The 115,343-nt window shown below is 27.9% G+C and carries 121 protein-coding genes, 1 tRNA gene, 2 pseudogenes, 1 riboswitch and 1 other annotated feature (1 of these 126 only partly in view); of the genes and pseudogenes, 19 read left to right on the top strand and 105 right to left on the bottom strand.

Going from position 1 to position 115,343, the window contains the following annotated elements; genetic code table 11:
• Nucleotides 1-30: 30 nt before the first annotated feature.
• Nucleotides 31-882, bottom strand: a complete 852-nt coding sequence (locus CNEONATNEC86_RS09450; protein WP_125148378.1) for a D-alanyl-D-alanine carboxypeptidase family protein — start codon at nt 880-882, stop codon at nt 31-33.
• A 140-nt stretch (nt 883-1,022) separates the two neighbouring features.
• On the opposite strand from CNEONATNEC86_RS09450, the gene CNEONATNEC86_RS21940 reads away from it, so the two are divergent.
• Both CNEONATNEC86_RS21940 and ytfJ read left to right on the top strand, forming a co-directional pair.
• A complete protein-coding gene (locus CNEONATNEC86_RS21940; protein ID WP_159135878.1) occupies nt 1,023-1,553 on the top strand; it encodes a DUF2953 domain-containing protein in 531 nt (176 codons plus the stop codon).
• A gap of 12 nt (nt 1,554-1,565) precedes the next feature.
• A complete protein-coding gene (ytfJ, locus tag CNEONATNEC86_RS09440; protein WP_058294975.1) occupies nt 1,566-2,012 on the top strand; it encodes a GerW family sporulation protein in 447 nt (148 codons plus the stop codon).
• Nucleotides 2,013-2,061: 49 nt separating this feature from the next.
• Here the strand turns inward: ytfJ and scpB are convergent, their stop codons facing one another.
• The 14 genes and pseudogenes from scpB to CNEONATNEC86_RS09370 form a co-directional block, all read right to left on the bottom strand.
• Entirely contained in the window at nt 2,062-2,676 is a 615-nt protein-coding gene (scpB, locus tag CNEONATNEC86_RS09435; RefSeq protein WP_159135877.1) for an SMC-Scp complex subunit ScpB, read from the bottom strand.
• Nucleotides 2,636-3,412, bottom strand: a complete 777-nt coding sequence (locus CNEONATNEC86_RS09430; protein WP_125148379.1) for a segregation/condensation protein A — start codon at nt 3,410-3,412, stop codon at nt 2,636-2,638. Before CNEONATNEC86_RS09430 ends, scpB begins: the two co-directional genes overlap by 41 nt.
• Nucleotides 3,413-3,587: 175 nt before the next feature.
• Entirely contained in the window at nt 3,588-4,778 is a 1,191-nt protein-coding gene (locus CNEONATNEC86_RS09425) for a D-alanyl-D-alanine carboxypeptidase family protein (RefSeq protein WP_125148380.1), read from the bottom strand.
• A 500-nt stretch (nt 4,779-5,278) separates the two neighbouring features.
• The gene (locus CNEONATNEC86_RS09420) at nt 5,279-6,157 is read right to left on the bottom strand and encodes a tyrosine-type recombinase/integrase (protein WP_058294971.1); all 879 of its coding nucleotides are present in this window, start codon (nt 6,155-6,157) and stop codon (nt 5,279-5,281) included.
• 86 nt (nt 6,158-6,243) lie between these two features.
• Nucleotides 6,244-6,876, bottom strand: a complete 633-nt coding sequence (gene spoIIM / locus CNEONATNEC86_RS09415) for a stage II sporulation protein M (RefSeq protein ID WP_058294970.1) — start codon at nt 6,874-6,876, stop codon at nt 6,244-6,246.
• 283 nt (nt 6,877-7,159) lie between these two features.
• The gene (locus tag CNEONATNEC86_RS09410; RefSeq protein WP_159135876.1) at nt 7,160-8,821 is read right to left on the bottom strand and encodes a sensor histidine kinase; all 1,662 of its coding nucleotides are present in this window, start codon (nt 8,819-8,821) and stop codon (nt 7,160-7,162) included.
• A gap of 369 nt (nt 8,822-9,190) precedes the next feature.
• Nucleotides 9,191-9,451: pseudogene (locus CNEONATNEC86_RS09405) on the bottom strand (sporulation initiation factor Spo0A C-terminal domain-containing protein); the annotation flags it as partial.
• A gap of 170 nt (nt 9,452-9,621) precedes the next feature.
• Nucleotides 9,622-10,371, bottom strand: a complete 750-nt coding sequence (locus CNEONATNEC86_RS09400) for a hypothetical protein (protein ID WP_159135875.1) — start codon at nt 10,369-10,371, stop codon at nt 9,622-9,624.
• A 213-nt stretch (nt 10,372-10,584) separates the two neighbouring features.
• A complete protein-coding gene (locus CNEONATNEC86_RS09395; RefSeq protein ID WP_159135874.1) occupies nt 10,585-12,303 on the bottom strand; it encodes an SIR2 family protein in 1,719 nt (572 codons plus the stop codon).
• 433 nt (nt 12,304-12,736) lie between these two features.
• Complete coding sequence (locus CNEONATNEC86_RS09390; protein WP_125147759.1) at nt 12,737-14,005, bottom strand: IS4 family transposase; 1,269 nt, start codon at nt 14,003-14,005, stop codon at nt 12,737-12,739.
• Nucleotides 14,006-14,231: 226 nt separating this feature from the next.
• On the bottom strand, nt 14,232-15,524 hold the full coding sequence (locus CNEONATNEC86_RS09385; protein WP_159135873.1) for a DEAD/DEAH box helicase family protein: 1,293 nt from the start codon (nt 15,522-15,524) through the stop codon (nt 14,232-14,234).
• 12 nt (nt 15,525-15,536) lie between these two features.
• Nucleotides 15,537-16,331, bottom strand: a complete 795-nt coding sequence (locus CNEONATNEC86_RS09380) for a phage antirepressor KilAC domain-containing protein (RefSeq protein WP_159135872.1) — start codon at nt 16,329-16,331, stop codon at nt 15,537-15,539.
• Nucleotides 16,332-16,514: 183 nt separating this feature from the next.
• Nucleotides 16,515-17,105: a recombinase family protein gene (locus tag CNEONATNEC86_RS09375; protein ID WP_159135871.1), complete on the bottom strand. Its 591-nt coding sequence runs from the start codon at nt 17,103-17,105 to the stop codon at nt 16,515-16,517.
• A gap of 140 nt (nt 17,106-17,245) precedes the next feature.
• Nucleotides 17,246-17,857, bottom strand: coding sequence for a hypothetical protein (locus CNEONATNEC86_RS09370; RefSeq protein ID WP_159135870.1), 612 nt, complete (start codon nt 17,855-17,857; stop codon nt 17,246-17,248).
• A gap of 298 nt (nt 17,858-18,155) precedes the next feature.
• Between CNEONATNEC86_RS09370 and CNEONATNEC86_RS09365 the strand changes: the two genes are divergently transcribed.
• Nucleotides 18,156-19,340 carry a hypothetical protein gene (locus tag CNEONATNEC86_RS09365; RefSeq protein WP_159135869.1) on the top strand — a complete coding sequence of 395 codons (1,185 nt, stop codon included), beginning with the start codon at nt 18,156-18,158 and terminating at the stop codon, nt 19,338-19,340.
• A gap of 536 nt (nt 19,341-19,876) precedes the next feature.
• Here CNEONATNEC86_RS09365 and CNEONATNEC86_RS09360 read toward each other — a convergent pair.
• The 35 genes from CNEONATNEC86_RS09360 to dapF form a co-directional block, all read right to left on the bottom strand.
• Nucleotides 19,877-20,881 (bottom strand): tyrosine-type recombinase/integrase, encoded by a 1,005-nt coding sequence (locus tag CNEONATNEC86_RS09360; protein WP_159135868.1) that lies wholly within the window; start codon nt 20,879-20,881, stop codon nt 19,877-19,879.
• Between the two features lie 142 nt (nt 20,882-21,023).
• Nucleotides 21,024-21,851, bottom strand: a complete 828-nt coding sequence (gene spo0A / locus CNEONATNEC86_RS09355) for a sporulation transcription factor Spo0A (RefSeq protein WP_058294968.1) — start codon at nt 21,849-21,851, stop codon at nt 21,024-21,026.
• Between the two features lie 414 nt (nt 21,852-22,265).
• Nucleotides 22,266-23,453: a SpoIVB peptidase gene (gene spoIVB / locus CNEONATNEC86_RS09350; protein WP_159135867.1), complete on the bottom strand. Its 1,188-nt coding sequence runs from the start codon at nt 23,451-23,453 to the stop codon at nt 22,266-22,268.
• 206 nt (nt 23,454-23,659) lie between these two features.
• Nucleotides 23,660-25,351 carry a DNA repair protein RecN gene (gene recN / locus CNEONATNEC86_RS09345; protein ID WP_125148383.1) on the bottom strand — a complete coding sequence of 564 codons (1,692 nt, stop codon included), beginning with the start codon at nt 25,349-25,351 and terminating at the stop codon, nt 23,660-23,662.
• 18 nt (nt 25,352-25,369) lie between these two features.
• Nucleotides 25,370-25,822 carry an arginine repressor gene (locus tag CNEONATNEC86_RS09340; protein ID WP_058294965.1) on the bottom strand — a complete coding sequence of 151 codons (453 nt, stop codon included), beginning with the start codon at nt 25,820-25,822 and terminating at the stop codon, nt 25,370-25,372.
• Entirely contained in the window at nt 25,819-26,673 is an 855-nt protein-coding gene (locus CNEONATNEC86_RS09335; RefSeq protein WP_058294964.1) for an NAD(+)/NADH kinase, read from the bottom strand. Before CNEONATNEC86_RS09335 ends, CNEONATNEC86_RS09340 begins: the two co-directional genes overlap by 4 nt.
• Nucleotides 26,674-26,689: 16 nt before the next feature.
• Nucleotides 26,690-27,499 carry a TlyA family RNA methyltransferase gene (locus CNEONATNEC86_RS09330; RefSeq protein WP_159135866.1) on the bottom strand — a complete coding sequence of 270 codons (810 nt, stop codon included), beginning with the start codon at nt 27,497-27,499 and terminating at the stop codon, nt 26,690-26,692.
• 11 nt (nt 27,500-27,510) lie between these two features.
• The gene (gene dxs / locus CNEONATNEC86_RS09325; RefSeq protein WP_058294962.1) at nt 27,511-29,364 is read right to left on the bottom strand and encodes a 1-deoxy-D-xylulose-5-phosphate synthase; all 1,854 of its coding nucleotides are present in this window, start codon (nt 29,362-29,364) and stop codon (nt 27,511-27,513) included.
• 16 nt (nt 29,365-29,380) lie between these two features.
• A complete protein-coding gene (locus CNEONATNEC86_RS09320) occupies nt 29,381-30,250 on the bottom strand; it encodes a polyprenyl synthetase family protein (RefSeq protein ID WP_058296900.1) in 870 nt (289 codons plus the stop codon).
• The gene (gene xseB, locus CNEONATNEC86_RS09315; RefSeq protein WP_058294961.1) at nt 30,240-30,461 is read right to left on the bottom strand and encodes an exodeoxyribonuclease VII small subunit; all 222 of its coding nucleotides are present in this window, start codon (nt 30,459-30,461) and stop codon (nt 30,240-30,242) included. Before xseB ends, CNEONATNEC86_RS09320 begins: the two co-directional genes overlap by 11 nt.
• Nucleotides 30,462-30,463: 2 nt before the next feature.
• On the bottom strand, nt 30,464-31,669 hold the full coding sequence (gene xseA, locus CNEONATNEC86_RS09310; protein ID WP_058294960.1) for an exodeoxyribonuclease VII large subunit: 1,206 nt from the start codon (nt 31,667-31,669) through the stop codon (nt 30,464-30,466).
• Nucleotides 31,659-32,507 carry a bifunctional methylenetetrahydrofolate dehydrogenase/methenyltetrahydrofolate cyclohydrolase gene (locus CNEONATNEC86_RS09305; protein WP_159135865.1) on the bottom strand — a complete coding sequence of 283 codons (849 nt, stop codon included), beginning with the start codon at nt 32,505-32,507 and terminating at the stop codon, nt 31,659-31,661. Before CNEONATNEC86_RS09305 ends, xseA begins: the two co-directional genes overlap by 11 nt.
• A gap of 24 nt (nt 32,508-32,531) precedes the next feature.
• Nucleotides 32,532-32,936 carry a transcription antitermination factor NusB gene (nusB, locus tag CNEONATNEC86_RS09300; RefSeq protein WP_159135864.1) on the bottom strand — a complete coding sequence of 135 codons (405 nt, stop codon included), beginning with the start codon at nt 32,934-32,936 and terminating at the stop codon, nt 32,532-32,534.
• A gap of 120 nt (nt 32,937-33,056) precedes the next feature.
• Nucleotides 33,057-33,437: an Asp23/Gls24 family envelope stress response protein gene (locus tag CNEONATNEC86_RS09295; RefSeq protein WP_058294957.1), complete on the bottom strand. Its 381-nt coding sequence runs from the start codon at nt 33,435-33,437 to the stop codon at nt 33,057-33,059.
• Nucleotides 33,438-33,523: 86 nt separating this feature from the next.
• Nucleotides 33,524-34,048, bottom strand: a complete 525-nt coding sequence (locus tag CNEONATNEC86_RS09290) for a SpoIIIAH-like family protein (RefSeq protein WP_125148387.1) — start codon at nt 34,046-34,048, stop codon at nt 33,524-33,526.
• 39 nt (nt 34,049-34,087) lie between these two features.
• The gene (spoIIIAG, locus tag CNEONATNEC86_RS09285; protein ID WP_159135863.1) at nt 34,088-34,687 is read right to left on the bottom strand and encodes a stage III sporulation protein AG; all 600 of its coding nucleotides are present in this window, start codon (nt 34,685-34,687) and stop codon (nt 34,088-34,090) included.
• Nucleotides 34,688-34,699: 12 nt separating this feature from the next.
• A complete protein-coding gene (spoIIIAF, locus tag CNEONATNEC86_RS09280; RefSeq protein ID WP_200848522.1) occupies nt 34,700-35,281 on the bottom strand; it encodes a stage III sporulation protein AF in 582 nt (193 codons plus the stop codon).
• Nucleotides 35,282-35,295: 14 nt separating this feature from the next.
• Nucleotides 35,296-36,522 (bottom strand): stage III sporulation protein AE, encoded by a 1,227-nt coding sequence (gene spoIIIAE / locus CNEONATNEC86_RS09275; protein ID WP_159135861.1) that lies wholly within the window; start codon nt 36,520-36,522, stop codon nt 35,296-35,298.
• A gap of 9 nt (nt 36,523-36,531) precedes the next feature.
• Nucleotides 36,532-36,915, bottom strand: coding sequence for a stage III sporulation protein AD (gene spoIIIAD / locus CNEONATNEC86_RS09270; RefSeq protein WP_159135860.1), 384 nt, complete (start codon nt 36,913-36,915; stop codon nt 36,532-36,534).
• Nucleotides 36,916-36,924: 9 nt separating this feature from the next.
• Nucleotides 36,925-37,122 carry a stage III sporulation protein AC gene (gene spoIIIAC, locus CNEONATNEC86_RS09265; RefSeq protein ID WP_058294952.1) on the bottom strand — a complete coding sequence of 66 codons (198 nt, stop codon included), beginning with the start codon at nt 37,120-37,122 and terminating at the stop codon, nt 36,925-36,927.
• 31 nt (nt 37,123-37,153) lie between these two features.
• The gene (locus CNEONATNEC86_RS09260; protein WP_058294951.1) at nt 37,154-37,672 is read right to left on the bottom strand and encodes a stage III sporulation protein AB; all 519 of its coding nucleotides are present in this window, start codon (nt 37,670-37,672) and stop codon (nt 37,154-37,156) included.
• Nucleotides 37,660-38,595, bottom strand: coding sequence for a stage III sporulation protein AA (gene spoIIIAA / locus CNEONATNEC86_RS09255; RefSeq protein ID WP_125148390.1), 936 nt, complete (start codon nt 38,593-38,595; stop codon nt 37,660-37,662). Before spoIIIAA ends, CNEONATNEC86_RS09260 begins: the two co-directional genes overlap by 13 nt.
• Before the next feature lie 204 nt (nt 38,596-38,799).
• Nucleotides 38,800-39,162 (bottom strand): CD1247 N-terminal domain-containing protein, encoded by a 363-nt coding sequence (locus tag CNEONATNEC86_RS09250; RefSeq protein ID WP_058294948.1) that lies wholly within the window; start codon nt 39,160-39,162, stop codon nt 38,800-38,802.
• Nucleotides 39,163-39,244: 82 nt separating this feature from the next.
• On the bottom strand, nt 39,245-39,802 hold the full coding sequence (gene efp, locus CNEONATNEC86_RS09245; protein WP_058294947.1) for an elongation factor P: 558 nt from the start codon (nt 39,800-39,802) through the stop codon (nt 39,245-39,247).
• A 157-nt stretch (nt 39,803-39,959) separates the two neighbouring features.
• On the bottom strand, nt 39,960-40,316 hold the full coding sequence (locus tag CNEONATNEC86_RS09240; RefSeq protein WP_058294946.1) for a hypothetical protein: 357 nt from the start codon (nt 40,314-40,316) through the stop codon (nt 39,960-39,962).
• A complete protein-coding gene (locus CNEONATNEC86_RS09235; protein WP_159135859.1) occupies nt 40,309-40,722 on the bottom strand; it encodes a hypothetical protein in 414 nt (137 codons plus the stop codon). The genes CNEONATNEC86_RS09240 and CNEONATNEC86_RS09235 overlap by 8 nt, the downstream gene beginning before the upstream one ends.
• The gene (locus CNEONATNEC86_RS09230; protein ID WP_058294944.1) at nt 40,700-41,344 is read right to left on the bottom strand and encodes a hypothetical protein; all 645 of its coding nucleotides are present in this window, start codon (nt 41,342-41,344) and stop codon (nt 40,700-40,702) included. Before CNEONATNEC86_RS09230 ends, CNEONATNEC86_RS09235 begins: the two co-directional genes overlap by 23 nt.
• Nucleotides 41,345-41,369: 25 nt before the next feature.
• Nucleotides 41,370-41,804, bottom strand: a complete 435-nt coding sequence (locus tag CNEONATNEC86_RS09225) for a hypothetical protein (protein WP_058294943.1) — start codon at nt 41,802-41,804, stop codon at nt 41,370-41,372.
• Nucleotides 41,795-42,247, bottom strand: coding sequence for a hypothetical protein (locus CNEONATNEC86_RS09220; protein ID WP_058294942.1), 453 nt, complete (start codon nt 42,245-42,247; stop codon nt 41,795-41,797). The genes CNEONATNEC86_RS09225 and CNEONATNEC86_RS09220 overlap by 10 nt, the downstream gene beginning before the upstream one ends.
• Nucleotides 42,237-42,668 (bottom strand): hypothetical protein, encoded by a 432-nt coding sequence (locus CNEONATNEC86_RS09215; protein ID WP_125148392.1) that lies wholly within the window; start codon nt 42,666-42,668, stop codon nt 42,237-42,239. Before CNEONATNEC86_RS09215 ends, CNEONATNEC86_RS09220 begins: the two co-directional genes overlap by 11 nt.
• A gap of 1 nt (nt 42,669) precedes the next feature.
• Nucleotides 42,670-43,110 (bottom strand): prepilin-type N-terminal cleavage/methylation domain-containing protein, encoded by a 441-nt coding sequence (locus CNEONATNEC86_RS09210; protein WP_159135858.1) that lies wholly within the window; start codon nt 43,108-43,110, stop codon nt 42,670-42,672.
• Entirely contained in the window at nt 43,107-44,195 is a 1,089-nt protein-coding gene (locus CNEONATNEC86_RS09205; protein WP_159135857.1) for a type II secretion system F family protein, read from the bottom strand. Before CNEONATNEC86_RS09205 ends, CNEONATNEC86_RS09210 begins: the two co-directional genes overlap by 4 nt.
• Nucleotides 44,185-45,549 (bottom strand): GspE/PulE family protein, encoded by a 1,365-nt coding sequence (locus CNEONATNEC86_RS09200; RefSeq protein WP_307993577.1) that lies wholly within the window; start codon nt 45,547-45,549, stop codon nt 44,185-44,187. Before CNEONATNEC86_RS09200 ends, CNEONATNEC86_RS09205 begins: the two co-directional genes overlap by 11 nt.
• 639 nt (nt 45,550-46,188) lie before the next feature.
• Nucleotides 46,189-47,202 carry a hypothetical protein gene (locus tag CNEONATNEC86_RS09195; protein ID WP_083498766.1) on the bottom strand — a complete coding sequence of 338 codons (1,014 nt, stop codon included), beginning with the start codon at nt 47,200-47,202 and terminating at the stop codon, nt 46,189-46,191.
• Between the two features lie 54 nt (nt 47,203-47,256).
• Nucleotides 47,257-48,084 carry a diaminopimelate epimerase gene (dapF, locus tag CNEONATNEC86_RS09190; RefSeq protein ID WP_058294938.1) on the bottom strand — a complete coding sequence of 276 codons (828 nt, stop codon included), beginning with the start codon at nt 48,082-48,084 and terminating at the stop codon, nt 47,257-47,259.
• Nucleotides 48,085-48,315: 231 nt separating this feature from the next.
• Here dapF and CNEONATNEC86_RS09185 point away from each other — a divergent pair, with 231 nt between their 5' ends.
• Nucleotides 48,316-50,046, top strand: coding sequence for an Rqc2 family fibronectin-binding protein (locus CNEONATNEC86_RS09185; protein ID WP_159135856.1), 1,731 nt, complete (start codon nt 48,316-48,318; stop codon nt 50,044-50,046).
• A gap of 71 nt (nt 50,047-50,117) precedes the next feature.
• Here CNEONATNEC86_RS09185 and CNEONATNEC86_RS09180 read toward each other — a convergent pair whose 3' ends face one another.
• From CNEONATNEC86_RS09180 to ytxC, 30 genes are all read right to left on the bottom strand, one after another.
• Nucleotides 50,118-50,954 (bottom strand): MurR/RpiR family transcriptional regulator, encoded by an 837-nt coding sequence (locus CNEONATNEC86_RS09180; RefSeq protein WP_159135855.1) that lies wholly within the window; start codon nt 50,952-50,954, stop codon nt 50,118-50,120.
• A gap of 215 nt (nt 50,955-51,169) precedes the next feature.
• Entirely contained in the window at nt 51,170-52,333 is a 1,164-nt protein-coding gene (locus tag CNEONATNEC86_RS09175; RefSeq protein ID WP_125148395.1) for a THUMP domain-containing class I SAM-dependent RNA methyltransferase, read from the bottom strand.
• A gap of 28 nt (nt 52,334-52,361) precedes the next feature.
• Nucleotides 52,362-52,901 carry a bifunctional pyr operon transcriptional regulator/uracil phosphoribosyltransferase PyrR gene (gene pyrR / locus CNEONATNEC86_RS09170; protein ID WP_058294934.1) on the bottom strand — a complete coding sequence of 180 codons (540 nt, stop codon included), beginning with the start codon at nt 52,899-52,901 and terminating at the stop codon, nt 52,362-52,364.
• 22 nt (nt 52,902-52,923) lie between these two features.
• Nucleotides 52,924-53,835 (bottom strand): RluA family pseudouridine synthase, encoded by a 912-nt coding sequence (locus CNEONATNEC86_RS09165; RefSeq protein ID WP_058294933.1) that lies wholly within the window; start codon nt 53,833-53,835, stop codon nt 52,924-52,926.
• 188 nt (nt 53,836-54,023) lie between these two features.
• The gene (locus CNEONATNEC86_RS09160; RefSeq protein WP_125148397.1) at nt 54,024-54,707 is read right to left on the bottom strand and encodes a DivIVA domain-containing protein; all 684 of its coding nucleotides are present in this window, start codon (nt 54,705-54,707) and stop codon (nt 54,024-54,026) included.
• Between the two features lie 13 nt (nt 54,708-54,720).
• On the bottom strand, nt 54,721-55,485 hold the full coding sequence (locus tag CNEONATNEC86_RS09155) for a YlmH family RNA-binding protein (RefSeq protein WP_159135854.1): 765 nt from the start codon (nt 55,483-55,485) through the stop codon (nt 54,721-54,723).
• A complete protein-coding gene (locus CNEONATNEC86_RS09150; RefSeq protein WP_200847551.1) occupies nt 55,479-55,760 on the bottom strand; it encodes a YggT family protein in 282 nt (93 codons plus the stop codon). The genes CNEONATNEC86_RS09155 and CNEONATNEC86_RS09150 overlap by 7 nt, the downstream gene beginning before the upstream one ends.
• 8 nt (nt 55,761-55,768) lie before the next feature.
• Nucleotides 55,769-56,224, bottom strand: coding sequence for a cell division protein SepF (locus CNEONATNEC86_RS09145; protein ID WP_058294929.1), 456 nt, complete (start codon nt 56,222-56,224; stop codon nt 55,769-55,771).
• A gap of 17 nt (nt 56,225-56,241) precedes the next feature.
• On the bottom strand, nt 56,242-56,904 hold the full coding sequence (locus CNEONATNEC86_RS09140; protein WP_159135853.1) for a YggS family pyridoxal phosphate-dependent enzyme: 663 nt from the start codon (nt 56,902-56,904) through the stop codon (nt 56,242-56,244).
• Nucleotides 56,905-56,999: 95 nt separating this feature from the next.
• The gene (locus tag CNEONATNEC86_RS09135) at nt 57,000-57,743 is read right to left on the bottom strand and encodes a DUF881 domain-containing protein (RefSeq protein WP_097919318.1); all 744 of its coding nucleotides are present in this window, start codon (nt 57,741-57,743) and stop codon (nt 57,000-57,002) included.
• Nucleotides 57,740-58,117, bottom strand: coding sequence for a small basic family protein (locus tag CNEONATNEC86_RS09130; RefSeq protein WP_058294927.1), 378 nt, complete (start codon nt 58,115-58,117; stop codon nt 57,740-57,742). The genes CNEONATNEC86_RS09135 and CNEONATNEC86_RS09130 overlap by 4 nt, the downstream gene beginning before the upstream one ends.
• 12 nt (nt 58,118-58,129) lie before the next feature.
• Entirely contained in the window at nt 58,130-58,858 is a 729-nt protein-coding gene (locus CNEONATNEC86_RS09125; RefSeq protein WP_058294926.1) for a DUF881 domain-containing protein, read from the bottom strand.
• Nucleotides 58,859-58,955: 97 nt separating this feature from the next.
• Nucleotides 58,956-59,708 (bottom strand): cell division protein FtsQ/DivIB, encoded by a 753-nt coding sequence (locus CNEONATNEC86_RS09120; RefSeq protein ID WP_058294925.1) that lies wholly within the window; start codon nt 59,706-59,708, stop codon nt 58,956-58,958.
• Between the two features lie 167 nt (nt 59,709-59,875).
• The gene (gene spoVE / locus CNEONATNEC86_RS09115; protein WP_159116114.1) at nt 59,876-60,985 is read right to left on the bottom strand and encodes a stage V sporulation protein E; all 1,110 of its coding nucleotides are present in this window, start codon (nt 60,983-60,985) and stop codon (nt 59,876-59,878) included.
• A gap of 21 nt (nt 60,986-61,006) precedes the next feature.
• Nucleotides 61,007-61,981: a phospho-N-acetylmuramoyl-pentapeptide-transferase gene (gene mraY / locus CNEONATNEC86_RS09110; RefSeq protein WP_058294923.1), complete on the bottom strand. Its 975-nt coding sequence runs from the start codon at nt 61,979-61,981 to the stop codon at nt 61,007-61,009.
• Nucleotides 61,982-61,998: 17 nt separating this feature from the next.
• Entirely contained in the window at nt 61,999-63,366 is a 1,368-nt protein-coding gene (locus CNEONATNEC86_RS09105) for a UDP-N-acetylmuramoyl-tripeptide--D-alanyl-D-alanine ligase (RefSeq protein ID WP_058294922.1), read from the bottom strand.
• A gap of 66 nt (nt 63,367-63,432) precedes the next feature.
• On the bottom strand, nt 63,433-64,890 hold the full coding sequence (locus CNEONATNEC86_RS09100) for a UDP-N-acetylmuramoyl-L-alanyl-D-glutamate--2,6-diaminopimelate ligase (RefSeq protein WP_159135852.1): 1,458 nt from the start codon (nt 64,888-64,890) through the stop codon (nt 63,433-63,435).
• An 81-nt stretch (nt 64,891-64,971) separates the two neighbouring features.
• The gene (locus CNEONATNEC86_RS09095; protein WP_058294920.1) at nt 64,972-67,224 is read right to left on the bottom strand and encodes a stage V sporulation protein D; all 2,253 of its coding nucleotides are present in this window, start codon (nt 67,222-67,224) and stop codon (nt 64,972-64,974) included.
• A 71-nt stretch (nt 67,225-67,295) separates the two neighbouring features.
• Nucleotides 67,296-67,808: an FtsB/FtsL family cell division protein gene (locus tag CNEONATNEC86_RS09090; RefSeq protein ID WP_230132133.1), complete on the bottom strand. Its 513-nt coding sequence runs from the start codon at nt 67,806-67,808 to the stop codon at nt 67,296-67,298.
• Between the two features lie 54 nt (nt 67,809-67,862).
• Complete coding sequence (gene rsmH / locus CNEONATNEC86_RS09085) at nt 67,863-68,795, bottom strand: 16S rRNA (cytosine(1402)-N(4))-methyltransferase RsmH (protein ID WP_058294918.1); 933 nt, start codon at nt 68,793-68,795, stop codon at nt 67,863-67,865.
• A 12-nt stretch (nt 68,796-68,807) separates the two neighbouring features.
• Nucleotides 68,808-69,236, bottom strand: coding sequence for a division/cell wall cluster transcriptional repressor MraZ (gene mraZ, locus CNEONATNEC86_RS09080; protein ID WP_058294917.1), 429 nt, complete (start codon nt 69,234-69,236; stop codon nt 68,808-68,810).
• Between the two features lie 299 nt (nt 69,237-69,535).
• Nucleotides 69,536-71,914 carry a phenylalanine--tRNA ligase subunit beta gene (gene pheT, locus CNEONATNEC86_RS09075; protein WP_159135851.1) on the bottom strand — a complete coding sequence of 793 codons (2,379 nt, stop codon included), beginning with the start codon at nt 71,912-71,914 and terminating at the stop codon, nt 69,536-69,538.
• A gap of 608 nt (nt 71,915-72,522) precedes the next feature.
• Nucleotides 72,523-73,542, bottom strand: a complete 1,020-nt coding sequence (pheS, locus tag CNEONATNEC86_RS09070) for a phenylalanine--tRNA ligase subunit alpha (protein WP_159116109.1) — start codon at nt 73,540-73,542, stop codon at nt 72,523-72,525.
• A gap of 83 nt (nt 73,543-73,625) precedes the next feature.
• Nucleotides 73,626-73,850 (bottom strand) — a binding site (T-box leader).
• Nucleotides 73,851-73,907: 57 nt separating this feature from the next.
• On the bottom strand, nt 73,908-74,696 hold the full coding sequence (locus CNEONATNEC86_RS09065; protein ID WP_159116108.1) for a TrmH family RNA methyltransferase: 789 nt from the start codon (nt 74,694-74,696) through the stop codon (nt 73,908-73,910).
• A 10-nt stretch (nt 74,697-74,706) separates the two neighbouring features.
• On the bottom strand, nt 74,707-75,378 hold the full coding sequence (locus tag CNEONATNEC86_RS09060; protein ID WP_058294913.1) for a potassium channel family protein: 672 nt from the start codon (nt 75,376-75,378) through the stop codon (nt 74,707-74,709).
• A gap of 13 nt (nt 75,379-75,391) precedes the next feature.
• Nucleotides 75,392-76,735: a TrkH family potassium uptake protein gene (locus tag CNEONATNEC86_RS09055; protein WP_159135850.1), complete on the bottom strand. Its 1,344-nt coding sequence runs from the start codon at nt 76,733-76,735 to the stop codon at nt 75,392-75,394.
• A 141-nt stretch (nt 76,736-76,876) separates the two neighbouring features.
• Nucleotides 76,877-77,236 carry a 50S ribosomal protein L20 gene (gene rplT / locus CNEONATNEC86_RS09050; protein WP_058294911.1) on the bottom strand — a complete coding sequence of 120 codons (360 nt, stop codon included), beginning with the start codon at nt 77,234-77,236 and terminating at the stop codon, nt 76,877-76,879.
• 28 nt (nt 77,237-77,264) lie between these two features.
• Complete coding sequence (gene rpmI, locus CNEONATNEC86_RS09045) at nt 77,265-77,462, bottom strand: 50S ribosomal protein L35 (protein WP_058294910.1); 198 nt, start codon at nt 77,460-77,462, stop codon at nt 77,265-77,267.
• Nucleotides 77,463-77,483: 21 nt separating this feature from the next.
• Nucleotides 77,484-78,005 carry a translation initiation factor IF-3 gene (infC, locus tag CNEONATNEC86_RS09040; protein ID WP_159116106.1) on the bottom strand — a complete coding sequence of 174 codons (522 nt, stop codon included), beginning with the start codon at nt 78,003-78,005 and terminating at the stop codon, nt 77,484-77,486.
• A gap of 155 nt (nt 78,006-78,160) precedes the next feature.
• A complete protein-coding gene (gene ytxC, locus CNEONATNEC86_RS09035; protein WP_058294909.1) occupies nt 78,161-79,072 on the bottom strand; it encodes a putative sporulation protein YtxC in 912 nt (303 codons plus the stop codon).
• 185 nt (nt 79,073-79,257) lie between these two features.
• Here ytxC and CNEONATNEC86_RS09030 point away from each other — a divergent pair, with 185 nt between their 5' ends.
• Nucleotides 79,258-79,962: a DUF6873 family GME fold protein gene (locus CNEONATNEC86_RS09030; RefSeq protein ID WP_125148404.1), complete on the top strand. Its 705-nt coding sequence runs from the start codon at nt 79,258-79,260 to the stop codon at nt 79,960-79,962.
• 173 nt (nt 79,963-80,135) lie between these two features.
• Nucleotides 80,136-80,210 (top strand) — tRNA-Cys (locus tag CNEONATNEC86_RS09025).
• 96 nt (nt 80,211-80,306) lie between these two features.
• Here CNEONATNEC86_RS09025 and CNEONATNEC86_RS09020 read toward each other — a convergent pair.
• From CNEONATNEC86_RS09020 to CNEONATNEC86_RS09005, 4 genes and pseudogenes are all read right to left on the bottom strand, one after another.
• Nucleotides 80,307-80,672 (bottom strand): response regulator, encoded by a 366-nt coding sequence (locus CNEONATNEC86_RS09020; protein ID WP_058294907.1) that lies wholly within the window; start codon nt 80,670-80,672, stop codon nt 80,307-80,309.
• 81 nt (nt 80,673-80,753) lie between these two features.
• Nucleotides 80,754-80,835: riboswitch (cyclic di-GMP riboswitch) on the bottom strand.
• A gap of 262 nt (nt 80,836-81,097) precedes the next feature.
• A complete protein-coding gene (locus CNEONATNEC86_RS09015) occupies nt 81,098-82,312 on the bottom strand; it encodes an aspartate aminotransferase family protein (protein WP_159135849.1) in 1,215 nt (404 codons plus the stop codon).
• 58 nt (nt 82,313-82,370) lie between these two features.
• Nucleotides 82,371-83,505 (bottom strand): annotated as a pseudogene (locus CNEONATNEC86_RS09010) (iron-containing alcohol dehydrogenase).
• 30 nt (nt 83,506-83,535) lie between these two features.
• Nucleotides 83,536-84,897, bottom strand: a complete 1,362-nt coding sequence (locus CNEONATNEC86_RS09005; protein ID WP_058294904.1) for an aspartate aminotransferase family protein — start codon at nt 84,895-84,897, stop codon at nt 83,536-83,538.
• Between the two features lie 264 nt (nt 84,898-85,161).
• Here CNEONATNEC86_RS09005 and CNEONATNEC86_RS09000 point away from each other — a divergent pair, with 264 nt between their 5' ends.
• Nucleotides 85,162-86,337, top strand: a complete 1,176-nt coding sequence (locus tag CNEONATNEC86_RS09000) for a PucR family transcriptional regulator (protein WP_125148407.1) — start codon at nt 85,162-85,164, stop codon at nt 86,335-86,337.
• Nucleotides 86,338-87,110: 773 nt separating this feature from the next.
• Here the strand turns inward: CNEONATNEC86_RS09000 and CNEONATNEC86_RS08995 are convergent.
• The 12 genes from CNEONATNEC86_RS08995 to CNEONATNEC86_RS08945 all read right to left on the bottom strand — a co-directional run bounded on the left by CNEONATNEC86_RS08995 (nt 87,111) and on the right by CNEONATNEC86_RS08945 (nt 96,354).
• The gene (locus CNEONATNEC86_RS08995; RefSeq protein WP_058294901.1) at nt 87,111-87,593 is read right to left on the bottom strand and encodes a cupin domain-containing protein; all 483 of its coding nucleotides are present in this window, start codon (nt 87,591-87,593) and stop codon (nt 87,111-87,113) included.
• Between the two features lie 12 nt (nt 87,594-87,605).
• Nucleotides 87,606-87,974 carry a nuclear transport factor 2 family protein gene (locus tag CNEONATNEC86_RS08990; RefSeq protein WP_058296894.1) on the bottom strand — a complete coding sequence of 123 codons (369 nt, stop codon included), beginning with the start codon at nt 87,972-87,974 and terminating at the stop codon, nt 87,606-87,608.
• 60 nt (nt 87,975-88,034) lie between these two features.
• A complete protein-coding gene (locus CNEONATNEC86_RS08985; protein WP_058296893.1) occupies nt 88,035-88,940 on the bottom strand; it encodes an MBL fold metallo-hydrolase in 906 nt (301 codons plus the stop codon).
• A gap of 111 nt (nt 88,941-89,051) precedes the next feature.
• Nucleotides 89,052-89,246 carry a GNAT family N-acetyltransferase gene (locus CNEONATNEC86_RS21525; RefSeq protein ID WP_230132314.1) on the bottom strand — a complete coding sequence of 65 codons (195 nt, stop codon included), beginning with the start codon at nt 89,244-89,246 and terminating at the stop codon, nt 89,052-89,054.
• Nucleotides 89,221-89,511 (bottom strand): hypothetical protein, encoded by a 291-nt coding sequence (locus CNEONATNEC86_RS21520; RefSeq protein WP_230132313.1) that lies wholly within the window; start codon nt 89,509-89,511, stop codon nt 89,221-89,223. Before CNEONATNEC86_RS21520 ends, CNEONATNEC86_RS21525 begins: the two co-directional genes overlap by 26 nt.
• Before the next feature lie 52 nt (nt 89,512-89,563).
• Nucleotides 89,564-90,169 carry a class I SAM-dependent methyltransferase gene (locus CNEONATNEC86_RS08975; RefSeq protein ID WP_058294900.1) on the bottom strand — a complete coding sequence of 202 codons (606 nt, stop codon included), beginning with the start codon at nt 90,167-90,169 and terminating at the stop codon, nt 89,564-89,566.
• 77 nt (nt 90,170-90,246) lie between these two features.
• Nucleotides 90,247-90,789 carry an NUDIX hydrolase gene (locus CNEONATNEC86_RS08970; protein WP_058294899.1) on the bottom strand — a complete coding sequence of 181 codons (543 nt, stop codon included), beginning with the start codon at nt 90,787-90,789 and terminating at the stop codon, nt 90,247-90,249.
• Nucleotides 90,790-91,005: 216 nt separating this feature from the next.
• Nucleotides 91,006-91,620 carry a class I SAM-dependent methyltransferase gene (locus CNEONATNEC86_RS08965; protein ID WP_058294898.1) on the bottom strand — a complete coding sequence of 205 codons (615 nt, stop codon included), beginning with the start codon at nt 91,618-91,620 and terminating at the stop codon, nt 91,006-91,008.
• A gap of 28 nt (nt 91,621-91,648) precedes the next feature.
• Nucleotides 91,649-91,843 carry an ABC transporter ATP-binding protein/permease gene (locus CNEONATNEC86_RS08960; RefSeq protein WP_058294897.1) on the bottom strand — a complete coding sequence of 65 codons (195 nt, stop codon included), beginning with the start codon at nt 91,841-91,843 and terminating at the stop codon, nt 91,649-91,651.
• Between the two features lie 271 nt (nt 91,844-92,114).
• The gene (gene hisS, locus CNEONATNEC86_RS08955; RefSeq protein ID WP_058294896.1) at nt 92,115-93,410 is read right to left on the bottom strand and encodes a histidine--tRNA ligase; all 1,296 of its coding nucleotides are present in this window, start codon (nt 93,408-93,410) and stop codon (nt 92,115-92,117) included.
• A gap of 269 nt (nt 93,411-93,679) precedes the next feature.
• Nucleotides 93,680-94,261 (bottom strand): hypothetical protein, encoded by a 582-nt coding sequence (locus CNEONATNEC86_RS08950; protein WP_125148409.1) that lies wholly within the window; start codon nt 94,259-94,261, stop codon nt 93,680-93,682.
• Nucleotides 94,262-94,359: 98 nt separating this feature from the next.
• Nucleotides 94,360-96,354, bottom strand: coding sequence for a fructose-1,6-bisphosphatase (locus tag CNEONATNEC86_RS08945; RefSeq protein ID WP_200848520.1), 1,995 nt, complete (start codon nt 96,352-96,354; stop codon nt 94,360-94,362).
• 429 nt (nt 96,355-96,783) lie between these two features.
• Between CNEONATNEC86_RS08945 and thiS the strand changes: the two genes are divergently transcribed.
• From thiS to CNEONATNEC86_RS08920, 5 genes are all read left to right on the top strand, one after another.
• Nucleotides 96,784-96,981: a sulfur carrier protein ThiS gene (gene thiS / locus CNEONATNEC86_RS08940; protein WP_125148411.1), complete on the top strand. Its 198-nt coding sequence runs from the start codon at nt 96,784-96,786 to the stop codon at nt 96,979-96,981.
• A 1-nt stretch (nt 96,982) separates the two neighbouring features.
• Complete coding sequence (gene thiF / locus CNEONATNEC86_RS08935) at nt 96,983-97,792, top strand: sulfur carrier protein ThiS adenylyltransferase ThiF (protein WP_058294892.1); 810 nt, start codon at nt 96,983-96,985, stop codon at nt 97,790-97,792.
• Between the two features lie 104 nt (nt 97,793-97,896).
• Nucleotides 97,897-98,673, top strand: coding sequence for a thiazole synthase (locus CNEONATNEC86_RS08930; protein ID WP_058294891.1), 777 nt, complete (start codon nt 97,897-97,899; stop codon nt 98,671-98,673).
• Between the two features lie 14 nt (nt 98,674-98,687).
• On the top strand, nt 98,688-99,839 hold the full coding sequence (thiH, locus tag CNEONATNEC86_RS08925; RefSeq protein WP_125148412.1) for a 2-iminoacetate synthase ThiH: 1,152 nt from the start codon (nt 98,688-98,690) through the stop codon (nt 99,837-99,839).
• Complete coding sequence (locus CNEONATNEC86_RS08920) at nt 99,832-100,470, top strand: thiamine phosphate synthase (protein WP_159135847.1); 639 nt, start codon at nt 99,832-99,834, stop codon at nt 100,468-100,470. The genes thiH and CNEONATNEC86_RS08920 overlap by 8 nt, the downstream gene beginning before the upstream one ends.
• Nucleotides 100,471-100,603: 133 nt before the next feature.
• On the opposite strand, the gene CNEONATNEC86_RS08915 is transcribed toward CNEONATNEC86_RS08920, so the two are convergent.
• Nucleotides 100,604-101,731 (bottom strand): metallophosphoesterase, encoded by a 1,128-nt coding sequence (locus tag CNEONATNEC86_RS08915; protein ID WP_159135846.1) that lies wholly within the window; start codon nt 101,729-101,731, stop codon nt 100,604-100,606.
• A gap of 79 nt (nt 101,732-101,810) precedes the next feature.
• Nucleotides 101,811-102,476: a putative quinol monooxygenase gene (locus tag CNEONATNEC86_RS21935; protein ID WP_321023434.1), complete on the bottom strand. Its 666-nt coding sequence runs from the start codon at nt 102,474-102,476 to the stop codon at nt 101,811-101,813.
• Between the two features lie 224 nt (nt 102,477-102,700).
• On the opposite strand from CNEONATNEC86_RS21935, the gene CNEONATNEC86_RS08905 reads away from it, so the two are divergent.
• Nucleotides 102,701-103,510 carry a tyrosine-protein phosphatase gene (locus CNEONATNEC86_RS08905; RefSeq protein ID WP_159116088.1) on the top strand — a complete coding sequence of 270 codons (810 nt, stop codon included), beginning with the start codon at nt 102,701-102,703 and terminating at the stop codon, nt 103,508-103,510.
• An 887-nt stretch (nt 103,511-104,397) separates the two neighbouring features.
• Here CNEONATNEC86_RS08905 and CNEONATNEC86_RS08900 read toward each other — a convergent pair.
• From CNEONATNEC86_RS08900 to CNEONATNEC86_RS08885, 4 genes are all read right to left on the bottom strand, one after another.
• Nucleotides 104,398-105,456 carry an NAD(P)H-dependent flavin oxidoreductase gene (locus CNEONATNEC86_RS08900; protein WP_125148416.1) on the bottom strand — a complete coding sequence of 353 codons (1,059 nt, stop codon included), beginning with the start codon at nt 105,454-105,456 and terminating at the stop codon, nt 104,398-104,400.
• Nucleotides 105,457-105,777: 321 nt separating this feature from the next.
• A complete protein-coding gene (gene hslO / locus CNEONATNEC86_RS08895) occupies nt 105,778-106,653 on the bottom strand; it encodes an Hsp33 family molecular chaperone HslO (RefSeq protein WP_125148417.1) in 876 nt (291 codons plus the stop codon).
• Between the two features lie 26 nt (nt 106,654-106,679).
• Entirely contained in the window at nt 106,680-107,417 is a 738-nt protein-coding gene (locus CNEONATNEC86_RS08890) for a class I SAM-dependent DNA methyltransferase (RefSeq protein ID WP_125148418.1), read from the bottom strand.
• Nucleotides 107,418-107,524: 107 nt separating this feature from the next.
• Nucleotides 107,525-107,788: an alpha/beta-type small acid-soluble spore protein gene (locus tag CNEONATNEC86_RS08885; protein WP_058294883.1), complete on the bottom strand. Its 264-nt coding sequence runs from the start codon at nt 107,786-107,788 to the stop codon at nt 107,525-107,527.
• 336 nt (nt 107,789-108,124) lie between these two features.
• Here CNEONATNEC86_RS08885 and CNEONATNEC86_RS08880 point away from each other — a divergent pair, with 336 nt between their 5' ends.
• The 3 genes from CNEONATNEC86_RS08880 (at nt 108,125) to dapB (ending at nt 110,842) form a co-directional block, all read left to right on the top strand.
• A complete protein-coding gene (locus CNEONATNEC86_RS08880; protein WP_125148419.1) occupies nt 108,125-109,123 on the top strand; it encodes an aspartate-semialdehyde dehydrogenase in 999 nt (332 codons plus the stop codon).
• 74 nt (nt 109,124-109,197) lie between these two features.
• Nucleotides 109,198-110,076 (top strand): 4-hydroxy-tetrahydrodipicolinate synthase, encoded by an 879-nt coding sequence (dapA, locus tag CNEONATNEC86_RS08875; RefSeq protein ID WP_125148420.1) that lies wholly within the window; start codon nt 109,198-109,200, stop codon nt 110,074-110,076.
• Nucleotides 110,077-110,086: 10 nt separating this feature from the next.
• Nucleotides 110,087-110,842 carry a 4-hydroxy-tetrahydrodipicolinate reductase gene (gene dapB, locus CNEONATNEC86_RS08870; protein WP_159116086.1) on the top strand — a complete coding sequence of 252 codons (756 nt, stop codon included), beginning with the start codon at nt 110,087-110,089 and terminating at the stop codon, nt 110,840-110,842.
• A gap of 173 nt (nt 110,843-111,015) precedes the next feature.
• Here dapB and CNEONATNEC86_RS08865 read toward each other — a convergent pair whose 3' ends face one another.
• A complete protein-coding gene (locus CNEONATNEC86_RS08865) occupies nt 111,016-111,195 on the bottom strand; it encodes a helix-turn-helix transcriptional regulator (protein ID WP_125148456.1) in 180 nt (59 codons plus the stop codon).
• Nucleotides 111,196-111,374: 179 nt separating this feature from the next.
• Here CNEONATNEC86_RS08865 and CNEONATNEC86_RS08860 point away from each other — a divergent pair, with 179 nt between their 5' ends.
• Complete coding sequence (locus tag CNEONATNEC86_RS08860; protein WP_125148422.1) at nt 111,375-111,926, top strand: biotin transporter BioY; 552 nt, start codon at nt 111,375-111,377, stop codon at nt 111,924-111,926.
• Between the two features lie 10 nt (nt 111,927-111,936).
• Nucleotides 111,937-112,890 (top strand): biotin synthase BioB, encoded by a 954-nt coding sequence (gene bioB / locus CNEONATNEC86_RS08855; protein WP_125148423.1) that lies wholly within the window; start codon nt 111,937-111,939, stop codon nt 112,888-112,890.
• 100 nt (nt 112,891-112,990) lie between these two features.
• Here the strand turns inward: bioB and ppnP are convergent, their stop codons facing one another.
• Together ppnP and CNEONATNEC86_RS08845 are read right to left on the bottom strand one after the other, a co-directional pair.
• Nucleotides 112,991-113,308: a pyrimidine/purine nucleoside phosphorylase gene (gene ppnP, locus CNEONATNEC86_RS08850; RefSeq protein ID WP_125148424.1), complete on the bottom strand. Its 318-nt coding sequence runs from the start codon at nt 113,306-113,308 to the stop codon at nt 112,991-112,993.
• Nucleotides 113,309-113,430: 122 nt separating this feature from the next.
• Nucleotides 113,431-114,579 (bottom strand): pyridoxal phosphate-dependent aminotransferase, encoded by a 1,149-nt coding sequence (locus CNEONATNEC86_RS08845; RefSeq protein ID WP_125148425.1) that lies wholly within the window; start codon nt 114,577-114,579, stop codon nt 113,431-113,433.
• Between the two features lie 162 nt (nt 114,580-114,741).
• Here CNEONATNEC86_RS08845 and dapD point away from each other — a divergent pair, with 162 nt between their 5' ends.
• Nucleotides 114,742-115,343 carry the 5' portion of a 2,3,4,5-tetrahydropyridine-2,6-dicarboxylate N-acetyltransferase gene (gene dapD / locus CNEONATNEC86_RS08840; protein WP_058294875.1) on the top strand. The gene runs 109 nt beyond the window's last position, so the window shows 602 of its 711 coding nt (coding positions 1-602); it begins with the start codon at nt 114,742-114,744; its stop codon lies off the right edge, out of view.

Below are 115,343 nucleotides of genomic sequence, written 5' to 3'. Positions count from 1 at the left end.
TGATATAGTCTTCTTAATTGGTTTCTTATTTTAAATTAACTCTTTAATATTTTGACTTTCAAATGCAATTGTTTCAACTAAATGTTCATAAATTTGCTTTGTTACATTCCATCTATCTGGACAATTTAATACAACTATAATTATATCTTTTCCATTACTTTCAACAGATGAAACAAGGCATTTTCCTGCACCACCAGTATAGCCTGTTTTTATCCCGTTTGCACCTGGAAGCATCCATAATATTTTATTTATATTATTATAATCTCTTGTAAAATTATATTTAACTTTATCTATAGATTTAGAACCAACTACCTCTCTAAATAAATCATAATCCATTCCCTTAGCTGCCAAAATAGCCAAATCATATGCAGATGAATAATGTTTATTACTATCTAAGCCATGTGGAGATTCAAAATGTGAATCTAAAATTCCTATGCTTCTTGCATAATGGTTCATTATTTCTGAAAAACCTTCCATAGACCCACCTAGTTCTTCTGCAATTGCTATAGCTGCATCATTTCCCGATTTAAACATTAATCCAAAAACTAATTCTCGGAGTGTTATATTCTCACCTGTTTTATACCCTACTTTTGATCCTCTTATACTGTTTGCATTCTTACTTATTGTAACCTCTTTATCTAAATCTCCTTGTTCAATTGCAATAAGTGCTGTAAGAATCTTTGTAGTACTTGCCATTGGTACTATCTCATAAGCATTTTGCTCGAATAATACATTTTTAGTTTCTTTATCTAATGCAATTGCGCATCTTGCATTCACTCTGAATTTATCTTGAACATTTTCTAATGCACTAACACTTATACATGATATTTGAGAAATAATAAGGATTAATATTATAATAGAGTTTCTAATAACATTTCTCATATTTTATCACCTTCTAAATTTACTATTTACATCTAGTTTGTCATTAAACATAATTTTTAAACATATTTATATTAATTTTTAAGTTTATTTAATGTGTATTAAGGCAATACTTAAAAATATATAAACTTTGGAGGAAAATTATGAAAATCTTATTTATTATTTTTTTTATATTTCTTTTTATATTATTTTTTCCTATCCCACTAAAGTTTACATCATATTACTCATCAGAAAATTATTATATTAAATTTTATAAATTTATTCTTATATCAAAATATAAAAGTAATAATCCTAAAACTTTAAATAGACTAATTGAGTACAATAAAAAAAATAAATCGAAATTTCATATGTCAAAATACAAGAAATTTTGTTCAAAGCTTTTTTATTCTAAATTTAAACCATCATTAAAAATAAATCTAAGCTTTTCATATTCCCTAAATGACTCTTATAATACTGCTCTTATATACGTTTTATTATGCACATTATTTTCATTTTTATATCAGTTAGTAAATATTCCTTTCAATATAAAAAAATATAACTTAAATGTAGATCCTATTTTTAAAGATGAAATTTTAGTAAAATTTGAAACATCAAGTATAATTTTCATTTCTTTTGCCCAAATTATATATATATCAATTATTTTTATAAAAACTTCAAAGGAGGGAACCCCTTAATTGGGATAGCTTATGTTAAATGATGCAAATGTATCAAACCTTATGAAAAATACCATGGAAAATCTTAAAGATATGATAGATGTTAATACAGTTATAGGTGATCCAATAGAAACAAAAGACGGTACCTTTATTATTCCTGTTTCAAGACTATGTTTTGGATTCGTTTCAGGTGGAAGTGAATATCCAACCTCAAATAAATCATTTGAACGTGATAACTTTCCATTTGGTGGTGGTTCAAGTGCCGGTGTTTCTGTTAAGCCAGTAGCTTTTTTAATTATAAGAAATGGCAATGTTAGAATGATTACAATAGATCATGATACCACCTATGATAAAATAGTAGATACAGTTCCTCAAGTTTTAGATATAATCAATGGATTAGTTAAAGATTCCAAAAAGAAAACTCCTGATGATATAAATATTAATATCAATGAAAATCAAAATGCTGATTCAGACATCTAAAAATTATACTGCTGCAAAATACATTAATTTATATTATGCAGCAGTATAGTTATTCTTTATCTTCAATCTCTTCTAATTCCATGTCATCATCTATATTTTTTTCTTCTTGGCCAAATAAATCAAGTGAAGGTAAATCATTTAGATCTTTTAATTCAAATTGTCTTAAAAATTCTTCTGTTGTACCATAAAGTATAGGTCTTCCTGGTACTTCAAGTCTCCCAACTTCTTTTATCAATTCTCTTTCTATTAGTCTTTGTATCGCACTTTCTGATTTTACCCCTCTTATTTCGTCTATATCTATTCTTGTTATAGGCTGTTTATATGCAATAATAGCTAAACTTTCTATTGATGCTTGTGATAAAGATTGTCTTTTATTTTTTCTTAATAATTTTTGAATATAGTCAGATTTTTCTGGCTTAGTTACCAATTGATAACTTCCTTTTATAATTATCAACTTTATTCCTCTATTAGATTTTTCATATTCTTCAATCATTTCCTGAATTGTTATTTCAATAAACTTACTTTTTTCTTCAAGAAAATTAGATATGTCATTTAAGCTTAATGGATCCCCACTAGCAAATAACAATGCTTCTATAGTTGATTTTAAAAAATCCTTCTTTTTATCATCCATAAATGGAATTTGTATTGCTTTCCTTTTCTGCATGTTCTTCTCGCCTCTCTATTATTATCCTGCCAAAATTATCAGATTGATAAACTTTAATCATTCTTTGTTTTATCATTTCTAATAAAGCTAAAAAAGTTACAACAGTCTCCATTTTACATTCACTTTCTTTTATTAGCTCACTAAAATCATTTATATTTTCATCTTGTATTCTTTTTCTTATATACTCAAGCTTATCTTCAATTTTATATTTATCTACATATATTTTTCTTTGGATAACATTTGCTTTATTTTGCTTGTTATTATATATTTCTAAAAGATTATTATATATATTATACAAGTCTAGTAAAGTAATATTTTTTAATAAATCATCATTATTAATCTTCTCTTTTTTTTCTTCAATTATTTCTGCTTTTTTACTATATACTTCTCCTGTATTCAAATACTTATCCTTAAAATAACCAGATACTCCCTTAATTTTTTTATATAAAATAAGTTTTTCTATAAGGATTTTTTCATCATCCTCTTCTTCCTCTTCCTGCTTAACCTTAGGTAATAGATATTTAGATTTTATTTCTATTAAAGTTGCAGCTACTACTATAAATTCTGAAGTTATTTCTAAATCCATTTCCTTCATGTTGTTTAAATAATTAAGGTACTGATTAGTTATTTCAAATATTTTTACATTATATATATTCATTTGATTTTTCTTAATTAAGTGTAATAATAAATCAAATGGACCTTCAAAATCATTTATTTTTATTTTTGGAAGTTCCATAAATACCTCTTCTCTTTAATACTATTTTAAATAATTTAATAGAATGCCCTATTATTATATAATAACAATTTCTTAAGTTTAAGACAAGAATATATATTCTTATGTATAACAATAAAAATGCAGTATACTTATTATTTTAATAAATATACTGCATTTAAAATTAAAAAAATTATATTTATACACCTTTGTCAAATAAATTTTTTATATTAAATTTTATATTAGTAAGGAAATTGCCTTTCTTTATATCTCTATCACTATATATTTCAACTTCTCCAACTTTTTCTTTTCCCAAATAAACTTCACATTTACCTACAATATCACCTTGTTTATATTCCTTTTTCAACTCATCAATTACAATTTTCTTTTCTATTTCTTCACTGCTTCCTTTTGGAATTATTGCTGTTAAATCATCTTTTGCCATTGCAATAAAGAATCTGTTACCCTGTTCATCCATATATACTTTGTCTACTTCTTCATCTTTTGCTACAACATTTTTTCCTTCATACTTAGAAAATCCATAATTAAGTAAGACACCTGCATCACGATTTCTTATTTTATAAGTTGGTGCACCCATGATAACAGATAACATTCTTACATTATTTCTTGTTGCAGTTGCAGAAATACAATACTTAGCCTCATTTGTAAAGCCTGTTTTTAATCCGTCACAGCCTTCAAAAAATCTAACTAATTTATTATGATTTACTAATTCTATAGGTGATTTTCTACCTTCTGCTATTGTTTCCATATATGTACCAGTATATTTTAATATTTTAGAATGCTTTAATAATTCTCTTGACATTAATGCTATATCTCTTGCAGTTGATACATGACCATCTGCTGGAAGACCATTACAGTTTTTAAATGTTGTCTTAGACATACCAAGCTCTTTTGCACGATTATTCATCATGACAACAAAATCTTCTTCTGTTCCACCAAGATATTCAGCTAAAGCAACTGCTGCATCATTTCCTGAAGCAATAGCAACACCTTTTATAAGTTCCTCAACAGTTCTTATTTCACCTGTATCAAGAAGCATTGTGCTTCCACCCATTTTTTTTGCATTTTCGCTACATGTTACTTTATCATCTAAGCTTATTTTGCCATTGTCTACACTTTCCATAGTTAATAGCATTGTCATAATTTTAGTTACAGATGCTGGAGCATATTGTTCATCTATATTTTTTTCATATACTATTTTTCCGCTTATTGGCTCCATAAGTAAAGCTGATCTTGCTTCAATATTAGTCCCTTCACTTTTAACTGAATCCTCTAATGTTGTAGCACTAACGTGATTAGAAGAAGCAAGCAATAAAGTACATAGAAATAATAGTATAAAAGAGATCATTCTTTTAAAATTTTTAAACATTATATCTCCTCCTTTCAAAATTAGTGTTACCATAACAAGAAATAATATCACACTAAGATATAACTTTACTTAAAGATTTTATAGGAAAGACAATTATTTTATTCTTATTATTCTAATAATAACCATATTATTTATAATATAATCTGCGAAAATAATAATTCATTACAATAAAAAAATCGCAAAGCGACTATTATATAATCCAATAGAAAATATAAATCCAATAGAATACACTAACTTAAATTCAAGAAAATCCTTTATCCATCGATTTCTTTCAGCGCATTTTGGATTTTCTGAGCGAGCCTGTGAAAAGGCTAGGCGCATATATTTTATTTTTTATTCTTTAGGTTCAATGACATTAATTTATTACAGTATTTTTCGAAACAGATTGTCCATGAATATAATTTCCTAAAGAATAAAAAATCCACCCATATAAAATACTGGGTGGAAAACAGGTGGCAAATGTGCACCTCTAATATCTATTTTTATTAATCCCAATAAAATCAAGCTCTAGGATGTGTATGCATATAGATATAGTTAATTTTATCATTATTTATTATCTCATAATAAGTATCCATATATGTTAAGACTTGATTTCCTAGTAGTTTCTGAACTGCTCTAACATTCGCACCATTTTGAAGTAAATGAACTGCAAATGAGTGCCTAAATGTATTCAAATTAACATCTTTATCTATACCCGCTCTTCTTGAATATTCTTTTACAATTCTCCATATTCCTTGTCTAGTCAATTTTTGACCATTTAAATTCACAAATAGATTTGGTACGCCACAATCAGCTATCTTATATCTAATTCCTAAATATTCTGTAAGAGCTTTACATGCACTACGTCCTATTGGAATCAATCTTTCGTAGTTTTTATTATCCCTACATTTAACAAAAGTTAAATCTAAGTTTACATCCTCTACATTTATAGAAATAAGTTCTGACACTTTCATGCCAGTTGCATACATAAGCTCTAAAAGTGCATTATCTCTTAATCCTTTTGGAGAATCCTTTTCCACTATTCGTATTATCCTGTCTACTTCTTCAATGGTTAAAATTTGTGGTAACTTTCTTATATTCTTTGAGCTTTTATACTCAATTTTAGGAACTTCTTTAATTAAGCCTTCCCTTTTAAGATAGTTGTAAAAATTTCTAAGGCTAATAACTATTCTATTTATTGATCGTTCTGATTTTCCTTGATTTAAAAGATTCTGTATATATGACATAATTGTTAAGTTATCACTTTTATACAAATCTATTTTTTTTCTATTTAAAAACTTAAGATATAAGCTTACATCTGTTACATATGCGTATATCGTGTTTTCACTTTTACCACTTTCGAGCAAATAATTTCTATAATTATTTATATTATCTAACATGACTCTCTCCTATACCATTAATTATATTAGTATTCGACAAAATTGCCTTTTTTCCTTTTTATTTTACTATCTTAAGTTTATACGATTTAAATCAAAAATTTATTAGCCACAAATTTAATAATACTTGGTGATACATAAGTTTCTATTAGAATTCCCAAAAGAAATAATATCATAATTATAATTAATCGACTTAATGTATCGCGTAAAAAAACGTCTTTCGCCTTGGAACTTTTAAACACTTTTTCTTTAAATTTTTCAGCTGACATATTCAAACAAATAACACTTAAAGCTATAAAACATGGAATATATATAATATTTTGAGGTAAAATTGATATAATTCCAAATAACAATCCTTTTCCATTAAAAGCTGATGAAATAAATGAAAAAGTATATCCTAATGTAAATCCCTTAATTAAGTCCAAAATTAATATAAATGGGAATCCAAAGAAAGTCATACCTAAAAAAATTATTGGTATAAATAATATTAAACTTTTTTTTATCACCTCGAATAATAATTGTGTATAGTTAATTGGTTGTCCTTGTATAGATGTCGTAAAACTATTAAGGTAACTCATCAAATCATTTTTATCAGATTCTCCCATATATTTAACTGTATAAAGACCAAAAGATATTCCTAGGCAAAACATCATTAATACAATGAAGAAATAGGCTTTCTTATCTCTAAAAATTGTGTTTACTTTATCCACTACATAATTCATCTCTTATTCCTCCGTCAAGTTACTCTAATCTATACTATGTTTAATATTTATACTTTATTCATATCCTAATATATAACTATGTAATATTAATATCTTTATTATAAACACCTATACATATATGATATAAATTATGAATTGCTCGTATATTAATCATATACTATTTTCATATTAAAATTTATATAAAAAGCTTTATTGGTTACCATAATCAATAAAGCTTTTATAGAATAAACATATTAAAAACATACAATATGTTTATCATAATAATATTTTCTTTTATCCTTATTTATATGTCAGAAAACTCCTTTAATATTTTATCTTTAATTTCTGCACTTCTATCTTCAATTTGATAAGAACTATTTTGGCTTTCTTCATCTTCTAATAAAATATTAGGTAATTTTATTACAAATTCTGCTCCAATTTCATCGCTATCTTTTAGATAAATTTCACCATCGTGTAAATCCACTATAGATTTGACCAAAGATAAACCTATTCCACTTCCTTCTACATTTCTCCTAAATGACTTATCTACTTGAACAAATCTTTCAAATACACTTTTTCTAAATTCTTTTGGAATTCCTATCCCATCATCTTTTACAGTTATAATTATATAATCTATTTGCTTTTCAAGTTTTACAAGTATATTTCCATTTTCTTTTGTAAATTTTACAGCATTAGAAAGCAGATTTAAAATTACTCTTTCTATACTATCTGCATCGCAACATATTTCAATTACTTCACAATTTGTATCAAAAATTATATTTCTACCATTTATCTTTTCATATTGTGCTATTGATAAAGTTATATCTTCAATTAAACTCACAATTTCACAATTTTTAAAATTCATTTTAAAACATCCCACATCGAATTTGGTTATATCTATTATATTATCAATAAGTCTTAGCATTCTCGAAGAATTTTGTGTTATTGTATTTTCATATTTATTATAATATTTCAAAAATTCATCCTTATCGGAACTGCATGCTTTTAATAATTTAGTTGTGCACATTATTATATTTAAAGGAGTTTTTAGTTCATGTGATATATTGGCAAAAAACTGTGTTCTCATTTCTTCTTCTGCTTTGAGCTTGTCTACTGCATTCTTTTGAATCACAACTTCTGAATTTAATTCCTCATTTTCTTTAAATTGAATTATTATTTCAAAAAATAAAGTTAATATTATTCCTAAGAAACCTAATGATAATACAACCCTATTTAAAATATACATTCTATCAAGATTTTTATATAAATCTGCATTTAAAAGAATTCTACTTAAAAACATAATATCTATACTTATAAACGTTACAAAATAATTGAAATTCTTTTTTCTAAAATATTTGCGGCACATCTCAACTAACAATAAATATGTTAAAAGATTTATTAAATTTTTTATAATATATATGCTTTCTCCCCTTACTATCTGAATATGTTCCTTAAAAATAAATAAATCTAGCTTTACACCACCTATAGTTATAATTATTATGAACAATATTCCAAGTAATGTATGTTTATATAAGTATCTATTTATCTTATTCTTATCGTATACCATAAGATACATTAAAATTGTTCTTATAATTGATCCAAATCCAATTGAAGCAAAATTTAAATTAACTCCAGCAAAAAAATTTATATTTTCAATAAAACTTAAATGATTTGTCATTAAGAATTCAACATATATTGAAATGTAATTTAATGAAAATATATAGAAATATTCATCTTTATGTATATAATAGTACAATACAGAACAAAAAATAGATATAGATCCTACCACATAGATTATTCCATTTATATCTCTTAAAATAATACTATTTGATAAATTTAAATTATTTGCAGCAACAACACTAATTTCATATAATAATCCCAAAATAATAGTATGTAATAAAAAAATTATTATAAAATGTTTATTAATAGATTTCTTCTCTTTGATTGATTCTTTTGTTTTTTTCATATATCGACTATCTTCCCTACTAAACCCATTTTTTATTGATATTATAACTTATTTTTTGATTTTTATATTATTTTCTTCGTATTTTCATTATATCACTAATTTTCATTATAAGAAAATAAATAAATTTTTATTATAATACATATTTTATCTTTTTAAAATTACCTGTCTTGAAATATAGTATCCAAATAATTCTAATTTTTTTAAAATTATAGTCAATAAAAAGCATCCTTAATATATTTAAATAAATTCATATATTAAAGATGCTTTTTAACTATATTTACTAGTATGAAATTTGTTCTTTAAAAAAATCTTTTATTGATTTCTTATTTTTATCATTTCTAAAATCACTTAAACAATAAATTGATATTATTATGATACTTTATTTTTTAATCTTAATTTATCAGCAATGATTGCTATAAATTCTGAGTTTGTTGGCTTGCCCTTATCATTATGAACAGTGTATCCAAATAGCTTGTTGATTGCTTCTATTTGTCCTCTGCCCCAAGCAACTTCGATAGCATGTCTGATTGCTCTTTCTACTCTGGAAGCTGTTGTGTTGTACTTCTTAGCTATTGAAGGATATAATTCCTTTGTTACAGCTGAAAGAAGTTCCATATCATTTACTACCATAAAGTTTCAACTTTAAGACTTAATTCTCTATTATTTTATACCTGATATATTTCAATAAATTTCAAAATAATCAGTTGGATTATAGTATATCAGTTTGTTGGATATACTTTTTTAATAGTATACTATGTTTTCCCTATTTATACAACATCCTTTTCCATTCAAATTCTCACTTAACTCTTGATTATATTATAATAATCTCTGATTAATTTTTTATCTTCATTGTCAATTTTCATTCTATTAATGCTATTAATAAACTTTATATCTGTAAGTAATTCTTTAGATATATCCATTATCGGTTCACATATTATCTTAAATTTTTCTAAAAATACATTTGAATTTTTAACACCCTTCAAACATTTTTCTATATTCTCACTAAGTCCCTTTTCTTCTTCCTTAATGTTATGTCTTTTTAGTTCACCTCTAATTTCATATCTAAAACTTTCACAACATGCAGTTACTCCTTCACCAAATTTTTCCTTATTAATTTTTTTCTTTTCAATTTGAACTTCTTCATTAAATTTTTTTATTATCTTTATATCCCTTGAATAAATAATTTTATGTCCCTTGTATGTTCCACAAATATAATTTGTTTGTATAATATTTTCTTTCTTCCTCATAAAATAAATTAAATTCAGATATTTTTTATATTCCCCTTCCAAATCATCTATCCTTTGCAACTCAATGCTCCTATATGGTTCTTGAGTTTGCGTCTTTATATTTTGCTTAACATTATCAAAATTAAACAAATAAAATTTTTCTGATATCGGGATAGATATTTCTTTGCTTAAATTTTGTAGTACTGGCTGAATATTGATATCTATATTTTCAGATTTTACCCCTGTGAATTCAACATTAGCAATTTTCAATCTTTTGTTTATACACTCTTTAATCAACTCTAACTTATCAATTGATTCGCTCATAAATCTTCCTCAAATTATATTATTTATATATAATTATTCATCAAAGATTTACATTATTATCCTATAAGTAAACTTTCTTCTTAAGTTCTCAGTAAATTGCTACTTATCTTTTAAATAAAGAATGATTTAACTTAATTTGTTTCTAGTTTTCGTTTTTCAAAATAATAACCTAAGATAAAAAAGTATTGGTAATTCAATAAAATATTAATTTTATTACTCCCCTAATAATTCATAATCTTGTTCTATATTTTCTAATCCTTCGATTTTCTCTCTATACACTGCTCTATCCACTAGACAAAGTAATTTTTTAAATTCACCAGTATTATTATCATGATATAGTTCTTCTATCAATTTACATATTTTCAAATGATTTTCTCTTATATACTGTTCTGATAAATTTGTAGCAACTTTAGTTATTTCTTTTTTATATCTTTTAATAAAATCAGTGCTTTCTAATAAATCATCTATCCTATTATTTAATAAATATAAAATTATATATCTTCTAATTACATTGTCATGATTTCTATATAACCCATTTTCATTTCTATATTTCTCTAAATATTTTTGTATATTTTTATTATTAATTTCATTATCATAGCAAATTCCTACTTTCTCAACTCCAATATTAACCTTATAATCAATATCATCATTAACTATTCTTTTATATAAACGTGATTTCAGACCAAATCTTTTCTCTACTTCTTCTAAAACATCTTGTCCATTTAAAGCTTTTATAAATTTATAAAGTGGCAGATTATTCGAATAGTGTTCATGTACAACTCCTAGCACACTTAATGGGTCAAAACTACTATCCCCTTCTATAAATGCATTTATTATTTCAGAACTACTACTAAAGACTTTTTTCTCTTGTGTTGAAAATGATAACCCCACAAAATTATTTCCTTCATTAAAATCCTTTATTTTTTCTATTTGTTCAACATTTACATTTAATAATTTAGGATTATATTTTTGGGTTGCAATTAATTCATAAGTATTATGTTTCAAATACTTTAAAAATCTTATAGGCAATCTTTTTATGCTTATATCATTTATTGCCCTATAAAAATCTCCAAAATCATTTAATTCAAATGCATCTATCTCCATATATGAACCATTATTTAAGTTTATTCTTTTATTGTGAACTACTTTATCTTTTCCATCATCTGGTCTTGTAATAAACCACATTCTACTTTCCAACTCTTTAACTTTTGTATTTGGCAATGTTTCATAAATTGTCGACAATATACTAATTACATTCCTATCATTAATACTATATCCCAAAAAAACTATAGGATATTCTAAAAATAATGTTAGCAATTTGGAATTTAAATAAACGCTTTTTTTAAAGAAATTATCATAATCATCTTTCGTTATTACAATACTTTCAGGCACTGTAACACACCCATGAATTTTATATATTTCCCCAATACCATCCAATACATTAGTTAAGAGCGAATTTTGACCGATATGAACTGAATATTCTTCTCCATAAATTGTTTCTAACATTTCATCATAATTTGTTGTTATTATTGCTGCTGGACTAGTCCTTTTTAATTCTACTACTTCCTTGTTTGATAACAGTGTGTTTTTGTTATCTTCTAAATATCCAGATATTATTTGTGAAATTCTTTTTCTATAATAATATGCTTGCGTTTTATCATCTTCAATTTCATCTTTCATATGCTCAAAATAATAGCTTTCTAAGTATTCAGCTAATCCTTCAAAATTTATTTCTTTTTCATTCGTACTTGGATTTATATGAGTATATTTCTGTTTAACTTTCTTGAAATTACAATCTATATCTTTTACACTTTCATCTAATAATCCAATCCAATCTGGACTATTAATATATCTTCTAGACAAACCAGAACCGACAAAAAATATTGGTGATATTGCCAATTCCCTCAATTTCTCTTTAACATTCGAAAACATCATCATATCCTCCGCTTTTTATTTTAGTATATCACATATATTGTATATAATAGCTATATTTTGATATTATGCTTTATTTTAAAATAAATATGCTAATACTTGAGATATATAATGTTAATAAAACAATATCCACTTTTTGGTTTTCACCATAAAAGTCATTTGGGATGTTGTGTGTTTACAAATATGGTGCTGTCCATATAAAAAATAACCATCATTTTTCTATAAAAAACAGGAGGGATATAAATATGACCCTAACGAACAAGCGTAGCGCAGTGAGTATCTGAAGCGCACGCACAATGTCGTCAACTTAAGTAATTTGTAAATATAAATCACGATTATTTTTAGATGATATATTTAAATTTCTTCTAAAAAATGGTACACTAAATAAATCCACTGGTTAAAGTGAATTTTGAAATATGCAATTATTTGTAATTTAAATGCATGATTTTTTATTGTGATGATGCTTTTTCCTTGGATGTTTGTTTTTTCGCTCACGAGAACGATTGGGACGTATTTGTGAGCGAATTTTTTTAGATTTTTCTAATATTATTTCTAAAATTTTTCTTGTTAATTTAGCATTAACTAATAAATTAATAATTCTATTAAAAACTTGCCCAAGTATAAAATTTCGATTTGCTTGATACATTGATTTTAAATTCTTATCTTTAATTTCATCTGCTATCGCAGCATCGGCCTCATCTTTTATAAGAGCTACAACCATTGATAAATAAATAGAAACAAAAAAGTCTTGTTCTATAGAAATTGGTTTTGTTCCCGAAAATTCTTCTATCTGAATACTACTTTTTAACTCTTTGTATTTACTTTCGACTCCCCATCTAAGGAAATACAACTCTTTAAATTCATCATATTTAATGTTTTCATCAAAAATATTAGTGACTAATATTTCTGTAATGTTGTTTGAAAGCTCTATTTTTATAACACGCAATTTTCTGTATTTTCTCTTTATTTTATATTCCAAAATACAATCATTGGAATCAATATTTTGTACTGTTTTAAATGATGATGGTACTCTCATTAAGAAAAGCATATTTTTAGTATCTAAATAGTCAAACATCTCATAAGAAGGGTATCCTCTATCAAATATTACAATACTGTTTTTTGATAATTTTTCATTGTTGATTTGATCTAGATGTTGTTTTGCTAATTCTCTTTCACTAGTTTTAAATTTAGTTATTGAAGCATCAATTATAATATCATTTAATATATCATATAAGGCTGATGCCGTCGCAACTGCTGTTTGAGTTTTATTTTGATTTTTACTTACTCCAAAGTATTTACCACATTCAATAGTATCAGGAACTTGTATAGATGTTCCATCAACTGCAAGAATATTAAATCCATGCCATTTATTCAATTTCTTTTTTGAATTATAAAAAGAATCAACAAATAATCTACATAGTTCTTTAAAGGCTTCAGGTGAAATATTTTGTCTTGCTTTAGAAAATGCTTGCTTTGATATATTAGGAAAGTTTAAACATGTATGATTTTCAATAAAATTATCTATTTCTAAAGGTATAGACTTTCGTAATACAGAACAAATTAAATAAACTACATTAGAAAACGATAGTTTTCTTTTCCTTGAAAAAGAATTTCCTAAACTATATGACTGCTTATATTCATCTGAAACAATTAATTTATTTGTTCGTTTTAAAATTTGTGATAGTAATTTAATATTTTTCATAAAATCAAACCTCGCTATAAATTTAATATCTATAGCGAGGCTGCATTTTTTTACCTATTGTCAAGTGTTTTTTATTAAATTTTCTATATTTTCTTAAGTTGACGACATTGAGCGCACGCAGTAAGCAAAGATTATGTCAAATCCCTTTTTCAATTAAAATGTACACAAATATACCCACTACTTATAGAATTATATAGCTAGTGCTGTATTTTGTGTACACTTCTAATTATTCAAAAATTCTTTTACTCGAATCTGAATCTGTTATAGTATCTATTCTAGTTCTTTTCTTGTTAATTCTAATAGTTCCATCCTTTACTTCATATCCACTATTAATTACAATTTGCTTAATACTAGTCCACTTTAAAATGCTTTTCATCTCACCATATACATTAACTATTTTACATAATTCTCTTTTATCTTTTGCAGTCAATGGTCTTTCCAAATATTCTTTAGGAACTGATATTTTAATATCATCAATACAATTTTTAGCCTTAAATATTTCAGCTTTGATATCCTTTCTAATTCTTGAGCGTGACTGTATTTGTGTATCAGTTTGGGTATCATTACAAATCATTATTTCTATATCTTCATCTTTAATATTAATTCCTGTTTCATATGCTCCATTAATAATCAAAACTTGATAAGGTGATGGAATAAGTCCAGTAGTTAAAATGCTTTTTCTTACACTTTTTTGTTCATCATTCATTGGATGATTTCCATTACTCATACTCCATAATGCTATTGAACTCAATCCAACTGATTCACAAATTTTAATCATGTCTTGACATTCAGTAATCCTATTTGTGTATATTAGCGCCTTTTTACCATACTTGAAGCCATTATAAGCTTTTAAATAATGGTTTAAATTTCTGTAGTTATTAAAGAAAAATGTAAAATCCGAATGAAGCCTTCTTATATCATCTCTATTGGATAAATTAATGACATTCCAATTATCATTAGAAATACAGGATATTTTTGAATCATCTTTAGGCAACAGCCAATTCATTTCTCTTTTTATCCTTTCATGTGTTGCAGTGAATCCCACAACCTGAACTCCACTTTTAGCTCTTGAATGAATATCCTGAATTACTTGAGTATAGTTTTCTATTTCCTTATCTTTATTATCAAATCTATCTTTAAATTTATAAAGATTATGAATTTCATCACATACAATAGTCTTGATATTTGCATATTCAAGTTTATCTTTTTCATAAAACCATTTAGCATAAGTCATTACAGTACAATTGAACTTATCAAATTTGAAGCCACGTTCTGCTATCTTTTCAAAGTCAGGCTCAACGCTCATAACCATATGGCGTATTTCATCATCTTTCAAAATCATTTCTCTTAAATTTGATGTATCACATAAATAGATGCTCTTTTCTTTTGAATTCAGTAAAGTATTAAAAATGTAATATGTTTTTCCCGAACCAGCTGGTGCAACAATTAAGTTTATCTTGTCCTTATGTAGCATTATCCCTTCATTTTTTATAATTTCGTTAACTGTTAATTTCTTCATTTGTAGTTCCTCCTAAACCTTCCTTCTCATTTTTCCAATTAAATAAGCTTGACCTTTGCCTGTAATTAAAGTCTTATATCCTACTCTATCGCCATAAGTTTTATCATGAATATATTTAACCTTAAATATCCCATTATCAATAAATTTCTGATATGGTGTATTATTTTTCGTTAAGTAACCGTTCTCTTTCAGATAAGCAAAAAGCTTATTTCTGCCACCTTTAAATACTTTTTCATCATTTATAAGTTTGGCAAAAGTTCCTACATCTATTCCATCATCAGGTGAAGCTATTATTGTATTTGCATAGTCAACTATTGGTTTTTGTTCTTCCAGTGCCTTCTTTTGGCATTCAATAATCTCATTCTTTTTATCAATGGTTTTCTGAGCAATAAACACCGCTTTTCTAAGAAAATCTTCATCAGAATCTTCTTCGCTTCTTGGAATGTAACCTCCTGTTTTTCTTATCTGTGGAAGCACTTCAGCACTTACCCACTTTCTAAATGATTTACATTTATCTGTTTTAGTTTCTAGCATAAAATCATATAACTGACTTTCAGTTAAATAAATGTGTCCATTGTGGACACAAGCATTAATTTCTGCATTTATAAGAATTTTCTCTATTCTTTCTTTTCTCGGGTAAATCATTCCTACGCTATTTTTATTTGTATACCCTAAAGCCATTCCCGTTGAATATAATTCAAATAATGGTTCACCTTTTTCATCTGTAATTATTTCCACATTGCTTCCTTCAAATATCATAAGTTCTTTCATATCTCTTTTCTTCTCCTTTGTATTTTCATCTTTCATATCCTATACTCTCCTCCGAATTAAAATTATCATTTTATTTCTTTTAATTCTGCAACCATGATTAATTCAATTTTTCATAATTGCCTTATGTTTGTATTGTATAAATCTTCGTCACAGAGTAAACTCCAACAAAAAAAGATTTGAACAAATTTTTAATCTTTGTCCAAATCCCTTTATTCATCTTCATTGATTATATATTTTTCTTTTATTATTTTCCCTTATGAGAGTGCTTTTTGATATTCCTGTAATTTCAACAACCTCATTATAGCTTTTATCTCCACCATTTATTGATAATAAGCTCAAAGCATGTTGTAATTGTTTATCTGTATATGACTTAGGTCTGCCTTCTTTAAATCCTTCCTTAGTTCTTGCTATCGCTTTTCCCTCTTGAGTTCTTTCAACTATCATATCTCGTTCAAATTCTGCAAAGCTAAAGAATATGTTTCTTATCAACTTTGAAGCGGGTGTGTTATCCATAACCCCTATATTTAGTATATTCACTTTTATTCCCTTTTCAATTAACTTATTAACAAGTTCGCTTCCTTGAGTCATGCTCCTCGCAAATCGGTCTAATTTTGATACTATCAACGTATCTCCACTTTGAAGCTTTTCAATTAATTTATTGAATTCAGGTCTGTCAGTTTTTGTTCCAGTGAAGCTATCTTCAAAAATCACTTCAGCACCATTTTGCCTTAATAATTCACGTTGACTTTCTAAACTATTTCCATCATTAGCTTGTCCTTTAGTACTCACACGACAATATCCATAAATCATAATTAAAACCTCATTTCTTAGCCCAAACTTTTGACACTAAGTTTAGACACCATCTTATACCTTGATTTTACATTATGGTTTTTGCGGTGTCAATACTTTTAAGTTTTGAACCCTAATAACTTTAAATAAGTAGATGGATGCTATTTAAAATCTGATTTGTCAGATATCTCCTTCAAGCTTTTTGCAATATCTTCAAAGTAATTGTTCTCAATTAAGCAATTTTCTATTTTTGAATTTATCTTCGACATATCTTTTAATGTTTTCGATATTTCCTCAATGTAATTATTCTCCAATAATGTACCTTGCAGCATTGACTTTATATCAAAGGAAAGATTATCGTATAAAGTTTTATTATTGTATTTATAATTAATATTAATTTTTAAATTTTCTTCAAATTTATGAATAGATAAATGTGAGCATAAAAAAATAATATCATACTGTCCACTTGAAAAAACTTTATTTTTACCATTTTGATATTTTTCCATTTGCTCAAACCCTGTTCTATCTATATTTTTCAAGTTATCTAAAAATTCGCTATTAAAACTAATATTAAAATCTCTAGCCATTCCTTTTCCATTATTCTTTATAATCAATTTGACAAGTCCATTTTTTGCATCTATACCCACATCAATATTAGGTTGATTTAACATATCAATATTTTTTTTTGTAAGATGTATGTTTATGGCTGTACCTATAACTGTACCTAGCGAACCAACAGCAGTTATGAAATTGAGAATATTATTTGCATCCATATATAATTCCTCCTTTAAGCTATAGTTATATTATGTATTTGAATATATTACCATATACATTATAACACCTTACAAGATAAGAATAGTGTAAAATGTTATGAAATCCCTCATTCCTACCGAAAATACATTCTTATCATTTGTTAAAAGTTAATTTTTCTTATCATTTTCTAATTTAGCAGCAAAATTTTTTTATAAATAAATAAGCACTTTTAACCATTTTTAACTTTGCTGCTATTATTTTACTTATATTCTTGATTTTGTATTTTCTTTGCTCTATAATAAATTAGAGGTGATTAACATGAGTATAAAAATCAATAAAAATTTAGGCTATTTTGCTATTCTTGACCCAACCAAAGACACAAAGTCTGTTGCTATAGAAACTTTATGCAAAGAAATAGAGTCTGGCAAAATAACATTACCTGTATTTCAAACCTACATTAGATGGACAATAGAAAAATCTGTTGATTTGTTGAACTTCCAATTACAAAATAAAGCTCCAGTTGCCCCTATTTCTGTGAACACAATTGAAAATCTAGATGTTGCTATTATGCAAGTAACTTTTATCGAAAGACAACTCATAAAGAAAAATTGTATACAGTCAACATATTCCGTAATAGATGGTCAACAAAGGCTTTCTTGTAATTATAAAGCCTATACAAATCATGAAGATTTCAAATGTATCGTTCTTGATATTACACTTGGAAAATTTATAGTCAACTCAGGTCAAGTAAAAGACAATCAAATCCCCGTTGGAATTTTATACAATAAAGATGATAATGTTTTAACTTCCTATCTTGAATCTCATAAAAATTTACAAGAATTTAAACTTCAAAACCTTTTAGGAAAAATAAGAAATAAATTTCTAAAATATTATTACACCGTCAATTATGCTAAAGATTTGACAGAATCAGACCAATCAAATTGGTTTGAAGTATTAAACCTAGCTGGTAGCAGAGTTCCTAAAAATCAAGTTTTCCTAACTGATATGCTTGTTCGTGGTATTGACTTTTACAAAGAATTCTCAGATAAATTTTTTGAGCTTCTTGAACAATCAAATTTATCTGAATTATTTATACACAAAACAACTGAAATATCTATACCTTTAGCATGTTTAAATGCAGCATATGAGTCCATAACAAAGCAAGAGCACAGTGGTAATTTTAGCCCTATTCCATCTGATGCTAAAGGAATATTTATGTCAAGACTTGATGAAGGCTTATTAAGAAATATGTTCAATCTAGTGCTAACTTCATTAAAAACTACAATTGAATTCATATCTTCTGAGAAGCTAGCTATCCCTACTAGAATTGACTATATAACTTATCTAACTGGATTATTTACTCACTTAGGTAATAGTTCCGTTACCTCAGTGCAAAAACAACATATTATTGATTGGTATAATCATGTGGAGTTTTCTTCAAGTGGTAATACCGCAAGAAGGAACATGTTTAACAAACTTCTTTCAGTAAAAGATTTAAGCTGAAATATTTAATTTTTATAGAAACATCACTATCCATTACTTCTGGCAGAGCTTGGACACGTTTCTAATAGACATAGTTTTACCCTGTATTTCTACAAGGTAAAACATTTCTTCTGTATATCGCTATTGTATCTCTTGTTTGACTTTCTGACTTGTTAACTACTGCTTTATCCACTTACAGTCTGCCCATAAGCAACACAGTAGCCCCTAACACTCCCGTGTTCAGACTTCCTCCCCGTATAATTTGTTTAACGGTCATGCGAACCCGTTTAAAGCAATAGGCACAGTCAGTTCACCTACTCCTGCTATATTTTCTGCATTGGCTATAGCTCACCACTATTATTTTTATAGTTGCAATAGTGCATAGCAACTGACCCATACCCTAAAAAATTGTACAAGAAATAAAGCCCTTGCATTCTCCATTTTTTTCAATTACAATTAACTTGCTAGACTATTTGTAATCTCCTTTGTAGGAGTTGCAGAGATTTATAAAACGATATTCAGTTTTGGTAGTTACCATTGGCGTGGTAACTATTTTTTTATTTTTTCATATTTTCAAGAGGCGAAAAACGCTGATAGCTCTTTCTTATGTCCTCTGCTGTAACATCCAAATACGCCTGTTCTGTCACTGTTACGCTAGAATGACCTAATATCTTTGAAAGAATGAATATATCTCCTCCTGAGAGCAAGAAACGCCTTGCAAAGTTATTTCTTATCTGATGGCATGTTATACTTTCAGCAATCCTTGCTCTAATGCAATATTTTTTAAGATTTTTTTCAAAATTCATAACATTAAAATTTGACCCTCTTGTACTTATAAATACATATTCAGTATCAAAGTATCTTTCTTTGTAATCAATCCATTTTCTTAAGATACCTTGCATTATTGTGCTGAAAAATACATATCTGTCCTTTCCTCCTTTTGCTATTTCTGCTGGAATGAATATTGCTTTCTTATCAATTATTACATCCTCCATCTTTAAATTAAGCGTTTCGCCTATTCTCATTCCTGTGTCCATAAGAAGCTGCAATATCACATAATCTCTATATTCAGAAAATGAGGTCAAATCTAGGGATTTAATAAGCTTATTAAAGTCAACATCCTTTATCTCATTCTTAGGCTTTCTGCTATGCTTATATGGTCTTATCTGCACTGTTGGATTCTTTTTAATGACTTCGCTGTCATATAACCATGTAAAATACACTTTGATGTTCCTTAAATAATTATTGACGGTATACATTGATACTTGCTTTCCAAAATCTCCTCTTGCAGAGGGATTATTGGACTTTAAAGAATTAACATCTGCAACATACGAATACTTTCCCTTTGTTTTTGTAAATTCAAGATAATCCTTTATGTGCTTTGTTGTTACATCCTTTGGAGTAAAAACTTTAACTTCATCAGCCAAATATTTAGCAAATAGCTTTAATGTTCCCTCATATGATTTCAAAGTCTTTTTGGTCAAATCCTTATTAGTACAAAAAATCATAAAGTCATTAATGCTTTCGTCAAAATCATAAATTCTTTTCTTCAATCTGGGCATAAAAAAATAAGACACCTCCTAATCAGTCATCTCAACCGATTATTCGATATCTTATTGAATCTTCATATATTTGTTGGTATAAAATAATGTTTGTTGGCTATACTTTGTAAAGGTTACATGCCCTTAGCCCAGTAAAATAGCCCTATGATACTTTATTTTTTAATCTTAATTTATCAGCAATGATTGCTATAAATTCACTATTTGTTGGTTTACCTTTTTCAGTATGAATAGTATAACCAAATAATTTATTTATAGCATCAACTTGACCTCTGCCCCAAGCTACTTCTATAGCATGTCTTATTGCTCTTTCAACTCTTGAAGCTGTTGTGTTGTACTTTTTAGCTATTGAAGGATAAAGTTCTTTTGTTACAGCACTTAATAGCTCCATATCGTTTACCACCATTGTAATAGCTTCTCTTAAATACATGTATCCTTTAATATGAGCTGGTACACCGATTTCATGGATTATGTTTGTAATTTCTGTTTCTAAATCAATTGGTGTTGTTGATTTTGTCTCATTTGATAAAATTGATGAAGATGATGTATATTGTTGTGTATTCATTCTTGTATTATTTTCTGATTCTGGAGAATTATTAAACATTTCTCTTATTCTCTTAGTGAACACTTCCATGTCAAATGGCTTTACTGTATAATAATCTGCGCCTAAAGTTATTGCTTGTTGTGTAATTTTATCTTGACCTACAGCAGATAAGATTATTATTCTTGGGACTTTTTCAAGTCTCATAGTATTTATTCTTTCTAAAACACCTAATCCATCTAAATGAGGCATTATAATATCTAGAATAACTAAATCTGGCTTTTTTTCTTCAATTAATTCTAATGCTTCTCTACCATCCTTTGCTATTCCAATAACTACAATATCCTTTTGATTTAATAAGTAGTCATTTAAAATACTACAAAATTCTTTGTTGTCATCGGCTATTAATACTGATATTTTTGAATTTTCCATTTTTCGCTCTCCTTTATGAATAATGTATATTTCCCTCAAATCATATTGAAATAATCTTATTTTATAAATCATTTCTACACATTGTTAGTGAATTCTTTTTATGAGGGTATGTATCCGTATATATTTTATTGTTTAAAAAATATATTTAATTTTTTTAATCGGAAATGTTTTTTCTATTATATTCTCGTTATCTTCCACTATTTGTAAATTATACACTTTTTTTCGCAAGAAGTAAATACTTATTTTAAATTTTCTCATATAATTTAGATTTTTTTATTATATTAATCAATATATTCTTATTTATGTATAAATATCCTCATTTTTATATTATATAATATTTTTCTGTAGAAAAACATAACTTAATAATAAAAACTATATCATTCTCATAATATGATATAGTTTTTATTATTTATATTATTTTATTATACCTGCATCTTGTAACATCCATTCTATATATATCCCATATCCAGTATCAGGTTTATTAACCAATACATGTGTTACTGCTCCAATCAATTTTCCATTTTGAATTATTGGACTGCCACTCATTCCTTGAACTATTCCACCTGTTTTTCCTAGTAATTTTTCATCTGTAATTTTTATTACCATACTTTTTGAGTCAGGCGCATTTTGGTCCATTAATTTTTCTATCTCAATATCATATTCTTGAGGTCCATTTTCATCTATTGTTGTAACAATTTTAGCTTTTCCTATAGTTATTTCATTTTTAAATCCCACAGGTATCAATGTACACTTTTGATTTAATGTATTATTATTTTCTATCTTCCCATATATCCCACTTTGAGTGTTTTTTTCTATATTTCCACAAGGATTATCTTCATTTACAAATACTCCTCGTAACTCTCCTGGAGAACCTTTTTCTCCTTTTCTTACGCTTATTATAGACGAATCTAATATATCACCTTTTTTTATTAAAAATGGTTCATTAGTATCGCAATCTGTAATAGGATGACCTAATGCTCCAAATTTACTACTTAAAGGATCATAAAATGTCATTGTTCCTACACCAGCTGTTGAATCACGCACCCATAAACCTATTTTATAATCTTCATCATCTTCTTTTTTACATTGTATTGTTTTAATTAAATTTTGATTGTGTCTTAAAATATCCATCTTTAATAATCCATTATCAGATTCTTTAATTATTTTTAATAAATCTGTAGCATTATATACTTCTATGTCATTTATCTTTAGAATTATATCCCCAATTTCTAAGCCTCCTAATTTTCCTGGACTTTCTTCTCTATTATTATTTATTTCTATTTCACTATATCCAACAACTATAACACCATCGCTACTGACTCTTACACCAATTGGAATACCTCCGAGGCTAACTTTAAGATTATCTACCTTTTGAACCTCAATTGATTTTAAAGGAATCATTCCTAGTAACTTTATTTCATATTTATTATCACCATTTTCATCTTTAGCTATTGTATTTCCAAGTGGTGCAAGTGAAGATACAGAAATATTATTAGTATATATTTTGTCTGGTAGATTTATAACTGTTACAGTGGGTACTAAAATTAGAATTAGGATTAGAGTTATTATAAAACCTATTATTCTATTTAAATTTTTCTTCATTTTTTCTCTCCTCCTTTGCTTCTTGATTTTAATTTTCCCACTAGACATGTCTCTTATCCTATAAGAAGTATGTTATTAGATACAAAAAATTTACGTCATACTAAAATTTAATAATAATGTTTATGAATTTTTAGCCAAAAAAATAAAACCACATCGTCATATGGTTTTATTTTTACCAAAATACATCACTATATGTATTAATTTATTTATTTATTTTTTATTTCAATTTTTTTTAAATCACTAAGCTTAATCATTTCTCTTACATTATTCAATGTAGCTTCTGTGACCTCATCTCCTGAAAGCATCTTACTTATTTCTATTTCTTTTTCTTCCTTTAATAGCACTTTAATTTCAGTAAATGTTTTATTATTATTTACTTTTTTCATTACAAAGTAATGATAATCTGATAATACAGCAATTTGTGGAAGATGAGTTATACATATTATTTGATGTGTATTAGATAATTGATACATTTTTTCACCAACTCTTTGTGCAACTGCTCCACTTATTCCAGTATCAATTTCATCGAAAATTAATGTTGGAATTTTATCCTTTTCCGCAAAAACACATTTAAGAGCCAGCATTATCCTTGAAAGTTCTCCACCTGAAAGGACTTTTTCAAGTGGCATAAGCGGTTCTCCAGGGTTTGTTGAGATAAAAAATGTAACTTCATCAAAACCGCGTTCATTAAAATTATCTTTTATTTCAACCCTTATTTCCATCCTAGATTTTTCCAAGCCTACAAATTTCAATTCACTTAATATATTTTCTTGCAATTCTTTAGCCTTTTTACTTCTTATTTCATGAAGTTTTAATGAAATCTCCTTCATCTTATTTATTATTATAAGTTCTTTTTCCTTTAATTCTTTTATTATCTTCTCTGAATTAATTATTTCATCATATTCCCTTTTTATCTTTTCATGATATTCAAGAATCTCTGGAATACTCGGCGCATATTTTTTCTTATATTGATTAATTTCATATATTCTGCTATTAACTTTTTCTAACGCATCATTATCAAATACAATCTCTTCAGCCATATCACGTATCTCACGAGAACATTCTTCTAGTGTATAAAACGCACCTTCAATTGATTCCTTATTACTTTTAATTTTCTCAAAATGATTTTCTATACTTGAAAGTTCATGTAAAACTTTTGAAAGAGAATTTATAACTGTAAATTCTTCATTATTATTAAGCAAATTATGAGCCGAAAGCAAAGCATTATTTATCTTTTCTGCGTTTGCTAATATATTATATTCTTCTTTTAAATTTTCCTCTTCATTTTCTTTTAATTTTGCTTTTTCTATATCTTCAATTTGAAATTTTAAATAGTCTAATAATTTTTCCCTGTCTTCATTACCTTCAATTCTTTTTATTTTATCTTGAACTTCTAAGAGCTTTTCTTTTTCAAATGTAAATTTTTTAATTATATCATATATTGATTCACCAATAAAATCATCTAATTGAACTATATGTGTTGCTCTTTGAAGCAAATCTGCATTTTGATGTTGTCCATGTATATCTAATAGTTTACATCCAAGCTTTCTAAGTTGTGATGTAATAAAGCTTTTTCCATTTATTTTTATAAGATTTTTACCATTTTGATGACTTTCGCGACTTACAATAACAATATCATCATATTCTATATCCAGTTCTTCTAATATCTTTTTTATACTATCATTTTCTATCGTAAACAAAGCTTCAACATAGGTTCTTTCTTTGCCAGTTCTAATTAGACTCTTAGAAAATTTTCCTCCAAGAACAAAATCTATAGCATCTATCATAATAGACTTACCTGCGCCAGTTTCACCTGAAAGAATATTAAAACCTTCGCTAAAATCAATTGTCATTTCTTCTATCAATGCAAAATTTTTAATGTTTAACTGAATTAGCATTTAACCCCACCTTTAGATTTACAATGATATTCTACTTCTTATTCTAGATGCTAATTGTTCAGCACCTTCAAGAGTTCTTACCATGATAAAAATAGTATTATCTCCTGCAACAGTTCCAGCAATATCCGCATTTTCAAGCTGATCTATTGCTTCTGCTGTTATTGGACCTGATCCTGTTATTGTTTTTACAATAATCATTTTATCTATATTCTCTACAGAAAGAACAGTGTTTGATAAAATATTACTTAATCTATCTATAATATTTTTTTGCTCTCCTGAAGAAACAACATACTTAGATTTTCCACTAGCTGATTGCATTTTTATAAGTTTTAAATTTTTAATATCTCTAGAAACTGTTGCTTGTGTTATATCAAATCCTTCTTCTTTTAGTGCCTCTGCTAATTCTTCTTGAGTTTCAATTTCTCTAGTTCCTATTATTTCTAATATTTTCGCATGTCTTTTTGATTTCAAATTTCATCACCATCACATTCTTTAGAGTTATTTAAAATCTTGCTTCTCAAAACTTTAAAGTAATCATAGTCGTCAAATAAAAGTAATTTAACTTTCTTTTCATATTTACTTATTTTAACCGAATTTTTTTGATTCACCTCAATAGCTTTTTGACCATCTACTGTTAAAAATATTTTTTCTTCTCCATTTTCTGCATATATTTCAATTATACTATCACCTTTTAATACAATTGTCTGCATACTTTTTGTATGAGGACATATAGGAGTTATGGTTATTAGTTCTAAATCTGGATAAATAAAAGGACCTCCTGCAGAAAATGAGTATGCTGTAGAGCCTGTAGGCGTTGCAATTATAAGTCCATCACCTTTAAATGTTGAATACAAATTGCCATCAACATATATCTTAAATTTAACCATTCTTGATAATGTTCCTCTTGCTAAAACTATATCATTTAAAGCTTTAAATTTTTCTACTTTGGAATCACACATTATATGTGCACTTAAAAGCATCCTGTCTACTATCCTATAGCTTCCTTCTTCAAGTTTTGTAAGTGCTTTATCTATATCTGATATATCCACACTTGATAAAAACCCCAAATTTCCAATATTTATTCCAAGAATTGCACCTTTAAAATCTTCTTTTAAATTTCTTGCAATTCCAAGGAGTGTTCCATCGCCTCCAAGAACTACAAGTAAATCAATGTTGCTTATTTCCTGCTTATCTATATCAAAACAATTAAAAATATGTATGTTATCTAAATTAAACTTCTCTCTAAGCTTATCAACTACCATATTGAGTATTGTACTATCCTTATCTTTTGAAGGATTTATTGCAATTCCTATATTTTTCATAGCCCCTCCACAGAAATTAGATTTCTATATGTGATGCTTCTACCACACTTTCTACATCTTCTCTTTTAAACTCACTTATCTTCGCTTTATCTTTTGTAAAATAAACAAGGTATTCTCTATTTCCTTCCGGTCCTTTAATTGGTGAATAATTTACACCTAAAACATTTAAATCTTGTTCTAGTAAATAATCAACTATTCCATATACAACTTCTTTATGTGTTTCTTTTTCACGTACAACACCTTTTTTCCCGACCTTTTCACGCCCTGCTTCAAATTGTGGTTTTATAAGTGCCACACCTTCTCCGCTTTCCTTTAATAAATTCAATGTTGCAGGCATTATTTTTTTAAGTGATATAAATGATACATCAATAGATGCAAAATCTAAAAGTTCCCCAATATCATCAGGAGTAACATATCTTATATTAGTTCTTTCCATGCAAACAACTCTCTCATCAGTTCTAAGTTTCCATGCGAACTGTCCATATCCTACATCAACTGAAAAAACCTTACATGCACCATTTTGAAGCATACAATCCGTAAAACCACCTGTTGATGCTCCTATATCCATACAGACTTTATTCTCTAAAGATATATCATATTCATTCATTGCTTTTTCAAGTTTAAGGCCACCCCTGCTAACATATTTTAAAGTATCTCCTCTATATTCTATGTTAGCATCACTATTTACCTTTTCACCTGCTTTATCTACTTTTTGTCCATCTACATATACTTTTCCTTCCATTATACAAGCTTTTGCTTTTTCCCTGGAAGAAATTATATTTTTTTCTACTAAAAGTACATCAAGTCTTTCTTTTTTTCCAGCCATATTTATCTCCTTTAATCATAAAGTGCTAAAATCTCTTTGCTTATATTCTCAAAATCTAATTTATGCATTTTGTATAATATATCTAAATTACCCTGATGTACAAAATCTTCATATCCAAGACATTTTACCTTTTTATTAAAATTAGTCTTGCTTAAATAATCAGTTATTGCACTACCTAATCCACCTTGAAGCATGTTGTCTTCTATTATTAATATATTATATTCCTTTTGAGCAATTCTATCTAGCATTTCTTCATCTATGGGTTTAATAAATGTAGCATTTATTAGATCTACATTTACACCTTTTTCATATAGCATATCTGAAGCTTTTTTAGCATGTTGAAGCATTCTTCCACCTGCAATAACACAAACCTTATTTCCCTTAGAAATTAACTCCCACCTACCTTCTTTAATATCTTTTAGTGGTTCTAAAGTATTTATAAGATCTCCACCTCTTGGATATCTTATAGCAACAGGTTTATTCAAACTTAATGCGTATTTTAATAACATATGGACTTCGCCTAAACACTTTGGTTGAATTATTGTCATATTAGGTATTGTAGAAAGAAATGAAACATCCATTATTCCCTGATGAGTTTCACCATCTTCTCCAACTATTCCTGCTCTGTCTATTGCAAAAACTACCGGTAGATTTTGAAGACATACATCATGTATTATTTGATCATATGCTCTTTGCAAAAATGTAGAATAAATAGCAACAATAGGTTTTAAACCATTGCTAGCCATTCCAGCAGCCATAGTTACTGCATGTTCTTCTGCTATTCCAACATCAAATATTCTATTTTTAAATTTTTTTGCATAACAACTAAGTCCTGTTCCTTCTGGCATAGCTGCAGTAATAGCTACGATTTTTTTATTTTCTTCACTTAACTTTATAAGTGCAGTTCCAAATGCTTTCGAATAACTATTTTTCTGAGAAGCTATCATTTCTCCACTATCTAGATTAAATGGACCTACTCCATGATATTTTATTGGACTTTCTTCAGCTAAAGCATACCCTTTTCCTTTTTGGGTTATTGTATGTATTATTACTGGTCCTTCAACCTCTTTTGCTTTACATAAAACATCAGCCATAGTACTTATATCATGACCATCAATTGGGCCTATATACTTTACTCCCATATTTTCAAACAACATTGATGGTACAACTAGCTGTTTTATGCTATCTTTAACTTTAGATATTTTTCCAGCAATATTCTTTCCTATTTCACTATGTTCAAGAGAAGCATTTATGTCTGTCTTTAATTTATTGTACTTAGGTGCCATCCTTATATTATTCAGATATTTTGAAAGCCCTCCTACATTTTTAGAAATAGACATTTGATTATCATTTAATATTATTATGAGTTTAGTTTTATTAAATCCGACATCATTGAGTGCCTCAAGAGCCATACCACCAGTCAGTGCGCCATCTCCAATAACAGCTATAACATTGTAATCTTCATTATTTAAATCTCTTGCACGTGCAATTCCAAGGGCTGCTGAAATTGAAGTGCTACTATGTCCAGTATTAAAAAAATCATACTTACTTTCATTTCTTTTTGGGAAACCACTCATCCCATCATATTGCCTTAACTTTTTAAATCCTTCTTTTCTACCTGTTAGAATTTTATATACATAACTTTGATGCCCAACATCAAAAATTACTTTATCCTTTTTAAAATCAAATGCCTTAAACATACTTAATGTAAGTTCTACAACGCCTAAATTAGATGCCAAGTGTCCACCTGTTTTTGAAACACTGTCTATTAAGAATTCCCTAATTTCCTCACTTAGAGTCACGTATTCTTTATCATTAAGTTTTTTCAGATCTTCTGGGAAACTTAACTTATCTAATAACTTCATAATACCATTTCCTTTATTATTTTTCTCTATCTAACAATTTTTTTGTTAAGTTAATGAGGCAACTTGTATCAACACTTAAATCTTTAAGTATACTTATACACTCCTCTGTTAAATCTTTGCATAATTCTTCACATTTTTCAAGTCCATATACTGTAATAAAATTAGTTTTATTATTTTCTTCATCAGCATGAACATTTTTCCCTAGTATATTAGTGTTTCCCACAACGTCTAAAATATCATCTTTTATTTGAAAAACTAATCCTAATTTTTCTCCATATTTATTTAATAATTTCAAATCATTTTCAGGCGCATCTGCAAGTGTTGCACCTCCTAATATTGAAGATTTTATTAAAGCCCCGGTCTTATTTAAATGCATATATTCAAGTTCATCTTTAGAAATCTTTTTTCCTTCAGAAATAACATCAACAACCTGCCCACCAATCATACCTTCTGCACCTGCTGCTTTTGCAATTTCATAAGATGCTTTTAACGCATTCTTAGAATGCTCTAATGAATATTTCATCATAATAATCATAGCTTCATTTAACAAGCTATCTCCAGCAAGAACTGCGATATTTTCTCCAAAAACCTTGTGATTTGTTGGTTTTCCACGTCTTAAATCATCATTATCCATGCAAGGAAGATCATCATGTATTAATGAGTATGTATGTATCATTTCTATAGCTGCTGCCATTTCAATTACACTCTTATATTCTTCTTTATATATGTAATAAGACAACATAAGTAAAAGAGGTCTTATCCTTTTTCCTCCGATATTTAGACTATAGCTTGAAGCATCATATATAATTTTATTATAGGTGCCCTTTTCTTTGAAATAATTTTCTAAATATATATTAATTTCATCTATTAAAGCATTAATCTCTATCACTATCTTTAAACTCCATTTCTTTTTCTTCTTTTATTACAGAAATTTTGCCTTCATATGAATCTAGTGTCTTGTAAATTTTATTTACAAGTTTAACGCCTTCTTCATATGATTTCATAGCATCTTCAAGATTATATGTATCCCTTTCTAAGTTTTCAAGTATAACTTGAAGTTTATTCATCATTTCTTCATAGCTTTCCTTTTTAGCCATAATTAAAACTCCTTATCTGATGGCATAAATTTACCTTCTATCTTTCCATCCTTAAAAGTAATCTTTAATTTTTTTTCTTCTTTTAATTGTTCTTTACTTTTTATTAAGGTATCATCATCTTCTATTATAGCATATCCTCTAGAAAGTACATTTACAGGATTATGAGCTATTAATAAACTATTTAAACTTTCTAACCTTTGTTTCTCTGTATTTAACTTTGTTTTCAATGCAAAATCCAGTCTATCTTTAAGTTTATCAACTTCTAAATAGCAATTTTCTATCTTTGATAAAGGAGAATGTATTTTTAAAATCCTTTCCATAGAAATAATCTCGTTTTTGCAATTTTTAATTTTATTATAAATTGTATCATCTAAATATAATGATATTCTCTCGATTTCCTGTTTTATATCATTTTCAAGTGGCACAGCAATCTCTGCACCTTGAGATGGTGTTGCCGCCCTAACATCACTTACGAAATCACATATAGTAAAATCCACTTCATGTCCCACAGCTGAAATTATTGGAAGGTTAGAATTATAGACTGCTTCTGCTAAAGCTTCTTCGTTGAAATTCCAAAGTTCTTCTATTGAGCCGCCACCACGGCCTACTATTAGTAAGTCAACATTATTCTTTTCATTAAAATATTGTATTCCTTCAATTATTTCTTTATAAGCTCCTATCCCTTGAACCTTTGCTGGATATAAAACTATATCCACCATACCATTTCTTCTCTTAATAACATTAATTATATCTCTTATGGCAGCTCCTGTAGGTGAAGTTACAACACCTATACGTCTTGGATATTTAGGAAGTTCTTTTTTATTATAAAATTCAAAGTATCCTTTTGATTCAAGCTTCTTTTTAAGCTTTTCAAATTTAATAAAGAGATCGCCAATGCCTTCCTTATTTATTTCTTCGCAATAAATCTGCATGCTTCCTGTAGCAGGATAAATAGAAGCTTTTCCTTTAACTACAATTTGCATGCCTTCTTCTAAATCAACATCTAAATACATTGCCTTGCTTTTAAACATAACACAATTTATTTTACTGCTTTCGTCTTTAAGCGAAAAATAAATATGACCGCTGCTATGAAATTTTAAATTAGAAATCTCCCCTTTTACAGAGAGATTGCCTAAAATAAAATCATTATCTATAACTCGTTTAATATAATTGCTTACTTCTGTTACAGTTAAAGTTTTAATATTCATGTTTTTTTAACGCCTCACATGCATTATTTATTAAAAGTGTAGTAGTTAACGCCCCAACTCCACCTGGAACTGGTGTTAAAAGACTACACTTATCTATTACTTTATCAAAATCAACATCACCAGTTATTTTTCCTTCAAACCTTGAAGTTCCAACATCTATTACTATTGCATTACTATTTACATAGCTTTCATCTATAAATTTAGGTTTACCTATAGCAACCACTAATATATCTGCTGCCTTACATACTTCTTTTAAATTTTTAGTTTTTGAATGACATATAGTAACTGTTGCATTTTCATTAAGTAATAATTGAGCCACTGGCTTACCTACTATATTACTTCTTCCAAGAACAACAACATTTTTCCCTGTTATATCCACATTTAAGCTCTTTATTAATGTAACTATACTATTAGGAGTACACGGTAAAAAATTTGGTTCTCCCATGTATAGTTTTCCCTGACTTTCAAAAGTCAAACAGTCTATATCCTTTTCTACACTTATTTCTTTTATTATTTTCTTCTCATCAAAGTTACTTGGAAGAGGTAACTGTAGAATAATCCCTTGAATATTATTATCCATGTTTAGTTTATGTATTTCTTTGATTACTTCTTCATCAGAAGCATCTTCATTTATCTTTATTTTTAAAAATTCTACACCTAGAGATGTTGCCACCTTTTCTTGCGCTTCCATATAATAAATGGATCCACCATCGTTACCAACTAATATTGAAGCAATTTTAGGTATTTTTAAATTTTTTTCTCTTCTTTCATTCACAAATTCCTTTATGCTTTCTTTTAGCTTAAATGCAACTTCTTTTCCATTTATAATTTGCCCCATCTTTAACTCTCCCTCTTCTTTAACTTAGTTTTTATTTTTAATTTTATCTAAAACCCCATTAACAAATGATACACTTTTTTCATCAGAATATTTTCTTGTTATTTCTAATGCTTCATTTATAGCCACATTTGTTGGTATCTCCTCATCAAATAATAATTCATATGCAGCTAATCTTAAAATACTTAAATTAACTTTTGATATTCTATTCATTTTCCAATTATGTAAATTTTCTTCTATAGCTTTGTCAATGTCTTCTTTCTTCCCTTCAACACCATATATTATCTTTCTAAGATAATCTAAATCTATATCTTTTATATTACCTTCATAATTTTCAGTGAAATTTTCTATTGCATCACCCGCATTATCCTTAGTTAAAGTCATGCTAAATAATATTTCCATTGATTTTTCTCTTGATAATTTTCTATTCATGTAATCCTCCTAAATATGTATCATACTGTTTGCACATTATAATTATACACACTTTTATGTTCTTTTAAACCATTAAGCATGGAAACACCCTCTGAAAGTTTCAGAGGGTGAAAATAAATTTTAGACTGTTTCACTTTCTTCTTTTTTAGGTAAGTAAATGTTTTGAACAAAAATATTTACAGATTCCACCTGTAATCCAGTCATAGCTTCTACTGTCTTTTTAACATTTTCTTGAACTTGAGAAACTAAATCCATAATCTTTTTCCCATACTCAACAGCAACATTCATATCAATAATTGCTTTATCCTCAACTAATGTTACTTTAGTTGCTTTTGCAGTACCTTTTTTACCTTTAAATATGTTTGTTATGTTTCCTGCTACTCCATTTTGAGCATCTATAACTCCTTCAATTTCCTGGGCTGCTATTCCTGCAATAACACTTACTACCTCGTCAGAAATCTTAACAACTCCAATATTTTCATTTTTATTGAAATCTTCCATGCAATTTGGCCTCCTTAGTTTTGTAATAACAAAACATGCTAATCTTGTGTTTATTATATCAAATATGAATTAACATTACAAACATATTATTTTTGAACTTCTATTATAACATCCTTAATATTTGATACATTTTGTACAATTTCTTGAATATCTACACTGTCTTTTTGTTCTATTGGTTTAGAACTTTTTATTATTACTGTTGCCTTGCTATCTTCAAGCATACATAAAGCATCTTCATATCCTTTATTTTTAATTCCTAGTTCTATTCTACCTTCATTCTCTCTGACCATAGTCTTTTTAGTTAATTTTTTAGTTGCATCATCTTTATTCTCTTGTGATGTGTTTTCATCAGAAATTATTGCCTTTAAACTTTGTATTGTTGATGAATCTTGCTGTTCTCTTAAACTTCTTGATTCATAAAAATAATTTGTTTGATTTAGAGCTTCTGCATCCTCACTGTTTTCCACATTTTGAATATTTTCTGATGATAGTACCTGACTTAAATCTGTTGGATCATTTAACCCTCCATTATTAAGCTTTGCAGCTAACATACCTACACATAATATTAATGTTAGCAAAGTAAAGATAATCCCACATTGTTTTTTTGTCATAATAAATTCCTCCCATCCTTTTTCCTTTATCATTATATGCTATTTCTTCATACTATATACGTTAACCTTATCTAAACTTAAGTCATATAATTTAGAAATAGCTTGCTCAATATCATACTTTGTTTTACTATTTTCAGCTCCTTCTGCAACCGCTATTACACCTATTACTTTAGGTTTATACGTTGTCAATATAAATGGCTCATTATCCCCATCTTTAGTTGTCATAACTACTTTACTTCCATCTGTATTTTGATTATTTACTCGTGTTCCGCCAGATGTATCGCTTTCTTCAGTCTTAGATATTTGAGTGCTTTTATCATACGCTGGCACCTTTTGTTCACCACTTTCAAATGTTATCATAACATCTACATCTCCAACGCCTTCAATCTTCTTAAGTATATTTTTCAAATTATTTTTTTGATTTTCTTCATAATCTTCTTCAGTGTTTTTAACTTGCTCTACTTCATTTTGGTTGTTTTTATAGTTTCCAGAATACATATTAGTAATAGAGTTATCCTTAGATGGTAATAATACATTTAAAGCAACTAACATAAAGCCCATAATAAGGCATATTACTATTAATGTATTAAAGCCCTTTTGTTCTAATAATTTTTTTAGTTCTTTCTTAAATTTATCCATATGCCACCCTCCTTACCCTTCTAATTCATATATTTCTATCTTCTCTTTTGATATTTTAAGTTCATCAGAGATAAAATTTACTACCTCTTCATGCGCATCACTGTCCTCTCTTTTATTATCTCTTTCAATTCCAATTTCAATCTTTTTTACTTTATTATCTTTTATTCCTATTTTTAATTTTTTAATATCATATGACATAGAATCAAAATCAACATCACATTCAACTTCGCTTTTAAAGCTCATATCATTAAACTTATCTTTAAGTAATTTATCACAGTTTTTATTAAAATTTTCTATAAAAGTATTTTTTATTACTTCATTATCATTTTTTTTATTATTAAACACATTTATATCCTCTTTATATACTTCTTCATTTGAAATAGACCTTTCGTATTTAGAAAGCGTACTTAAAATGTTTTCTTCTCCATTGGATATAAAATTTAATATTGGATTTAATATAACAGTTATTAATATTAATCCTAAAATAAATTTAATATATTTTTTCATTTTATTATCCGGAGCTATTATTTCTATTGCACCTATAAATACAAGCATGCTTGTAAGTGTTGTAACTAAACCTTTTAAACTTTCTATAAATGTCACTTTATCTATCCTCCAATAATATATTTTCCTGAGGATGCCATAATAGCAATAAGAACAAAAAACATTAAACTTACTGTAAGAACACATGATGTTATAAGCGTCATTGATTTTCCAGCTGCTTCTAAGGACTTTGTTATTCTTGAATCGCTTATAGGCTCAATTAAAGCTCCACAAAGCTTATATATAAAAGTCATTAAAACCAATTTTGTTATAGGATATAACATTATTAGAATTATTATTAACAGTCCAATTGAACTTATTGCATTTTTTATAATTAAGGAATATCCAGCAACTGATGATATTGCATCAGAAAAAGCTTTTCCAACAATTGGAATAAAATTATCTACAGCAAATTTTGCAGTTTTTAATGTAACCGCATCTAATGTGCTTGATGTTATTCCCCTTATGGTTAAAATACCTATGAATATTGTTACTATGGCACCTTGAAACCACACTATGCATTGTTTTAATAAGCTACATAGATTCCCTATTTTATGTTCTTTAGATAAATTGTTTGCAAATTCTAACACAAATTGCATAAGAATCATTGGAATTATAACATCTGCATAAAGCTTTGGTATGAATACTACACATACAAGAATAATTGGATCTAAAGTTGCTACCTGCATCGCTCCACCTGTAAGACCAATCATTGTAACTAATATGGGAAGCAGTGCTGACATAAAATCTGAAATATTATGAATTACATCTTTTGCAACTGAAATTGACACTATAAAACTTTTAGATAAAATCATTATTATAATCGCATAACATGCATAAAAAGCTACTTCTGAAATACTTTCACTTGCAAATGACTCTTGTAAATTTTTAATAAGCGAACATAATACTGCAATAATAACTATTGAAAAACATAATTTTAATACTGTTCTTACTTCTTTAAACAAAACACTTAAAAATGCTTTTGCAAGAACTTCAAATGAAATAGTTCCATGTCCTTCTTTTATATAGGTTTGAATATAATCAATTGGATCTAAATCCTGCATTATTTCAACATCTGTTTTCATCTTATTTATATATTCATATAAAGACTCTATTTCACTTTGTGCCTTTCCGCCTATATCTTCTATTTGTGTTTCTGCCTGCTTATCTTTGTTATTATCTTCTGTTACCTCTCCATATACCTCGCGTATATAACCTCCGCCAAATGGCGGAAATAAACCAACTGTAATTATAATTAGTAAAAATACTGTTACTCTTTTTATCATCTCCATAGCAAACACCTACATTATTTGTAATATTGAATTTAATACAGCCATAAGTATTGGAACAGCTAAAAGCAAAATCATGATTTTTCCTGAAAAATCAATTTGTGCTGCTAAAGAATCAGCATTTGCATCTTTACATAACGCACTGGAAAATGACGCCAAATATGCTATCCCTAAAATTTTTAGTACAATACCTATATACACACTATCAATATTAGCCTTTTCTGCAACAGTTCTAACAAAATTTATAATTTCCTTAAGCGGCTCTATCATAACAACTAAAATCAAAGCTCCAGCTGTAAGAAATATAATTGGATTTAATTCACTTTTACTATGTTTTAATAAAATAGTTATAAATAAAGCTACAAACGCCAGACAAATTACTTTTATTATCAGCATAATAATCACCTACATAACAAACATAGTTTTAACTGTATTAAATAAATCTCCTATTATTGAAACTATCATAAGTAATATAATAACAATCCCAGCAATATTTGTTATCGCTGCTATTTCGCCCTTTCCACTACTTGTGAGTACTTTATCTAATACTACAAGTAGTATTCCTGCTCCACCAATTTTAAAAAGTATACTAAAATCCTGCATTTAAACTCTCCCCTCCATAGAAATTCTTATTTTATATTAAAAATATAACTATCATAGCCCCTAAACACATACCTATATACCTATATAATTTTATGTTTTTCTTAGCAGCCTCATTTGCATCTTCTAAATGTATCTTTAATTCTTCTATTGTCATATTAAATAATGCTTCCTGCCCATATACTCCTGAATTTCCAAGCGACCGTAAAAAATCTCTCATTAGCTTCAAGTCATATTCTTCTAAATTAAATTCATTTCTTACATTTTTATATGATTCACTAGTTGCATCATATATGCTATCAATATCTCCTTCTGCAAGTCTATTTTTAGTATCATTTATTAAACTGCATATTGGCTCATCAGTTTTTCTATCTAAATTTCCTAATGCCTCTGTAAGTGGTGTAGCACATTGCAATACATCATTCTTTAAAAGCACCAAGGTCTTCAATATTTCCTTAAGCTGATTTTGCCTTTTTCTAAATGTCTCACCATACATGAATCCTATATAGGAAGTTATAACAAATATTCCAATTGAAAGTGCTAATTTAAACATTCTTTCTCACCTCCATTTAAGGAATATATATTTTCGATGGTTCCTACTCCCTCTCTATTACTAAGAACAATTACCCTTTCAATAACATTATTATTTAATAAGCCCGAGAGTACACGTCTTTTATATAAATCTTCTATTGTAAATCCATGTATTGTAGTTATTATATTTACGCCTGAATTAAAAGCTGCAGTAAGCGCCTCAACATCCCCCGTTGTTCCAATCTCATCGCAAATTAATACATCTGGTGATAAACTTCTTATTGCCATAAGAAGCCCTTCCCTCTTTAAACAATTATCCAAGACATCAGTCCTAACTCCCAGATCATTTTGAGGTATCCCCATAAAACATGCTGCTATCTCACTTCTTTCATCTATAACAACTACTTTTTTCCCATCAAATTTTTCTTTAACTATTCTAAGATTATTTATTCCATCTGATATGTTTCTGGCTATATCTCTTAAGATAGTTGTTTTACCGCATTTGGGTGGAGAAATAATAATTGTATTGTAGACTCTATTATTAGAAGTTATAAATTTCATTATTTTATCTGAAGCTCCTATAATCTGCCTTGATATTCTTATATTTACTGATGAAATATTGCGTATGGTTTTTACATAGCCATTTTCCATAACACATTCACCAGCTAATCCTATTCTATGTCCTCCTCTTATTGTTATAAAACCTTGCCGTATATCTTCCTCATATGCATATAATGAAAACCCAACTATTTTCTGAACTAAATTTTTCATTTCTTCCTTAGTTACTATATAGCCTGTATTACTTTCTCCAAATTTTGAATAAATTAATATTGGTTTATTTATTTTAATTCTTATTTCATAAATTTCTTCATATAAAATTCTATCTTTTAATCTATCACATAATTTATTTGGCAATACAGCTAATACTTCTTCAACATTATTCAAATTTACTTACTGCCTCCTCTCCTGTTCTCATACTTAATTAATATTTATGAAAGCATAAAAATATTACTTAAATATAAAAAAAATATGTAAATTAAAATCACTTAATTTTTAACATGTCAGTCACCATATATATTTATATTATTTTTAAAATATAAAAAGCCGTTATAAATACCTTAAGTACTTATAACGGCTTCCTACAAAAATTTATTTTATATTTTTATTACAATAAGGACATGGAATCTCACTATTATTTTCTAATGCAGATTGTTCAATAAAGATTGGGTTATTACAATGAATACAATTTATCTCTGTATATTGATCTTCTATATCATTTAGTTCATCAATTGAAACTTCTTCAAAAAGCTCCTCTTGAATGTTACTTAAATCTGAATCCATAAATCTTATATTTTCATCAAGTGACTCTTGATTTACAGTTAACTCTTCAATTTTTTCATTCATATTATCTAATATAGAAGTAATTCTTGTAAAATATTCTTTGTATTGATTATTTACCAAAGTATTTAAAGAATCTTTTAATTCTTCTAGTTCTTTCTTTATCTTTTCCATGCATCCCACTTCCTTTTTATAGAAATTTCTATTCTTATAAAATTAAAGTTGTTAAGCTTATGCTTAACAACTTTTGTAATAACTAAACTCTTTCCATGTATTCACCAGTTCTAGTATCTATTCTTATTGTATCACCTTCGTTAACAAACATAGGAACATTTACTATTGCACCTGTTTCAACAGTAGCTGGTTTTAATGCATTAGTTGTAGTGTTTCCTTTAACTCCTGGTTCTGAATGAGTAATTTGTAATTCAACAAAGTTTGGTGCTTCTACTGAGAAAGCTTCACCTTTGTAGAATTTAATTGTTGCAAACATATTTTCTTTTAAGAATTTTATTGCATCTTCAACTTTTTCAAAATTTAAAGGAATTTGTTCATAAGTTTCTTGATCCATGAAGTAATATAATTCACCATCTGAATAAAGATATTGCATTTCTTTTCTTTCAATTACAACGTCTTGTAATTTTTCAGTTGGGTTGAAAGTTCTATCTACTACTCCTCCTGAAATTACGTTTCTAAGTTTAGTTCTTACAAATGCTGCCCCTTTACCTGGTTTTACGTGTAAGAAATCTTGAACTGTAAACACTTGTCCATCGAATTCAAAAGTAGTCCCTTTTCTTAAGTCACTTGCTGATATCATTAATATATACCTCCAAATTTATAAAATCGTTACATACTAAAATTAACAACTATATGTTAATAATTTACTTAATAACTGACATAACAAAATTATTTTATCAAACTCCTCAAATAATTGCAATATTTGTTGCTCCTATTACTTAAATTATTTTAATATATTAAGTATATATCATTTCTAAAACAATATAACTTTCATTATTATCATTATATATATCATAATTTGTTATTTTATATGCTTTCAATTTATTTAATTCTTTTATTAGTTGATCTTTATCTCCATTTATTCGTAATTGTATTTTCCATTTTTCATCTATATGTTCTGCATTTATAATTTGTTTTTCAGTTAATACATTTAACTCTTCATATATATCATACAATGATTTTTCTTCTTTATATTCTTCTTTAATAATATTCTTCCCATTAGTATTAAAATTATTAATATATAATATTATCATTTGTAACATTAACAATATACAAAAAATTGTTAACCAAAAGCTTTTTAACATTCTATTCATTTAACTTTACTCCAACTTTATAATTTTCTTCTTCAGACATTATATAAGTTATATCGATTTTTTCTTGCAATTTTAAATTATAAAAATCATCTAAATTATTAAGGGTTATCTCACCTTCATTTTGATTAATTTTTGCCTTTAATATACAATTTATAAATATATTATTTATCCATGTTTCTATTTCATCTATACTATAACTTTGAGTATAACTATAATCTATTGGGCTATAATTCTCTAAAGTTTTATCTTGCTTTTCTTGAATATATTCTATAGTATTTGGTATTAACATTAAATTTAAAATAAAAACCAGACATATTAATCGTCTAAATTCTTCCAAATTTTGTTTTTCTTTTTTCTTATAAAAATTTTCAGGTATGAAATTTTTATTTCTTGTTAATTTTCTCATATATCCCCTTTACTATATCAAAACTTATAATATTAATATGATTTTTAATTTCTGCTATCTCATGTAAAATATTATTATCAATATATAATTTCGAGTACTCCTCATTAATTTCAATGTTTTTTAATATTTCTTCTTCATTTGTTACTATAAAAGATTGCTTTATTATATTATTTTCAATATTTAAATAATAGTAATAATTATTTATTTTCACCAAAACCCGAATTTCCTTATCTTTTATTTTAAATTTATTTCTTAATACTGACATAATTAAAAATTGTATTGGTGTTACTTCCAGCTCTTTTACATAATCAATTAAATTATCAATTCTTTTTCCACCTTTAATATAGTAAATATATAATAAATTACTTTTAGAATCGTATATATAATGATATAAAACATCTCCATTTTGAGGAATATTCTTTTTTATATTTTCATCAACAAAATTACTGATTTTATTTTTTCTTATTTTTATATCAAACTTTATAATATTTAGATTTTCTTCTAAAATTATCACTCTTTGCTTAGGTTTTAATTTTTCCTGAATTCTATAAAATTCTTCATCAAGATATTTTTCTTCATCATATGTAAAAAAGTTTTTATTTAATAAAATGTTATCTTTCATTAAAAACTCTCTCCAATAAAACACTTTAATCATAATTTTTACAATTATATGTTGGTATTAAAATTATTGACTCATTTTCTATTTTGTAATCAATATTTCTCCCAATTGATTTATCTTTATCTAAATTCATATCTAAAATAAATACATCTTCATCTTTATGATATTCTAATTTACTTTCTTTAATAGTGACTGAAAAATCATTATCAAACATATCATTAGTTTTTTCATCATCATCATCTTCTTTTTCTTTATCTCTCATTTTATTTAGTTCTTTCATATACTTATAAATTAAATTTTCTTCTACTTCTTTGATATTATATAAGTCATATTTATTAACTTCAAATGAAGAAATCTCATTATTATTTATAGCAATTTTAAACAAGAAGCTTATGATTATGCTTGTGAATGCTAAAAACAACATGGTGCTTGTTAGTATGTTTCCAGTTTGTTTTATAGACATCTTATATATTCCTTTCCATACATATCTGTAATTATCAAATATATTAATTTATCCTTTTCTACAACCTCAAAATCTTTTATATTATAAAGCATATTATTAATGGCTAAGGTAGATTTTCCTTTTGTATATTTTGCAACTACAGTATTATCATAAAATTTTATACTTTTTACAATATAATCATCTTCTGAATCCTTATAAATTACTATTGAGTTGCTTTCTTTTTTAATAACCTCATTATGATTCTCATGTAAAATGTAATCTAAGCTAGTATAAAAATTTCTCATATTATTTTCATTTATGCTCCTATTTCTTATTTCTATATATGAAGCATAAAAAGAAAACAAGCAAGTTATAAGCTCAAGAAAAACTATAGATGTCAAAAAAATATATACTATTGATTCTATAAGAGTAAAAGCATGCTTTTTCCTGAATTTATATTTCATTCATCCACCAACTTTTATTAAATGCATATTTTTTTTCAATTTTATGCTCATCCGCACTAATGCATGCTTCTATTTGAAATTCTGCTTTATCATTACTACAATTTCGCATTACTATCTTTATATCATCGCCTATCTCTAAATCATCAATATTGTATTGCATTAATCTCCTTGAAAAATCTTCATCATACTTAAAACTTACTTCATTTTTATCATTTAACATTTCTTCTATCTCATCATATGATAAATTATATTTTATTTCATTTGATAGATTATAAATACACATATTTAGTTCTTCTTCTAACATGCGGCTTTTCAAATTATTAATACTTGATACATAAGCTTGCATAAATGCAGTAATAACTATTGTTATTATGCAGACTGATGCTATTACTTCAATCAAAACACTGCCATCTTTTTTCACTTTATGATTCCCCTTTAATAGTTATTATGTCAACTCCAACCCCTATAGTAATGTCATATCGTTTTTTATCTTTATCAAACAAACTAATTGTATTACCTTTTTCTAATTTACCTTGTGGTGTTATATAAACTGTAAATTGTGATATTACTTTTAAATCATATGGTAAATTAACACTTTTTTCGATATTATCCCAATTCTCAACAAATCTAATATTATTATCTTTTGTACTAACAATAATTTTTCCATAGTTTTCTTTTTCTTTACAAACGCTTTTACCATATGTAATCAAATTTTGAATTTCATATATATAGTCGGTTACATTGATATCACTTTCCAATGAAGCCTTTAATTTATACATAGATATTGAGATACTCATAAATATTAATAATATGCTTATACTTGCAATTGTTTCGATTAAAGTAAACCCTGTTTTTCTTATCATGGCAGTATACTTTGAACTCCTTCAAAAATAGGTAATACAACTAGCACTAAAAATATTGTTATTATTACACTTAAAATTGCTATTATTACAGGCTGAATAAGAGATAAGCATTTATTAATATTTTTCATTATATTTTCTTGAAGTTTATTGCATAAATCTTTTAATGCCTCTTCAAGGCCTCCAGACTCTTCCCTAATCTTAATAATAGCTAAAGTATATTTAGAAAATATATTTATTCTTATTGATGCATCATATAATGTACTTCCATTTATTATACTTTTATTCATCTGCCTCAATTTATTTTTTATATAATCTGATTCACATGAATTTTCACAAATAGTCAAGCCATATGATATATTCATCTTAGAATTTGTTATTATATATAAAATCAATAGCATTCTATACTCAAAATATTTTTTTATTATACTAACTTTTAGAAATTTATCTATTTTTATTTTATTTACTAAATACTTTATGAATATTATTGGAATAATAACAACATATATTGCAAAATATAAATAAAACTTTATGCTATTATCACAAATAACCATACTGATTTTATGCATAGTTAAATAATTTTGAGACGGAGAAATTCCAATAGATTCATATATATTATAAAAATTAGGAATTACAAATACGAAAAATATCATAATAAAGATGAAAAAACTTATTAATACAAGTTTTGGATATGATAATGCTTTCTTTATTTCCTTTTTTATAAAAACTGATTTTTCATAAAATATTTTAAGAGCTATAAGTATTTTATATAGACTACCACTACTTTCACCAACAGCAAGCATTCCAATAAAAAATGGAGGATATAATTCATCTACTTCATTAAAACTTTCACTTAAAGTTCTGCCTTCTTTTATATACTTTAATACTACATTTAAGCTCTCCTTATATGATTTGTCAAAAATAGCATCAGAGATAATTTCAATTCCATAATCTATATTTATTCCATCCTTATAGATTTCAGCAAGATTATCACATATTATTATTAATAATTCCTCATTTACCTTATTTCTAAATATCATAGAAGAAGCATTTTTTAATTGTTTCATAACATTAACACTACAATTCATTTAAGTCCTCTCCTTCTAGAAAGTTAAAATAATCAGCATATGGTATCTTACCTTTAGCTATGAGCTCTTCCATTTGAGATTTCATATGTGTATTACATAAATAATTTTTATCTGCATAAATTTCTTCTATATTCTTTTTATTTGAATTCTTTAAATAATAAACAGAACTAATTAATTTTCTTGTTATATATCCAGTATAATTACAATTTTTACAGCCACGTTTTTTAAATAACATAAAATTCTTATACTTGTTTACATTATCTATTTCTTTGCAATCATCACATAAAATTTTTATAAGTTTTTGAGATATTATTCCACCAAGGGCTTCAACTAAAAGATTTGAATCAACCCCCATATTTATTAATCTCAAATAAACTTCTCTTGGTGACTTACAATGAAGTGTGCTATATACTTTATGTCCAGTTATAGATGCTCTAATACACATATCAGCAGTCTCTTTATCTCTTATTTCACCAATCATAATTACATCTGGATCTTGACGAAGTATGTTTCTTAGTCCACTTGAAAAATCTATTCCAAGCTTTTTATTTAAATTCATTTGATTAACATTTTTAAGCGTCACTTCAATTGGATCTTCTAGGGTTGTGATATTTATATTTTCATTACTTATTTCCTTTAAAATAGTATACAAAGTTGTAGATTTTCCTGAGCCAGTTGGCCCATTAACTAAAAATAATCCATTTTCAAGTGCAATAATCTTCTTTATAAGATCTACTTGATTACTTGGAAAATTTAATTCTTCTAGTTTGTAGTTGAAACTGCTGCAATACAGTATTCTTATAACAATTTTTTCTCCATTAATTACTGGTATTGATGATATTCTGAAATCATATTTTTTATTATTATATCTTTTTATTATCTTCCCATCCTGGGGTCTTCTTTTTTCGGTGATATCCATGTTTGCTTCTAACTTTATCTTTGAAACTAATGAAGCATACTTTTCTAACTCCATTCTATATGCTAAACTCAATATTCCATTTATTCTATATCTAATATTCACATAATTGTCACATGGCTCAAAATGAATATCACTGGCATTTTTATCAATTGCCTTATATATGAGAAGTTCATCTAATTTATTGTTATCACACCCATAAATTATGCTTTCCCAAATATTAAATTCATCTTTACTTACAACAATTATCTCTATCTCTTTATCATAATAAAATTTCACACAGTTATCTAAAGAATCTTTTTCATCTTCATAAGTTATGGCCTTTATCTTATTTACTTCTTCATTTATTGGAATTAATTTATATTTCGTGCATATTTCCTTTGTAATTTTTTTAGCTGTTGTAAAATCTACTTTTTCAATGAAATTATTAATATTCACACACCTCTCAGATTCTTAATTACCTAATTAATGTCCATAAAATTCCTTTTTATTCATCAATTTAATAAAAATAAAAAAATCGCCAAGGCGACTATGATATAGTCTTCTATAAAAATGCAAATCCAATAGAATACAATAGCTTTTATAAAACGTAATCCTTTAAGCCGTCGATTTTTTTCAGCGCACTCTGGATTTTCTGAGCTTGCCGAAGAAAAGGCCAGGCGCATATAATTTATTTTTTATTATTTAGGAACTATGCATTAGTCTATTGCAATATTTTTTAAATAACTTATCCACAGATTGTCCGTGAATATAATTTCCTAAAGAATAAAAAATCATCAAGGCGACTGTGTAATTACGAACTTTTAATATTATCTCAATAATAAATAACTTTCTCTTAATAAAAAGCAATCTATAGCCGTGGATTTTTTAGCGCATTCTGGATTTTTCGAGCAAGCCTGCGAAAGGCTAGGTGCATATGATTTATTTTTTATTCTCTAGGTTTTTATTTTAATTTGCATAATAGCTTAATTTAAGTTATACCATCAGGGGCACCTCGTCCACAGATTGTCCCGAAATGTAAATTTGCCAAAAATAAAAAGCCATTAAAACTAACAACCTAATTTCAATGGCTTTTCATTATTCTCTATAATCAATAAATACGTAATCAATCGCTTCATCTGACACTACCGAAACAGATTTATCCTTATTATATGAATATATTTTTTCATATTCACTGTATATATCATTCTTACCTACGAATAATATATTACCTTCACTATCAGCTTTTAATCCCTTTTCTGCATTTATCACAGCTGGAAAGTCAAAAACTAATCTTTTTATATCATTATCTTCTATTTTATAAAGAGATTTTGAATCATCTTTCATTTTTCCTGTAAAATAAAAATTTCCATTAAGACTTATTACATCATTTAATTCTTCTATCTCATTACTTAAAATATTGCAATTCTTGTTTTTTTTATCAATTGCCACCAATTCTTTATCATTTTCTAAATTTATCTGCAAAAATAATAAATTATCACCTGTTCCTTTTAAATAAGCTAAATATCCTTCTTCTAATGCATAAATTAATTCTTCTTTGTTTGTAATAAGATTATAAGTAAATAATCCATTTGTTTTATCGCTTTTAACACCATAATAAACAATTGTATTATCATCATACCAATCATACAAAGTACCTGATATTGATACATCTGAATTGATGTCTATTTCACTATTTTTCTCATCGTTTTTAAATACTTTTAATTTTAATCCATTGTCATCTACAAAATATGAAATATATTTTCCATGAGGAGAAAGCTTAAGTCCTTCATATTTTTCATCTTTTATTATGTATTTATTATGGTTATATACTATAAAGTGCTTACCATGCTCTATGCATATGTAACTATTGCTACTTTTATCATAAGCTAATATTGTACTTTGTGTATCTACTTTATAATATTTATAATCTCTATAATTATAAATATTATATTGACCTTCTTCACTTTTAAGTACTGCCCCTTTTCCTAGCTGTATTACCTCTGCTGCATTATTAGAACTTATCTTCTCTTCTTGGCATCCTAAAACGAGCAGAGGAAATACAATGAAAATAAACACACATATAAATATCCTTTTTTTTGTATATCTCATTATTTTCCCCTTCTCAATATTTTTCTATGCATTATAAATCCATATTATATTATTCTATTTTGATGTCTCTCCAGAAAAAACAAATTCAGCAGGTCCTTTCATGAATAGCCCTTCATCTAAGACCTCTATTATAAGCTCTCCACCTGGCGCTTTAACAAAAACTTCTTTATTCTTATCTACTAAACCTAATTTTTTAGAAACAAGTACAGATGCAGAGCATCCTGTTCCACAGGCTAAGGTTGCTCCAGCACCTCTCTCCCATGTGTTTACTCTAATATGAGTATCATCTATAACTTTCACAAAATTAACATTTGTACCTTCTTTAAATAACTTATATTTTTCAATTTTAGAACCATCTACTTCTACATCATAATTTTCATTTTCTTCAAATATTATTGTATGAGGTACTCCAACAAGTACAGTTGTCATCTTATATACTTTACCATCCACTTCAACTTCTTTATCTATTAAGTTTTCTAAATTATTTAATGGAATATCTGCACCATTATAAGACCCTTCGCCCATATAAACTCTTACATATTTTGTTTTATTATCTTCTAATATAATTTCTATTTCCTTTACTCCATCTCCAGTTTCAACTGAAAATTTTGTTTTATCTACTATGTTTTTTTCATAAACATACTTTCCAAAGCATCTTATTGCATTGCCACACATATTTGCTCTTGAGCCGTCACTATTTATTATTATCATTTTAGCTTCAGAAACATCTGATTTTCTAACTATAACTAGTCCATCCGCTCCTATTCCAAAATGTCTATTACAAAGCTGTTTTGCTAAATTACATTCATCTTTTATTTCAAAATTAAAATCTTCTACAAATATAAAATCATTTCCTGCCCCTTGCATTTTATAAAACTTCATCTTTAATCCCCCCCTAGAAACACTTACATAAACATTTAATATAATAAGTCCATGATTAATAATACTACTATTTACAATTATTAACCACATTATTTTCAAAATTTATTTGCTAAAAAATTAATTAAAATCAAATTATACATTAAATATATAAACTATTGAAACAGAACAATTGATAATGCATTCTTCTTAATGTTATACTATTCTTAACGTATTAAGAAAGGATGACATATAATGGCATTAGATGGTATATACTTATATAGTTTAGTTAACAATTTAAAAAATTCAATAATAGATTCAAAAATAGATAAAATTAATCAGCCTGAGAAGGATGAAATTATTTTAACCATTAGAAAAGATCGTAAAAATATAAAACTTTTAATTTCTTCATCACCTAAATTTGCTAGAATTCACTTAACTAATAATGTTAAGCAAAATCCAATAGTTGCACCTATGTATCTTATGGTTTTAAGAAAGTACATTTTAGGCGGAAGGATTATTGATTTAATCCAAAAAGATAATGATAGAATTTTAATAATGAAAATTGAAAACAGGGATGAATTAGGCTTTGATAGTACCTACTCATTAATCATCGAAATTATGGGCAGACATTCTAATATTACCTTAGTTAGAGATAGAGATAATAAAATTATGGAATCTATTAAGCATATTACCCCTAATATAAACAGTTATAGAGTTTTATATCCTGGAGTAGAATATGTTTATCCACCTATTTCTAACAAATTAGATCCGTTTTCATGTACATATGAAAATTTAAATTCTTTCATAACAAATAATTCAATTGCATTAGATAAAGATTTTTATTTTAATTGTTTTACTGGTATAAGCAAATTGTTATCTAATGAATTATATTATAGCATTACAAAAGAGCATAGTTCACCTACTAGAAATGAAATTTATGAAAATCTTAAGAATTTCACGAATAATATTTCTGAAAATCCATCATTTACAATCTTCTCTGATAATGAAGGCTATTTAAAAGATTATTATTGTACTCATTTGTCATATTCATATGCCAATTATAAAACAACTAATTATGATGATCCTAATATATTAATGGATACTTTTTATAGTAAGAAGGATAAACAAGATAGGTTACAAAATAAATCAACTGATCTTCAAAGATTAATTAATACAAACATCGATAGATGTAATAAAAAATCTAATATATTAAAAGAAACGCTTAAAGAATGTGAAAAAAAGGATGATTACAAAATAAAAGGTGATTTGCTTACTTCTTATATATACAGCATAAAAAAAGGTGACAACGAATGTGCTTTGTTAAATTTTTACAATGAGAATGAAGAAGAATATATTAAAATTTCTTTAGATAAAACTAAAACTCCATCAGAAAATATTCAACGTTATTATAAGAAATACAACAAATTAAAAGCCTCTGAAGAACATGCTATATTGGAACTGGAAAAAAACAATAATGAAGTTGAATATTTAAATTCAGTTCTTACTAATATTCTAAATGTTGAAAGCTATGATGAAATTGATGAAATTAAGAACGAGTTAATAGAAACAGGATATATACGTTATAAGAAAAAAGATAAGCAAAAAAAAGCAAAAATATCAAAACCTCATCACTTTACTTCAAGTGATAACATCGATATTTATGTTGGAAAAAACAATATTCAAAATGATTACTTAAGTCTAAAGTTTGCTAACAAAAATTTTCTTTGGTTACATGCAAAAGATATCCCAGGCTCTCATGTTATAGTCTGCGCTTTTGATGTTCCCGATAAGACTCTCGAAGAAGCTGCAATAATAGCTGGATTTTATAGTAAAGGAAAAAATAATAATAAGTTATCTGTAGATTATACAAAAGTAAAAGAATTAAAGAAACCTAATGGTTCAAAACCCGGAATGGTAATTTATCATAAAAATAATACTATAGTAATAAATCCAAATGACTTTAATACGCTGTTTAATAATTAAAATTTAATATAATACAATTAATGGATATGGTAAAATTTATATTTATAAACTTATACTATATCCATTAATTTTTAAATAAATATATCAAATTTTTTATATGTTTCTTCTAAAAGCTCTACGTTATTGATAAAGCATTCCTTCTTTTGTTCTTTAATTGATACTACTAAAGCATTTATTAAACTAATTGGTGCAGCAAAAGAATCTAATGAAGTCACACCTTTACTTATTGCAGTTAAGCTTACATCTGCATATGGTACTATGGGTGACAGCATATTATCAGTAATAGCTATAGTTCTTGATCCCTTACTTTTTAAGTATGAAAACACTTCAACAGTACTTCTTGAATAATTTTCAAAATTTATTCCTATGACAAGATCATATTTATCAACATATTTAGGTATATCTTCTGTATTCTCAATTATATATACATTATTAAATACAAAATCAAGATAGTACTTTAGAAGTATTCCTAGAGAATAAACATTTCTTCTTGCTACTATATAAATTCTCTTTGAATTCATAATTTCATTAACTGCTCTTTTAATTTCATATAAATTCATATCTTCCATAGTTGACTTTATATTATTTAAATCACTTTCAAAAACTTCATATATATTTTTTTCACATTCTTCTTTAACTTCAGCATTAAGTTTTATTCTTTCAGAGTTTGTCACTTGTGCTTGCATAGATTCTTGAGTATCCTTTAAAAATTCCGGATATCCTTTATATCCTAAAAATGTGACAAATCTAGTTATTGTTGCAATACTTACTCCAGACAGCTTTGCTAGCTTTTCCACTGTTAAAAAAGGTGTTGTATTTGGGTTAGACAATATATATTTCGCTATTTTTTCTTGAGCCTTACTCATATTTGGTATTTTTTCTGCTATCTTTTGATATACTTCTGACATACTTTCACTCTCCTTTATATAAATATAGTAAAATATAATTTTTAAACATTATGAACTAAACCTTGTATTTACTTGTACTATTATTTTAAAAACAAAAAAAGATGCCACAGCTTTGCTGTTAGCATCTTCGCTAATATAAAATATTCTTACATTCAAATATTACCATAAAAAATATAATGTGTAAATATGTTTTCATAAAATTTCTTTAAATTAATTTACTTAAGTAATATATTAATAAGTGCATCTCCATGATTTTTTATTTTTTCATTATCAAAATATTGATAATAATAGCATTTTATTTTCCCATTATATAATTTTCTATTTTTAGTAGATTTTCGTCCAAATATTTTCTCAAAAGGTTCAAATGATGTTAAAATATTAAAATCCCATCCATCCAATTTTTCTTTTATATATCCCATATGTTTATACAGTCTGTCTAAAGATTCCTTCTCTCCTATTCTTTCGCCATACGGTGGATTAGATACTACAAATCCATATTTTTTAGAAGTTGAAAATTCCATAAAGTCTCTTTTTTGAAATTGTATATACTTATCTACTCCAGCTTTTTTGGCATTTTCCATAGCAACTTTTAAAGTTCTATAATCTATGTCATAACCAATAAGCTTTATATCTTTATGCTTTTCTGCATTTCTTGCACCTTCTCTAACCATATCAAAAGTATTAGACGGCATAGTTGGCCATGTTTCACATACAAATTCTCTATTTACTCCTGGCGCAATATTTAATGCAATAAGAGCTGCTTCAATTAAAATAGTTCCTGAACCACAAAATGGATCTACAAGTTCAAAATCATGATTGTATCTTGAAAGTAAAAGCATTGATGCAGCTAATGTTTCTTTAAGTGGTGCGAGTCCTGCCTGTTCCCTATACCCTCTTTTATGTAGTCCAACTCCACTAGTATCTATTGTTAATGTAACAACATCCTTTAAAATAGCAACTTCTATTTTATATACTGGCCCATCTTCACTAAAATTTTCAATTCCATAACTTTCACTCATGCTTTTTATAATAGCTTTTTTAACTATTGATTGACAATCAGGCACACTATGCAAAGTAGATTTTATACTTTTTCCTACAACATGCATTACTCCATCTTTAGGTATTATTTCACTCCAATCAACACTCTTAGTTCCTTGAAATAATTCTTCAAAAGATCTTGCTTCAAATTCAGCCATTTTTATTAGTACTCTTTCTGCTGTTCTTAAATGTACATTGGCAATAGCAATGTCCATTTCATCCCCCTCAAATGTTACTTTTCCATTCTCTATTTTTAAATCTTCATATCCAAGTGCTCTTAATTCTTTTGCTGTTATGCTTTCTATTCCAAAAGTACTTGTTGCAATTAAATCATATATCATTCTTATTTCTCCTTATGATTATATTGGGCTAGTCGTTCATATAAATGTTCACTGATTCATCAGCATCAGTTTCTTTTAGTTTAACTGCTATAAGTTCACTTTTTGAAGTAGGAATATTCTTTCCAACATAATCTGCTCTTATAGGAAGTTCCTTATGTCCTCTATCAATAAGAACTGCAAGCTGTATAACCTTTGGTCTATCAACATCCATTATTGCATCAATTGCTGCTCTTGCAGTTCTGCAAGTATATAGAACATCATCAACTATAATTACTTTTTTATTTTTTATTTCTACTCCAAGTTCTGAATTTTTCACTTTGGGAATATCCCCATGTTCAGTTAAGTCATCCCTATATAATGTTATATCAACATGACCTACTGGAACTTCTTTGCCTTCTATACTCTTTATATATTCTGACAATCTTTTAGCTATAGGATATCCTCTTGTTTTTATTCCAAGTAATACAACATCATCTATTCCTTTATTTCTTTCAATTATTTCATGGGATATTCTTATAAGAGTTCTATTAATAGCTTTTTCATCTAATAAAGTAGCTTTTAATTTCATTACTTTTCCTCCACTAATTGTTCTATTCATTTCTTAATTTATCAATTATATTTATAAAGTATTTAGGTAATTCACTATTAAATTCCATATACTCATTAGTCTCTGGATGAATAAAACCAAGAGTCTTTGCATGAAGCATCTGTCCATCTAACTTAAATTTCTGTCTTTTAAATCCATATAGCGGATCACCTACTAACGGGAATCCTATTGATGACATATGTACTCTGATTTGGTGAGTTCTTCCTGTCTCTAATATACATTTAATTAAAGTATATCCGTTATATCTTTCTAATACTTCATAGTGAGTTACTGCAAGTTTTCCATCTTCAACTATTCCCATTTTTAATCTATCTTTTTTATTACGTCCAATAGGCTTATTTATAGTACCACTATCATTTTTTAATCTGCCTTCAATTAATGCATAATATTCTCTTTTCATTGAGTGATTCTTTAATTGCTCTGAAAGTTTATTATGTGCCTCATCATTTTTTGCTACAACTAGTATTCCTGAAGTATCTTTATCAATTCTATGAACGATTCCAGGCCTTATTATACCATTTATTCCAGACAAATCTTTACAATGAAATAATAATGCATTAACTAAAGTTCCATTATAGTTTCCCGGCGCTGGATGAACCACCATCCCTTGTTCCTTATTTACAACAATAACATCATTATCTTCATATAAAATATTTAAAGGTATATCTTCTGCGTCAACTTTAAGTATTTCTGGCTCTGGTACTTCTAATTCTATATTATCAAAAGCTTTTACTTTATAATTACTTTTAGGTATTTTATTATTAACTACTACTTTTTCTTTTTTAATCAATTCTTGAATAAATGATCTAGATTTTTCTTCAAGCATATCACTTAAATATTTATCTATTCTTGTTCCTTCACTTTTTTCATCTACTTTAAATAAAGTTTTTTCCATAATGCATCCTCATCCTACATATATTCTTAACCATTATAATATAATACTATATAATTTACAATCTACCTTATTTTATTCGTAAGCGTACATAAGAAATAATAATCAAAAAAAGAGGGTTATACCCCTCTTATAAATTTTAATCCTTATAAACATGGAATGTATTTATTCTGAAAAACACATTAATACAATTACTCATTTTTATTATCTGCAAAGAAACTCTTTATTTCATTCAATTCCTGATTAATTTCTTCTAAAGACATTGTATTTTCAAGCTTTTTAGCATTTCCTTCTTCTAAAGCTTCATCTTTAATCACATCAGCTGCAACTTCTTCAAAAGTATCACTTGAATATTGAGATTCGTTTTCTTCTATTATATCTTTAGGTGATTCTTCACCACTTTCACCAAGATTATAATTTTTAATAAAGTCCTTTTCTAAAGCATCAAAAGTTTCCATTTGTGTATTCATAAAGTTTCTATATTTAGCTCTAAATTTAATAAATTCTTGTTTTACCTTTTCATATTCATCATTTATTTGAATAACATCATTATGTGCCTTATCTAAAATCTTTTGTGCTGTTTCATTTGCATTTTTCACCATAAGCTCTGCTTCCTTTTTAGCCGAGCTCTTTGCTTGTTCTGCTGCATTTTGTGCTAATAATAAAGTGTTTTGAATAGTAGTTTCAATTTTTGAATAATACTCTATCTTTTCATTTAAATTTGCTAATTTTTCTTTTAAATTAGAATTTTCTTTATACATTTCTTCATAATTTTCAACTACTTCATCTAAGAATTCATCAACTTCTTCTGCATTATATCCTCTTAGACCTCTCTTAAATTCCTTATTATTTATATCCATTGGTGTCAGTTTCATGTTATCACCTCTACTATGTATATTTTTTTATAACTACCTTTAATTTTCCACTTTTACTTGTACCAATAATATTTCCAACTATGAATTTTCCGTGTTTTCTTATTGTTATTCTTTCTTCACCTTTTAATTCATAACTCTTATCTCTTATCTTAGCATAATCTATTAAAATTTGGCCTTGATCTATTAAAATTTGCGCTTTAGCTCTAGATATATTACATAGTTTTGAAACTATCCCATCAATTCTTAAAGAAGAAACCATAATGATTTCTTCTGTAAAATTTACATGTGGAAGAAACGACATATCTTCTATTAGTTCAACTTTACATGTTACTTTTCCTATTTTGTCTATATTATATAATATAAAATCTTGAATTTCTTCATGTACAGCAACATAACAGCTATTATCTTCTACAAACAAATCACCTATTTTATTTCTTTCAATACCTAAACCTAATATTCCGCCTAAATAATCTTTATGAGTTAATTCTGAGAATTTTGATTTATTAGTTATCTTAATTAAATTAATTGGGAAACTTGTATTGTATAAATTATTGAAAGAAATCATCCTTCTTTCAGCTTCTTCAAAAACTCCATAACTTTCTATTTTTACACTTTTACTTTGAAGATTTTTTTCAAACCACTTCCAAACATTAGGTGTATAAAACTCTTTTCCAAAAACTACTATATCTTTTTCTTTAGCAAGTAAGTATTTTTCATATAAATTTATAACTTCTTCTTTCTCTTCACCAAAGCTTCTATTTATAAGTTCTTTTACCATAATAACATATATAAAATTCTATTAATTACCTGTCTTAAAACAAAGTCAATTACAAATAATGCTATGATTGGTGAAAAATCTATTGGTGAGTCTGGAAAAAATCTATCTTGTAATGCCCTAAAAGGAGTTAAAATAGGATTAGTTATTGCATAAACTATATCCATAAATTTATTATATCTAAGTTGTGGTATCCAAGATGCTATACATTCTATTAATATAGCAAGCTCAATTATACCAAATACTGTATTCATTAATCTAATTATTATGCTTGCCATTATACCTCCTATTTAGACCAATTAAATAATGCTTTTGTACTTAATTCATTTTTTAATTCATTTGTTACTTCAACATTAGAAGGTGAAAGAAGATAAACTCCTTTTTCTATTTGTTGAACTTCTCCTCCTAAAGCATAACAAGATCCACTTATAAAATCTAATAATCTTTGTGCTATTTTAAATTCAAGTATGGTAGTATTAACTAAAACTATTCTCCTATTTTTTAATGCATCACATATTTCCATTGCTTCCTCATAATCAGATGGCTTAGTTATTGTTACCTTTACTGCTGATGATGTATGGATATTTACCACCTTATTATTCTTCTTATTTGTTATAACTGGCTCAGCAGAATTTTCTTCTTCCATTTCTTCATTTTCATATTCTTCATCTTCGAAGTCATCATAATCCTCGTAATCTTCGAATCCTAGTATAGATTTAACTTTTGATAATACATTACTCATTTTTTCTCCTCCTACACTTAAACATTATAATTTCTTTCCCCAAAAATTCCTGTTCCAACTCTTACAAGAGTAGAACCTTCTTCAATGGCAGTCATATAATCATTTGTCATACCCATTGATAATATATCCATAGAAATATTTTTAAATTTCTTACATTTTAATTCATCAAATATTCCTTTAGTTTTCTTAAAATAATACCTATTACTTTCTTCATTTCCTTTTGGAATAATAACCATAATTCCTTTAACAAGAATATGATTACATTCTTCTATTGCTTCAATAAGTTCATTTAAGTTTTCCTCTAAAATACCACTCTTACTTTCTTCTCTTCCAATATTAATTTGAATTAAAGTATTTGCTGTTTTTTCATTTTTTTCATATACTTTTTCTATTTCTTCTAATAGCTTAATACTATCTAATGAATGTATCAAATGCACCTTATCCACTAAGTATTTAACTTTATTTGTTTGTAAATGTCCAATTAAATGCCATTTAACATCTTTATGAAAAATTTCCTCTTTTGCTAGAAGTTCTTGAACTTTATTCTCACCAAATTCTCGCATTCCAGCTGCATAAGCCTCTTCTAACGCTTCTATTGGTTTTGTTTTTGAGACAGCTAGCAATTGTACTTCTGATGGAATTTTAGATTTTATTTCTTCAATATTTTCTTTAATCCCCATTTGTCAACACCTTTTCTGCTATTCCTTTCTTTTGTCCTTAATATGTTTATATTCTCTACAGATATGAATTTTCCTTCAAATTTAATAAATAAAATTTAATTTTCTTTTATATTTTCATTTCTTTCCATAAATTGTATTATACCGTTAGAACTCGTAGCAGGCATTGTAATTTTGTTTCTAGTTTCAATTTCAATATTTAACTTTCTAATCATAAGTTGTTTTATATGGCTTCCATCTTCCATTAGGGCTGCTTTTAATTTTTCAGGATCACCAATTGCATAAATATTGAAAGGTGCATACTCCATACTTCCATCTTCAAAGCCTATAAATGCCCAATTACATATTACTCCTGACCATGGAATAACTCTATGATTGTTTACACTTATTGCTTCTGCTCCTGCATTCCTAAGTTCATTTAAAACTAATGCCATATCACTGTCATGCAACAATTTGCTATTTATATCTTCCTCCATATCTTCATTATAGTTTGTATAACCATCATTGATTTTTAATATTATTCCTGGTCCTTCTACAGCACTCATTCCTGTGAATAATTGATAATCCCCTATTTGATTCTTCATATCTTCTAGTATTTTCTCATTTTGTTCATCTTCTCGCATATACCTATTTATTGTTAGCTTCATTTCTATATTGTCTTCTTTTATATTCCCAATATCTTTATATAAATTATTTCTTTCTTCAATTGCCTTTTGATATTCAGCTGAGCTGATTTGAGTATAAGAAGATTTTATTCTTTCAAAATCAAAATTTACAGATATCAAAATTCCAACAATAATTGCTGCAATAAAAACAAAGAATGAACTATTTTTTTTTATCACTCTTCTTTCACCTCAACTTGAGCTTTATGTTGTTCTTTTTTACTTCTCCAATTTTCTATAATAAGCCTTCTTATAATTGCAAAATTTTCGAATATTCTTCCTCCAAATACAATTACAGCTGCAATATATATTGGTATTCCAAGTTTATCTCCCAAATATGTAAGTGAAGCTGCTAAAAGTGCATTACCAAAAAAACCCGATACGAAAATATCAGCTCGAAAATTTTTTGATAAATTTGCTCTAATTGCCCCAAATACTGAGTCTAAGCATGCAAGTATAGCAATTGACATATATGATGAAAATCCTTCTGGAATATTAACATCAAATACAAAACCTAATATAATTCCTATAAATAGTCCTACTACTGCTATCAATTTAATTCTCTCCTATTCCTTTACAGATTTAATGAATTCGCTTTTTAATGCTACTGTTGTTTTTCCTATATTAAGGTCATCTTCAAGTTTTAGTTCTGTATTGTAGTTAGAAAGTGCACCATATTCCAAAGAACCCGGAAATCCTATTCCAACTTCCATTCTATTTTTATCTCCAATTGCTTTTATTTCTATTTTTTCTCTTGGGTATACTCTTCCAGTAGATCCTATTGCAATACCATTTCCAGCAGTTTTTATTCCAGTCTGAGGTGTTATTCTTATATCATTTATTGATATTGCCTCTGCTCCAGAATACCAAAGAAGATTAATAATATGAACAATTTCTGATTCACTTAAGTCCCTACTATTTCCACCAGCATTAGATGAAAATATTGATGTCTTTGGTGTTATTGTCAAGCTAATACCTGGCCCTTTCACATCGACTATACCTAAGTGCATTCTTGCAGTATCTAATTGATTTTTAATTTCAGTAGCCGATCCACTTTCTTCTGCAGCAGATTCTTCCATTTGTTTAAGCTCATCTGATAATTGTGTATTTGTTGTAAGTAATTCTTCTTTTTCCTTTTTAAGTGCTTCTATTTCTGCTATTATGTCTGCTGAATCGTAACTTGTTACATTAGTTTGACTATTTTTAGATAATAAAATTTTAAACTGATATGTTAATAAAAACCCTAAAAAACAGCAAACAATTCCTATAAATATTTGTGATTTAGATACCTTCATTCTATCTTACCTTTCAAAATCGTAATTATTTTTAATAAACATTAGTAATGAGATTATTGTAATAAAAAAAATTGCAATTTAATATCCATTTTTCTTCTTATTCACTATAATATATAGGAGAACCTTCAAATCCAACATCTACATATCCTTTTTTTAGTTCTATAGATGGATCTTCAATTATATGCATTAGTTTATTCATTTTATCTGGTAAATTCTCATCATTACCTAGTCTTCCTTCAACTTCTCCGATATATACTTTTATATTCATAAGATCCGCTAAATCAATAGAATCTATATTAAAATTCGTTGGATTAACTTCTGCTATCTTAGAAAATATAGTTAAAATATTCAAGATTCTTTCATCTTTTATTCCAATTTGTCCAAGCACTGGATTATCAATGGTGATTCCATTAAGTTTAATTAAACTTCTATTTTCTATATTTGCACTGTCTTCTAATACTACTAATTTATCACTCAGCACATATATTTTATCATCTATTTCCACGTAATATATAGCTTTCTTTTCTGATAATGTTATATTAACCTGTCTAGGATAAATTTTTTTTATCTTTACAGCTTCCACATATGCATTGCTTTTAGCCTGAGAATTTATATGTTCTTTATCTATAAACAATATATTCTGGCCTATTAGATATTCGGTTTTTTCTTTTACATCTTCTCCACTCATAGCTGGATTTCCTAAAATAGCAACTTTCTTAATAGTGAAAAAATCAGACTTGCATGCAAATATACTAAAACCAATTACTATAAAAGATATTAAAAATAATAATTTTATTATCATTATTTTATTTCGTCTTTTTTTAATATATTTATTATTTTTCTTTATCATACCCATCCCTATTTCTATTTAATCTGTTTCTATATTTTTCATATATTATATCATACCACTTTAATTATATATTTTCATTAAAATTTCAATAATAAATGCAGAATAGACTGCATTTATAATCTACTCTGCATTTCAAAAATCTTTATTATTTATTTTTAAAACTCACTTTAGCCCTCTGTCTGACGTGATATGTTTAAAAGTATTCCCATAGCAGCCATATTTATAACAAGTGCACTTCCACCATAACTTATAAACGGCAGTGGCACTCCTGTAACAGGCATTGATCCTGTAACAACCGCGATGTTTATAAGAGATTGAACTGCAATTACTGATGTTATTCCTACAGCAAGTAGACTTCCATATACATCTTTTGCCTTCATTGCAACCATTATTCCTCTCCAAACAAAAAATACAAATAATGCGATTATGAGCACACATCCTATAAGTCCTAGTTCTTCTCCTATTATAGAAAATATAAAATCATTATGCGGTTCTGGCATATACAATGTTTTCTGCCTTGATTGACCCAAGCCAAGTCCAGTAAGTCCACCAGCTCCTAAAGCATAAAATGATTGAATTAACTGATAGCCATCCCCTGCTGGATCCTGCCATGGATTTATGAAATTAAGCATCCTTGCTCTTCTATAATCACTTGAAAATGTGAAGAACAATGCGGCAGCTACCATAGTTGGAGCTACATACCCAAAAAGATGTTTAATTCTTCCTCCTGCCGAAAAAAGCATAATAAATGTAACTATCATAATTACTGAGGCTATACTTAAACTTTTTTGTGCAAGTACTAATGCTGCATATAATCCTGCTATTCCTAAATATGGTATGATTCCTTTTATAAAATCCTTAATTCCTTCACCTTTAACTTCAAGGCTCATAGCAAGAAACAAAACAACTGTATACTTGGTAAGTTCTGATGGCTGGAAACTAAAAGGTCCTAGTTGTATCCATCTTTGTGCACCATTTATAGGTGCAAATAAATATACTGCTAATAATAAAGGAATAGTAGCTATCATTAAAGCAAATGTATATTTCTTAATTTTATGATAATCATATGACATCATAAAACACATTGTTCCTATACCTAAAGGCGCAAAAATAAGCTGTCTTTTTAAGTAAAACATACTATCATTATTTTTAAACATTGCATAATATGAACTAGCTGAATATACCATTACAATACCAACTGCTAAAAGTAATATCACAGCATAAAATATACCATAGTCTATTTCTCCCATTTTATTTTTGGATTTCTTTTTTTTCATGCATAAATCCTCCACTTAATTTTAAATTGCTATAAACCCGATAACACATAGAATTGCAGTGATAATTGAAAAAACTGTTACTATTTTTACTTCACTCCATCCAAGTTGCTCAAAATGATGATGTACTGGTGCCATTTTAAACACCCTTTTTCCTGTTAATTTGAACGATGTAACTTGAATTATTACTGATAATGTTTCAAATACATATATACCACCAACTATTATCACTAATAATTCCATTTTAAGCATCAACGCCATAGTCCCTATAGCTCCTCCGAGTGCTAGTGAACCTGTGTCTCCCATAAATATCTTAGCTGGAAAAGCATTAAATTTTAAAAACCCAATTAGTGCACCGATAAGTGCTAATGAAAATGTAGTTATATATACGTTGCCCGTTTTATATCCAACTATAGCAAAAAATGTTAATACAATTATCGTTACAGATGTAGCTAACCCATCTAAACCATCTGTTAAATTTACTGCATTTGTTACAGCAGCATAGTAAACTATTATAAATGGTATATATAATATCTTTAAATCAATACTAAAATTAGCAAAAGGAACTAATATTGATGTTCCTACATATTTATATCCATACCACGCAAATGCAATTGAAAATAATAGTAGTAATATCATTTTTTGCATAGCTTTTAGTCCTAAATTATCTTTATGAATTATCTTTAGTATATCATCTAAGAATCCGATAAATCCAAATGCTAATAATGAATATAATATTATCATTTCTTTTGAATTGACTTTGTATCCCATTATAATAATAGTAAGTGCTGTCGCAAGAAAAAATATTATTCCTCCCATTGTTGGTGTTCCTGATTTCTTTAAATGACTCTTAGGACCATCAGTTCTTATATTTTGCCCAAATTTCAGCTTATGCAACAATGGTATAAAAATAGGTCCGAGTATGATTGAAAATATAAGTCCCATTAATAAAGGTATTAATATATTCAAATTTAAAGCTCCTTTAATTGATTCCCCCATTTTTCTTCCTCCTCTGTCTATTCAAATATTTCGTCTATTTCACTAACTATTTCTTCAAATTTAGCACTTCTTGATGCTTTAACTAAAATTATATCTTCGTCTTTAATAAATTCTTTTAATTTATTTATAATATCCTTTTTATTGGCGAAAATCATACATGTTCCCTTAAATCCTTCTTCGTAACATTTTTTAAATTCACCAGTTGTAAGTAATACATCAGCTTTTGTTGTTGCATATTCTCCAACTTCAGTATGTCCCTTACTAGCATACTCTCCAAGCTCTCCCATATCACCAAGTACTGCTATTTTTCTTTTTCCTGAATAATTATAGAGTACATCAAGTGCAGCTTTCATTGAATCTGGATTTGCATTATATGAGTCATTTATTATTGTAAAATTCTTTTTATTTATAATTTCTAATCTCATAGACGTAGCTTTAAAGTTTTCTAGGCCTTTCTTCATTTCATCAAATGTAACACCTAAATCTAGTGAAACCTGTATTCCAAGTAATGCATTTAGTATATTGTGCTCTCCAACCATATTTAAAGCAAATCTATATCTCTTATTTTCTCTAGTAACTACATCGAAAATTGTACTTTCACTATTTAATTCCAAATTTTCTGCATAAAGATCACAATCTTTACTATAACCAGTTCTTTGCAATACAAAGCCTTGGTTTATATCTACAGTTCTTAACATATCATTTTCACAGTTTATTATAAGCTCATTCTTTTCACCAAAATAATGTGATATACTCATCTTCTCTTTAAGTATATTTTCTCTAGTCTTTAAATATTCTATATGAGCTACACCTACATTAGTTATTGCAGCAATATCTGGTCTTGCAATATCAGCCAGTGTTCTTATTTCTCCAAAGTTATTCATTCCCATTTCAAGAACTGCTATATCATAATTTTTATCTAATTTTAATATCATAAGTGGCAATCCTATATCATTATTAAAATTTCCTTGTGTTTTAAAAACTCTATATTTCCCACTAAGAAATGCTGCAACCAAATCTTTGGTAGATGTTTTCCCAGTTGATCCTGTTATTCCAACAACCTTGATTCCTAATTTTTTTCTATAATACTTAGCTAAATTTCCAAGGGCTTTTTTGGTATCAGCTACCTTAATTACAACCGCTTTATTTTCAAATTCATTAATATCAAATTTTATTTCATCAATTATTACAAGTGATGCACCTTTTTCTATAGCCATATTTGCATAATCATTTCCATTAAAATTTGCACCTTTTAAAGCAATAAATAAATTGTCTTTTTCTATTTTTCTTGTATCAGTACAGACTTCATTAAAAATTAAATTTTCTTTGTTTATTACTATTTTCCCATCAATTGCTTTCACAATTTCATCTAAACTTAATTCCAAAACATCCACCCCTTAATTCAATTCATGATTCACAATTAATTCAAATTTATAATTAATTATTAATACTTAATTCATTGAATCAAGTATTTCTTTTACTACTTCTCTTTCATCAAAATGTATAGTTTTATCTTTTAAAATCTGATATGTTTCATGGCCTTTTCCAGCAATTACAATAACATCATCCTTCTTAGCAATTGAAATAGCTTTTCTTATAGCTTCTTTTCTATTTTCTATTATTATATAGTTATTTTTATCTAATCCAGCCTTTATATCTTCTATTATAGACATTGGATCTTCACTTCTTGGATTATCTGAAGTTATTATTGCTACATCAGATATATCTACTCCTATTTTTCCCATTTGAGGTCTTTTTACTTTATCTCTATCCCCACCACATCCAAATACAGAAATTAATTTTCCTTTTGTAAATGCCTTGGCCGTTTCAAGTATATTTAAAAGACCATCCGGAGTATGAGCATAATCTACTATTATTTCATAAGGAAGGTTGTATTCTTTGCAAACTCTTTCACATCTTCCAGGTACTAAAGTTTCTTCTATTCCTTTTTTAATAGCATTTATATCTATTCCAAGCTTATAGCACATGGCTATTGCACCTAAAGAATTATAAACATTATAATCGCCCGGAATATTTAAAACAAATTCCTCTTCCTTATCTAATTTGACTTTAAAGTTAATATTTTTACTTCCCATATTTTCATCAAATGCTTTAAAATCTGATTTATTTTTAAGAGAAAATGAATATATATCCTTGGCATTTAATAAGTTTAAGTCTTCAATTACTTGTTTTCCGTAATTATCGTCAATATTAACTAATTTTATACGTGATCTTTCAAACAACTTAAATTTTGCTTTATAATAATTTTCAAATGTTTTATGAAAATCTAAATGATCCCTTGTTAAATTAGTAAATATTCCACCTTCAAACTGTATTCCATAGACTCTATCTAACTCTAAAGAATGTGAAGATACTTCCATTATGCAATATTCCACACCCTTTTCTACCATTTCACTAAATAATTCTTGAAGTTCTAGAGATTCAGGTGTTGTTCTCTCAGTATGAATTTTTTCCTTTCCAATATAATTTGCTATTGTCCCTACTAAGCCTACTTTTTTCCCTGCTGCTTCTAATATATCCTTTATCATAAAAGTAGTTGTTGTTTTACCATTAGTTCCTGTGACTCCTATGACCTTCATCTTCTTGCTTGGATTATTATAGTAATTTGCCCCTATACATGCCAATGTTTTTCTTGTATCACTTACTTTTATTACAATAATATTTTCGTTCTGTATTTTTACATCATCTTGAATTATTATTACTTTTGCTCCATTTTCTATAGCCTTATTAATATACTTATGACCATCTGTAGCAAAACCTTTTATGCATACAAATATATCGTTCTCTTCAACTTTTCTACTATCATAATTAATTTTATTTATTGTACTAGTAACATTTCCACATACAAGTTCATAATCTATATTTGTTAAAATATTTTTTAATTCCATAAAACAACCTCACTCTCTTATTTTATATATCTAAAAAAATATAGCATGTGAGCATCCCACATGCTATATCTTATCTTTTGATTAATCTTCATAATCTGAGTTCAATGTAAATTTAACACTTGTGCCCTTACTTACTATTTCTCCTGGCGAAATACTTTGATCAGCTATAGTTCCTTCTCCTTCAAAAGAAGAAGTTATACCTAAGCCACTTAGTAGAGCTTCTGCATTTTCTTTACTGTATCCTCTAACATCAGGCATTGCAACATTATTATTATAAGTCGCGTCACTTCCTGTGTAAAGATTTATTTTTGATCCTTCTTTTACAGAATATCCTGGGTATGGACTCATGTCTACAACTTTTTCACCACTGCCATCAATAGTAAAATCTAATTTAGCTTCTTTTAAGACTTTTTTAGCTTCGTCAACCTTAAGATTTCTAACATCTGGGATTACCACATCTCTAGATATTTGACTCGTATTTTCATCTGAGAATTTATTATCTAAATAATTAAATATATCCATAAATAGATTTTTTGCATATGGTGCAGCAACTTGACCTGCGTAATAAGCACCATTACTTGGTTCATCTACTGTAATCATTATAGTTACCTTTGGATCATCTACTGGTGCCATCCCAACAAAAGATGATATATATTTTCCATCTTGATATCTTCCATTTTCAACTTTTTGTGCAGTACCAGTCTTGCCTCCAATATGATATCCTTCTATGAATGTACTATTACCAGATCCATACATAACAACTCTTTCAAGATATGTTCTAAGAGCTTTAGTAGTTTCTTCACTCGCAACTGTAGTTTTTTTAGGGCTAAATGCTTCATCTACTATTTTCACTCCATTGTCATCCTCATGAGTTACTTCTTTCATTACATGGGGTTGTATTAATGTTCCACCATTTGCAATAGCATTTAATGCAGCCATATACTGTACTGAATTTACCGTATTAGTCTGTCCAAAAGATATGGTAGCTAAATCAGCTTCTGAAATATTATCAACTTTCTTTACAATACCAGAGGCTTCTCCCGGCAAATCTACTCCACTAGTTTTTCCAAATCCAAATTTATTTATATATTCACTTAATTTTTCTTTTCCAATAAGCTGTCCTAATTGAATAAATGCTACATTACATGAGTTCTGTATAATCTCTGGAAAAGTTTGAGTCCCATGTCCCTGAGTCCTCCAACATTTCGGATGTATACCTCCTACTGAATAAGAACCTCCACAGAAAAATGTACTATTTTCATTAACAAGCCCCTCTTCAAGAGCAGTGATTGCAGTAATTACCTTGAAAATAGAACCAGGTTCAAATGTATCATTTACAAGTCTATTTCTCCACATTTTTTGTATTTGCTCACTTTTATTAGCTCCATCAAAATTCTCATATCCTTCATATGGTTCATTAGGATCAAAATCAGGTTTATTAACCATTGCAAGAATCTCACCAGTATGAGGATCCATTACTAATACTGAAACTGCTTTTGCCATATTATCTTCATAAGCTTGTTTGGCTGCTTTCTCAGCGAAATACTGTATATTTTCATCTATTGTTAGAGTTACATCCTTACCATTTACCGGAGAAGTAAATTGAGATATTGTATATGGTAAATCATTATTGTTTTTATCAAGCTCGGTAATTTTCATTCCTGGAACACCTGATAAATACGAGTTATACTCTAGTTCTACACCTGTAAGACCCGTACCATCAATATTAGTACTTCCAAGTACATGCGCTAAGAAATTATTATTAGGATAATATCTTTTTGTATCTGGAGATACCAATACGCCACTAATGTTAAGCGCTTTAACTTTATCAGCCTGTTCTTTTTCAATTCTTCTTATAAGAGTTGCAGATCCTGCTTGAGCACCACTTGGAAGCTTAGTTTCTAATTTTTCTTTTACCTTATTAACATCTAAGTCTAGAGCAGTGGCAATAGCTGGTGCAATATCATCCATTGTAAGTTCTGTCTTCCCTTTAGAGACAGTTATACCTATACTGTTAAGTTCTCTAATTCTATCTTCTGTAAGATCACGTTTTAAATATGATCTTATTGAATTTAAATCAAAGTCAACTCTATATACATTGGCAGATACAGCAAGTTCTTTTCCATTTCTATCCAATATTTTTCCTCTTATAGCATCTATTTTTACTTCACTAGTCCATTGTTCTTCCGCTCTTGCAGCATATTCCTGTCTTTTAACAGTCATTATATAAGTTAATCGAGTAGTTAAGATAGCAAAAACAACTGTTAATCCTAAGATTACGATGCTCATTCTTTGCCTCATTTTTGCTCTATCTTTATAATTATTTCTTTTCAACTTTCTTCCCCCATCTATTTTTATAGATAGCTTAATTCCTTTTATGTGAAGCAGTTAAATATACAAAATCACTATTTTGTAAAGCCAAATAATTTTGAAATTATTCCGCCTTTACTTTCTTTATGATTTTCTTCATTTTCAGTTTTATCTTTTACATTTTTAAAATAGTTCTCTGAAAAGTTTACTTTTATGGTATCTTCCTTTTGTGGCATAACCATTGCAAGTTTCGCTTCTGCACTTTCTTGTATATTACTTAATGAAGAAAATTTCAATATTTTAACCTTTAATGCTTCGTTTTCTTCTTGCATTTGATTAATTTCAGTATTTAACTGGCGGACTTGCTTTTGCATGTTATAAACTTTACTATCTCCTAAAATAGTAGCACATCCAAAACATAAAATTATTCCTGCTACACTAAGGACATATCGCCTATCATTTTTCTTTTTAGTCTTTAATTTTGCTTTTCTGTCTTGTTTTACCTTATGTGTTTCTTTATATTCTCTGTTTGGATTTTGTACATTACTTCTTCTAGCTGGTTTTGTTGCTGTACTACCTTTTATATAATCATATTCTCCTTTTCTCATTTTATTCACATCCCTACTCAAATAAACATAATAAATTATACAAACAAATAATTACTAAATTTTTTCTAATATTCTAACTTTTGCACTTCTACTTCTTGGATTTTCTTCAATTTCTTCTTTTGATGGAGCTAATCCCTTTCTAGTAAGTACCTTTATTGTTGGCTTCTTGCCACACACGCACATAGGAAATTCTTTAGGGCAGGTGCATGGATTTTCCAATTCTCTATATTTTAATTTAACTATTCTATCCTCCAAAGAATGGAATGTTATTATAACCATTCTTCCGCCTTTATTTAGTCTTTCCACTCCATCTTCTATTGTCTTATTTAATATTTTAAGTTCTGAATTCACTTCTATTCTTATAGCTTGGAAAGTTCTCTTAGCAGGATGAGGCCCCTCTCTCCTTGCTTTAGCAGGAATAGCATTTTTTATTATTTCCACTAATTCTAAAGTAGTTTGTATAGGATTTATTTCTCTTGCATTTACTATAAAATTAGCAATTCTTTTAGCAAACCTTTCTTCTCCATAATCTTTAATTATTTTATATAATTGTTCTTCACTATAATTATTTACAATATCATATGCTGAAAAATCATTATCTCTATTCATTCTCATATCTAAAGGTGCATCCTGCATATAGCTAAAACCTCTTGATGCCTCATCTAGCTGATATGAAGAAACTCCTAAATCCATTAAAATTCCATCTACTTTTTCAATATCCAAGTCACTTAAAATATTATCTATATTATAAAAGTTGCTGTGAACATATCTAACATTATCATAATCTTTAAGCCTTTCCTTAGCTGCTGTTAAGGCATCTCTATCTTGATCTATTCCAACAAGAACTCCATCTTTTGATAGATTCTTTAATATGTGTGAAGAATGCCCAGCACCGCCTAAAGTACAATCAACATACGTCCCATTTGGCTTTATATTTAGTCCTTCTATACATTCATTTAATAAGACTGATACATGCTTAAATTCCATAATAAAAACTCCTTATATTCCTAAATCATTCATCTTCTCTGAAATAGAATCAAAATCTATATTTGACTCATTATATTCATCCCACTTTTCTTTGCTCCAAATTTCTACTCTAGATAATACTCCTATACTTACTATGTCCTTTTCTATGCCTGCATATTCTTTTAAGTTTTGTGGAATTACTCCTCTATACTGCTTATCTAACTCTATTTCACAAGCGCCAGAAAAAAAGAATCTAACAAAAGCTCTAGCATCTTTGTTGGTCAAAGGTAAAGTTTTTAATTTCTCTTCTAGAATTTTCCATTCAGCCAGTGGATAAACATATAAACACCCATCTAGTCCCTTGGTAATAACAAACTTATTTCCAAGTTCTTCTCTAAGCTTCGCTGGCACAATTATTCTGTTTTTAGTATCTAATGCATGTTGATATTCACCAAAAAACATATTTATCAGCTCCACTTTTAATACTAATATGGTTATTTGCTCTATTTCTATCCACTTTACACCACTTTAAACCACTTTCTTAAGTTATATTCTATATATAATCTATTTTTCCTTCTAAAACTTTAAAAAATTAAGATAAATTTAATATAAAAAATAAATTTATCTTAATTGAATCTTTCCAAATTGCAGATCTCCACATTTTAAGTAATATTTATATTACAAATTTATAGGATTTTCACCAAAAAAGCCGAAATAAATTCATGCTATAATTTATTTCGGCTTTATTAATTTCTTAATTATTAATCTCTAAGTGTTGCTCCTAATTTATATTCTAAAGATCTCAGTATTTTCTCGTGAACTTTATTAACATCTTTATCAGTCAATGTTTTATTTTCATCTCTATAAGCAATTGCATATGCTATACTCTTTTTACCATCTGGAATTTGCTTTCCTTTATAAATATCAAACAATTCTACCTTTTCAACTATATTGCCACCAGCTTTTCTTATACAGTCTTCAATTTCTTGAACTAATACACTGTCTTCAACAAGAAGTGCAATATCTCTTGTCACAGCTGGGAATTTAGGTAATGGTTTATACTTTCTATCCATATCTGCTGCTTCATATAAATTATCTAAGTTGATTTGTGCCACATAACATTCAGTATCAACACCATAATTTTCAGAAACATCTGGATGAATTTCTCCTAAAACTCCAATTTCCTTCCCTCTAACAACCAATTTTGCTGTCTTGCCAGGATGATAACTTGGATCTTCGCTTTCACGAATATACTTAGCACTTTTCACTCCAAGACCTTCTGTAATATTTTCAACAGTACCCTTAAGATCTAAATAATCACAATCTCCATACATACCAATTGTTAAAATATTCTTTTCAGTTGGAAGTTTATCTTCTTCACCACTTGGAATATATATTTTACCCATTTCAAATAATCTTGCATATGAATTATTTCTTGAGTAGTTTCTTCCCAAGCATTCCATCATTGATGGTAATGTTGTAGTTCTCATAACGCTATAGTCTTCACCTAATGGATTTTTAATCTTAACAACATTTCTAAGTTCACTATCCTTTGGAAGATTTATTTTATCAAATACCTTAGGTGATACAAAAGAATAACTTATAGCTTGATTTAAGCCACTACCTGTTGCAAATAATACAACTTTTTCATCTAAAAGACCTTTTTTGTATCGTGGTTCTCTTTCAGTTGAAATCTTAAATATTGTAGTTGGTATGATATCATATCCATAAATCCTTGCTATTTCTTCAGCTATATCTTCTTTAATTGCAATATCAACTCTAAAAGTTGAAGCTGTTACTACTAAATTATCACCATCAATTTCTGTAAATAAATCAACGCTGTCTAAGCATCTTTTCATTTCTTCTATAGATATGTCTGTTCCAAGGAACGTATTAACCCATTTAGAATTAACAATAACTTTTCCTGCTTCCTTTTTATTGTTATATACATCTATTGTGCCTTCCATTACTTCTCCAGCATCTAATTCACATACTAAAGCACATGCTCTATCTATTGCTAATTGTGCAAGATTTGGATCTATTTCCTTTTCAAATCTTGATGAAGCTTCTGTTCTCAAGTTTAGCTTTTTAGAATTGACTCTTATATTAGTTCCATCAAAGTTTGCACATTCAAATACAACTTCTGTTGTATCATCTTTGATTTCTGAGTTTAATCCCCCCATTATTCCAGCTAATCCTATTGTTCTCTTATTATCCTTTATACAAAGAACACTACTATCTAAAGTTCTTTCAACTTCATCTAGAGTAGTGAACTTTTCACCTTCTTTAGCTCTTTCAACAACTATCTTATTATTTGTAAGCTCTCTTTTATCAAATGCATGCATCGGCTCACCAATTTCAAGCATTACAAAGTTAGTTATATCAACAATATTATTTATTGGTCTTACTCCAGCTTCAAGAAGTCTTTCTTGCATCCAGCTTGGTGACGGAGCAATTTTAACATTTTTTACTCCTCTCGCCATATATCTGTAGCAAAGATCATCTTTAATTTCTACCTTTAATTCATCATTTATATTTATACTACACTCAGCTTTATAGTCCAAGTTTGGCATTTTATACGAAGTTCTAAGTGCGGCTGCAGTTTCTCTTGCCATACCAACCATACTTAAGCAGTCTGGTCTGTTTGAAGTTATATCAAAATCCAATATAGCTTTATTTAATCCCAAGATTTCTTTAATATCAACTCCAAGAGCAGTATCTTGTGGTAATATCATCAATCCATGTACAGGCTCATCTCCAGCAATTCCAAGTTCTTCTTCTGAGCAGAACATACCATTCGATACTTCTCCTCTAAGCTTCCCCTTCTTTATTTTAGTTCCGTCTGCTAACGTTGAACCATGAAGTGCAACTGGAACAACATCTTGTTCTTTCATATTAGTAGCAGCTGTTACTATTTGAATTTCTTCACTTCCAATATTAACTTGACAGATACTTAATTTTTCTGCATCTGGATGCTTTTCAATCTTTGTAATTTTTCCTGTAACTACTTTATCAATAGTATCTCCTTGAATTATTACTTCTTCAAGCTGAGAACCTGTTAATGTTAATTTATCTCCTAACTCCTTAGGACTTACATTTATATCAACGTAATCTTGTAACCAAGTAAATGGTACTTTCATTTTTATATCCTCCTTTTTTTCAATGTACAAATAACTAATTTTCATATATACTTGCATTTATAGTCAAAGTACATTGAGTTTTTGAAATCTTTATTAAAATTCCATTTTTTTATTTTATTACTTACCTCAAAGCACATCAAATAACAAAATTCCCCAAGTTAACAATATCTACTCTTTGGCATATAATGCTTGGTGATGTACGAGTCTAGCAGTATGGCCCATCTTCATCTACTGATGAAGATGTTTCCTTAAGCAGAGATCCAAAATCTTGTATTTGGTGCGAATCGGTGGCATTTACCACTTAGCTAGATACGGCTTAGTGGTAAAGCCCGCATCACAACAATGTGATACGTTCCTATTTAAACGTATATGAGTATGTGTTTCCACTAAAAGAATCCCTTCTGCCCCCATAAAATAAGCATATTCTTATATTCTTATATTCTTATATTCTTATATTCTTATATTCTTATATTCTTATATTCTTAGGAATATATATTTTTTTATTGCAAAACTTTAGCTATTAAAGAAAATTTTTTATAATATTTATACTTCACACTTTTATTAATGATTTCCCAAGAATTCAAATTTCCTCTAAAATAAAATATTATCTAAAATTGATTTAAAAATCTCATATCACTTTCATATAATAATCTTATATCATCTATACCATACTTAAGCATAACCATTCTATCTACACCAAATCCAAAAGCAAATCCACTATAAACTTCTGGATCAATCCCACAATTTCTTAGAACATTTGGATGAACCATACCACAACCTAAAAGTTCTATCCAACCACTGTTTTTACATACTCTACATCCTTCTCCGCCACATACAAAGCAAGTTGCATCCATTTCAGCTGATGGTTCTGTAAATGGGAAATGATGAGGTCTAAATTTAGTTTGAACCTTATCTCCAAACATCTTCTTCGCAAATAGCTCTAAAGTCCCTTTTAAATCTGCAAAAGTAACACCTTTATCAATTACAAGGCCTTCCATTTGATAGAATATAGGTGAGTGAGTAGCATCTACTGAATCTGATCTATAAACTTTTCCTGGAGATATCATCTTTATTGGTGGAGTTTGTTTTTCCATTGTTCTAATTTGAATTGGTGAAGTTTGAGTTCTTAAAACTATATTGTCATTAATATAGAAAGTATCTTGTTCACTTCTGGCTGGATGATTCTTTGGAATATTTAAAGCCTCAAAATTATAGTGATCAAGTTCTACTTCTGGACCTTCTTCAATTGTAAATCCCATTGAAATAAAGATTTCTTCCATTTTTTGAAGTGTTAAATCAAGAGGATGTCTTTTTCCTATAACTTTTTTCTTTCCTGGAAGTGAAATATCAATAGTTTCATTAGCAAGTTTATTAGCTTTTTCTTTTTCTTTAATAGAATTAACTATTTCTTCAAGTTTTGTTTCTATTGCTGCTTTAGCTTCATTAACCAATTTACCAACTATAGGTCTTTCTTCTGGAGACACTTGACCCATACCTCTTAATATTGTAGTAAGTTCTCCTTTTTTACCTAAGAACTTTACTCTTATTTCTTCTAAATCGCTACTGCTTTTAGCATCTTCAATTTTCTTTAATGCAAGTTCTTGTAATTCTTTAAGTTTTTCTTTCATTATTTTTCTCCTTTCAAACAAGTTCAATTTCATATAAAATTGATAATTTATAAATTTGCATAAAAAAATCGCCCCTTCATACAGAAAGGGACGAATTATCGCGTTACCACCCTAATTGGTTTTCTTACTCAAGATTAACCCAACTTAATTTAATTAACGACTTTTTTTGCCGCCAGTCACTACTATAATTTCACAACTGGAACTCCTGAGTGAACTTCAATATCAATTCATTTAAGAAGGCTTACAGTCTATGACCTTCTCTCCCTTAAAACTTCATAATATCTACTTTTCTCATTCAACGTTTTTTATATGCAATTAATATAATTCATTATACAAATAAAATTTAAAAATATCAATATTATTTTTTAATTTTTACATCTTTCCTGTCTAATTTTTTCATATATTATTACTGAAGTAGCTATTGCAACATTTAAGGATTCAGCATTACCAGGCATAGGTATTTTTACCTTTGTATCAGCAATTTCGTAAATTTCATCACTAACTCCGTTTCCTTCATTACCAACAGTTAATAATATTCTTCCTTTCAAATCTTCTTCATAAAAATCCTTATCCGTCTCTAATGATGTTACTAGTATTTTAAAACTTTCTTCCTTTAGCTTTTTTACTAAAGATAAATTCTCATCATCATAAACAACTGGTATATAAAATAAAGATCCCATTGTTGATCTTATAGTTTTCTCATTATATATGTCAACAGTACCTTTAGTAAGTATAATTCCATCTACACCTGCAGCATGTGCCGTTCTAATTATTGTACCAAGATTCCCCGGATCCTGAACTTTATCACATAATAAATAGAAGCTTCCATTTTCTTTTAAATAATTATTTTGCATATTAGCTACAGCAAGTATACCTTGAGGTTGCTCTGTTGAAATTAATTCTTTAAACAAACTATCGCTCATCAAATAAATCTTTATATCATCCTTTAAATATTTTTCAATATATGTAGTCATTTTTTCATTTTCTTCTTTAGTTATAATTAAATATTCAATAGGCAAATCAGCTTTAAATGCTTCTTCTATCAATCTAAAGCCCTCAATTATATATTTATTATTTCTATTTCTATGTTTTCTTTCTTTAAGCTTCTTAGTTTCTTTAAATAAATTATTTTCTTTACTTTCTATAAAAATCAAATTTACACCTCTACTTATTTTTTCTTGAAATCATACTTTCAAATTTATTAAGATCTTTAGCACTTCCAAGAGCAACTAAAACATCATTTTCTTTTATAATATCTTCTGCTGAAGGTGATATATTAACCTTTTCTCCTCTCTTTATAGCAACAACATTTATCCCATGTTTTTTTCTAATTTCAATCTCTTTTAGTGACTTATTAAACCATTCTTTAATTGCTTCTATCTCTAATATGCTGTATTCCTCGGATAATTCTATATAATCCAATATATTTGAAGAAACAAGATTGTGAGCAACTCTTGTACCCATATCTCTTTCAGGAAGAACAACCTTATCCGCCCCTATTTTCGTTAATACTTTTGCATGTAGTTCATTATTAGCTTTTGCTATTATATATTTTACTCCTAATTCCTTTAAAATAAGAGTAGCCATTACACTATCTTGTAAGTTAGATCCTATAGTAACTACTGCCACATCAAAGTTTGTTACACCTAAAGTTTTCAGTATGCTTTCATCCGTTGAATCCATTTGCACTGCATGAGTTACATAATCTGAAATTTCTTGTACTTTTTCCTCATCTTTATCAATTGCCAGCACATCATGGCCTAGTTCATATATTGTTTTTGCTATAGAGGATCCAAATCTACCTAATCCTATAATAAGAAATTGCTTTTTTGACATTTTAATCATTCCCCTATCCAATTAGTATTTTTCCTTCCGGATATTTATATCCTTTTTTCTTATTTCTATTAATAATAGCAAATAAAACTGTCAAAGGTCCAACTCTTCCAATATACATGCTCATTATTAATAAAATTTTACTTAATCCTCCTATACTTTGAGTTACACCAGTACTAAGTCCAGCTGTTCCAAATGCTGATGCTGCTTCATAAAACAAATTAATAAATGAATGTTGAGGCTCTAGTATAGTTAACATCAAAGTAACAATAACAACCCACATAACACCAACAGCTACTATTGTAAATGATTTATAAACTGTTTCTTTTGAAAATCTTCTTCCAAATGCTTCCGTTTCTTCTCTTCCTTTTAGTACACATATTACTGTAAGAACTAAAATTCCAACAGTTGTTGTTTTAAGACCTCCAGCAGTTGATCCTGGCGATCCACCAATAAACATAAGTATTATTGTAATAAATTTACCCGCCATACTCATGCTATCTGTAGATATACTATTAAACCCAGCTGTTCTTGGAGTAACTGCTGCAAAATATGCATTAAGCAACTTGTCTTTTGCATTCATCATTCCTAATGTTTCTGGATTTTTATATTCAAAACATAACATCAATATTGTTCCAATGATAATTAAAGTTCCAGTTACTAACAAAACTATTTTGGAATTTATTGATAATTTCTTTTTCTTTTGAAAATTGTACAATTCTATTATCACTGTAAAACCCAACCCACCTATTATTATTAGAAAACTAAGTGTTAACAAAATAATAGAATTATTTGCATATCCTGTTAAACTGTTAAAATTTCCATTTAAATCAAATCCAGCATTACAAAAAGCAGAAACTGAATGAAAAATACTGAAAAAAATCCCCTTACTTAATCCCAATTGAGGTATGAATTGAGTCGATAACAGAACTGCTCCAGCAAGCTGTATTATTATTGTAAATCCAAGAACGTATTGTAACATTTTTATTAATCCTTCTATCTTAAAGGTATTCATAGCTTCCTGCATTATCAGTCTGTCTCTAAGAGTTATTTTTTTACCTAAAAGAACAGCTATAAAGGTGGTTAATGACATGAATCCAAGTCCACCAATTTCAATTAACATCAAAATAACACACTGCCCAAAAGCATTCCAATACGTACCAGTATCTATTGTTATAAGCCCAGTAACGCAAACTGCAGATGTTGATGTAAATAAAGCATCTAAAAAGTTTGTATAATTGTTATCTACTGATGATATTGGTAAACTCAATAAAATTGCACCAATTAATATTACTATCGCAAAGCCTAAAGACAATATCTGAACTGGATGTAGCTTGAATTTCTTTATATTCTTTTCCATATTTAAATCACCTCTAGGTTAATAAATCCTAATAAAAATAGATATAATAGTTCTATTACTATTATACCTAAATAAACTTACTTATATTATATATTATTTTAAATATATATAAAGAAAATGCGACTTAAAGCCGCATTTTAATTAAGCATTTAAAGCTTTTTTAGCTACTGCTACTAATTCAGCAAATGCTTTAGGATCATTGATAGCTATTTCAGATAACATTTTTCTGTTGATGTTAACTTCAGCAACTTTTAATCCGTTCATGAACTTAGAATAAGACATATCGTTCATTCTAGCTGCTGCATTGATTCTAGCGATCCATAATGATCTGTAATCTCTCTTCTTGTTCTTTCTTCCAACGTATGCATTTCTTAATGCTCTTATTACTGATTCATTAGCAGTTTTATATAACTTACTTTTTCCACCGTAATATCCTTTTGCAAGTTTTAAAACTTTTTTATGATTTTTACGAGCGTTCTTTGCTCTCTTTACTCTTGCCATTACTTAAACCTCCTGTACCAACTCTATCTTATAGGTATGGTAATAATTTCTTAATTACTTTAGCTTCTGATTTTGAAACATATCCAGTTTTTCTAAGATTTCTCTTAGTCTTTGAGCTCTTCTTTGTTAAGATGTGGCTCTTGAATGCTTTAGCTCTCTTAAGCTTTCCTGTACCTGTCTTTTTGAATCTTTTTGCTGCACCTCTATGGCTTTTCATTTTTGGCATGATTAAAATCCTCCTCTCAAGTTATGCCTTTTTAGGCCCTAAAACTAATGTCATGTTTCTGCCCTCTCTTTTTGGTCTTTTCTCTACTAGGCAGACATCTTCTAATTTAGATATAAAAGTTTCAAGAATTTTTTCACCCATGTGACCTAATTCCATTTCTCTCCCTCTAAATCTAACAGTAATTTTAACTTTATCTCCATCTAATAGGAACTTTCTTGCATTTTTTGCTTTTATGTCAATATCATGTTCCTCAATATTAAGACTTACTCTAATTTCTTTAATATTTACTACTTTTTGCTTTTTCTTAGCTTCTTTTTCTTTTTTTGATTGCTCATATACGTATTTACCAAAGTCCATAATCTTACAAACTGGTGGTTTTGCATTAGGAGAAATCATTACTAAGTCTAAATCTTTTTCTTCAGCAATTCTTCTTGCTTCTGCTGATGAAATAACACCTAATTGTTCTCCATCGCTTCCAATTACTCTTAGTTCTTTTTCTCTAATTTGGTCATTAATAGAATAATCTTTACTAATTTTTTTCACCTCCGAAAAATATCTATACACAATAAAAAAGACGGCCATAATAGCCGTCATCTCAATCAAAATAATGCATAGACATATAACCTCTACTAGTAATCATTAGACACTGCAGGGTGAGAAACGGCTGTTTCTTCTTAACGAATATGAGTATATCATCATTATTTATATATGTCAACATTTTTACTCATATTTTTTATTTCTATACACTCATCTATTTTATCACAATATCTCACTTTGTTTCCAAATACATTTTCAATAGTTTCAAGGAACTCTTTATTATTGCAATTTTCCTTTCCATGAATGACTATATTCTCTGGAGAACTTGTTATAAGACCACTGATCAATATATCTTCGATATTCACTTCTAAATCTTTTTCATCTCCAGTTAATTCCTTTAAAAAATCTTTATATAAATCTCTTCCTTCTTTATCTTCTACTTTATATTTATTATCTTCATTAATAATAATGTTTACTTCCTCTATCTTGCATTCTTGAATATTAACAAAATATTTTAACAGTTTTACAAACTCATTATATTCTTTTTCTACCATGTACATCTCAATTACTTTCTCTATTACTTCTTCTATTTCTTTTCGTAACTTTCTCATTCTAAATGTTAAAAAACCATCAACATTTATCTCCTGATTTTCACTTATGCATTCTTGTATTTTGTTTATTATAGAATTTATTCTATTTAAACAATATACGCTACCTTCTTTATCATTTAAATCTTCACATTTTAATACTTTCATTATTTCATTTTCTATTTCTAATATTTCATTTTGCTTTAAGAAAAAATAATTATCAGTTAAAAACTCGAACATTTCTTTTTTTCTATAATTCTCAATAACAATTCTATATAAAATATTGCTAACATACATATTAATAATTTCTTTTATCTTTTCATTATAGCAATTTTCTTCACAGATTATTTTAATTATATGAGTCTTGCCTTCTATGCTTTCTACAAGCCCTATTAAAATATCTTTCTTCTTAAGTCGTTCTCTTAGCTCTTGCAAATCTTTCGAAAAAGACAAATCATCATCATAAGCTAATTTTAAAATAAGCATGGATTTCACTCCCTTCTTAATATTTGTATGTATAATTTTATTTGTTTTTTCCCTAAATAATTGTAAGTTGAATATTTTCCTATAATGTTTAGATATAAATTAAATTTATTGACACCATGTTATATATAGAATAAAAATATAATTGTAGCAACATTCTAATAAAATAAATCTTAAGGAGTTTTTCAATGTATTGTTTTGTTGATTATAGAATTAGTAAAGAAGAATTATTGAATCTTTCTGCTTTAAACCTTAATGTTATATCGGTACCACAATGTGATCTTGTATATAAAGCAATTAATGGTCATCCAGATATTCAAATGAATATTTTAAAAAATGATAGTGAACATAAAGTAATAATCCATAATAAAATCCATAATAATTTTAAAAATTTTCTACTTGATAACAACATAAAATATATTGTTTCAAAAAATACTTTGTCTAATACATATCCTGGAGATATTTTTTTAAATGCATTTATAACCGATAAATATTTCATACACAATACAAAATATACTGATGAAAATCTACTTGGTTCTCAAACTTATAAAATTGTTATTTCTGTGCCTCAAGGTTATACCAAGTGTTCTATACTGCCGGTGAGAGAAAATTCATTGATAACTAGTGATAAAGGAATTTTTAACGTATTAAAAAATTATGATTTTGATATATTATTGGTACCTCCTGGTGATATACTACTTCCATCTTTAAATTATGGATTTATAGGTGGCGTTGGTGGAATGATTTCAAATAACAAGATGGCTTTCTTTGGTGATTTATCATATTACAAGTACGGAAATAAAATAAAAGAGTTTCTTTTTAAATATGACATTGAGCCAATTTATCTTAGAAAAGGTAAATTAATAGACAGGGGCAGTCTGCTTACTCTTTAGTCATGTCCATATATAATATGATTTGTGTTTCTGTATGTTACTTTTAAAAATAAAATCTGCATAAGTCCTATTTTTCTAGGCTTATGCAGATTTTATTTTTAAATGAGATTTTTTAGTAACATTTTTTCTCAATTTAGCTATATTATTAATATAAGATATTTAATTAAGATTAAGGCACTATAGCCAAGTGGTAAGGCAGAGGTCTGCAAAACCTTTATTCCTCAGTTCAAATCTGGGTGGTGCCTCCATAAAAAGCCCGTAGACTTGAGAATTCTCTCGCCTACGAGCTTTTTCCTTTTGGTTTTAAAACATATTTATTTTAGATTTTTTAGGTTAATACATCATTAATCTCCGATTGTTCTTCTTACCGCTTCTACTACTCTTTCATTTTTAAAAGGTTTAACTATAAAGTCTTTGGCTCCTGCTTTTATTGCACTAACTACAACGTTTTCCTGTCCCATTGCAGAACACATGATTACATTGGCATCAACATCACTTTCAAGAATCCCAATAAGTGCATTAACTCCATCCATTTCCGGCATAGTTATATCCATCAAAGTTAAATCTGGACTTAACTGATTATATTTTTCTATGGCCACTTTTCCATTTTCAGCTTCTCCAACTACCTCATAACCGTTTTCTGTCAAAATTTCTCTAAGCATCTTTCTCATAAATATAGTATCATCACATATCAAAATTTTTTTACTCATTTTTTCCTCCTATTTATAAATAGACAAAGGCATTAAAAAAGAGCTTTATTGCATTTTTTAAATGAAATAGCCCCTTATGTAAAATGCAACTGGCTGCCATCCATTAGGAAAAGGCCCTTTAGCTTTGCGTCACAGCTTTTCAACTGCTTTGCCCTATTAAATTATTTTTTATACTTTTAGCTTGTACTAAATTCTATACTTATATTATCATTAAAGGCTTTAATTTTCAATCATTAATTTTCATTTCTTCAAAATTTTCACATAAATTCACGTTTTCGTCCAATATTTCTCATGTTTTTAATTCATTATTAAAAACATCACATTATTTCTTCGATTATAAACATAAGCTTAACTACTACTCATCTTCAAATATTAATATTCAAAAAGCCTATTGAGATACTCAACAGGCTTTTAATTAATGCAGATTATTTAACAACGTCATCTACTGATTCCTTTATTATTTCAAAAGCTTTATCACAATCCTCTTCATTTAATATTAGCGGTGGAACCATACGAATTGTATTTCCTCCAATAGCTGTAATTAAAAGCTTTCTATCAAAACATGCATGCTTAACATCTACAGCAATATTTTGGTCAAATTCAACCCCAACTAATAATCCTTTTCCACGCACTTCTACTATATGTGGTAACTCTTTTAACTTAGCTTTAAGATATTCTCCCATCTTTTCAGCATTTCCTGCTAAGTCTTTATCAATTAATTCATTAATTTGTGCATATGAAGCAGCACAACATACTGGATTTCCTCCATAAGTTGTTCCATGAGATCCAAGTGTAAATGCTTTAGACACTTTTTCAGTTGCACATATTGCTGCTATTGGCATTCCGCCTCCCATAGCTTTCGCCATTGACACAATATCCGGTTTTACATTGTAATGCATGTACGCCATAGTTTTACCGGTTCTGCACCATCCTGTTTGAACTTCATCCAATAATAGTAGCATTCCTTTTTCATCGCAGAGTTTTCTAAGCCCTTGCATAAATTCTTGTGTTGCTGGATGTACTCCACCTTCTCCCTGTATTGGTTCAATCATTATAGCTATTGTATTTTCCGTACATGCATCTTTAAATGCTTGCAAATTATTATATTCAGCATAAGTAAATCCAGGTACCATTGGCTTAAATCCAATTTGACATCCATTATCAGGTTGTCCTGTTGCTGACATAGATCCATATGTTCTTCCGTGGAAACCATTTTTAGCTGTTACAATATTATATTTGTTTGGTCCATATTCATCCACTCCATATTTTCTTGCCATTTTTATCATTGCTTCATTTGCTTCTGTCCCTGTACTTTGATAAAAAATTTTATCCATCCCTATTGTCTCACAAATTAATTTTGCAAGTAATGCTTGAGGAATTGTATATGGATAATTAAATGTATGGATTATATCTTCTACCTGATCCTTAATAGCGGCTACTACTTTTTCATTACAATTCCCTGCACTATTAACTGCAATACCACCATAAAAATCTAAATATCCATCACCTCCTTCATCATACAAGTACATATCTTTTGCAGTTTCTGCTACAAAATCAAATCTTTCGTAAGTATCAATCATATATTTGCTTACTAATCCTTTTAATTCTTCTTTTGATAGTTTTACATCTTTTAATTTCATGATAAATTCACCTTACTCGTAATTTATTTAATTCAAATTAAATTCTGATACTACTTTATTAAAGTGCTTTTCTATATATTCTTTTAATATCTTCTAATTCAAATTTCACAGGATGAATATTCATACTTCCTTGAGATACCTTTAAGCAATTTTCTGACATCCAATCTATATCTTCTTCTTTTATCCCCTGCTCTTTAAGTGTTGTCTCTAAATCTATATCTTTTAATAATTTTCTTATTGACTTTACACAGTCATTTTCATCAGCTCCACCCAATAATTTTGATATTACAGCAAATTTTTCAGGCGCTACACATATTGATTCCTCATAGATAACAGGTGTCAATGCTGCGAGGCCTCTTCCATGTACAATATCTCTTAATCCACTTGCAGGATGTTCCATGCCATGTGATGCTGTTACCCCAGCAGTATTGATTACCATTCCACCTAATGTGCTTGCCCATGTTATCGCATCAAATGCTTCCATATCTTCTGGATTTTTATAAGCTCTAACTAAATTTTTTCCTATTAATTCAATTCCCTGTAGTGCCATCATTGTAGTAATTGGCTGGGCATTTTTAGATATATATGCCTCCATATTGTGACAAAGAAAGTGCATCAAACCCAACTGATGCTAAAATATGCTTTGGCATTGTAGTCATAAGCTCTGGATCTACTATGGATGCCTTTGCGATTATAGCATTACATCTTAAAGATTTTTTATCATTATTCTCAGGATTTGTTAATACTGCAAATCCATTTCCTTCACTTCCTGTTCCACAAGTTGTAGGAACTAATATTATAGGAAGTGCTTTGTCACTTAATTTTTTTCCATATATATAATCTGAAACATCTCCTTCATTTAATGTAACAAAAGCAATTGTCTTTGCAGCATCCATTATGCTTCCACCACCAAGGCCAACAATAACATCACACCTCTCTTCTTTTGCAATATCTGCTCCTTTGTAGACAGTAGTCGTTAACGGGTTTTGCTCTACTTTATCAAAAATCACAGCTTTAATTTTATTTTTTTCAAGTAAAGATACAGCTTTATCTAACAGACCAGTTTTCTTTGTGCTGCTTTTTCCTGTAACAATTAATGCTTTCTTACCATACTTAGCAGTCTCAACTCCTAATTCTTCAACTCGTCCTCTTCCAAATATAATATTTACTGGTAAATTGTAATTAAATCTCATCAAAATTCATCTCCATATTTATTTTTGATCTTAATTTTTGCTACTGAACTTTTCTATAGCTCTTTCAAAAATCTTAAGGCCTTCTTCTAATTGTTCATCCGTCATTACAAGAGGCGCTAAAAATCGTATTACTTGTCCACAAGTTCCTGAGTTTTCTAACATAAGTCCATTTTGAACTGCCTCTTCTATTATTTCTGAAACAATTGCTGTATTTGGATTTTTAGATTCTTTATCTGTAACAAATTCCATTCCAATCATTCCTCCAAGACCTCTTACATCACCTATTACATCATATTTTTCCATCCATTCTCTATATCTCTTTTGAACCTTCTCACCTATTTCTAAAGAACGTTTTGCAAAATTATCTCTTTCCATTATTTCTATAGTTTTAATTGCTGCTGCACATGCTAATGGATTACCACAATAAGTTCCTCCAATGGTTCCTCCAAGAACACTTTCCATTATTTCTTCTCTTGCTACAATTGCACTAAGTGGAAGTCCTGCACCAATAGATTTTGCAGTAGCTAAAATATCTGGCATAACTCCTTCTTCTTTCCAATATTCACTTGCAAACATTCTTCCTGTACGGCAAAATCCGCTTTGTACTTCATCTGCAATCAACAATATTCCATTATCATCACATATTTTACGTACAGCTTTAACCCATTCTATTGGTGCAGGAATAAATCCTCCTTCACCTTGTACAGGCTCAACAACAATTGCTGCTATATACTCAGCAGATGAACATTCTTCAAATACTTTATATATAGAATTTATATAATACTCTATAGCTTCATTATCACTCATTCCCTTTGGCTTTCTATAAAGATAGGGAAATTCCGCCCTATATACTCCTTCTGGAAATGGTCCAAGTCCTTTTGCATATGCTTTTTTAGATGTCATTGCCATAGTTAAATTAGTTCTTCCATGAAATGCTCCTGAAAAACAAATTATATTAGGTCTTTTAGTAAATGCTTTTGCCACCTTTATTGCATTTTCATCTGCTTCTGCACCACTATTTGCAAAATATGTTTTCTTTTTATCACCTTTAACAGGAACAATTTCATTTAACTTTTCAGCTAATTTCACATATCCTTCATGAGTAACTATATTAAACATCCCATGAAAATATTTTTCTGATTGTTTTTTTACTTCCTCAATAATTTCAGGATGGCCGAATCCCACATTTAGTACCCCAACTCCACCGATCCAATCTAAAAATTTATTTCCATCTACATCTTCAATCACAGCCCCTTCTCCACGTTCAATGACAACAGGATACACGCATTTTATGGCACTTGGTACAGCTTCTTTACGTCGTTCTATAATTTTCTTAGCTTTTGGTCCAGGTAAACTTTCACTTATTATTTTTGGTAAATCATTTTTTAACATTTATAACATCCCCTTGTTCATAATTTCATTAATTATTAAATTATTTCTTAAATAATGGTATAAAAATAAAGGCATTCTTATATCCACTCTAGAACGCCTTTGTCCAAAATTATTTTATTTTTATTACCACAATATAGTATTTATTGTTATAATAATCTTAGCACTAACATTATCAACTCTCTATGTTATATAGCATAAATATTTTTATATTTTTAGTGCTATAAGCACAAATATACTTATTATTATTTTTTAGGAGAATGCATTATGTCAATTACATTAAAAAGTTTATATTATGAAACAAAAAATAAATATAAATTAAAATTGATTGCTGGAGAAAGTGGAATTGACAATGTAGTCAGCTGGTTTCATTTTATGGAAGATGAATCTACAATAAATTTCATACGCGGAAATGAACTGATTGTAACTACTGGACTTGGCTCAAAAAATAATGACTGGCTTGATAATTTAATTAAAGGTTTGATAAAGAATCATGTATGTGGATTAATAATAAATATAGGGCAGTATATAAAGACAATTCCTGATCATACAATATCCTATTGTAATGAAAATAATTTTCCTCTTTTTATAATGCCTTGGGAAATTCATTTAGTGGATATAATGCAGGATTACTGCAATAAAATCATCAATGCAAAGCAAACTGCCTCCAACATATCTAGTGCATTTTTTAATGCTATTTATTATCCTGACAATATAAACTTGTTCAAACCACCTCTTAAACAGGAGGGTTATGATCTTAATGGATTATTTACAATAATATCATTAGAATTAGAAAGTTCAATTTATTCAAAAACTTCTGAGATATCACTTAAATATTTTATAATAAACATTGAAAAAATACTTAATTCATTTTCTTTTAAATATAGTATTTTATTAAATGACCAAGATTTAACTATTATAATTAACAACTCATCTGCTACAGACATTCCACAATGCCTTAATGTTTTATTTAATGAATACTTAAAAAATCAAAAATCTTTTAATAATATGGGTGTTAGCTTATCCTCTAAAGGTATAGACACATTACCCAAAAGTTTTAAAGAAGCTAAATGTGCTAGATATATTGCAATCAAAGATAATAAATGCATCGTTTACTATAATGATATTGGATTATATAAACTTCTTTTTAATATTAATAATAAGGAAATATTAGTTGATTTATATAATGAGTATCTTGGAAAACTTAAAGAATATGATTTAATTCATAAAACTGATTATTTGAACATATTAAAGCTGTACATAAATAATAATTCCAGCATACAGGCTGTTTCAGAAAAAACTTTTACTCATAGAAATACAATTAACTATAGAATAAAAAAGATCAAAGAAATATTAAACACCGATCTAAATAATCCAAAAGATAAGTTCAATTATATGCTGGCATTTTACATAGAAGAAATGTTAGATTTGAACGTAACATAAATAAAGGATGTAGAATCATGGTTTAGTGGATAACAACCGAAATTCAATATATGATATGCTCGATTGCGTAAATATTTCAGCCAAAAATTCTAATGAAAGAGGTTGCGTCCAAAATAGTTTGCTCCAACAACAAGTGTTGGACAAACAATTTTGGAACAGCCTCTTTCAAAGAATTTAAAGGCTAAAATATTTAATGCAATACTACGCATATTCATATATTGAATTTCTTTGTTTTTCTCTAAAATCATAGACATCTAATTTATTTTAGTTATAATTTATGTGGCTACTTATAAAATCCAAGTATTCCCCAATATATAAGAAAAGTTCCGAATTACAGCATAGCTGCTCTTTGGCATATAATGATGAATAGGTTTCCTTATAAGTACACATTCGTAAGGATTTATATTCTGATATTTATAAATCTATATCTTTTAAAAAATGGTAAAATATTAACTTTTTAAATCTTTAATATCTATAAATAACTAATCCTTAATTTAAAAATGTATTTATGTATAGCAACAATAATACCACTACTCTGAATTTAGATTAAACAAAGAAATAAAGCATTTGTGTGGGCGGTGTCTTGCATCAAAAAATGAAGCTTTAAAATTTTTCATCAATGATTGTTCCAAAATTGTTTGTCCGATCTTGCATCGGAGCAAACGTTTTTGGATACAATCGTTGATGCTTAAATTTTTAGCTTCATTTTTGCAGCAAGCGAGCCCACATAAATGCTTTATTTCGGTTGTTATCCACTAAACTTTGTACGTCCCTTATTTATATTCACCATCATAGTAATCTGCAATTTCATTATTTTTATAAATTCTATTTTCCTTACCTTTTATAGCTACTCCAATCTTATTAGAATTTGGATAACCTATAATATCTGGTGAATTATTTGTATCACATTCAAAGTAAACAAGCATATCTGTATATGACGAATTAAATAATCTATGTGATGTATTTTCTGATGCAGGACATATTATAGTATCTCCTGTTGAAACTTTTTTCTTGCCTTCTGGAGTATCTAAAATCCCCTCTCCACTTATTATATAAAAAATTTCTTCATTATTTACATGATAATGATATGGATAATTTGCTTTTTGAGGTGGTATCTCATATATGTTTACAAGGCATCTGTTATCACTATTCTGCTGTGTTATTTCATATTTATAATATTCATAAGGATCATGTTCAGATTTGTGTTTTACTTTAATGTCACTTTTATTTACTACAGTAACTTTTCCATTATCCATTGAAACTCTCCCTTATTTTCTAGTATTTGTTCCTTGATGAAAAATCATTTTCCATTTTCCATCATATAATTTCCATATAGAACTTCTAATCGAAGATCTTTTGTTTTCGTCTTTTTCATTAAGTTTTATAACTTTGTATAATGCCAATACATAATTACCACTTAACTCTTTAATTTCAAAGTCTAATATCTCCCAATTATTTTCTATCTCATCATCTTTTTCTTGAAATATGTCACCATTCTTATAGTGATATATGCTTCCACTGCTACAAAATTCAATAAAATCATCTGATAGTATTTCATTTATTTTCTGTGATGATTTTCTTACCTCTGATTTCAACAAATCTTTTTCTAATTGGAGTATTCTTTCTATAAGTTTCATACCTCTCACCTTATTTATCTCTTTTCATATACATTTCTAATTAGCTTAATTACTTTTTATTTAAATTTCATCACACTTAGAATATTTAAGAAAGCCATCTTCCATGCTAACCGCTATTCTTCCAGTTTCATTTAAATATTCAACATATGATCTAAGCATTCGTTCCAAAGTTGAATATTTATATTGTGTTTTTACTGGAATATTAAATTCTTTTATTACTTCTTTTAGTATTTCTTCCATGGTCATTTTCCCATTAATAATTTCATATATTTTGTATGCTCTTTTCTTATAAAATTCTATATTATCATCTATAAGTTTGGTAATTTCATTATCTTTATAGATTCCCTTATGGGCAACAACATAGTTAGCGCATTTTAAATCATAAAGTTTTACCTTACTTTTCAAATCTTCCCTAAGAATAAATGCATATGGCATTTTAGCACCTTTCATAACTTCATAACTTATAAGAGCATCCCCTAAATAAGCAACATCATCTGGAGTAACAATACATATATGTGCTGGACTATGTCCCGGAGTATGTATAATTTTAAATTTAATTCCACATACATATATTTTGCTTGTATCATCTGAAATCATAATGTCAGTCTCACAAGCCATATGTCCAAAATGCTTGGTCACTTCACTTAAGGTCTGGCTGCTATAATAAACTTTTAAATTTACAGTTGAGCTACAAACAAGAGCTTCATATGATGACATAGCAATAATTGAATTATATTTTCCCTTTAAATATGTATTGTTTCCTATATGATCTATGTGAGCATGGCTGCATAATATACCGACAACTTTAAAATTATTTTCTTTTAAAAGCTTATCAATGCCCTCTCTTTCCTTTATCCATCCAGAGTCTAATAAAATTATTTCTTCATCATTAATTTTATAAAAAGGTATATATGTCATTCCTGTATCTATACAAAATGTGTTTCCTTTAATCTTCTTTATTTTCATACACATATTTTAGTTAAATTCTTAATAATAACTAAACATTCACTTCCTTTTTAATCCGTATAAAATGGGGTATAACCGCAAGTATTTTAGAATTATACTTAGATTTATATATTATTGCATTTCATTTAAAACTTTCTCAAAACAAACTGCCTGTAACATTTCTTTATATTTTCCATAATTATCTATAATTTTATATCTATTGCTTAAATAAAATCTTATGGCATTGTTATTGCATTTTCTTGTTTCTAAAATCACCTTTAAGTACCCAAACTCTTTTGCCCTATTTTCTAACTGTAATAAAATCATCTTTCCTATTCCACGATTTTTTTTCTGATGCATACATTCTTTTAATTTCTGCAACATCATCTGTTATTTCTCTAAATGCACCACATCCAACTGCTTTATTATCATCTCTTGCAATAACAAATATTGATCTCGTGTTTAACATATCATTATAATCAAAGCTGCCTTTTCCACTATTGCCTGTAATTTTTTCTAAAGTACATGATAGCTCCTCTATGAGCTTTATACCGTCTTGCAAATTAATACGTTCTTCTTTTATAGATATCATACCAATTTCCTTTCAATACTTTCCATAAATACTCTAGCAGTAATTATTTTTATTACTTCTTTTGTGCAATATAATCAATATAGCCTTGTCTTATTTTTTTACCTTCATATATTCTCTCAAATAATCTAACTTCCTTATAAATGATCTCCATATCTTCAAAGTATGTATCACACTCATTTATACCAAAATATGAATGCATTACATCCTCCCCATATTCTCTTTGAATATATTCATCATCATTTAGCTTAACACCTTGTCCATACCTTTCATCTTCTTTAGATAGAAAGCTTACAAAACATAAACCTTCACTCTTCAGTACTCTCTTAAATTCATTTATAGTATTTTTTACATCCTCTTTTGACATATGAAATATTGTCCCATAAGAATAAATAAAAGGTATTTCATTATTTTTAAATGGAAGATTTTTAATATCTCCTTGTCTAATATTTAAATTCATATTATGTTCTTTTTCAAAAGCTTTTGAAAGTTCTATTTGTTTTTCACTTAATTCAATTCCATAAGTCTCATAGCCTTCACTATAAAATAACCCTAGTGGCGGCATATTTCCTCCTGCTCCACAATCCAATATTTTCTTTTCCATATTACTTTTATTGCAGTATTCTAAAAACTTATATAATTGTGTTTGCCTATATATCATAAATTAGTCTCCTTCTGTCTTAATATTATAATATAAGTATTCTTTTATATAAATATTTGCTTTTAAGCGAACTTTTCTTAATCAAGCAATTTTTCTAACTCTTCTAAATAAATGCAATGTTTTATCGTATTATTTTTCACCGCCTTTATGCACTCTTCATAATCCATCCAAATTACCTCTTCAACTTCTTCCTTCTGAAGATTTAACTTTTCTATATCAATATCGTTTCTCTTCATCTTATAAACTCTTGTTACCTGATTATCTTTAAATAATTTTCCATGAAAAATATCACTATATGATATTCTTCTTATCAAGCGTAATTCTAATTCTTCTGAAGATGCATCTATTCCCAACTCTTCTTTAAGTTCTCTAAGTGCCGAATCCAAATATCCACATCCTGCTGGAATGTGACCTGCTGATGATATGTCATAACATCCTGGATTAGAATCCTTACTCTCACTGCGTTTTTGCAGCAACACATCTAATCCACCTTTATTATTATCCCTAACAATCCATACATGTGAGGTTCTATGTAAATCCCCATCTTCATGCACCTTTGTCCTTTCCTTTACAGTCCCTGTAGGTTCTCCATTTTCATCAACAATATCAAACATTTCCATTAATAATTCCTCCAAAGTATTATCTTTCTAATTTATCGTACTTTTCAAATATGCTATTATACATGAATTCAATTATTATTTTCTCAAAAATGCAGCTCATTAATTCTATATTAAATCCAAAAGTTACGGTTCAAAATAAAACATAACTTTTGGGCTTATTATTTTTATCTTCCCGGCCAAATAATTTAAACTCACCTGCAATAGGAATCAAAACAGTTATCTCTTCATTCCTATCACTAAAAACAATGAATAATCCAATACTCCATCTTTCATATCTTTCTTTCCTTCATATGCAGTTTCAAAGAATACATTTTTAAAATTATACTTTTCCATCAAAGCTTTTAATTCATCACGGTCAAATCCATTATGTCCATGAAAGTCTTTTTCTTCTGCATGAAATCTTCCATCATCTTTATCTAAATCAATAATAATTACAACTCCATTAGTTTTTAATAATTTATATATTTTCTTTAATTCATATTCAATATCATCAATATGATGAAAAACCATTGAACTATAAACAACATCAAACTTTTCATAAAATCTGCCAGAATATATTAAGTCTTTTTCAGATACCTCTATATTAGATATATTAAATTTTTTAATTTTATTTAATAAAATCTGCTGCATTTCTTTAGATATATCCATGCAATATATTTTATTAAATTTCTCAATTAAATTACATGAAATCAGGCCTGTTCCACATCCTATTTCTAAAGCAGTTAATCCCTTTGTATAATCAATCTTTTCAGAAATTACATCTGATAAAATTTTAGCTCGTTTTATTCTTGTCTCTGTATCCCATTTAGCTGCTTCTTCATCAAAATACATTTTTATAATACTCCCCTTTACCTGCTTACTATTCACTTTTCACATTTGAATAATATAGATCTTTAAAATATAAATTATTTTCTAATAAATCATAAAAAGTACCTTGTCCAATTATTTCCCCGTTTTTTAATGCTATAATTCTATCGAAGTTTTTAATCGAATCTAAATTATGCGCTATAACAATAATTGTTTTATCATTTAATAAATCCATAATAGAATTCATCACTTTTTCTGCTGAAAAATCTAATACAATTTTTTACTATATCTATTTTAACATTTTTTCATATTTTTATGGAATTTTTTTATTTATTGTAGAAGAAATCATATTTGTTTTCATCAATACGATTTCTTTAATTTTTCAGTAATTATTTATATAAGATCCAAATTCTTTTATTATCTTTAATCTATCTCCACTATATACTTAGTTAAATCTATAAAATCGAATCTATTAATTATAAATTTTAAATCAGCTAATATACATATTTTCTATATATCTATAGTTCATCATATGCGATTACAACATTATTCCCAGATTCCATATTTTTAATTTTTACTTCATTTCTTTTTACTTCATCTTCTCCAACAAGTATTACATATTTAACACCTATTTTATCTGCATAATTCATTTTTTTCTTTAATGTATCATCTTCAAAATATATAGATGCTCCATATCCTTTTTTCTCTAGCTTTTTCATTATTTTAGCACAGTAATTTATTGTATCTCCTATTGGCATAATTAAATAATCAAGGCTGCTTTCTAAATTATAATTATCAATAAATCCTATTTCCTTAAGAATAAAAAATAATCTTGTCATGCCTATAGAAATACCAACTCCAGGCAATATCTTATCTGTATAATTTCCTGCCAAGTTATCATATCTTCCTCCAGAGCATATAGATCCATATTTTTCATTGTCAGTTAATAATGTTTCAAAAACAGTTCCAGTGTAATAATCTAAACCTCTAATAATTTTTAAATTAATTGTAAATTTATCATCTTCTACATCTAAAGTATTCAGCATTTCTTTTACTTTTTTTAATTCAGAAATTCCATCTATAAAATAAGTATCTTTTATATTTAGATTTGAAAGCTTTTCTATTTTTTCATTATTGTCTCCATCAGTATCCAATATATTATTCAAGAATTCACTTTTCTTATCACCAATTAATTCTATTAATTCTTCTTCAAATTTTGATTTTCCTATTTTGTCGTATTTATCAATTAGTATCATAACTTCTAATTGGTTATCTATTTTTAGCTCATTAAAAATTCCCTTCAGTATTTTTCTATTGCTTATTTGGAATTTAAATTGTTCTAATTTTATTGCTTTAAATGCTTTATAAACTAAACTTATGACATATGCATCATTATATATACTTAACTTTCCGTTACCTATTATATCAACATCACATTGATAAAATTCTCTATACCTTCCTTTTTGATTTCTTTCACCTCTATATACCTTACCTAGTTGATACCTTTTAAAAGGAAATTGCAATCTATCGTAATATTGTGCTGTAAACCTTGCAAACGGAACAGTCAAATCAAATCTTAAAGTTAAATCGTTTTTTCCTTTTTGAAATCTATATACCTGTTTTTCTGTTTCTCCTCCTGATTTTGCAAGAAGTACTTCTGCTTTTTCTATTATCGGTGTATCCATTGGCAAACATCCATTTTTCTCATATACATCTAAAATCTTATTTACAATATCATTAAATTTTTGCTGTTCTTTTGGTAATAGCTCCATGAATCCTGGTAATATACTTGGCTTAATTAAATTTTTATTCATAATAATCTTCACTCCTAAATTAATATTATTTTTATATAACAAAAAACCATGCAGGCAAATACCCACATGGTTTAATAAATTATGACTATACTTAATTTATCATTCCTAGAGATACAAGCCCACGCTGATAGACTTGTATCTGCTTTACGCAAACCAAGTCTCTAGTAATGATGATGCATTAAATTTGAGTTAATAATAAGTATATTCATAATAATCCTCCTCATTTTATATCTATTGTTATTATATATCTTATATTTTTGTAATTCAACCTAGTTTTCTTTTTTGTCAATTTCTTTAATGACTATATTTCCATATGTATATATACACTTTTTAACATTTTCATAATCTAAGGAATGAACCTTAAATATTTCGGAACTTTCCTCATACTGAACAGTTAACTGTTTATAGCTCATAAACATGCCACTTTCACTTTTTATATTCTTTATTTGATTAAAACCAATAAACTTTCCGCTAGAACAAATAAAACCTTCTGTAGATATTTTAGGAATACAAAATATAGAAATAAGCAGTTGCATTCCTACTGTCATATATAATGTTACTATTAAAACAAGTTCTTTCGTATTTTTTATACTCAATACATCATTATTGGCATTTAATAAAATTAATAATAGTGCCGAAATTGCATTTGCTAAGTTATTCCTTTTTAAATTAATATAATTGTCTGAAATCTGCTTTCTGCTTATATTATATGTGTATATATTTTTTATTAAAATTGCTGAAAAAGTCAAAACTATTATTCCACATCCCCAATAAGCATATTTAGTCCCACCACTTAAAATAGCAAATCCCAATACTATAATTAAACATACTAAAAGTAAATATTTTTTCATCACTAAAATCGCCCCTCAATATTAAATAAATAGCACAATCACATATTCAGTATCGTTTTCTCCCCCAAATTATCCATTTTTATCCTGTAAAACTTCGTTCATATTGTGGTCTTTTCATTTATTATTCCTGATCTATATGCTAAAAGTAGAAGTTTGAGATCTGTAATTTGATTTTTAAGTCCAATTCCTATATCAGTATCTCCAACCCTTTTTCTTTCTAATCTTTTTTTAACAAGCAAAGTTGTAGAAAGTATATCTCTCTCATATAATATGGCATTTTCTATTGAATCAAACGGTTCATGCTCTACAAGTTGAAGCCCATATGAATTATAAATTAGCGTATATCCTGCTATTCCAGTATAACCTCTATATGCCTTTGCAAATCCTCCATCTATTACTATTAGCTTCCCATTTGCTTTTACTGGACTTTCACCTTTAATATTTTTTACTGGTACATGTCCATTTATTATTATGGAGTCTTTAGAGCATATACCAAATTCATTTAATATCATATTGCAAACCTCTTCATCATCTCTAAAATCGTAATATGGATTCATTTTTTCAACATGCATTGATTTATCTTTGATAAAATATCTTTCAAATGTTGCCATATTCTCCTTTCCAAATAATGAGGAGTTAGATCCATTCCATAAATACCACATTATATCCATACCATACTCTTTCTTTTCTATATCCTCTTTATTAAAATAGCCTTCTCTAACTAAAATCTCAAATTTATCTAAAAGTTCTCTTCCACTATATTCCTTTCCATTTATGTTCATAGTCTTAAATGACTTATCTTCATTCAATGGTATACAGCCATGAAATAACAAATTAGAATTATACTTTAAGTATATGCTTCCTTTAGATAAGAGAAATAAAATATGACTTTGTAACTTATTGCTGTTAACAAATGACGATTTAAGTTTTTCAATAATAATCTCCTCTTCTTCTGTAAGCTTAAACGGATGTTCTTTTTTTATTGTTGGGAAATTTTTATCAGTTAGTTCATACTCTATCCCATCAAGTACAATTACTCCTTTATCGTAATCTATCTTATTCAATAATAATCTATGTTCCATTTGAAATTCTGGTCTTCTCTTTATTACTTCATATTCTAATTTAAACTGTATAATAGTTATTGCCTTATGCATCTTAGCAATTAATTCGTTTTCATGTTTGCTATTTAAATTTGCATCATTACTTTTAGACATGAAAAAAGCGCATGAATCATTTTCATAATTTTTCATTGCAAATGTTGCTAATGGAATTAAATTAATTCCATATATATCTTCAATAATATCTAAATTTGAATATCTAGCCGATATTCTTAAGACATTTGCTATACACACTTTTTGCCCAGCTGCAGCTCCCATCCATACAATATCATGATTTCCCCATTGTATATCAACTGAATGATAATCCATAAGAGTATCTAATATTATATCTGGTCTAGGACCTCTATCATATATATCACCTATTATGTGTAGCCTATCAATAACAAGCCTTTGTATAACTTTTGATAAAGCAATTATAAAATCACGTGCTCTGCCTATATCTATTATTGTTGTTATTATTCTATCATAATATTTCTTCTTATCATATTCATCAGAATTTTCATGCAGTAATTCTTCTATAACGTATGCAAACTCACTTGGTAAAGCTTTTCTCACCTTTGATCTTGTATATTTAGAAGATACATTTCTACATAGTTTGATTAGCCTATACAATGTTATTCTATACCAATTTGATATATTTTTTTCCTCTTTTATTACTAGCTCCAATTTTTGTTCAGGATAATATACTAATGTAGCCAAACTTTTCTTTTCGCTATCCATTAAGGATTTTCCAAATATATCTTCTATCTTTCTTTTTATAACTCCTGATCCATTCTTTAATACATGGATAAAAGGCTCGTACTCTCCATGAATGTCACTTAAAAAATGTTCTGTTCCTTTAGGTAAATTTAAAATTGCCTCTAAATTAATTATTTCTGTTGCTGCTGATCCTATATTAGGATATTTTTGAGATAATAGCTCTAAATATTTTATTAGATTTCTATCTTTAAATTCATTTTTTTCTATATTTAACATTGGTTTGAACTCCATAGTTTTCCCCTCCCATATACTATCAACATAGCAATTAGTATATACTATTTATTAATTTACAGAAGATAAATTATACTATATATTTACTAAAGTACTCTATTTCATATATTTGCCTCTTATTTAATGTAATAAAAATTAATGCAAATACATCTTTTTGTTTTATAATCTTTTAAATAAATTATTATTTAATAAATATATTCTATTTCAACAATTGTTAAATAATGCATTTGCAGATAATTAATTTTCTCACTTTATTACTTTTATATCAAGTTCTTTTTGACATTAACTAATCAAATTGCTATAATATGTATTAGAGTGTTGACAAAAAGGTCACATGAAGGGGTACACCACCATTGGTGTAGGTCTTCATGTGACTTTTTTGTTTGTTTCCATTTTTCGGTAGGAGGTGTGATTATGATTTATGTCAATGGAAATTTAGTTACTGATGCAGATAGTTTAACTTTACATGATTATTTAAGTCGTGAAGGTTATTCTTTTGCTTTTATTGCAGTTGAATGTAATGGTCAAATAATTCCAAAATCCATGTATAAAGAAAAAATTTTAAAAGAAGATGACCATTTAGAAGTTGTAAGTTTTGTAGGAGGTGGCTGATATGAAAATTTATATCAATGGTAAGTCTATAGAAACTGATGTTTTAACTCTTGATAATTTACGTAATAAACATTATTCAAATAATGAAAATTTAGTTACTATAATAAATGGATTTCAAACTTCTGATGATGTAACAATTAATGAAAATGATGAAATATTTTTTATTAAAAAAGGCAAAATGCCTTCTAAAGATGAATTTGAACGCTTAATGTGTGCTAGGAATACTCCTCATGTATTTGAAAAAGTCAAATCTGCTAAAGTTGCAATTGCAGGACTTGGTGGTCTTGGTTCAAATATAGCTATAAATCTAGCTAGAACTGGAGTTGGCCATCTTCATTTGATTGATTTTGACATTGTTGAACCAAGCAATTTAAATCGTCAGCAATATAAAATTAAACATCTTGGAATGTACAAAACAGAAGCCTTAAAAAATGAAATTGAAGAAATAAATCCATTTATTAAAGTAACCCTAGATACTATTCGAGTAACTGAAGAAAACATACCTTCACTATTTTCGGATGAAGATATTATCTGCGAAGCTTTTGATAATCCAAAGAATAAAGCTATGCTTGTAAATACACTACTTGAAAAATTTCCTTCAAAAAAAATAGTAGCAGCATCTGGAATGGCAGGATATGAAAGCAGCAATACAATAGAAACAAAAAAGATAACAGATAATTTCTATTTATGCGGAGATAACAAAACTGGTGCAAAGATAGGTCGTGGACTTATGGCACCACGTGTAAGTATATGCGCAGGCCATGAATCTAATATGATTTTAAGACTTATACTCGAAATTTATGAAGTTTAAAAACATTAAACTAAAATCTCATAAGTTTAAACTTTAATCTAATTAAAGTTTAAGTAAATAACCCTAAAGTGCAATATTATGTATGAAAGATAGGAGATAAAAATATGGAAAATAATACAGACAAGCTTATTATTGGTGGGCACGAATTTAATTCAAGATTCATATTGGGATCTGGAAAATATTCATTAGATTTAATTAATGCTGCTGTAAAAAATGCAGGCACTGAAATAATAACTCTTGCATTAAGACGTGCTAATATAGATGGTACTGCAAATATTCTTGATTATATACCTAAAAACGTGACATTATTACCAAATACATCTGGAGCTAGAACTTCTGAAGAGGCTGTAAGAATAGCACGCCTTTCTCGTGAAATTGGATGCGGGGAATTTGTTAAAATCGAAGTTATACGTGATTCAAAATATCTTTTACCTGATAATTATGAAACTTTAAAAGCAACTGAAATTCTTGCTAAAGAAGGATTTATTGTCATGCCTTATATGTATCCTGATCTTAACTCTGCAAGAGATATGGTCAACGCTGGTGCTTCAGCAATTATGCCGCTTGGTGCACCTATTGGTTCAAACAAAGGTTTATCAACTCGTGATTTTATAAAAATATTAATTGATGAAATTGATCTTCCAATTATAGTTGATGCAGGCATAGGGCGACCTTCTCAAGCATGTGAAGCAATGGAAATTGGTGCTGCTGCTGTTATGGCTAATACTGCAATTGCAACTAGCGGAAACATACCTCTTATGGCGAAAGCATTTAAAAATGCCATAATTGCTGGACGTAGTGCTTATCTCTCTGGTCTTGGACGTGTTCTAGACGCTGGTGCCAGTGCCTCATCACCCCTAACTGGATTTCTTAAAAATTAAGGAGGTAATTATAAATGGAACAACGTGTTGATCATATGAAATACATGTCTGGCATGGAAGTTATCGAGTCAGATATATTAGATGAAGTTATTTCTAAAATGAATTTTTATAATAGCAACAAATATACTGCTAATGACGTACGTGCATCCCTTCAAAAAGAGACTATTTCTGTTGAAGATTTTGGAGCTTTACTGTCACCTGCTGCCCTTCCTCTTCTTGAAGATATAGCAAAGCGCGCAAAACTAGAAACTCGCAGACATTTTGGTAATTCAATCCAAATGTTTACTCCACTTTACATAGCCAATTATTGTGAAAATTATTGTATTTATTGTGGCTTTAACTGCCATAATAAAATAAATCGAGCTAAACTTACAAGCGAAGAAATTGAAAAAGAAATGGAGACAATTGCAAAAACAGGACTTCAAGAAATACTTCTCCTTACTGGAGAAAGCAGAAGCATGTCTGACGTTTCATATATAGGTGAAGCTTGTAAACTTGCAAGGAAATATTTTAAGGTTGTTGGACTTGAAATTTATCCTGTTAATAGTGATGAATATGCATATCTTCACGAGTGTGGTGCTGATTATGTTACTGTATTTCAAGAAACTTATAATTCTGATAAATATGAAACACTTCATCTTTCTGGTCATAAGCGTATTTTCCCATATAGATTTAATGCTCAGGAACGTGCATTAAAAGGTGGAATGAGAGGTGTTGGTTTTGCTGCACTTCTAGGACTTGATGATTTTAGAAAAGATGCTTTTGCAACTGGACTTCATGCATACCTTCTTCAACGTAAATATCCACATGCAGAAATAGCATTCTCATGTCCACGTCTTCGTCCAATAATAAATAATGATAAAATAAATCCTAAAGATGTACATGAGCCTCAGCTTCTTCAGATAATTTGTGCCTATAGAATATTTATGCCATTTTCAAATATTACAATATCAACACGTGAATGTGCAAGATTCCGTGATAATGTAATTGGTATTGCTGCAACTAAAATTTCTGCTGGTGTATCTGTTGCTATTGGCGGACATAGTGAGGAAGCAAGAGGTGACGAGCAATTTGAGATTTCAGATTCACGTGATGTACAAGAAGTATATGATGCAATTATAAATCATGATCTTCAGCCAGTTATGAGTGATTATATTTATGTTTAACATATTAGCCATTACTAATCGTCATATATGTACTGATGACTTTTTTACACAACTAGAAAAAATTTGTTCAGCAAATCTAAAAATTTCATCTTTAAAAAAATCATCTTCAATGTTGTCTTCTCTAAAAATAGTTCTTAGAGAAAAAGATTTATGTGAAACTAATTATAAAAAGATTGCTGAAAAAGTTTTTAAAATATGTAAGATACATAATACTGATTGTATACTTCATACCTATTATAATGCAGCAAAAGAACTTAACTGTGACAATATTCATTTACCATTTAATATTTTTAAGAATCATCCTAACATTTCTAATAAATTTAAATGTGTAGGTGTTTCAATACATTCTATAGATGAAGCGATAGAAGCAGAAGAACTAGGAGCAGGTTATATTATAGCTGGGCATATCTTTCCTACAGATTGCAAAAAAGATTTACCTCCAAGAGGACTTAGCTTTTTATCATCTGTATGTAGTTCAGTCAACATCCCAGTATATGCAATTGGTGGAATATCTCCTTCAAATGCACAAAGCGTTTTAAATGCAGGCGCTTATGGAATTTGTCTTATGTCTTCACTTATGAAATGTAAAAATCCTAATGAATATCTTAACAGTTTTAGTGATTCATTTTAATTTATAGTTAATATGGCAAATTTGTACAATAAAATTACCACCTTTCAAATTGCAATGTAATTAACACAGTAATTTGAAAGATGGTAAGACTTAAACAAATGATATTCTACTCATCCCTTATCAAATATTTTTCTTAATAATTAAGCTTAATATTAACAATTTCTGCCTTACTGCCAATTCTCATTCTTGGCCCCCATGTGCCTACACCGCTTGAAACAATAATATTAGTATTTTTAACCTTTAAATACCCATAATCTATTAAGAAAAGATTTTTAGTAATTAAGTTACCTGGAAATAGTTGCCCCTTATGAGTATGCCCACAAAGAATCATATCAATATTTTTTTCTGCTTCTTCATTGATTTTAGATGGCTGATGGTCAAGCATTATTATAGGCTTATTTGAATTTACATCTTCAAGCACAGCATTTATGTCTTCTCTTTTAATCCCTTGTTCACCTATTGGTGAAATATCCTTTCTTCCTACAACTGTAAATTCATCATCTATTTCTAGGAACTCATCCTGAAGAAGTTTGATATCTGCCTGCTTAAAAAACTCAACCATTTTATCATATGAACTTCCTGAGTCATGATTTCCAAGTACTGCATAAGTTCCATATTTACTATTTAAATTCTTAAATGCATCTTCTATTTTTTCAATATCTTCTACAGCATAGTAATCTCCATCAAATACATCTCCAGAAATTAAAACTATATCCGGTTTTAAACCATTTATTTTCTGAGATATTTCTTCAATTTCCCTGTATCCAATTATATCTCCAATATGAATATCAGAAATCATAGCTACGTTTAACTCTTTATGATTATTGGAGATTCTACTTATATTAACATCATAATTTACTATTTGAATATTTTTAGCATTATAATTTCCATATAAAATAATCCCTGCTACCAATACAAAGATTATGGAACCAATTATAATCGAAGCTTTAGGATTATTTAAAATGCTTTCTTCAAAAAATTTTGTATGTCCAAATATTATTCTTATAATATCAAGTACTATAAAAATTATTAAAAGATATAAAAAGGTGCTCATATAATATCCGCTTATTATTTTAGCTATCTTAGTAAATTTAAACCTTGGAACGGCATATCCAATAAATATGCATAATGCACACATAATATATAAAATCCAAAATATATGATTATTTATTTTAGGAAAAACAGCAGTCAGCAATAGTACAGCTCTTTTTCCAACATAAAAGTTTAATATTGAATATACTAATAATGCTATTATAATCATTATTAACTCCAAAACTCACATCACCCATCTCATTTTTTATTATATATTGTCATAAATAGAAAACTTTACAAAATATATGTTATACAAGATAAAACCTTTCAAGTTGAACATTTATAACATATTTTTCTTTAATTTTTTGAAGCTTTTCAAAATGTTCACTTTTATTATGAAGTTTCTGAGCTTCAGCATCTTTCCACACCTCAATAAGAAGTATTTTATTTTCATCTTCTACTGGAAAATAATATTCATATTTAAGGTTACCTTCTTCAGCTCTAGATAATTGATCAATCTTTTCTTTAACTATCTCATTATAAAAGTCCTGCCTTGTCCCATCTTTAAGTGTATATGTAACATTTAAAATAATTTCATATGGCACTTTTAAAAGTGCTTCTTCTAAAGATGCTGCTTTTTCAACTATAAAATATTTCATAAATTCTTTCGTAAACATATCTATTTCCCCTTCAATAGGGTTTATTTCGTCTACTATAAATATAACTTTTGTACAGTCTATTTTACCCATTGCAGGTAAGAATTCATTTACTGCCCATTCTACATCTTCTTTTTCATCTTCAAATCCATTTCTTGCATCACATATAAAATTACTTCCTTTATGCTCATTTAATAATTTTAAAGCATACATAATTGGATTTCTATAATCATCACTGTTGCAGAACTTTTTCCATGTTAGAAACACTACATTTTCTTTTTCTAAATAATTTACTTCACAAAATTCCGAATTAAACATATTCCTCTTCTCCTTGTACATATTAATTGCTTATTATAAACATTATTTATCCCCTTAATATAGTCATTATAACATTATCTACAAATTAATTCTCTCATTTTCTTTACAACTTCTTTTAATTTACTATACAATATTTATATAGACTATATGGATATATACTCTGATTATAATTTTCTTTTGAAGCCTTATAGTAATATAAAATTCACAATTAAGGAGATATGCATATGCACAATATTACCAAGATTCAACTTGAAGGATTATATAACACTCGTGATTTAGGTTATTTTAAAAGCTTAGACGGAAGAAAAATACGTTCACATAAATTGATAAGAAGTGGAGAATTATATAATTTATCAGATAATGATAAGAAAATATTATTAGATGAATATAACTTAAAAACAATTATAGATTTTCGTACAAAGACTGAAAGAGATGAGAAACCTGACCCAGTTTTAGAAAAAGTTAATGTAGTTATAAATCCAATATTGGAAGAAAAAACTTTAGGCATAACAAAGGAAAACGACTCTCAAACAGATTCAAATTCAAAGCTTCTAGAATATATAGATAGACCCGATTTTGATGGTGAAAAATACATGATGAATATATATAAAAGCATAATTTGTGACGAATTTTCACTTCAGCAGTATAGAAATTTTTTTAATATACTACTTAATTCAAATGAAGGGGCTATATTATGGCATTGCAGTGCTGGAAAAGATCGTGTTGGTGTTGGAACTGCATTACTTTTAAGTGCATTAGATATCCCTAGAGAACTTATAATCGCAGATTATTTGATGGTTAATGAATTTACAAAAAAACAAATAGATTCTCTAGTTAATATAATTTCATCAAAAGTTAAAAATGTCACAGATATCTCACATATACAAGCTTTATTTACTGTTAAGGAAAGCTATATCAATTCTGTTTTTTATACAATTGATATAAATTTTGGTTCTATGAAAAATTTTCTAGAAAGTCAAATGAATTTAACATCAGAAAGACTGAGCACTTTAAAAGAAATATATTTAGAATAGCTATTCTCACATTCAATTTATAGACGAAATAAATAAATGACGTAGAATCAAAGTTTAGTGGATAACAACCGAAATTCAATATATGATAGGCTCGATTGTAGAGAAATTTCATCTAAAAATTCTAATGGCAGAGGCTGCACCAAAAAATGTTTGCTCCAAAAAGCAAGTGTTTGGACAAACAATTTTGGAACAGCCTCTGCCAAAGAATTTAAAAGCTGAAATTTCCAATACAATACTAAGCCTAAGCAGAGAACCCAAATCTGTGATTTGGTGTGAATCGCTTACCCAGCGAATGAATATGAGTCGGGTATTCATATATTGAATTTCTTTGTTTTTCTCTAAAATCATATATACCCAATTTATTTTAATTATGATTAATGTTTTTTATATTCTATGCCTTAAGATATATCTTCTAATTCAATGGATGTAACTTATAAAGTTACCTATAAAAATCACCTTAATCAGCATAGAATAAGCAAATTCGTAAGAATTTATATTCTGATATTTATAAATCTATATCTTTTAAAAAATGGTAAAATGTTAACTTTTTAAATCTTTAACATCTATAAATAACTATTCCTTAATTTAAAAATGTATTTATGTGTAACACCAATAATAGTGAAACTTTGAGTTTAGATGAAACAAAGAAATAAAGCTCTCATATTGGGCGGAGACTTGCATTCCAAAATGGAGCTTTAAAATTTTTACATCAATGATTGTTCCAAAATTGTTTGTCTAATTTTACATTGGAGCAAACGGTTTTGGGCACAATCATTGATGTTTAAATTTTTAGCTTCATTTTGGTAGTTAGTAAGCGAGCCAAATTTGAGAGCTTTATTTCGGTGTCATTCACTAAACTTTAGTTCTATGTCCCTTATTTATATGTTCTATTCAGTTAACTCTTTAATTAATTCTTTCACAGTAGTAATCTTATCTAATCTATAAGCATTTTCACCACAAAAAACTAATGAATTATCTACATCACCTTTTACTGCACGTACTAATGCTCCTGTTATACAATATGGTATAGTAGCCATATCACATTTCTTAAGACACTTATAACATTTACTTATTTTTTCATTGGTTAATTTTCTTTCTTCCATGAATTTATTTCTTATAGCACGTCCTGGCATTCCAACTGGACTCTTTACTATCATTATATCTTCTTTTTTTGAATTTATATATGCCATTTTAAAGTTTATATCTGCATCGCATTCTTCAGTTGCAACAAATCTTGTTGCCATTTGTACTCCTGCACATCCTAAACCAATATAGTGGTCTATATCTTTTCTATCATACACTCCTCCTGCAAATACTACAGGAATTTTTTTATTATATTTTATCTCATATTCTTTGACTATTTCTAAAATTTCAATTACTTCTTTATCATAATACTCTTTACCTTCATATTCCTCTAAACTTTCATTAGAAAAACCTAAATGGCCTCCAGCTTTTGGTCCCTCAATAACAACCATATCTGCTGTTGTTTTATATCGTCTATCCCACATTTTTAATATAACCCGTGCTGACTTTGGTGGTGATACTATTGGAGCAATCTTTATATTTGATCCTTCTACAAATTTAGGTAAATCTAAAGGAAGTCCTGCTCCAGATATAATTAAATCTGCACCATTATCTATACAACATTTTACATACTCTTCATAATTTCTTGTTGCCCACATGATGTTTACGCCTATAATACCACCATCTGAAATTTCTTTTGCTTTTTTTATATGTTTTCCGAGCGCTCTTACATTAGCACTTAATGAATCTTTTCCAAAGTCCTCTTCTAAATATCCTGGTTGCGCTGCTGATATTACACCTATTGCGCCTTCATTTGCTACTGCTCCAGCAAGTGATGATAAACTTACACCTACTCCCATACCACCTTGTATTATTGGAACTTTAGCAACTAAGTCCCCTATTGTTAATGAATTTAAATTCATATAAAATCCTCCATCCTTATGGTTGTCAAAAATTTAGAATATAGTTTTAAAAACTACTTAGTATATTATTAATATAATATAGGTATTAAATTATGTCAATATATAGAATTATAAATAATAGCTTTATTATATAAATTTATTTTATATATCATTCATTGTTAATGAAAAATCTCTACAATAGGATTTATTTAATGGTGATTAATATAATTTATAATGGTTTTGTTATAATACTTACTTTCTTATTTTCTAAATTTTTATACTTATATAAAAAGACTGCTTATATAAAAACTTTTATATAAGCAGCCTCTTACGTATCTTATATTATCTATCCATTAACTTTCCTATATCTTCTTTAGTAAACTTATATTTTTTATTACAGAAATTACAAACTATTTCTTCCTCTTTTCCTTCATCATATAGATTTTGAAGTTCAGATTTTCCTATTGAAATTAATGCTTTTTCAACTCTTTCTCTAGAACAGTCACATTTATATTCAGGCTTAATAGATTCTAATATTTTTAAATCCATACCTTCAAAAATATATTCTAATATTTCTTCAATAGTTTTTCCTTCATTTATCATAGTTGTTATCGGTGGAATTTCTTGAAGTCTGTATGTTATAACATCTGCAAGAAGTTCATCTGCACCAGGCATCATTTGAACAATAAAACCACCTGCACATTTTATTGATAAATCTTTATCAACTAATACTCCAAGTGATACAGCTGATGGAGTTTGTTCTGAAACTGTGAAATAAAATGCAAAATCATCACCTATTTCACCTGTTTGTATTGGCACTTGACCAACATATGGATCCTTTAATCCTAAGTCTTTTATAACATATAGTAATCCATTAGTTCCTATTGCTCCTCCAACATCGAGCTTTCCTTTTTCATTTAGCGGTCTGTCTACATATGGATTACCAATAAAACCTTTTATAGTACAATCATTATGAGCTGTAACAGTAATTCCATTAATTTCTCCACCGCCATTAATCTTTACTGTAATTATTTCTTTCTCACCTTTTAACGTACTTCCCATTAATGCAGCTGCTGTCATCATTCTTCCAAAAGCTGCACTTGCAACTGGAGTACATTCATGTATTTTTGTACCTTCATTAACTAAATTGCTTGTTATTCCTCCAATTATTCTTACCATACCATCTTTTGCTGTAGCTTTTATAATCTTATCTTCCATAATGTTTTCCATCTCCTAAATACAATTTATTTTCTTAAAACATAAAGTATTCTTTCACTATTGTTATCTGGCTTTAAATCTGAATAACCACAAAACTTTCCTAATATATTAAATCCTATTTCATTTAATATATCTTCAATATCTTTTTCCTGATATGCTTTTTCAAAATGTTCTTCTTCAAATCTTTCATAAAGATTATTTTCGTTTTTAACAAAAAAAGTTAAGAACATGTTTAATATATTATCTTCAAAAGTGTTTTCCCATGTATAAAAAACATCTTCACTGCTATATGTATAAATATTATTCCCCATAATTTCTGATAGTTTATAATACGAATTAATATCGAATATAAATAATCCATCATCCTTTAGATGATCATATACACTCTTAAAATAATTAAATAAATCTTCTTCTTCTGTTATATAATTTGTTGAATCCAAAACAGATGTTATAAGATTAAATTTATGATTTAAACTAAGCTCACTCATATCTTGGCATATGACTTTAGCTTTTATTTTATTTTGTTTAAATTTTTCAAATGCTATATTTAGCATATCATTAGATAGATCCACAGCATACATATTTTTGAAATACTTTCCTACTCTTACGCCTACATTACCTGTCCCACATGCTAAATCTAGATAATCTTCAAATTCTATATTATTCTCATTACTTAAACTTATTATCTTTTCAGAAATTTCATCATAATCAATATCTTCATATATTAATTCATCATATATATTGGCAAATTCTTTATAAGCCATCTATAAATCACGCCCTTAAATTCTATTAATACACTATTTCATCTAGTATATTATATCTTAAATTTGTACATAGTCAATTATTTAAGGTACTCGATTCATTTAGTAGATTATATCTTATTCTTTTTTCTACCTAGAATTTCATCATTAGATGGAATTTTAAGTTCTTTTTTTCTTTTAGTCATAAGCCCTCCAATACGTCCTGTCTCTTCTGCTGAAAGTCCACCCCAGCCTTCTTTTTCAACTTTTTCTCCAAGTCCTAATTCTTCTGCTATTTCATATTTTATTTTTTCTCTCATTTTTTCTATTTCAGTAAGCTCTTTATTTCCTTTTAATTTTGACTTTATTATTTTTTTTAATGGTGTACTGCTCAATTTTAATTCCTCCGCACTAAAAATTTATAATATATATTTTTATTATTACCTTGTAATATCTTTACTATTCCATATAACTAATAGATATTTTAAGTTTTATCGACCCACTCTTTTACAATTTAGTATTTGTTTTAATCTGCAAATTATTCACAATTTTTATTTATAGAAAAGCCAAATTTATATATTATAATTTTTTTCAACTTATTTCCTCTATTGACTTGATATTTGCGCAATATTTAACTATAGTATTTATATGTATATATAGAAATAATAAATTTCAGCATTATTATTTCTATATACATACATATGAATTATTATTTAATAGGAGGGATTATTGTGTATAATGTCGCAATAGTTGGGGCTACTGGAAATGTAGGCAGAAAATTTTTAGAAATATTACAACAAAGAGACTTTCCAGTAAAAAATTTATATCTTTTTGCTTCAAAAAGATCAGCAGGAAAAACTTTATCATTTAAAGGAAAGGATTATCTTATTGAAGAAACTTGTGAAGCAAATATAAAAGATAAAAAAATAGACTATGCACTTTTCTCTGCAGGTGGCGATGCAAGTAAAGAATTTGCACCTATTTTTGCACAATATGGCGCTGTAGTAATTGATAATAGTAGTGCTTGGAGAATGGATCCAGATGTACCCCTTGTAGTGCCAGAAGTTAATCCAGAAGATATTAAACTTCATACTAAAAAAGGTATTATTGCTAATCCAAACTGCTCAACAATTCAAGCTATGCCAATAATGAAAGCATTAAATGACAAATATGGTATTAAGAGAATTGTATATTCTACTTATCAAGCAGTATCTGGTGCAGGAATGCAAGGTATTAAAGATTTAGAAGATGGAATTAAGGGTGCTCAGCCAAAAAAATTTCCATATCCTATAGCTGGTAATGTATTACCTCATATAGATGTTTTCCTTGAAGATGGCTATACTAAGGAAGAAGAAAAAATGATTAAAGAAACAAGAAAAATTCTTCATGAACCTGATTTAAGGGTAACAGCTACTACCGCTAGAGTTCCAGTTTTAAACTCACATAGCGAAAGCATAAATGTTGAATTAAATAGTAAATTTGAAATTGAAGATATATTTGAATTATTAAGAAACACTGAAGGTGTAACTGTATATGATGATACTAAGGAATTAAAATATCCAACCGCACTTGAAGTTTCTGGTAAAGATGATGTATATGTTGGAAGAATAAGAAGAGATTTTAGTGTTGATAATGGAGTAAACCTATGGGTTGTTGGTGATAACATAAGAAAAGGTGCAGCTCTTAATGCTATACAAATCGCGGAAAAAATGATTGCACAAGATAAATAATTTTTATTATAAGGAAGTGATGCCTAATATCACTTCCTTAATCTAACTAATCAATGTATAATGGAGGAATTAAAATGTCATTATTCAAAGGTTCTGGTGTTGCTATAGTTACACCTTTTACTGAAACAGGTGTAAATTATGAAAAACTACGAACTTTACTTGAATGGCACATTTCCCAAGGAACTGATGCCATAATCATATGTGGTACAACTGGTGAAGCAACCACAATGACAGAAGAAGAAAAAAAGAAAACTATTAAATTTACGGTTGATGTAATAAATAAAAGGATCCCTGTAATTGCAGGTACTGGTTCAAACTGTACATCTTCTGCAATTTCTATGAGTAAATATGCTGAAAGTGTAGGTGTTGATGGATTACTTGTTATTACACCTTATTATAATAAAACTACTCAAACAGGTCTTATAAAGCATTTTAAGGCTATAAACGATGAAGTAAAAACTCCTATAATTCTTTATAATGTACCTTCACGTACAGGTGTAAATATTATGCCAACTACTCTCCTTGAGCTTTGTAAACTTAATAATATCGTAGCTATAAAAGAAGCTAGTGGTAATATAAGTCAAGTTGTTCAAATAAAGGCTTTCTGTAGAGATAAAATAGATATATATTCAGGAAATGATGATCAAATCGTTTCTATAATGTCACTTGGAGGAATTGGAGTTATTTCAGTTTTAGCTAATATAATTCCAAAAACTGTTCATAACATGGCAAAAAACTGCCTAGACAACAAATTTAAAGAAGCTTTAGATATCCAACTAGATACGTTAGCTTTAACAAATACTCTATTTATAGAAACAAATCCAATACCAATTAAAACAGCAATGAATTTAATGAATCTTGAAGTTGGTCCATTAAGGCTTCCACTTTGTGAAATGAACAAAGAAAATGAAGAAAAATTAAAAGCTGTTTTAGAAGAAAATAAATTAATGTAAGGTGATGAATATGATAAAAATAGTATTAAGCGGCTGCTGTGGTAAAATGGGAAAAATGATTACTGAATGCAGTAAACAATTTAACAATCTTGAAATTGTTGCAGGAATAGATAAATTTCCAACAGAAATAGGTTATCCTGTATTTAAAAGTGCAGACGAAATGAATGTGGAATATGATGTATTATTAGATTTTTCAAGAGCTGATGCACTTGAAGGTTTATTAAACTTAACAGAAAAAACAAAAAAACCATTTGTTATCTGCTCAACTGGTTTTTCAGAGCAACAATTAGATTTAATAAATGAAAAAAGTAAATCTCTTCCACTATTTAAATCAGCAAACATGTCTCTTGGAATAAACTTAATAAACTCTCTTTTAAAGAAAGTTGCTCCTATGCTTTATGGCAATTATGATATAGAAATCATAGAAAAGCACCATAATCAAAAAGTTGATGCTCCAAGTGGTACTGCTGTTCTTCTTGCAGATACAATAAAAAATTCTTTAAAAGATGAAACTAAATATGTATATGGAAGAGTTGGTAACTGCAAAAGAGAACAAAACGAAATTGGTATTCATGCAATAAGAGGCGGATCTATTGTTGGTGATCATGATGTTATTTTTGCTGGCACTGGTGAAGTTATTGAGCTTACTCATAAGGCAATATCAAGAGAAGTATTTGCAATTGGTGCCTTAAAAGCATGTGAATACATGGGTTCTATAACACAGCCAGGACTTTATGACATGAATGATGTTATTGGACTTGATTAATAATCTAATTAAATCTTAATCAAATTTAAATTTGATATTTTAATTTCTAAAAGGACTGAATTAAAATTACTGTATTTAAATTCAGTCCTAAATTTATAATCTTGAAACTTACTTACATTATTTTTATATGATGTTTTTTAATTATTAAATACTGATGAAAACATTTTTTACTCCTACTCAAAAATGAATACCTCTTCTATTGATAATTCAAAAAATTTTGTAATTTTATGTAATAGTATAAGTGATGCATTATAATTTCCATTTTCAATCGAAATTATTGTCTGACGCGTAATTTTCACACCTTCTGCCAATTCTTCTTGAGTTATTTTTCTTAGCTTTCTTAATTCATTTATTCTATATTATTCAATAAATATTGCCTTTAAAAGTATAGTTAACTTTATATTTTTAATAAAGTGCACTATACATTTTATATTGTCAACCAAATCCCTATTTCAAAAGTTGACAATCTATTTCTTCCGGTTTATACTTAATCTAGTAAAAGTTATTAATTAACAAAAGGGGGAAAATAAAAATGAATAAAATTAATACTAGAAACATGACAACAATAGGCTTAATGAGCGCATTACTTTGTATAATTGGACCATTTTCTATTCCATTGCCATTTAGTCCAGTTCCAATTGTATTAAGTAATCTTATGATTTATATAAGCTGCAGTATATTAGGAACAAAGAAAGGTACATTAAGTGTTATTATATATCTTCTAATTGGGCTAGTTGGCCTTCCTGTATTTTCAGGATTTACCTCTGGACTTTCTAAGATTGCTGGCCCTACTGGAGGATATTTAATTGGATATATTTTTTGTGCCATAATCACTGGTTTATTTGTTGAAAAATTCGAAGATAAAATCTATATGTATGCCATCGGTATGATACTAGGAACACTTATATGTTATGCTTTTGGTACAATCTGGCTTGCGAAACAACTAAGTCTAACTTTTATGCAGGCACTATTTATGGGGGTCATACCTTACTTAATTGGTGATTCATTAAAAATAATGTGTGGTACTTTAATTGGATTTAAAATAAGAAACAAACTCAAATCATTAAAATTAATTTATAGTTAGAGGTATTAATATGGCTGATAAAATAGTAAATGATATTATTAATGGATATAAAATAACGAAATCTATTGTCATGTCCACTCTTTATGATTTGGATACAGAAACATTATGTGATGGTGCTAATACTTTAAGAGAACATTTTTGTGATAATAAAGCATCACTTTGTTCAATTATAAGTGGTAAAACAGGTCATTGTAGCGAAGACTGTAAATTCTGTGCTCAATCTGCACATAATAGTTCATGTATAAAGAAAACTGATTTTGTACCGCTTAAAAAAATATTAGAAGATGCTAAATATCATTTTGAAAGAGGTATACATAGATATTCTATTGTTACTGTTGGTAAAGCACTTTCAGATGATGACTTTGAAAAAGCCATTAAAGCATATGACGCTATTAAAAAATATTGTAATATTAATCTTTGTGCATCTCATGGATTACTTGATTATGATCATTTCATGAGACTAAAAGAAGCTGGTGTGACAAGATATCACTGCAATCTTGAAACATCAGAAAGATATTTTAAAGATATTTGTAGTACTCATACTTATGAAGATAAAATAAATACAATAAAATCTGCAAAAAAAGCTGGACTTGAAATCTGTTCTGGTGGAATTATCGGAATGGGTGAAACCATGGAAGACCGAATAGATATGGGCTTTACTTTATCTAATCTAGAAGTTAATTCTATTCCAATAAACGTTCTAATTCCTATCAAAGGGACAAAAATGGAAAATCAAACTTCTTTAAGTCATGAAGAGATATTAAGGACAATAGCTTTATTCAGATATATAAATCCTTCTGCTGAAATTCGTCTTGCCGCCGGACGTATCTCTATGAATGATTTTGGAAAATCGGCATTTTTGTCTGGTGCTAATGCAACCATTACTGGAGATATGCTTACTACAACTGGAACTAATATCGAATATGATAAAAAATTACTACAAAATATTGGATATTATCTTTAATCTTATAATTAATACACAAAAAGCAGAAGTGATTACATTTGTTAATAGCCACTTCTGCTTTTATATTACTTAAAAAACTTATCTATACTATATAATTTTTTTATTCCTTAATATAAGAACAACAATAATCTACTACTTCCTTTATAATTAAATTAAATTTAGAATTTGCAGGTACTGTAAAAGTTTCACCTTCTTTAAAAGTGGTAAACCTCTCTTCTCCTGGAAGTTTTACATCCATTGATCCTTGAAGTACTTCCATCACTTCTTTATCACCTGTTCCAAATTCATAATCTCCTGGAAGCATTATTCCTAATGTCTTTCTTTCACCGTCTTTTAATATAACTGTTCTACTTGTCACCTTCCCATCAAAATATATATTTGCTTTCTTTACTGCTGTTACATTTTTAAACTCACTCATTTATTAACTCCCCAATCTATTTATTAATATAATTTTTAACTTGCTTATATTGCTAACTTTAATTTAATATTGAGTATTTTATATAATTTAAATTTAATAGTTATACAGTAAAATTTTCTTAATTAACAATTAGGAAAATTCTTCTTAATAAATCTTTCTAATCTATCAAATGCTTCTTTTAGTTCTTCATCTGAATAACAATATGATATTCTCATATATCCTTCGCCAAGTTTACCAAATGCATTTCCTGGAACACATCCAAGTTTTTCTTCATTCAATAATTTTTCGCAAAACTCTTCACTTGTCATATTAAACTTTTTGATTGATGGAAATATATAAAATGCGCCCATAGGTTCATTTACCTCTATTCTAATATCTCTCAATCTTTTCATGCAGTAATTTTTTCTTCTCTCAAATGATTTCCTCATAATTTCTGCATCATCAAGTGAACTTCTTAATCCTTCTAATGCACCATATTGACCAATTGAGGAAGTACAAGATACGTTATATTGATGTACTTTCATTATTTCCTTCATGTATTTTTCAGTACATGCTACATATCCTACTCTTATTCCTGTCATTGAAAGAAGCTTTGAAAATCCACTTACATATATGATTTTATCTTTAATTTCTTTGATTTGAGCAACTGAATAGTAATCATCAAAGATTATTCCAGAGTACATTTCATCCGTTATAACAACAATATTTTTTTTCTTTATAAGATCTGCAAGTTCATCTCTTTGTTTCTTAATTAAGATTGCACCTGTTGGGTTGCTTGGAAATGATAGCATTAAATATTTTATATTATCTTTTTCAATTTTTTCTCTGATTTCATCTATATTTATTGTAAAATCATCATTCAAGCCATAATTCACAACTTCTGCGCCTATCATCTTAGCTATATTTTCATATGCTGGATAAGCTGGTGATGAAATAAGAATCTTATCTTTAGGGTTTAAAAGTGCATTAAGGACTGAGAATAATCCTTCACTTCCCCCCACAGTTAAACATACTTCATCTTTATCATATTCTATATCAAAAGTATTTTTTAAATACCTACATATTTCATCTCTAAGTTCTACAATTCCTTCATTTGATGTATATACTGTCTTGTGCTCTTTAATTGCTCTTATCATAGCCTCTGATACTGCAACTGGCATATCGAAGTCTGGTTGCCCTATAGTTAATGATAATGCCCCTTCTACCATTTTAACTTTACTTGCAAACCTTCTTATACCTGAAATCTGAATCTCATTTAAATTTTCGTTCATTAGTGCTTTTGCCCCCCTAATCTCAGTTTTGTTTAAATCAATTTTACAACATTGCGTATATTTATTCAAATATTTATGTCATTTTTTCGTATTTTACTTTCATTTAAATAATTTTTTTATTATAATGATAGTGATTATTAAATAATTTGAAGGAGTGATCTAATGTCATATAACTTAACAGATCCTTATGAAATCGCTAGATTTATAAAGGAATCTAAAAAATCAACTCCAGTAAAAGTTTATGTTAATGGAGATTTAAAAGATGCTGATATGAGCGATGTAGAATGGTATGGCTCAAATGAATTTTACATACTAATGGGTGAATCTGATTCTATAACAAAAATAGTTTTAGATAACAAACATCTTATAAAACACTTTAGAATAGAAAATGATAGAAGAAATTCTGCTATTCCTATGTTAGATTTATTAGAAGTAGATGCAAGAATTGAACCAGGTGCTATCATAAGAGATAAAGTCACTATAGGTAAAAATGCAGTAGTAATGATGGGAGCCGTTATAAACATAGGTGCTGAAATAGGTGATGGAACTATGGTTGATATGAACGCTGTAGTTGGTGCTAGAGGGCAACTTGGAAAGAATGTCCACTTAGGTGCTGGTGCTGTTGTTGCTGGTGTTTTAGAACCGCCAAGTAAAGAACCATGTCAAATAGGCGACAATGTATTAATAGGTGCTAACTCAGTAATTCTTGAAGGTATTAAAATAGGTGCAGGCTCTGTTGTTGCTGCAGGCTCTGTTGTTACTGA

The organism is Clostridium neonatale (assembly GCF_900465025.1).
Taxonomy (GTDB): domain Bacteria; phylum Bacillota; class Clostridia; order Clostridiales; family Clostridiaceae; genus Clostridium; species Clostridium neonatale.
This window is presented reverse-complemented; position numbering and strand designations above follow the sequence as displayed.

What these genes read in the sequence shown, in the direction of transcription:
- CNEONATNEC86_RS08930 (WP_058294891.1), top strand. Translation starts at nt 97,897, where the DNA reads ATGGAAAATAATACAGACAAGCTTATTATTGGTGGGCACGAATTTAAT.
- CNEONATNEC86_RS08945 (WP_200848520.1), bottom strand. Translation starts at nt 96,354, where the DNA reads ATGTTAAATATAGAAAAAAATGAATTTAAAGATAGAAATCTAATAAAA.
- CNEONATNEC86_RS09055 (WP_159135850.1), bottom strand. Translation starts at nt 76,735, where the DNA reads ATGGAAAAGAATATAAAGAAATTCAAGCTACATCCAGTTCAGATATTG.
- ytfJ (WP_058294975.1), top strand. Translation starts at nt 1,566, where the DNA reads ATGTTAAATGATGCAAATGTATCAAACCTTATGAAAAATACCATGGAA.
- CNEONATNEC86_RS09150 (WP_200847551.1), bottom strand. Translation starts at nt 55,760, where the DNA reads ATGGCAAGCATAATAATTAGATTAATGAATACAGTATTTGGTATAATT.
- CNEONATNEC86_RS09365 (WP_159135869.1), top strand. Translation starts at nt 18,156, where the DNA reads ATGAGTATAAAAATCAATAAAAATTTAGGCTATTTTGCTATTCTTGAC.
- CNEONATNEC86_RS09430 (WP_125148379.1), bottom strand. Translation starts at nt 3,412, where the DNA reads ATGGAACTTCCAAAAATAAAAATAAATGATTTTGAAGGTCCATTTGAT.
- CNEONATNEC86_RS09400 (WP_159135875.1), bottom strand. Translation starts at nt 10,371, where the DNA reads ATGAGCGAATCAATTGATAAGTTAGAGTTGATTAAAGAGTGTATAAAC.
- CNEONATNEC86_RS09060 (WP_058294913.1), bottom strand. Translation starts at nt 75,378, where the DNA reads ATGTCAAAAAAGCAATTTCTTATTATAGGATTAGGTAGATTTGGATCC.
- spoVE (WP_159116114.1), bottom strand. Translation starts at nt 60,985, where the DNA reads ATGAAAAAAAAGAAATCCAAAAATAAAATGGGAGAAATAGACTATGGT.
- CNEONATNEC86_RS08985 (WP_058296893.1), bottom strand. Translation starts at nt 88,940, where the DNA reads ATGAAAATAAAGAAGATTAAAGGAAACACATTTTGTATAGATACAGGA.
- CNEONATNEC86_RS08890 (WP_125148418.1), bottom strand. Translation starts at nt 107,417, where the DNA reads ATGGCTTATAAAGAATTTGCCAATATATATGATGAATTAATATATGAA.
- CNEONATNEC86_RS08975 (WP_058294900.1), bottom strand. Translation starts at nt 90,169, where the DNA reads ATGATATATAGGCAAACACAATTATATAAGTTTTTAGAATACTGCAAT.
- CNEONATNEC86_RS09420 (WP_058294971.1), bottom strand. Translation starts at nt 6,157, where the DNA reads ATGTTAGATAATATAAATAATTATAGAAATTATTTGCTCGAAAGTGGT.
- CNEONATNEC86_RS09370 (WP_159135870.1), bottom strand. Translation starts at nt 17,857, where the DNA reads ATGGATGCAAATAATATTCTCAATTTCATAACTGCTGTTGGTTCGCTA.
- CNEONATNEC86_RS09185 (WP_159135856.1), top strand. Translation starts at nt 48,316, where the DNA reads ATGGCATTAGATGGTATATACTTATATAGTTTAGTTAACAATTTAAAA.
- spoIVB (WP_159135867.1), bottom strand. Translation starts at nt 23,453, where the DNA reads ATGAAGAAAAATTTAAATAGAATAATAGGTTTTATAATAACTCTAATC.
- CNEONATNEC86_RS09210 (WP_159135858.1), bottom strand. Translation starts at nt 43,110, where the DNA reads ATGATAAGAAAAACAGGGTTTACTTTAATCGAAACAATTGCAAGTATA.
- scpB (WP_159135877.1), bottom strand. Translation starts at nt 2,676, where the DNA reads ATGCAGAAAAGGAAAGCAATACAAATTCCATTTATGGATGATAAAAAG.
- CNEONATNEC86_RS21520 (WP_230132313.1), bottom strand. Translation starts at nt 89,511, where the DNA reads ATGATATCTATAAAAGAAGAACGTATTAATTTGCAAGACGGTATAAAG.
- thiS (WP_125148411.1), top strand. Translation starts at nt 96,784, where the DNA reads ATGATTTATGTCAATGGAAATTTAGTTACTGATGCAGATAGTTTAACT.
- CNEONATNEC86_RS09175 (WP_125148395.1), bottom strand. Translation starts at nt 52,333, where the DNA reads ATGATATATGATTTAATTGCAACAAGTACTTTTGGAATAGAAAGCATA.
- CNEONATNEC86_RS08950 (WP_125148409.1), bottom strand. Translation starts at nt 94,261, where the DNA reads ATGAAAAAATATTTACTTTTAGTATGTTTAATTATAGTATTGGGATTT.
- CNEONATNEC86_RS08965 (WP_058294898.1), bottom strand. Translation starts at nt 91,620, where the DNA reads ATGTATTTTGATGAAGAAGCAGCTAAATGGGATACAGAGACAAGAATA.
- thiF (WP_058294892.1), top strand. Translation starts at nt 96,983, where the DNA reads ATGAAAATTTATATCAATGGTAAGTCTATAGAAACTGATGTTTTAACT.
- CNEONATNEC86_RS09380 (WP_159135872.1), bottom strand. Translation starts at nt 16,331, where the DNA reads ATGAAAGATGAAAATACAAAGGAGAAGAAAAGAGATATGAAAGAACTT.
- CNEONATNEC86_RS09235 (WP_159135859.1), bottom strand. Translation starts at nt 40,722, where the DNA reads ATGAGAAAATTAACAAGAAATAAAAATTTCATACCTGAAAATTTTTAT.
- rpmI (WP_058294910.1), bottom strand. Translation starts at nt 77,462, where the DNA reads ATGCCAAAAATGAAAAGCCATAGAGGTGCAGCAAAAAGATTCAAAAAG.
- CNEONATNEC86_RS09125 (WP_058294926.1), bottom strand. Translation starts at nt 58,858, where the DNA reads ATGAAGGTATCTAAATCACAAATATTTATAGGAATTGTTTGCTGTTTT.
- dapA (WP_125148420.1), top strand. Translation starts at nt 109,198, where the DNA reads ATGTCATTATTCAAAGGTTCTGGTGTTGCTATAGTTACACCTTTTACT.
- spoIIIAD (WP_159135860.1), bottom strand. Translation starts at nt 36,915, where the DNA reads ATGCTGATAATAAAAGTAATTTGTCTGGCGTTTGTAGCTTTATTTATA.
- CNEONATNEC86_RS09250 (WP_058294948.1), bottom strand. Translation starts at nt 39,162, where the DNA reads ATGGAAAAGATAAAGAAAGAACTAGAAGAATTAAAAGATTCTTTAAAT.
- CNEONATNEC86_RS09220 (WP_058294942.1), bottom strand. Translation starts at nt 42,247, where the DNA reads ATGAAATATAAATTCAGGAAAAAGCATGCTTTTACTCTTATAGAATCA.
- dapB (WP_159116086.1), top strand. Translation starts at nt 110,087, where the DNA reads ATGATAAAAATAGTATTAAGCGGCTGCTGTGGTAAAATGGGAAAAATG.
- CNEONATNEC86_RS09260 (WP_058294951.1), bottom strand. Translation starts at nt 37,672, where the DNA reads ATGTTTAAATTAGCACTTTCAATTGGAATATTTGTTATAACTTCCTAT.
- xseA (WP_058294960.1), bottom strand. Translation starts at nt 31,669, where the DNA reads ATGAATATTAAAACTTTAACTGTAACAGAAGTAAGCAATTATATTAAA.
- CNEONATNEC86_RS09410 (WP_159135876.1), bottom strand. Translation starts at nt 8,821, where the DNA reads ATGAAAAAAACAAAAGAATCAATCAAAGAGAAGAAATCTATTAATAAA.
- CNEONATNEC86_RS09290 (WP_125148387.1), bottom strand. Translation starts at nt 34,048, where the DNA reads ATGACAAAAAAACAATGTGGGATTATCTTTACTTTGCTAACATTAATA.
- CNEONATNEC86_RS09205 (WP_159135857.1), bottom strand. Translation starts at nt 44,195, where the DNA reads ATGAATTGTAGTGTTAATGTTATGAAACAATTAAAAAATGCTTCTTCT.
- rsmH (WP_058294918.1), bottom strand. Translation starts at nt 68,795, where the DNA reads ATGGAATTTAAGCATGTATCAGTCTTATTAAATGAATGTATAGAAGGA.
- CNEONATNEC86_RS09015 (WP_159135849.1), bottom strand. Translation starts at nt 82,312, where the DNA reads ATGAAATTAAAAGATGTAAAACTATCAAAAGAAGAATTAAAAGGATTA.
- CNEONATNEC86_RS09360 (WP_159135868.1), bottom strand. Translation starts at nt 20,881, where the DNA reads ATGCCCAGATTGAAGAAAAGAATTTATGATTTTGACGAAAGCATTAAT.
- dxs (WP_058294962.1), bottom strand. Translation starts at nt 29,364, where the DNA reads ATGAAGTTATTAGATAAGTTAAGTTTCCCAGAAGATCTGAAAAAACTT.
- CNEONATNEC86_RS08915 (WP_159135846.1), bottom strand. Translation starts at nt 101,731, where the DNA reads ATGATTATAATAGCATTATTAGTATATTCAATATTAAACTTTTATGTT.
- CNEONATNEC86_RS08900 (WP_125148416.1), bottom strand. Translation starts at nt 105,456, where the DNA reads ATGAATTTAAATTCATTAACAATAGGGGACTTAGTTGCTAAAGTTCCA.
- ppnP (WP_125148424.1), bottom strand. Translation starts at nt 113,308, where the DNA reads ATGAGTGAGTTTAAAAATGTAACAGCAGTAAAGAAAGCAAATATATAT.
- CNEONATNEC86_RS08995 (WP_058294901.1), bottom strand. Translation starts at nt 87,593, where the DNA reads ATGGATAATGGAAAAGTTACTGTAGTAAATAAAAGTGACATTAAAGTA.
- CNEONATNEC86_RS21525 (WP_230132314.1), bottom strand. Translation starts at nt 89,246, where the DNA reads ATGATTTTATTACAGTTAGAAAATAGGGCAAAAGAGTTTGGGTACTTA.
- CNEONATNEC86_RS08860 (WP_125148422.1), top strand. Translation starts at nt 111,375, where the DNA reads ATGAATAAAATTAATACTAGAAACATGACAACAATAGGCTTAATGAGC.
- spoIIM (WP_058294970.1), bottom strand. Translation starts at nt 6,876, where the DNA reads ATGAATTATGTAGTGGATAAAGTAAACACAATTTTTAGAGATAAGAAA.
- CNEONATNEC86_RS09305 (WP_159135865.1), bottom strand. Translation starts at nt 32,507, where the DNA reads ATGGGGCAAATTATAAATGGAAAAGAAGTTGCATTTAAGCTAAAAGAA.
- nusB (WP_159135864.1), bottom strand. Translation starts at nt 32,936, where the DNA reads ATGAATAGAAAATTATCAAGAGAAAAATCAATGGAAATATTATTTAGC.
- spoIIIAG (WP_159135863.1), bottom strand. Translation starts at nt 34,687, where the DNA reads ATGGATAAATTTAAGAAAGAACTAAAAAAATTATTAGAACAAAAGGGC.
- CNEONATNEC86_RS09295 (WP_058294957.1), bottom strand. Translation starts at nt 33,437, where the DNA reads ATGGAAGATTTCAATAAAAATGAAAATATTGGAGTTGTTAAGATTTCT.
- CNEONATNEC86_RS09155 (WP_159135854.1), bottom strand. Translation starts at nt 55,485, where the DNA reads ATGGTAAAAGAACTTATAAATAGAAGCTTTGGTGAAGAGAAAGAAGAA.
- CNEONATNEC86_RS09030 (WP_125148404.1), top strand. Translation starts at nt 79,258, where the DNA reads ATGTATTGTTTTGTTGATTATAGAATTAGTAAAGAAGAATTATTGAAT.
- CNEONATNEC86_RS09145 (WP_058294929.1), bottom strand. Translation starts at nt 56,224, where the DNA reads ATGAGTAATGTATTATCAAAAGTTAAATCTATACTAGGATTCGAAGAT.
- ytxC (WP_058294909.1), bottom strand. Translation starts at nt 79,072, where the DNA reads ATGCTTATTTTAAAATTAGCTTATGATGATGATTTGTCTTTTTCGAAA.
- hslO (WP_125148417.1), bottom strand. Translation starts at nt 106,653, where the DNA reads ATGGAAGATAAGATTATAAAAGCTACAGCAAAAGATGGTATGGTAAGA.
- CNEONATNEC86_RS09180 (WP_159135855.1), bottom strand. Translation starts at nt 50,954, where the DNA reads ATGTCAGAAGTATATCAAAAGATAGCAGAAAAAATACCAAATATGAGT.
- spoIIIAC (WP_058294952.1), bottom strand. Translation starts at nt 37,122, where the DNA reads ATGCAGGATTTTAGTATACTTTTTAAAATTGGTGGAGCAGGAATACTA.
- spo0A (WP_058294968.1), bottom strand. Translation starts at nt 21,851, where the DNA reads ATGGAAAATTCAAAAATATCAGTATTAATAGCCGATGACAACAAAGAA.
- CNEONATNEC86_RS09160 (WP_125148397.1), bottom strand. Translation starts at nt 54,707, where the DNA reads ATGAAACTGACACCAATGGATATAAATAATAAGGAATTTAAGAGAGGT.
- CNEONATNEC86_RS09140 (WP_159135853.1), bottom strand. Translation starts at nt 56,904, where the DNA reads ATGGGGATTAAAGAAAATATTGAAGAAATAAAATCTAAAATTCCATCA.
- CNEONATNEC86_RS09120 (WP_058294925.1), bottom strand. Translation starts at nt 59,708, where the DNA reads ATGATAAAGAAAAATAATAAATATATTAAAAAAAGACGAAATAAAATA.
- CNEONATNEC86_RS09225 (WP_058294943.1), bottom strand. Translation starts at nt 41,804, where the DNA reads ATGTCTATAAAACAAACTGGAAACATACTAACAAGCACCATGTTGTTT.
- CNEONATNEC86_RS08905 (WP_159116088.1), top strand. Translation starts at nt 102,701, where the DNA reads ATGCACAATATTACCAAGATTCAACTTGAAGGATTATATAACACTCGT.
- CNEONATNEC86_RS09385 (WP_159135873.1), bottom strand. Translation starts at nt 15,524, where the DNA reads ATGAAGAAATTAACAGTTAACGAAATTATAAAAAATGAAGGGATAATG.
- pheS (WP_159116109.1), bottom strand. Translation starts at nt 73,542, where the DNA reads ATGAAAGAAAAACTTAAAGAATTACAAGAACTTGCATTAAAGAAAATT.
- CNEONATNEC86_RS08970 (WP_058294899.1), bottom strand. Translation starts at nt 90,789, where the DNA reads ATGGAAATGTTTGATATTGTTGATGAAAATGGAGAACCTACAGGGACT.
- dapF (WP_058294938.1), bottom strand. Translation starts at nt 48,084, where the DNA reads ATGAAGTTTTATAAAATGCAAGGGGCAGGAAATGATTTTATATTTGTA.
- CNEONATNEC86_RS09335 (WP_058294964.1), bottom strand. Translation starts at nt 26,673, where the DNA reads ATGAAAAATATAGGAATTGCAATAAATCCTTCAAAAGATAAGGATAGT.
- spoIIIAE (WP_159135861.1), bottom strand. Translation starts at nt 36,522, where the DNA reads ATGGAGATGATAAAAAGAGTAACAGTATTTTTACTAATTATAATTACA.
- CNEONATNEC86_RS09395 (WP_159135874.1), bottom strand. Translation starts at nt 12,303, where the DNA reads ATGTTTTCGAATGTTAAAGAGAAATTGAGGGAATTGGCAATATCACCA.
- CNEONATNEC86_RS09100 (WP_159135852.1), bottom strand. Translation starts at nt 64,890, where the DNA reads ATGGAATTAAAAAATATTTTAACAAATATAGATTATGAACTTGTATGT.
- rplT (WP_058294911.1), bottom strand. Translation starts at nt 77,236, where the DNA reads ATGGCAAGAGTAAAGAGAGCAAAGAACGCTCGTAAAAATCATAAAAAA.
- CNEONATNEC86_RS09240 (WP_058294946.1), bottom strand. Translation starts at nt 40,316, where the DNA reads ATGAATAGAATGTTAAAAAGCTTTTGGTTAACAATTTTTTGTATATTG.
- recN (WP_125148383.1), bottom strand. Translation starts at nt 25,351, where the DNA reads ATGCTAATTCAGTTAAACATTAAAAATTTTGCATTGATAGAAGAAATG.
- CNEONATNEC86_RS08920 (WP_159135847.1), top strand. Translation starts at nt 99,832, where the DNA reads ATGTTTAACATATTAGCCATTACTAATCGTCATATATGTACTGATGAC.
- CNEONATNEC86_RS09090 (WP_230132133.1), bottom strand. Translation starts at nt 67,808, where the DNA reads ATGAGAAAAGGAGAATATGATTATATAAAAGGTAGTACAGCAACAAAA.
- CNEONATNEC86_RS09375 (WP_159135871.1), bottom strand. Translation starts at nt 17,105, where the DNA reads ATGATTTATGGATATTGTCGTGTGAGTACTAAAGGACAAGCTAATGAT.
- CNEONATNEC86_RS08845 (WP_125148425.1), bottom strand. Translation starts at nt 114,579, where the DNA reads ATGAACGAAAATTTAAATGAGATTCAGATTTCAGGTATAAGAAGGTTT.
- CNEONATNEC86_RS21940 (WP_159135878.1), top strand. Translation starts at nt 1,023, where the DNA reads ATGAAAATCTTATTTATTATTTTTTTTATATTTCTTTTTATATTATTT.
- CNEONATNEC86_RS09450 (WP_125148378.1), bottom strand. Translation starts at nt 882, where the DNA reads ATGAGAAATGTTATTAGAAACTCTATTATAATATTAATCCTTATTATT.
- mraZ (WP_058294917.1), bottom strand. Translation starts at nt 69,236, where the DNA reads ATGTTTTTTGGTGAATATCAACATGCATTAGATACTAAAAACAGAATA.
- bioB (WP_125148423.1), top strand. Translation starts at nt 111,937, where the DNA reads ATGGCTGATAAAATAGTAAATGATATTATTAATGGATATAAAATAACG.
- pheT (WP_159135851.1), bottom strand. Translation starts at nt 71,914, where the DNA reads ATGAAAGTACCATTTACTTGGTTACAAGATTACGTTGATATAAATGTA.
- CNEONATNEC86_RS09020 (WP_058294907.1), bottom strand. Translation starts at nt 80,672, where the DNA reads ATGAGTAAAAAAATTTTGATATGTGATGATACTATATTTATGAGAAAG.
- CNEONATNEC86_RS09195 (WP_083498766.1), bottom strand. Translation starts at nt 47,202, where the DNA reads ATGAGATATACAAAAAAAAGGATATTTATATGTGTGTTTATTTTCATT.
- thiH (WP_125148412.1), top strand. Translation starts at nt 98,688, where the DNA reads ATGGAACAACGTGTTGATCATATGAAATACATGTCTGGCATGGAAGTT.
- CNEONATNEC86_RS09425 (WP_125148380.1), bottom strand. Translation starts at nt 4,778, where the DNA reads ATGTTTAAAAATTTTAAAAGAATGATCTCTTTTATACTATTATTTCTA.
- xseB (WP_058294961.1), bottom strand. Translation starts at nt 30,461, where the DNA reads ATGGCTAAAAAGGAAAGCTATGAAGAAATGATGAATAAACTTCAAGTT.
- mraY (WP_058294923.1), bottom strand. Translation starts at nt 61,981, where the DNA reads ATGGGGGAATCAATTAAAGGAGCTTTAAATTTGAATATATTAATACCT.
- CNEONATNEC86_RS09000 (WP_125148407.1), top strand. Translation starts at nt 85,162, where the DNA reads ATGTCAATTACATTAAAAAGTTTATATTATGAAACAAAAAATAAATAT.
- CNEONATNEC86_RS09330 (WP_159135866.1), bottom strand. Translation starts at nt 27,499, where the DNA reads ATGGCTGGAAAAAAAGAAAGACTTGATGTACTTTTAGTAGAAAAAAAT.
- CNEONATNEC86_RS09005 (WP_058294904.1), bottom strand. Translation starts at nt 84,897, where the DNA reads ATGTTAAAAAATGATTTACCAAAAATAATAAGTGAAAGTTTACCTGGA.
- CNEONATNEC86_RS09165 (WP_058294933.1), bottom strand. Translation starts at nt 53,835, where the DNA reads ATGGAAAAAACTTTATTTAAAGTAGATGAAAAAAGTGAAGGAACAAGA.
- efp (WP_058294947.1), bottom strand. Translation starts at nt 39,802, where the DNA reads ATGATATCAGCAAGTGACTTAAGAAAAGGGACTACTTTTGAATTCGAT.
- pyrR (WP_058294934.1), bottom strand. Translation starts at nt 52,901, where the DNA reads ATGAAATTAAAAGCTACTTTATTAGATGAAAAAGCTATTAATAGAACT.
- CNEONATNEC86_RS21935 (WP_321023434.1), bottom strand. Translation starts at nt 102,476, where the DNA reads ATGTTTAATTCGGAATTTTGTGAAGTAAATTATTTAGAAAAAGAAAAT.
- CNEONATNEC86_RS08990 (WP_058296894.1), bottom strand. Translation starts at nt 87,974, where the DNA reads ATGAAACTTATAGAAAGAATACTCCAATTAGAAAAAGATTTGTTGAAA.
- hisS (WP_058294896.1), bottom strand. Translation starts at nt 93,410, where the DNA reads ATGAATAAAAATTTAATTAAGCCAAGTATATTACCAGGATTCATGGAG.
- CNEONATNEC86_RS08960 (WP_058294897.1), bottom strand. Translation starts at nt 91,843, where the DNA reads ATGAATTCTATTATGGATTTATTAAATGATAAAACAATTATTGTTATA.
- CNEONATNEC86_RS09390 (WP_125147759.1), bottom strand. Translation starts at nt 14,005, where the DNA reads ATGAAAAATATTAAATTACTATCACAAATTTTAAAACGAACAAATAAA.
- CNEONATNEC86_RS09230 (WP_058294944.1), bottom strand. Translation starts at nt 41,344, where the DNA reads ATGAAAGATAACATTTTATTAAATAAAAACTTTTTTACATATGATGAA.